Origin of the sequence: Nioella aestuarii (assembly GCF_050896395.1) — a bacterium.
Taxonomy (GTDB): Bacteria; Pseudomonadota; Alphaproteobacteria; order Rhodobacterales; family Rhodobacteraceae; genus Nioella; species Nioella aestuarii.
In genome coordinates, this window is sequence record NZ_JBPBBA010000009.1 from 1 (window position 1) to 96,478 (window position 96,478).

Annotated in this window: 95 protein-coding genes, 1 tRNA gene and 1 pseudogene; 28 read left to right on the forward strand and 69 right to left on the reverse strand. The window is 61.5% G+C overall.

Features of this window, described 5'->3' with window-relative positions:
- From ACROHD_RS07575 to tig, 7 genes are all read right to left on the reverse strand, one after another.
- On the reverse strand, positions 1 to 578 hold a 578-nt coding region (locus tag ACROHD_RS07575; protein WP_432676925.1), incomplete at its 3' end, for a hypothetical protein.
- A 136-nt stretch (positions 579 to 714) separates the two neighbouring features.
- On the reverse strand, positions 715 to 1,182 hold the full coding sequence (locus ACROHD_RS07580; RefSeq protein WP_432676926.1) for a hypothetical protein: 468 nt from the start codon (positions 1,180 to 1,182) through the stop codon (positions 715 to 717).
- Between the two features lie 784 nt (positions 1,183 to 1,966).
- Positions 1,967 to 2,434: a hypothetical protein gene (locus tag ACROHD_RS07585; protein WP_432676928.1), complete on the reverse strand. Its 468-nt coding sequence runs from the start codon at positions 2,432 to 2,434 to the stop codon at positions 1,967 to 1,969.
- A gap of 90 nt (positions 2,435 to 2,524) precedes the next feature.
- Positions 2,525 to 2,986 carry a peptidase associated/transthyretin-like domain-containing protein gene (locus ACROHD_RS07590; RefSeq protein WP_432676929.1) on the reverse strand — a complete coding sequence of 154 codons (462 nt, stop codon included), beginning with the start codon at positions 2,984 to 2,986 and terminating at the stop codon, positions 2,525 to 2,527.
- A 134-nt stretch (positions 2,987 to 3,120) separates the two neighbouring features.
- Entirely contained in the window at positions 3,121 to 4,566 is a 1,446-nt protein-coding gene (locus tag ACROHD_RS07595; RefSeq protein ID WP_432676931.1) for a hypothetical protein, read from the reverse strand.
- 170 nt (positions 4,567 to 4,736) lie between these two features.
- Positions 4,737 to 4,907, reverse strand: coding sequence for a hypothetical protein (locus ACROHD_RS07600; protein WP_432676933.1), 171 nt, complete (start codon positions 4,905 to 4,907; stop codon positions 4,737 to 4,739).
- A 361-nt stretch (positions 4,908 to 5,268) separates the two neighbouring features.
- Complete coding sequence (gene tig, locus ACROHD_RS07605) at positions 5,269 to 6,594, reverse strand: trigger factor (RefSeq protein ID WP_432676935.1); 1,326 nt, start codon at positions 6,592 to 6,594, stop codon at positions 5,269 to 5,271.
- A 295-nt stretch (positions 6,595 to 6,889) separates the two neighbouring features.
- On the opposite strand from tig, the gene hemP reads away from it, so the two are divergent.
- The gene (hemP, locus tag ACROHD_RS07610) at positions 6,890 to 7,051 is read left to right on the forward strand and encodes a hemin uptake protein HemP (RefSeq protein WP_432676937.1); all 162 of its coding nucleotides are present in this window, start codon (positions 6,890 to 6,892) and stop codon (positions 7,049 to 7,051) included.
- Here hemP and ACROHD_RS07615 read toward each other — a convergent pair whose 3' ends face one another.
- Positions 7,052 to 7,870, reverse strand: coding sequence for an IclR family transcriptional regulator (locus ACROHD_RS07615; RefSeq protein WP_432676939.1), 819 nt, complete (start codon positions 7,868 to 7,870; stop codon positions 7,052 to 7,054).
- A 215-nt stretch (positions 7,871 to 8,085) separates the two neighbouring features.
- On the opposite strand from ACROHD_RS07615, the gene bhcA reads away from it, so the two are divergent.
- Genes bhcA through bhcD form a run of 4 tightly spaced genes read left to right on the forward strand, consistent with a single transcriptional unit; the run spans position 8,086 to position 12,462 of the window.
- Positions 8,086 to 9,276: an L-aspartate--glyoxylate aminotransferase BhcA gene (bhcA, locus tag ACROHD_RS07620; protein WP_432676941.1), complete on the forward strand. Its 1,191-nt coding sequence runs from the start codon at positions 8,086 to 8,088 to the stop codon at positions 9,274 to 9,276.
- An 11-nt stretch (positions 9,277 to 9,287) separates the two neighbouring features.
- Positions 9,288 to 10,262 carry a beta-hydroxyaspartate dehydratase BhcB gene (gene bhcB, locus ACROHD_RS07625; RefSeq protein WP_432676944.1) on the forward strand — a complete coding sequence of 325 codons (975 nt, stop codon included), beginning with the start codon at positions 9,288 to 9,290 and terminating at the stop codon, positions 10,260 to 10,262.
- A gap of 39 nt (positions 10,263 to 10,301) precedes the next feature.
- On the forward strand, positions 10,302 to 11,465 hold the full coding sequence (gene bhcC, locus ACROHD_RS07630; RefSeq protein WP_432676947.1) for a 3-hydroxy-D-aspartate aldolase BhcC: 1,164 nt from the start codon (positions 10,302 to 10,304) through the stop codon (positions 11,463 to 11,465).
- A gap of 10 nt (positions 11,466 to 11,475) precedes the next feature.
- Positions 11,476 to 12,462, forward strand: a complete 987-nt coding sequence (gene bhcD, locus ACROHD_RS07635) for an iminosuccinate reductase BhcD (protein ID WP_432676949.1) — start codon at positions 11,476 to 11,478, stop codon at positions 12,460 to 12,462.
- 16 nt (positions 12,463 to 12,478) lie between these two features.
- On the opposite strand, the gene ACROHD_RS07640 is transcribed toward bhcD, so the two are convergent.
- From ACROHD_RS07640 to ACROHD_RS07705, 14 genes are all read right to left on the reverse strand, one after another.
- A complete protein-coding gene (locus ACROHD_RS07640; protein WP_432676952.1) occupies positions 12,479 to 13,327 on the reverse strand; it encodes a YiiX/YebB-like N1pC/P60 family cysteine hydrolase in 849 nt (282 codons plus the stop codon).
- Between the two features lie 256 nt (positions 13,328 to 13,583).
- On the reverse strand, positions 13,584 to 14,891 hold the full coding sequence (locus ACROHD_RS07645; RefSeq protein WP_432676954.1) for a TRAP transporter large permease: 1,308 nt from the start codon (positions 14,889 to 14,891) through the stop codon (positions 13,584 to 13,586).
- Entirely contained in the window at positions 14,888 to 15,400 is a 513-nt protein-coding gene (locus ACROHD_RS07650) for a TRAP transporter small permease (protein WP_432676957.1), read from the reverse strand. The genes ACROHD_RS07645 and ACROHD_RS07650 overlap by 4 nt, the downstream gene beginning before the upstream one ends.
- Before the next feature lie 153 nt (positions 15,401 to 15,553).
- Positions 15,554 to 16,543, reverse strand: a complete 990-nt coding sequence (locus ACROHD_RS07655) for a TRAP transporter substrate-binding protein (protein ID WP_432676959.1) — start codon at positions 16,541 to 16,543, stop codon at positions 15,554 to 15,556.
- A 48-nt stretch (positions 16,544 to 16,591) separates the two neighbouring features.
- The gene (locus tag ACROHD_RS07660; RefSeq protein ID WP_432676961.1) at positions 16,592 to 17,101 is read right to left on the reverse strand and encodes a MarR family winged helix-turn-helix transcriptional regulator; all 510 of its coding nucleotides are present in this window, start codon (positions 17,099 to 17,101) and stop codon (positions 16,592 to 16,594) included.
- A complete protein-coding gene (locus tag ACROHD_RS07665) occupies positions 17,101 to 18,297 on the reverse strand; it encodes an NAD(P)/FAD-dependent oxidoreductase (RefSeq protein ID WP_432676962.1) in 1,197 nt (398 codons plus the stop codon). Before ACROHD_RS07665 ends, ACROHD_RS07660 begins: the two co-directional genes overlap by 1 nt.
- Entirely contained in the window at positions 18,294 to 18,617 is a 324-nt protein-coding gene (locus ACROHD_RS07670; RefSeq protein ID WP_432676965.1) for a 2Fe-2S iron-sulfur cluster-binding protein, read from the reverse strand. Before ACROHD_RS07670 ends, ACROHD_RS07665 begins: the two co-directional genes overlap by 4 nt.
- A gap of 10 nt (positions 18,618 to 18,627) precedes the next feature.
- Complete coding sequence (locus ACROHD_RS07675) at positions 18,628 to 19,851, reverse strand: cytochrome P450 (protein WP_432676967.1); 1,224 nt, start codon at positions 19,849 to 19,851, stop codon at positions 18,628 to 18,630.
- Between the two features lie 567 nt (positions 19,852 to 20,418).
- Positions 20,419 to 22,050, reverse strand: coding sequence for an alpha-D-glucose phosphate-specific phosphoglucomutase (locus tag ACROHD_RS07680; protein WP_432676969.1), 1,632 nt, complete (start codon positions 22,048 to 22,050; stop codon positions 20,419 to 20,421).
- Positions 22,047 to 24,179: a glycogen debranching protein GlgX gene (gene glgX, locus ACROHD_RS07685; protein WP_432676970.1), complete on the reverse strand. Its 2,133-nt coding sequence runs from the start codon at positions 24,177 to 24,179 to the stop codon at positions 22,047 to 22,049. The genes ACROHD_RS07680 and glgX overlap by 4 nt, the downstream gene beginning before the upstream one ends.
- Complete coding sequence (glgA, locus tag ACROHD_RS07690) at positions 24,176 to 25,600, reverse strand: glycogen synthase GlgA (protein WP_432676972.1); 1,425 nt, start codon at positions 25,598 to 25,600, stop codon at positions 24,176 to 24,178. Before glgA ends, glgX begins: the two co-directional genes overlap by 4 nt.
- Positions 25,597 to 26,847 carry a glucose-1-phosphate adenylyltransferase gene (glgC, locus tag ACROHD_RS07695; RefSeq protein WP_432677063.1) on the reverse strand — a complete coding sequence of 417 codons (1,251 nt, stop codon included), beginning with the start codon at positions 26,845 to 26,847 and terminating at the stop codon, positions 25,597 to 25,599. Before glgC ends, glgA begins: the two co-directional genes overlap by 4 nt.
- 21 nt (positions 26,848 to 26,868) lie before the next feature.
- On the reverse strand, positions 26,869 to 29,025 hold the full coding sequence (gene glgB, locus ACROHD_RS07700; RefSeq protein ID WP_432676974.1) for a 1,4-alpha-glucan branching protein GlgB: 2,157 nt from the start codon (positions 29,023 to 29,025) through the stop codon (positions 26,869 to 26,871).
- Positions 29,026 to 29,072: 47 nt separating this feature from the next.
- Positions 29,073 to 30,665: an alpha-amylase family glycosyl hydrolase gene (locus tag ACROHD_RS07705; protein ID WP_432676975.1), complete on the reverse strand. Its 1,593-nt coding sequence runs from the start codon at positions 30,663 to 30,665 to the stop codon at positions 29,073 to 29,075.
- Between the two features lie 317 nt (positions 30,666 to 30,982).
- Between ACROHD_RS07705 and ACROHD_RS07710 the strand changes: the two are divergent.
- Positions 30,983 to 31,162, forward strand: a pseudogene (locus tag ACROHD_RS07710) (IS5/IS1182 family transposase); the annotation flags it as partial.
- A 118-nt stretch (positions 31,163 to 31,280) separates the two neighbouring features.
- Here ACROHD_RS07710 and ACROHD_RS07715 read toward each other — a convergent pair.
- Positions 31,281 to 31,365, reverse strand: a tRNA-Leu gene (locus tag ACROHD_RS07715).
- Positions 31,366 to 31,549: 184 nt separating this feature from the next.
- Here ACROHD_RS07715 and ACROHD_RS07720 point away from each other — a divergent pair.
- Positions 31,550 to 32,038: a Hint domain-containing protein gene (locus tag ACROHD_RS07720; RefSeq protein ID WP_432676976.1), complete on the forward strand. Its 489-nt coding sequence runs from the start codon at positions 31,550 to 31,552 to the stop codon at positions 32,036 to 32,038.
- A 150-nt stretch (positions 32,039 to 32,188) separates the two neighbouring features.
- Here the strand turns inward: ACROHD_RS07720 and ACROHD_RS07725 are convergent, their stop codons facing one another.
- Positions 32,189 to 33,769: an NAD(P)H-hydrate dehydratase gene (locus ACROHD_RS07725; protein WP_432676977.1), complete on the reverse strand. Its 1,581-nt coding sequence runs from the start codon at positions 33,767 to 33,769 to the stop codon at positions 32,189 to 32,191.
- A gap of 190 nt (positions 33,770 to 33,959) precedes the next feature.
- On the opposite strand from ACROHD_RS07725, the gene ACROHD_RS07730 reads away from it, so the two are divergent.
- Positions 33,960 to 34,298, forward strand: a complete 339-nt coding sequence (locus tag ACROHD_RS07730) for a P-II family nitrogen regulator (RefSeq protein ID WP_127560277.1) — start codon at positions 33,960 to 33,962, stop codon at positions 34,296 to 34,298.
- Positions 34,299 to 34,349: 51 nt separating this feature from the next.
- Entirely contained in the window at positions 34,350 to 35,756 is a 1,407-nt protein-coding gene (gene glnA, locus ACROHD_RS07735; RefSeq protein ID WP_432676978.1) for a type I glutamate--ammonia ligase, read from the forward strand.
- A gap of 51 nt (positions 35,757 to 35,807) precedes the next feature.
- On the opposite strand, the gene ACROHD_RS07740 is transcribed toward glnA, so the two are convergent.
- Complete coding sequence (locus tag ACROHD_RS07740; RefSeq protein ID WP_432676979.1) at positions 35,808 to 36,749, reverse strand: homocysteine S-methyltransferase family protein; 942 nt, start codon at positions 36,747 to 36,749, stop codon at positions 35,808 to 35,810.
- 197 nt (positions 36,750 to 36,946) lie between these two features.
- Between ACROHD_RS07740 and ACROHD_RS07745 the strand changes: the two genes are divergently transcribed.
- A complete protein-coding gene (locus ACROHD_RS07745; protein WP_432676980.1) occupies positions 36,947 to 37,396 on the forward strand; it encodes a YbjN domain-containing protein in 450 nt (149 codons plus the stop codon).
- A 26-nt stretch (positions 37,397 to 37,422) separates the two neighbouring features.
- On the forward strand, positions 37,423 to 37,845 hold the full coding sequence (locus ACROHD_RS07750; protein WP_432676981.1) for a hypothetical protein: 423 nt from the start codon (positions 37,423 to 37,425) through the stop codon (positions 37,843 to 37,845).
- Positions 37,846 to 37,884: 39 nt separating this feature from the next.
- Here ACROHD_RS07750 and ACROHD_RS07755 read toward each other — a convergent pair whose 3' ends face one another.
- From ACROHD_RS07755 to ACROHD_RS07810, 12 genes are all read right to left on the reverse strand, one after another.
- Positions 37,885 to 38,460: an SH3 domain-containing protein gene (locus ACROHD_RS07755; protein ID WP_432676982.1), complete on the reverse strand. Its 576-nt coding sequence runs from the start codon at positions 38,458 to 38,460 to the stop codon at positions 37,885 to 37,887.
- A gap of 18 nt (positions 38,461 to 38,478) precedes the next feature.
- Positions 38,479 to 39,075 (reverse strand): SH3 domain-containing protein, encoded by a 597-nt coding sequence (locus ACROHD_RS07760; RefSeq protein ID WP_432676983.1) that lies wholly within the window; start codon positions 39,073 to 39,075, stop codon positions 38,479 to 38,481.
- Between the two features lie 74 nt (positions 39,076 to 39,149).
- The gene (locus ACROHD_RS07765) at positions 39,150 to 39,890 is read right to left on the reverse strand and encodes a hypothetical protein (RefSeq protein ID WP_432676984.1); all 741 of its coding nucleotides are present in this window, start codon (positions 39,888 to 39,890) and stop codon (positions 39,150 to 39,152) included.
- 96 nt (positions 39,891 to 39,986) lie between these two features.
- Complete coding sequence (locus tag ACROHD_RS07770) at positions 39,987 to 40,184, reverse strand: hypothetical protein (protein ID WP_432676985.1); 198 nt, start codon at positions 40,182 to 40,184, stop codon at positions 39,987 to 39,989.
- A gap of 72 nt (positions 40,185 to 40,256) precedes the next feature.
- Positions 40,257 to 40,949 (reverse strand): SMC-Scp complex subunit ScpB, encoded by a 693-nt coding sequence (scpB, locus tag ACROHD_RS07775; protein WP_432676986.1) that lies wholly within the window; start codon positions 40,947 to 40,949, stop codon positions 40,257 to 40,259.
- On the reverse strand, positions 40,939 to 41,742 hold the full coding sequence (locus ACROHD_RS07780) for a segregation and condensation protein A (protein WP_432677065.1): 804 nt from the start codon (positions 41,740 to 41,742) through the stop codon (positions 40,939 to 40,941). The genes scpB and ACROHD_RS07780 overlap by 11 nt, the downstream gene beginning before the upstream one ends.
- Before the next feature lie 129 nt (positions 41,743 to 41,871).
- On the reverse strand, positions 41,872 to 42,873 hold the full coding sequence (locus ACROHD_RS07785) for a glycoside hydrolase family 3 N-terminal domain-containing protein (protein ID WP_432676987.1): 1,002 nt from the start codon (positions 42,871 to 42,873) through the stop codon (positions 41,872 to 41,874).
- Between the two features lie 6 nt (positions 42,874 to 42,879).
- Complete coding sequence (locus tag ACROHD_RS07790) at positions 42,880 to 43,848, reverse strand: SPOR domain-containing protein (protein WP_432676988.1); 969 nt, start codon at positions 43,846 to 43,848, stop codon at positions 42,880 to 42,882.
- A gap of 125 nt (positions 43,849 to 43,973) precedes the next feature.
- Positions 43,974 to 45,704, reverse strand: a complete 1,731-nt coding sequence (argS, locus tag ACROHD_RS07795; RefSeq protein WP_432676989.1) for an arginine--tRNA ligase — start codon at positions 45,702 to 45,704, stop codon at positions 43,974 to 43,976.
- 282 nt (positions 45,705 to 45,986) lie between these two features.
- Positions 45,987 to 46,382 carry a hypothetical protein gene (locus ACROHD_RS07800; RefSeq protein ID WP_432676990.1) on the reverse strand — a complete coding sequence of 132 codons (396 nt, stop codon included), beginning with the start codon at positions 46,380 to 46,382 and terminating at the stop codon, positions 45,987 to 45,989.
- A 59-nt stretch (positions 46,383 to 46,441) separates the two neighbouring features.
- Entirely contained in the window at positions 46,442 to 47,584 is a 1,143-nt protein-coding gene (locus ACROHD_RS07805; RefSeq protein ID WP_432676992.1) for a deoxyguanosinetriphosphate triphosphohydrolase, read from the reverse strand.
- 93 nt (positions 47,585 to 47,677) lie between these two features.
- Positions 47,678 to 49,117, reverse strand: coding sequence for a hypothetical protein (locus ACROHD_RS07810; protein WP_432676994.1), 1,440 nt, complete (start codon positions 49,115 to 49,117; stop codon positions 47,678 to 47,680).
- 179 nt (positions 49,118 to 49,296) lie between these two features.
- Here ACROHD_RS07810 and ACROHD_RS07815 point away from each other — a divergent pair, with 179 nt between their 5' ends.
- Complete coding sequence (locus tag ACROHD_RS07815; RefSeq protein ID WP_490166575.1) at positions 49,297 to 49,623, forward strand: HesB/IscA family protein; 327 nt, start codon at positions 49,297 to 49,299, stop codon at positions 49,621 to 49,623.
- A 100-nt stretch (positions 49,624 to 49,723) separates the two neighbouring features.
- Positions 49,724 to 50,113 carry a SpoIIAA family protein gene (locus ACROHD_RS07820; protein WP_432676996.1) on the forward strand — a complete coding sequence of 130 codons (390 nt, stop codon included), beginning with the start codon at positions 49,724 to 49,726 and terminating at the stop codon, positions 50,111 to 50,113.
- A gap of 7 nt (positions 50,114 to 50,120) precedes the next feature.
- Here ACROHD_RS07820 and ACROHD_RS07825 read toward each other — a convergent pair whose 3' ends face one another.
- Positions 50,121 to 51,389, reverse strand: coding sequence for a hypothetical protein (locus tag ACROHD_RS07825; protein ID WP_432676997.1), 1,269 nt, complete (start codon positions 51,387 to 51,389; stop codon positions 50,121 to 50,123).
- 17 nt (positions 51,390 to 51,406) lie between these two features.
- On the reverse strand, positions 51,407 to 51,532 hold the full coding sequence (locus tag ACROHD_RS07830; RefSeq protein ID WP_432676998.1) for a hypothetical protein: 126 nt from the start codon (positions 51,530 to 51,532) through the stop codon (positions 51,407 to 51,409).
- A 144-nt stretch (positions 51,533 to 51,676) separates the two neighbouring features.
- Here ACROHD_RS07830 and xth point away from each other — a divergent pair, with 144 nt between their 5' ends.
- Positions 51,677 to 52,459: an exodeoxyribonuclease III gene (xth, locus tag ACROHD_RS07835; protein ID WP_432677000.1), complete on the forward strand. Its 783-nt coding sequence runs from the start codon at positions 51,677 to 51,679 to the stop codon at positions 52,457 to 52,459.
- Between the two features lie 60 nt (positions 52,460 to 52,519).
- Here the strand turns inward: xth and ACROHD_RS07840 are convergent, their stop codons facing one another.
- From ACROHD_RS07840 to ugpB, 5 genes are all read right to left on the reverse strand, one after another.
- Positions 52,520 to 53,494 (reverse strand): glycerophosphodiester phosphodiesterase, encoded by a 975-nt coding sequence (locus ACROHD_RS07840; RefSeq protein ID WP_432677002.1) that lies wholly within the window; start codon positions 53,492 to 53,494, stop codon positions 52,520 to 52,522.
- Position 53,495: 1 nt separating this feature from the next.
- Positions 53,496 to 54,548: a sn-glycerol-3-phosphate import ATP-binding protein UgpC gene (locus ACROHD_RS07845; RefSeq protein ID WP_432677004.1), complete on the reverse strand. Its 1,053-nt coding sequence runs from the start codon at positions 54,546 to 54,548 to the stop codon at positions 53,496 to 53,498.
- 10 nt (positions 54,549 to 54,558) lie between these two features.
- Positions 54,559 to 55,410 (reverse strand): sn-glycerol-3-phosphate ABC transporter permease UgpE, encoded by an 852-nt coding sequence (gene ugpE / locus ACROHD_RS07850; protein ID WP_432677005.1) that lies wholly within the window; start codon positions 55,408 to 55,410, stop codon positions 54,559 to 54,561.
- Positions 55,410 to 56,291 carry a sn-glycerol-3-phosphate ABC transporter permease UgpA gene (gene ugpA, locus ACROHD_RS07855; RefSeq protein ID WP_432677007.1) on the reverse strand — a complete coding sequence of 294 codons (882 nt, stop codon included), beginning with the start codon at positions 56,289 to 56,291 and terminating at the stop codon, positions 55,410 to 55,412. The genes ugpE and ugpA overlap by 1 nt, the downstream gene beginning before the upstream one ends.
- 82 nt (positions 56,292 to 56,373) lie before the next feature.
- On the reverse strand, positions 56,374 to 57,678 hold the full coding sequence (gene ugpB, locus ACROHD_RS07860) for a sn-glycerol-3-phosphate ABC transporter substrate-binding protein UgpB (RefSeq protein WP_432677008.1): 1,305 nt from the start codon (positions 57,676 to 57,678) through the stop codon (positions 56,374 to 56,376).
- A 160-nt stretch (positions 57,679 to 57,838) separates the two neighbouring features.
- On the opposite strand from ugpB, the gene ACROHD_RS07865 reads away from it, so the two are divergent.
- Positions 57,839 to 58,759: a LysR substrate-binding domain-containing protein gene (locus tag ACROHD_RS07865; protein WP_432677009.1), complete on the forward strand. Its 921-nt coding sequence runs from the start codon at positions 57,839 to 57,841 to the stop codon at positions 58,757 to 58,759.
- A 102-nt stretch (positions 58,760 to 58,861) separates the two neighbouring features.
- Positions 58,862 to 59,860 carry an AraC family transcriptional regulator ligand-binding domain-containing protein gene (locus ACROHD_RS07870; RefSeq protein ID WP_432677010.1) on the forward strand — a complete coding sequence of 333 codons (999 nt, stop codon included), beginning with the start codon at positions 58,862 to 58,864 and terminating at the stop codon, positions 59,858 to 59,860.
- On the opposite strand, the gene ACROHD_RS07875 is transcribed toward ACROHD_RS07870, so the two are convergent.
- Positions 59,857 to 60,726 carry a ribokinase gene (locus ACROHD_RS07875; RefSeq protein WP_432677012.1) on the reverse strand — a complete coding sequence of 290 codons (870 nt, stop codon included), beginning with the start codon at positions 60,724 to 60,726 and terminating at the stop codon, positions 59,857 to 59,859. The two genes, ACROHD_RS07870 and ACROHD_RS07875, sit on opposite strands and share 4 nt — an antisense overlap.
- A gap of 99 nt (positions 60,727 to 60,825) precedes the next feature.
- Complete coding sequence (pcaQ, locus tag ACROHD_RS07880; RefSeq protein ID WP_432677013.1) at positions 60,826 to 61,761, reverse strand: pca operon transcription factor PcaQ; 936 nt, start codon at positions 61,759 to 61,761, stop codon at positions 60,826 to 60,828.
- Between the two features lie 97 nt (positions 61,762 to 61,858).
- Between pcaQ and pobA the strand changes: the two genes are divergently transcribed.
- From pobA to ACROHD_RS07915, 7 genes are all read left to right on the forward strand, one after another.
- Positions 61,859 to 63,028: a 4-hydroxybenzoate 3-monooxygenase gene (gene pobA / locus ACROHD_RS07885; protein ID WP_432677015.1), complete on the forward strand. Its 1,170-nt coding sequence runs from the start codon at positions 61,859 to 61,861 to the stop codon at positions 63,026 to 63,028.
- Positions 63,028 to 63,816, forward strand: a complete 789-nt coding sequence (pcaD, locus tag ACROHD_RS07890; protein ID WP_432677017.1) for a 3-oxoadipate enol-lactonase — start codon at positions 63,028 to 63,030, stop codon at positions 63,814 to 63,816. The genes pobA and pcaD overlap by 1 nt, the downstream gene beginning before the upstream one ends.
- Positions 63,809 to 64,186, forward strand: a complete 378-nt coding sequence (gene pcaC, locus ACROHD_RS07895) for a 4-carboxymuconolactone decarboxylase (RefSeq protein WP_432677018.1) — start codon at positions 63,809 to 63,811, stop codon at positions 64,184 to 64,186. Before pcaD ends, pcaC begins: the two co-directional genes overlap by 8 nt.
- Positions 64,187 to 64,233: 47 nt before the next feature.
- Positions 64,234 to 64,962 carry a protocatechuate 3,4-dioxygenase subunit beta gene (gene pcaH, locus ACROHD_RS07900; RefSeq protein ID WP_432677019.1) on the forward strand — a complete coding sequence of 243 codons (729 nt, stop codon included), beginning with the start codon at positions 64,234 to 64,236 and terminating at the stop codon, positions 64,960 to 64,962.
- Positions 64,962 to 65,582, forward strand: coding sequence for a protocatechuate 3,4-dioxygenase subunit alpha (gene pcaG / locus ACROHD_RS07905; protein WP_432677021.1), 621 nt, complete (start codon positions 64,962 to 64,964; stop codon positions 65,580 to 65,582). Before pcaH ends, pcaG begins: the two co-directional genes overlap by 1 nt.
- A gap of 55 nt (positions 65,583 to 65,637) precedes the next feature.
- Positions 65,638 to 66,477 (forward strand): 3-oxoadipate:acetyl-CoA acetyltransferase, encoded by an 840-nt coding sequence (locus ACROHD_RS07910; RefSeq protein ID WP_432677023.1) that lies wholly within the window; start codon positions 65,638 to 65,640, stop codon positions 66,475 to 66,477.
- A 130-nt stretch (positions 66,478 to 66,607) separates the two neighbouring features.
- Entirely contained in the window at positions 66,608 to 67,093 is a 486-nt protein-coding gene (locus ACROHD_RS07915; RefSeq protein ID WP_432677025.1) for a GNAT family N-acetyltransferase, read from the forward strand.
- A gap of 85 nt (positions 67,094 to 67,178) precedes the next feature.
- Here ACROHD_RS07915 and ACROHD_RS07920 read toward each other — a convergent pair whose 3' ends face one another.
- The 14 genes from ACROHD_RS07920 to ACROHD_RS07985 all read right to left on the reverse strand — a co-directional run bounded on the left by ACROHD_RS07920 (position 67,179) and on the right by ACROHD_RS07985 (position 81,144).
- Positions 67,179 to 68,747: an acyl-CoA dehydrogenase family protein gene (locus ACROHD_RS07920; RefSeq protein ID WP_432677026.1), complete on the reverse strand. Its 1,569-nt coding sequence runs from the start codon at positions 68,745 to 68,747 to the stop codon at positions 67,179 to 67,181.
- 4 nt (positions 68,748 to 68,751) lie between these two features.
- Positions 68,752 to 69,207: a DUF3237 domain-containing protein gene (locus tag ACROHD_RS07925; RefSeq protein ID WP_432677028.1), complete on the reverse strand. Its 456-nt coding sequence runs from the start codon at positions 69,205 to 69,207 to the stop codon at positions 68,752 to 68,754.
- On the reverse strand, positions 69,207 to 70,079 hold the full coding sequence (locus tag ACROHD_RS07930) for an amidohydrolase family protein (RefSeq protein WP_432677029.1): 873 nt from the start codon (positions 70,077 to 70,079) through the stop codon (positions 69,207 to 69,209). Before ACROHD_RS07930 ends, ACROHD_RS07925 begins: the two co-directional genes overlap by 1 nt.
- Before the next feature lie 12 nt (positions 70,080 to 70,091).
- Positions 70,092 to 71,909: a feruloyl-CoA synthase gene (locus ACROHD_RS07935; RefSeq protein WP_432677030.1), complete on the reverse strand. Its 1,818-nt coding sequence runs from the start codon at positions 71,907 to 71,909 to the stop codon at positions 70,092 to 70,094.
- A gap of 5 nt (positions 71,910 to 71,914) precedes the next feature.
- A complete protein-coding gene (locus ACROHD_RS07940; RefSeq protein ID WP_432677031.1) occupies positions 71,915 to 72,388 on the reverse strand; it encodes a MarR family winged helix-turn-helix transcriptional regulator in 474 nt (157 codons plus the stop codon).
- A gap of 5 nt (positions 72,389 to 72,393) precedes the next feature.
- Positions 72,394 to 73,158: a crotonase/enoyl-CoA hydratase family protein gene (locus ACROHD_RS07945; protein ID WP_432677033.1), complete on the reverse strand. Its 765-nt coding sequence runs from the start codon at positions 73,156 to 73,158 to the stop codon at positions 72,394 to 72,396.
- A gap of 9 nt (positions 73,159 to 73,167) precedes the next feature.
- Positions 73,168 to 73,932, reverse strand: coding sequence for an SDR family NAD(P)-dependent oxidoreductase (locus ACROHD_RS07950; protein WP_432677035.1), 765 nt, complete (start codon positions 73,930 to 73,932; stop codon positions 73,168 to 73,170).
- Positions 73,933 to 74,025: 93 nt separating this feature from the next.
- Positions 74,026 to 75,516, reverse strand: a complete 1,491-nt coding sequence (locus ACROHD_RS07955; RefSeq protein ID WP_432677066.1) for a TRAP transporter large permease — start codon at positions 75,514 to 75,516, stop codon at positions 74,026 to 74,028.
- 2 nt (positions 75,517 to 75,518) lie between these two features.
- Entirely contained in the window at positions 75,519 to 76,103 is a 585-nt protein-coding gene (locus ACROHD_RS07960; RefSeq protein ID WP_432677037.1) for a TRAP transporter small permease, read from the reverse strand.
- A 69-nt stretch (positions 76,104 to 76,172) separates the two neighbouring features.
- Positions 76,173 to 77,222, reverse strand: a complete 1,050-nt coding sequence (locus ACROHD_RS07965) for a TRAP transporter substrate-binding protein (protein WP_432677038.1) — start codon at positions 77,220 to 77,222, stop codon at positions 76,173 to 76,175.
- 213 nt (positions 77,223 to 77,435) lie between these two features.
- Positions 77,436 to 78,656, reverse strand: a complete 1,221-nt coding sequence (locus ACROHD_RS07970) for a 3-hydroxybenzoate 6-monooxygenase (RefSeq protein WP_432677039.1) — start codon at positions 78,654 to 78,656, stop codon at positions 77,436 to 77,438.
- Positions 78,657 to 78,764: 108 nt separating this feature from the next.
- The gene (gene maiA / locus ACROHD_RS07975; protein WP_432677040.1) at positions 78,765 to 79,415 is read right to left on the reverse strand and encodes a maleylacetoacetate isomerase; all 651 of its coding nucleotides are present in this window, start codon (positions 79,413 to 79,415) and stop codon (positions 78,765 to 78,767) included.
- The gene (locus ACROHD_RS07980; protein WP_432677041.1) at positions 79,412 to 80,110 is read right to left on the reverse strand and encodes a fumarylacetoacetate hydrolase family protein; all 699 of its coding nucleotides are present in this window, start codon (positions 80,108 to 80,110) and stop codon (positions 79,412 to 79,414) included. The genes maiA and ACROHD_RS07980 overlap by 4 nt, the downstream gene beginning before the upstream one ends.
- Positions 80,107 to 81,144, reverse strand: a complete 1,038-nt coding sequence (locus ACROHD_RS07985) for a cupin domain-containing protein (RefSeq protein WP_432677042.1) — start codon at positions 81,142 to 81,144, stop codon at positions 80,107 to 80,109. The genes ACROHD_RS07980 and ACROHD_RS07985 overlap by 4 nt, the downstream gene beginning before the upstream one ends.
- Before the next feature lie 104 nt (positions 81,145 to 81,248).
- On the opposite strand from ACROHD_RS07985, the gene ACROHD_RS07990 reads away from it, so the two are divergent.
- Both ACROHD_RS07990 and ACROHD_RS07995 read left to right on the forward strand, forming a co-directional pair.
- Positions 81,249 to 81,716 carry a MarR family winged helix-turn-helix transcriptional regulator gene (locus tag ACROHD_RS07990; protein WP_432677043.1) on the forward strand — a complete coding sequence of 156 codons (468 nt, stop codon included), beginning with the start codon at positions 81,249 to 81,251 and terminating at the stop codon, positions 81,714 to 81,716.
- 47 nt (positions 81,717 to 81,763) lie between these two features.
- Positions 81,764 to 82,726 carry a formylglycine-generating enzyme family protein gene (locus tag ACROHD_RS07995; RefSeq protein WP_432677045.1) on the forward strand — a complete coding sequence of 321 codons (963 nt, stop codon included), beginning with the start codon at positions 81,764 to 81,766 and terminating at the stop codon, positions 82,724 to 82,726.
- A 93-nt stretch (positions 82,727 to 82,819) separates the two neighbouring features.
- On the opposite strand, the gene nadC is transcribed toward ACROHD_RS07995, so the two are convergent.
- The 9 genes from nadC to ACROHD_RS08040 all read right to left on the reverse strand — a co-directional run bounded on the left by nadC (position 82,820) and on the right by ACROHD_RS08040 (position 93,428).
- Entirely contained in the window at positions 82,820 to 83,668 is an 849-nt protein-coding gene (nadC, locus tag ACROHD_RS08000; protein ID WP_432677046.1) for a carboxylating nicotinate-nucleotide diphosphorylase, read from the reverse strand.
- Entirely contained in the window at positions 83,668 to 85,224 is a 1,557-nt protein-coding gene (locus ACROHD_RS08005) for an L-aspartate oxidase (RefSeq protein ID WP_432677048.1), read from the reverse strand. Before ACROHD_RS08005 ends, nadC begins: the two co-directional genes overlap by 1 nt.
- A gap of 4 nt (positions 85,225 to 85,228) precedes the next feature.
- Positions 85,229 to 86,281, reverse strand: coding sequence for a quinolinate synthase NadA (gene nadA / locus ACROHD_RS08010; RefSeq protein WP_432677068.1), 1,053 nt, complete (start codon positions 86,279 to 86,281; stop codon positions 85,229 to 85,231).
- Positions 86,282 to 86,427: 146 nt separating this feature from the next.
- Positions 86,428 to 86,631, reverse strand: coding sequence for a formate dehydrogenase subunit delta (locus ACROHD_RS08015; protein WP_432677049.1), 204 nt, complete (start codon positions 86,629 to 86,631; stop codon positions 86,428 to 86,430).
- A complete protein-coding gene (gene fdhD, locus ACROHD_RS08020; RefSeq protein ID WP_432677051.1) occupies positions 86,621 to 87,439 on the reverse strand; it encodes a formate dehydrogenase accessory sulfurtransferase FdhD in 819 nt (272 codons plus the stop codon). Before fdhD ends, ACROHD_RS08015 begins: the two co-directional genes overlap by 11 nt.
- Positions 87,440 to 87,444: 5 nt before the next feature.
- Complete coding sequence (fdhF, locus tag ACROHD_RS08025) at positions 87,445 to 90,345, reverse strand: formate dehydrogenase subunit alpha (RefSeq protein WP_432677052.1); 2,901 nt, start codon at positions 90,343 to 90,345, stop codon at positions 87,445 to 87,447.
- A gap of 115 nt (positions 90,346 to 90,460) precedes the next feature.
- The gene (locus ACROHD_RS08030) at positions 90,461 to 91,978 is read right to left on the reverse strand and encodes a formate dehydrogenase beta subunit (protein ID WP_432677053.1); all 1,518 of its coding nucleotides are present in this window, start codon (positions 91,976 to 91,978) and stop codon (positions 90,461 to 90,463) included.
- On the reverse strand, positions 91,975 to 92,451 hold the full coding sequence (locus ACROHD_RS08035) for a formate dehydrogenase subunit gamma (RefSeq protein ID WP_432677055.1): 477 nt from the start codon (positions 92,449 to 92,451) through the stop codon (positions 91,975 to 91,977). Before ACROHD_RS08035 ends, ACROHD_RS08030 begins: the two co-directional genes overlap by 4 nt.
- Before the next feature lie 86 nt (positions 92,452 to 92,537).
- Positions 92,538 to 93,428: a LysR family transcriptional regulator gene (locus ACROHD_RS08040; protein ID WP_432677057.1), complete on the reverse strand. Its 891-nt coding sequence runs from the start codon at positions 93,426 to 93,428 to the stop codon at positions 92,538 to 92,540.
- Positions 93,429 to 93,686: 258 nt separating this feature from the next.
- Between ACROHD_RS08040 and ACROHD_RS08045 the strand changes: the two genes are divergently transcribed.
- The 3 genes from ACROHD_RS08045 to ACROHD_RS08055 all read left to right on the forward strand — a co-directional run bounded on the left by ACROHD_RS08045 (position 93,687) and on the right by ACROHD_RS08055 (position 96,424).
- Positions 93,687 to 94,988, forward strand: a complete 1,302-nt coding sequence (locus tag ACROHD_RS08045; RefSeq protein WP_432677059.1) for an amidohydrolase family protein — start codon at positions 93,687 to 93,689, stop codon at positions 94,986 to 94,988.
- A 40-nt stretch (positions 94,989 to 95,028) separates the two neighbouring features.
- Positions 95,029 to 96,012 (forward strand): BMP family protein, encoded by a 984-nt coding sequence (locus tag ACROHD_RS08050; RefSeq protein ID WP_432677061.1) that lies wholly within the window; start codon positions 95,029 to 95,031, stop codon positions 96,010 to 96,012.
- Positions 96,013 to 96,088: 76 nt separating this feature from the next.
- Positions 96,089 to 96,424: an amidase family protein gene (locus tag ACROHD_RS08055; protein WP_432677069.1), complete on the forward strand. Its 336-nt coding sequence runs from the start codon at positions 96,089 to 96,091 to the stop codon at positions 96,422 to 96,424.
- The last annotated feature ends 54 nt before the right edge of the window (positions 96,425 to 96,478 follow it).

Below are 96,478 nucleotides of genomic sequence, written 5' to 3' on the forward strand. Positions count from 1 at the left end.
GGTGCAGGCGCCGGTGCCGGAGCGGGTGCCGGAGCAGGCGCCGGAGCAGGTGCAGGTGCAGGTGCAGGCGCTGGTGTAGGTGCAAAACCAGTACCCGGTGCGGGCGCTGCACCACCAGCGGCGGGAACGGTCTGGATCGTCAGCTGAGCGTTGCAGCTATTACCACCATAGGTGCCAACCCACACATCCACGCGGCCATTAAGGTTCTCGGCCCCGGAAACGGTCAGGCGCGGATCAAGGTTGCCATTGGAATCGTCGTCAAACAGCCATGTGGTGTTGACGGTGTTGACCAGAAGGGTCGCGTCACATTCTGACACAACGCTCATTTCCAGCGCGTAGTTGTCCATGCCGCTTAGGATCAGAGAGTAGGCAGGCACGGCATTTGCGTAGCCCAAGCCGGGCAGTCCGCAGCTTTGAACCGAGAATTGGCCACCAGCGATAGTCGGGGCGGTCTGCGGTGTGGTCAGCATGTCGCCTGTGAATTCATAGGATGCGCCAGGCTGCATGTAGCTCGGGCAGGCCAGCGCGGCAGCGCTGCCAGCAAACAGAAGAGCGACAGAGGTTAAAAGGGTTTTCATTGCGGTATCTCCCTGAGAATGAGGCCAGTTTATCAAGAAAAAGTCGTTTGGGAACGCCCCTTGGCGTTCGCCGCGGCACAAAAAGGGAGTCAGGCCAGCCGACTCCCTTTTCGTTGCTCGTTCCGATCACATCGGATCAGTTGTACCAGGTTTCCATCTCCAGGGTCGCCGGGCACAGCGAGGTGCCGTAGGTGCCAACCCAGACATCCACGCGGCCAGAGATGTTGGACTGACCATAGAGGTTGATGGCAGGACGCAGATTGCCGTTGGAGTCATCGTCGTAGAACCACGAACCGTTGGCCGAGTTCACCAGAAGAACGGTGTCGCAAGCCTGCGAGGTCACTTCGATTTCGAGACGGTTATAGGGCGCCATACCCTGCGTGTAGAAGGTGAAATCGGGTGCGGAAATCACGTAACCGGGGTGGTTGAAGCCACAGTTGCGCAGGTTGTTATTGCCACCGGCCGTAACCGAGTAGGAGTTCGGCGAATACAGGTCCTGACCCGTAACGGCAAAGGTTGCACCCTGCATCGAGTAGGTCGGACAAGCAGCAGCTGCTGCGGCAAGACCCATGAAAACGGCGGCGGAAGCAAGAAGAGTACGCATGAATTAGATCTCCAAATTTTGTGGTGATAGGAATGTGATGTTGTGCTGTGTTTCGGTGTTCACGAGTATGTGTATAACTAACACTTAGTGTGATGTCCACACCTTTTTTGCTATCCGATAACATTTTTTGACTAATGGATTCTATCTATTTGATTTAAATTACTTTTTCTATTCCTCGCGTCGCTCGCGTGCTCCCGCCACTCGCCTCAGCTATCTGTCATAACTACCCGGTCCGCTGCGCACCCGCTTCCGTCAGCCGTGCCAATCCAGACATGAATCGGGCCGCTGGCTCGTTGCCTGCCGATCAGCTCCACCTGTGCGTTTAGATAGCCGGGTGAAGTGTCATCAAAGCGGACCTCGCCATTTGGCGCGCGTTCCAGGAGAATAGTGTCGCAAGCGGCCTGAACGCGGAAACAGACGTTATAGCCAATCTCTGCACCCTGCATCGTGAACTGGAAGTCCGGTTCGTGGACGACACCCCCCTACTCCCCACGCGCATCCCACATTCGATCAAACGGTGTTCCCCTCCGGCAATACGATAGAAAGTGATAGGTCGTCGTCGCAATTGTGCGGCGGGGTAGCTGTAGCTGACATAGGCCGGAGCGGTGTAGTCGGGGCAGGTCAGAGCCGGTGAAGAAGTCACCGCCAGAACGCCGCCTAAGTATGATGTCTCATAGTCTTCTCCCCACACGCAGGCCTGTGATCAGGTGCGATCCGGGCCCGCAAACAAGAAAGGGCCGCCCCTTTCGGGACGGCCCTTCCTGACTGCTGTCAATCGACAGGATCAGTTATACCAGGTTTCCATTTCCAGCGTGGCCGAGCAGGTCGAAGGACCGTAGGTGCCAACCCACACATCGATGCGGCCCTGGGTGTTGGAGGTGCCGTACAGGTTGATGCGGGGGTTCGGGTAGCCGCCGGAATCATCGTCGAAGAACCAGGACGCGTTGGCCGAGTTCACCAGAAGGACGGTGTCACAGGCAGCCTGGGTCACTTCGATTTCCAGACGGCCGTAAGGCGCCATGCCCGAGGTGTAGAACGAGAAGTCGGGCTGCGAAATCACGTAGCCGGTGTGGTTGAACCCGCAGTTGCGGAGGTACTGGCCGCCGCCGGCGATCACGCCGTAGGAGCGGGGCGAATACAGGTACTGACCGGTCACCGAGAAGGACTGGCGGCCCTGGGTGATGGTCGGGCACGCCGAGGCGGCTGCCGTCAGCGAGATCAATACAAGGAAAGCTGAAAGAATGGTGCGCATCTGGATAACTCCTTAATTTGTCATGCACAGTCTGTATAGATCAGCGTTAGTGTTGTGTCTACACTTTTTTGCGGATCCGGTGATTTTTTGTCAGCCGTCGGATTCAAGGATCAACCCTCCGAAGCAGGTCTGCCCTGCACAGCTGTCAACCCAGACATCCACGCGCCCGTTTGACGGGGCCGATCCACGTAGATTGAACTGGGGGTTTTGGCCGTAAGGACCGTCATCGTTATTGTGCCACGTCCCGCCAGCGGCAGTCGCCAGCAAGACAGTGTCGCAGTGGGCCTTGCCCCGGATCTCCAGCGGGTGGTGATCCATTCGAGCCAGGCGGAATGACATGATGGGCGCGGCTGATCCGTGTCCTGAAGTTTGAATGCCGCGGGCGATAAGCGCGTGTTCAGGGCCGACCTGGACGCCGTCGTCGCGTTCGTGGGTCAGGCTGACTTTGGAATTGAGTACCTCTTCATCCCCACCCAACGGGTAATTCATGCTGGCGTGGACCGCAGCGGCGGCATCCAACATCGGGTCGGCGGACAGAAAAAGAGGTTTCATCGTCAATCTCCGGGTATGGCAGGCTCAATTGCCCCGGGGTTCTGGTTTGTCCGATCTCGCGAATATTCCGCATCGGAGCCTGAGAGAGGAAGGGCCACCCCGTAGGATGGCCCCTGCCCGTTTCATTGCTGGTCTCAGTTGTACCAGGTTTCCAGCTCGACCACCGCCGGGCAGGAAGAACCGTTATAGGTACCGACCCACAGGTCCAGACGGCCATTCAGAGCACCCGAGGACGGGATATTCAGCAGGGGCTGAAGGTTGCCACGGCTGTCGTCGTCGAAATACCAGGTGGTGTTCGGCGTGTTCACCAGCAAAGTGGTGTCACAGGACGCGCTGGTCACTTCGATCTCCAGGCGGCCATATGCCTCCATTCCCGACAGCATGTAGGAGTAGTGCGGGTTGGCGTTTGCATAGCCGCGGCCACCGACGCCACAGGACGAGATGTTGGTGTTGCCACCAGCCTGAACGTTGTAGCTGGTCGGGCTATAGAGCTGCTGACCGGTGATGTAGATCATCTGTCCGGGCTGCGACCAGGTCGGGCATCCACCAGCGGGCTGCGGAGCAGGCGCAGGCGGTTGCGGCGCAGGAGTGGCCGCATTGTGCCAGGTTTCCAGTTCCACAGTCGCCGGGCAGGAGTTGCCGTTATAGGTGCCAACCCACAGGTCCAGACGACCGTTCAGCGACGCCGAAGACGGGATGTTCAGCAGGGGCTGAAGGTTGCCACGGCTGTCGTCGTCGAAATACCAGGTGGTATCCGGCGTGTTCACCAGCAAAGTGGTGTCACAGGACGCGCTGGTCACTTCGATCTCCAGGCGGCCATATCCTTCCATTCCAGACAGCATGTAGGAATAGTGCGGATTGGGGTAGGCATAGCCGCGGCCACCGACGCCACAGGACGAGATGTTGGTGTTGCCACCAGCCTGAACGTTATAGCTGGTCGGGCTATAGAGCTGCTGACCGGTGATGTAGACCATCTGGCCGGGCTGCGACCAGGTTGGGCATCCACCAGCGGGCTGCGGAGCAGGCGCAGGCGGTTGCGGCGCCGGCGCTGGCGGCTGCGGAACAGGTGCAGGCTGGAAACCACCGCCCGGAGGCGTCGGTGCGGGGGCCTGAGCGTACCAAGTCTCCATGTTCAGGGTCGCGTCGCAATAGGTACCATTATAGGTGCCCACCCAAACGTCCAGACGGCCGTTAAGGTTGCTCGCGCCGCGAATTTCCAGGCGAGGATCCAGGTTGCCGTTGGAATCGTCGTCGAACATCCAGGTGGTGTTCGCGGTGTTCACAAGCAGGACGGCGTCACACTGGCTGACCACGTCGGCCACCAGGTAATATTGATCCATTCCAGACAGGTAAAAGCTGAAGTCAGGGGCGCTGGTGACCCAACCGGTGCGGTTCACGCCCGGCACGCCGCAGTTGGCAATGTTGTTCTGGCCACCGGCCACAACACCAAAGCTTTGCGGAGCATAGAGCTGGTCGCCGGTATACGTATAGCTGGCGCCAGTCTGACTATAGGTCGGACAGGCGGCTGCAGCCGTTGTCATGGCGATAAGGCCCAAAGCGGCCGTTGCAAGGTATCTCACGGGTGTTCCTCCAAAGATACAAGAGTGATGATCATGAACAGAATTTGTCCCAATGCGCCGAACGGTCATGATCTTTTCCGAGCGGCTCGGCCCTGCCAAAGTCGACAGGACCGTCGAACAGAGGCGGCGAACGCCCCTGTTATTCGTGAAATCTGCTGAACGCCGTCGGATCATCCATACCTCCGGGGGTGGCAATCCTCGCGCATCACGCGAACCGGAACCGGTTCAGCCTGAGGGCGGATCAGCACGGCAGACAAAGCTTGGGTGAAGATGGACAGGCCCGCAACAACGGCAGGATATCTTCCAGTCAGGATCATGATCGTCGGGTTCACCGATCGCATGTCCATTCCCTCCCTGTGTTTCCCTACACCACGATCAGGGGCCAATTAGGCCGTTTCAGTTTGAAACCGGATCCGTCCCAATGGCAGTCGGGATCCGCTATCTGATATTCGATGAGACCAGCGCCCATCTGAGTGTAGGTGCCGCAAGCGGCGCTAAAGGTTCAAAAAAATCGCAACCAACTTGGCACAACATCCTGGATTTCCAAAGCATAACCCCGTTCCGCGCGACATGGCTAATGAAAACTCGGGTGAAGTGACAAAAACATTGTTTCCGGATCAGGGGCACAAAATCCGCTCATGAGAATAAAAAAGGGGCCGCGCAACGGCGCAGCCCCTTCTTCAGTTCCGATAGTCGTTAGACTTATTCGTCTTCCAGCGCCTCGACAGCCGCCTGAAGTTCGTCCTTGGAGACTTCCGTTTCGGTCACGGAGGACATTTCGAAGACGAAATCGACGACCTTGTCTTCGAAAAGCGGTGCGCGCAGCTGCTGCTGTGCGGCCTGGTTTTGCTGGATGAATTCGAAGAACTGACGTTCCTGGCCCGGGTACTGCCGCGCCTGGTTCATGATCGCCTGGGTCATTTCGGCGTCAGAGACCTGAACTTCGTTCTTCTGACCCAGCTCAGCCAGCAGTAGGCCAAGACGCACGCGGCGCTCGGCCAGACCGTTGTGCTCATCGGTCGGCTCGATCTCGGGGTGGTCGTGGCCCTGCACGTCGGGGTTTTCTTCGTGCCACAGCTGATGCGCGATCTGCTTGGCTTCAGCCTCGACCAGCGACGGCGGCAGGTCAAACTTCACGGCAGCGTCCAGCTGATCAAGCAGCTTGCGCTTCATGACCGCGCGGGCGGCACCGGCATATTCGGCCTTCAGGCGCTCTTCGATCTGGCCTTTCAGTGCGGCGAGGTCTTCGGCGCCGTATTTCTTGGCCAGTTCATCGTCGATCTCGGCGGCGACGGGCTTTTTCACTTCCTTGACGGTGCAGTCGAAGACAGCGGCTTTGCCGGCCAGATGCTCGGCGCCGTATTCCTCGGGGAAGGAGACCTCAACGGCCTTTTCTTCGCCAGCCTTCACGCCAACCAGCTGTTCCTCGAAACCGGGGATGAAGCTGTTGGACCCCAGAACCAGCGGGTAATCCTCGGCGGAGCCGCCTTCGAATGCCTCGCCATCAACCTTGCCCACGAAGTCGATCACGACCTGGTCGCCATCAGCGGCCTTGCCCTTCTTGGTGGCGAAGTTCTGGGCCGACTCGGCCAAGTTCTTCAACGCGTCCTGAACGTCTTCCTCTGCCGGGGCGACGACCAGTTTCTCAAGGGTCAGCGCCTTGTAGTCGACTTCCGGAATCTCGGGCAGCTTTTCGTAGGACATGGAGACGACAACATCGTCGCCCTCTTTCCAGTCCTCGTTGACCATCTTTACTTCGGGCTGCATGGCCGGGCGGTCGCCGGATTCTTCCAGATGGGCCTGCATGGCGCCATCAACGGATTCCTGCATGGCTTCGCCCATGATGCGGGGTCCAAACTGCTTTTTCAGCAGTGCCATCGGCACTTTGCCTTTGCGGAAGCCCTTCATCGCCACTTCGGGGCGGGCTTCTTCCAGCTTTTCGTTAACTTTGGCTTCCAGCTCGGCCCCGGTGATCGTGATCTCGTAACCGCGCTTCAGCCCTTCGTTCAGGGTCTCATTGACCTGCATGTTTTTCCTCGTTCGCCGGGCCCGTGGCATCCATTGGGACGCGACGGGATAAGAAAATCTGTGGCCTTCTAGGGTGGCGGGGACGGGCTTGCAAGCCCAAAGCCCGGACCACGGCCCGGTTTGGCCGGGAATCCCGCGCATTCTTGTTTGTAAGTGGCGTCAGGCCGGGCTTGACATTTCCGACTCTTTTTATCAGATTAAGCCTGTCACCAGCCAGCCTCCCGCAGCCACCGACGCCAAACAGGAACCGCGACAGACACGCGCAAATGCCGCCGCGCGAAACAGGAGAGCCCAGATGACCGCCCAAATCCCCCTGCCCCAGACCTTGACCCAATCCGCCCCGGTCCACAGCGCCGGCGACCTGCTCGGGGACAGCCGCGTCGCCTATATCGCGCTGGAGGATCAGGTCTACACCCTGCGCCTGACGCGGGCAGGCAAGCTCTTGCTGACCAAATGATCAGCCGGGCATCCGCCCGCCGCTGATCCGGGTGATCTCGCGCGCCGCGCGGGCAACGGCGGTGCCGAAGCCCGCGACGCTGCCCGCATCGAACCGCGCATCAGGGCCAGAGACGGAGACACCGGCGCAAGGAAGCCCGTTCTCGTCATAGATCGCCGAGCCAACGCAGGACATGCCCACGAACCGTTCCTCTCGGTCGAAGGAAAAGCCGCGCGCGCGGGTCAGCGCGAGATCTTCGAAGAGCGCCGCAGGGGTCGCCAGCGTGTTGTCGGTGAACCGCTGCAAACCCGCGCCCTGCAACAGTTTCTGCGCCTGATCTTCCCCCATGGCCGCCAGAATCGCCTTGCCGGTACCGGATGCGTGCATGGGCGTGCGCGCACCGGGCGGGAAGAAGGCGCGCACCGGGTTCTTGGTTTCCACCTGACCGACAAAGACCACCTCTGCCCCGTCCGGCACGGCAAGGTTCGCGGTCTCTGCCGTCTCGCGCATCAGCTGCGGCAGGATCACCTGCCCCGCCTCAACAATGCCATTGCGGCTGAGGTAAGAGACGCCCGTGCGATAAGCCTCCAACCCGATCATCCAGTCCTGCCGGTCCTCGTCGAAACTGACAAAGCCGCGCTTTTGCAGAGTGGTCAGGATACGGTGCGTGGTGGCCGTTGGCACGCCCGCCGACAGTGCCAGATCGGTCAGCGTCGCGCGTTCCGCCTGCGCCAGCGTGGTCAACAGCCCGAGCGCCCGGTCGAGCGAATTCAGCGTACTGGCGGAGCTTTCCTTGAACTGCGATTTGGGCCGTCCGCGGGCGCGTTTCTGATCTGCCATGAGGGGGCCTTTCGAAGGTGCGAATCCAAGGGTTGCGTGCGCAGGGTTACGCCCAACATCCACATTATGGAATTATTTTCCATTTTTTGCAGTAAATAAATTTCCATGAAATACAGACAGTTTGATGGATCATTGAAGTATTCAAAAACCTTTTCTGAGAAAATTGTAAAACCCTTCACCCTGTCCGATCCTGTGGGCATAGCGGAGGAACCCCCATGTCGACCCAGAACCCGATCTTCATTCCCGGCCCGACCAACATGCCCGACCGGCTGCGCCTTGCGATGCATGTGCAGACGCAGGACCACCGCGCGCCCGATTTCGTGGAGACCTTTGCCCCAGTGCTGGAGGACACGAAGCGCGTCTTTGGCAGCCGCGAAGGCCAGATCATCACCTTCCCCGCCAGCGGAACCGGTGGGTGGGAAGCATCTGTCACCAATACGCTGTCGCCCGGCGACCGGGTTCTTGTCGCGCGTTACGGCATGTTCAGCCATCGCTGGATCGACCTGTGCCAGCGCCACGGGCTGGAGGTTCAGGTGATCGAGTGCGATTGGGGCGCAGGGGCGCCTGCCGATGCGTTCGAGGCCGCTTTGACCGCCGACGATGCCCACAAGATCAAGGCCGTTCTGGTCACCCATAACGAAACCGCAACCGGCGTCGTCTCTGACATCGCTGCCGTGCGCCGAGCGATGGATGCGGGGGGGCACCCGGCGATGCTGTTTGTCGATTGCGTCAGTTCGCTGGCCTCCATGCCCTTCGAGTTCGACGCCTGGGGCGTGGATATCGCTGTTTCGGGATCGCAAAAGGGGTTTATGCTGGCCACCGGTATGGCGATCCTCTGCGTCAGCCCCAAGGCGCTGGCCGCCATGGACACCGCCACCCTGCCCCGCACCTTCTTCGATTTCCGCGACATGATGAAGGCCAATGCCTCGGGCGGGTTCCCCTACACCCCGCCCTTGCAGCTGATCTATGGGCTGCGCGAAAGCCTGAAGATGTTGTTCGAGGAAGGGTTGGACAACGTCTATGCCCGCCACCACCGGCTGGCAGAGGGCGTGCGCCAGGCGGTCGATGCCTGGAGGTTGAGGCTGGTCGCGCAATCGCCCGACCTCTATTCTGACACCGTCAGCGCGATTTATGTGCCGGACGGGTTCGACAGCAACGCGCTGACCGATCACGCGTTTTCGGCCTATGGCGTCAGCTTCGGCATCGGGCTGGGGCAGATGAACGGCAAGGCGTTCCGCATTGGCCATCTGGGCAGCCTGACCGATGTCATGGTGCTGTCGGGGCTGGCCACGATCGAGATGGCCATGGCCGATCTGGATTATCCGGTCACGCTTGGGTCCGGCGTTGCGGCGGCACAGGAGTATTTCCGCGCCAGCCGTTCCGATGCCCTGAAATCGGCAGCATGAGGAGACCCAAGATGCTGGACGCAACCACAGCTGTTGAGACCCTGACCATCGACGACATGCGCGCCGCGCATGAGCGGATCAGGCCCCATATCCGGCGGACACCGGTGCTTCAGTCAGAGTTCCTGAACGACCTGACCGGGGCCGAGCTGTTCTTCAAATGCGAGAACCTGCAGGAGGCCGGGGCCTTCAAGGTGCGCGGGGCTTGCAATGCGGTCTTTGGACTGTCCGAGGAGATGGCCGCGCGCGGCGTCTGCACCCACAGTTCCGGCAACCACGCGCTGTCGCTGTCTTACGCGGCGGGGCGGCGGGGCATTCCCTGCAACGTGGTGATGCCGCGCACCGCGCCTCAGGCCAAGAAAGACGCCGTGCGCCGCTATGGTGGGATCATCACCGAATGCGAGCCCTCGACCAGCAGCCGCGAGGCGGTTTTTGCCAAGGTGCAGGCGCGCACGGGGGGCGAGTTCGTCCATCCGTACAATGATCCGCGCGTAATCGCGGGTCAGGCCACCTGCTCTGCGGAACTGCTGGAACAGACCGGCGGGCTTGATGCGGTTGTGGCCCCCATCGGTGGCGGCGGCATGATCTCGGGCACCTGTTTGACGCTGTCGAACCTCGCGCCCAAAACCGCGATCTATGCGGCAGAACCCGAGCAGGCCGACGATGCCGCCCGCAGCTTCCGCGCGGGTCATATCATCGCCGATGACGCGCCCGAGACCATCGCTGACGGGCTGAAAGTGCCGTTGAAGGAAAACACCTGGCATTTCGTGTCCCGCTTCGTGACCGATGTGCAGACCTCGACCGAGCAGGAGATCATCGACGCGATGAAACTGACCTGGAAGGCGCTGCGCGTGGTGATGGAACCCTCCAGCGCCGTGCCGCTGGCCACGATTTTGAAGAACCGAGACCTCTATGCCGGCAAGCGCGTCGGTGTCATCATCACCGGCGGTAACGTCGATCTGGACCGGTTGCCGTGGATGGTGGGCTAACAGCCCACCCTACGCACGCGTCCAACGAAGGAGAACATCATGAAAGATCTGACCGATTTCGACGCTTACGACGTTGGCTTCGACATCCCCGCCAAGCCCGGCATGAACGAGGCCGACATCCAGACGCCCTGCCTGATCCTCGATCTGGACGCGCTGGAGCGTAATATCATCAAGATGGGCAACTACGCCAAAGCGCACGGAATGCGCCACCGGGTGCATGGGAAGATGCACAAATCCGTGGACGTTGCGCTGTTGCAGGAACGGCTTGGCGGCGCGGTTGGGGTCTGCTGTCAGAAGGTCAGCGAGGCCGAGGTGTTCGCGCGCGGCGGCATAAAGGATGTGCTGGTGTCCAACCAGGTGCGCGACCCGGTTAAGTTGGACCGTCTGGCGCGGATGCCCAAACTGGGCGCGCGGGTGCTGGTCTGCGTGGATGACCTCGCCAATGTGGCGGAGCTTTCCGACGCCGCGTCCCGCCATGGCACCGAGATCGAGTGCCTGATCGAGATCGACTGCGGTGCTGGACGGTGCGGGGTCACGTCTGCGGCGGCAGTGGTGGAGATCGCCAAGGCCATCGAAGCTGCGCCGGGGCTGAAATTCACCGGCATCCAGGCCTATCAGGGCGCCATGCAGCATCTGGACAGCTATGCAGACCGAAAGGCCAAGCTGGATATCGCCATCGCCCAGGTGGCCGAAGCGGTTGCGGCGCTGAAAGCTGCAGGGCTGGAGGCGGAACTGGTGTCTGGCGGCGGCACCGGCTCCTATTATTTCGAAAGTAATTCAGGGGTTTATAACGAACTTCAATGCGGATCCTATGCCTTCATGGACGCCGATTATGGCCGTATCCTCGATGAAAACGGCAAGCGGATCGACCAAGGGGAATGGGAAAACGCACTGTTCATCCTGACCAGCGTCATGAGCCACGCGAAGGCTGACAAGGCGATAGTTGATGCGGGGCTAAAGGCGCAGTCGGTCGATAGCGGACTGCCAGTGATCTTCGGGCGGGACGATGTGACCTACGCAAAATGCTCCGACGAACATGGCGTGGTCAGCGACCCGCAAGGCGCGCTGAAGGTCAACGACAAACTGCGGCTAGTGCCCGGCCACTGCGACCCAACCTGCAATGTCCACGATTGGTATGTGGGTGTGCGCAACGGCAAGGTGGAAGCGGTCTGGCCGGTGTCTGCCCGTGGCAAGGCCTATTGAGGTGGCGAGTATGACCCGTGAAACAGATGGCCTGCTGATCGTGGGCGAGGCGCTTTGCCAGGAGCTCATGGACCGGCCTGCCGCCTTTGATGCGGTGCAATCCGTCTTTGCCGCCATGGCCTCGGGCGAGGCGCGAAACTTTCCCGTGATCCGCGAGGCTTTGGGCCATGCAGATGCGCTTTACGGGTTCAAGTCGGGCTTTGACCGGGCGGGACTGACGCTCGGCCTGAAATCGGGGGGCTATTGGCCGGGGAACATGGCGAAGGGGCTGACCAATCACCAATCCACCGTGTTCCTGTTTGACCCAGACACCGGGCAACTGTCGGCTCTTGTGGGCGGAAACTACCTGACCGCCCTGCGCACGGCAGCATCGTCTGCGGTGTCCATCGCGCATCTGGCGCGCAAGGATGCCAAGGTTCTGGGCATGATCGGCGCGGGGCACCAATCCACCTTTCAACTGCGCGCCGCCGCCGAGCAGCGCAGGTTCGAAAAGGTGGTCGCCTTGAACCGGAACCCCGAGCGGCTGAACCGCCTTGCCACTGTCGCCGCGGAACTGGGGCTGGAATTCGAGGCGGTGACGCCAGAGGGTCTGGGGGCCGAGGCCGATGTGATCATCACCATCGTGTCCGCCTATGAACCACTTCTTATGCAAGAATGGATCAAGCCTGGCACCCACATCGCCTGCATGGGCACCGACACCAAAGGCAAGCAGGAGGTCGACCCCGCCCTGGTCGCGGCAGCCACGGTCTTTACCGATGAAATCGCGCAATCCGTCAGCATCGGCGAAGCGCAACATGCGGTGATCGCGGGTCTGATCGGCGCAGATCAGATCACTCCGCTTGGCGAGGTGATCAACGGCACCCACCCCGGCCGCCGGTCGGACGAGGAGATCACCCTTTTTGACGGCACAGGAGTGGGGTTGCAGGATCTTGCCGTGGCATCTGCCGCTGCGAAACTGGCAGAGGCTGCGGGCAAGGCCACGCGGGTCACGCTCTGACCGGGTCGGGCCGGGGTCAGTCGGGCCAGTTCCGGCGCAGATCCCAGGCCAGATCCTGAACCGAGGCCACGCGGGCCCCTCCGCCTGGCGTGGCCTCGATATACCCGACCAAAGCAAAGGGCAGATCGCCCGCCAACGCCCCGGCGACAATCCGGTCGATCAGGATCGTCTCGCGACCCGGTACAGCAGTACGGGGCAATTCCGCTTCGGCAAACATCAGCGCGATCAGCTCGGCACAGAACAAGGCCGACGCGTCGCCCGCATCAAACCGCATGTCGAAGGGCGTGCCCATCTGATCCATCCCCCGACGCAAGGCAGTGGCGCGCGTGGCGGGTGGCGGGCGCAGGGCGACGACGGCGTCGGTATCCAGCACCACCTCGGCGGGTGCCAAGCGCACACCACCATCTACCGCCTCCAGGTAGAGGTTTCCGTCGCGAATCTGCTGATGAAAGGGCACCAGTTCCGGCAGATGCCAAAGCCCCGCCTCGCGCAGTTGTGTCTCGGTTCCGATATAGGTCGCGCCATGGGTGAACTGACCGGGGATCAGCAGGCCCGACACGCGGTTGTCCGAATGGAAGAACACCAGATCCATGGGGCGCAGGCTGTCTTGCAACAGCGCCGTAGCCTCGGGCTGCGATGTCATGCGGCCAGGGCGAAACTGGATCAGCCCAAGCCGGCGCATGGTGCCGACATTGGCATCGGCCAGTTCGATCATCCAGTCAGGGTAAGACCCCGTCCCCTGACAGCAGCCTGCTGTGATATCGGCCGGGGCGGCCTGTGCGATATCTGCGGGAACCGGCTGATCGGAACAGCCTGCAAGACCCAGCAGAGCCATCCCTGCGACACCCGCTCGCCATCCTTTCATTGCGCACCCTTCCGCTCTGATGCGCATAGGATGGCAGATAAATCGCAGAAGGTCATTAGACGGCGCGCAAGCGGGTGCACAAACGCGAGGATGGCGGGCCCGGTGGGTCCAGCGCGGGACGGCATTTTCGACCTGTCAGGGGTGGAGATTGACCTCTCGCCAGGGGGCGGGGTCATCATTCCCCTCAACGGATCACTGCATGAGATAGTAGTGGGCGGGGCTCCTGACCGGGGCCCCGCCGCAATCACTGCGCCCCTCAGCCCCCGAACATGGAATTCGGGATCAGCAACGCAATGCCCGGGAACGCGATGATCAGCAGAAGGCCAATGATCATAGCGATCAGGAACGGCGTGACGCCCCTGAAGACCGTGGTTAGGGACACGTCCCCCGCCACGCCCCGGACGACGAAGACGTTGAGGCCGACGGGCGGTGTGATCATGCCCATCTCGATCACGATCACCGCTACGACACCGAACCAGATCGGATCAAACCCGTGCTGCAGGATCACCGGAAACACAATCGGGATCGAGATCACCAGCATCGACAGCCCATCCATGAACATGCCGAGCACGATATAGGCCAACAGAATGACGAAGAGCGTGCCATAGGCCCCTAGCCCGAGCGATTCCAACCCCGTGCCGAGCGTTGCGGGAATATGGGTTACTGCAAAAAACGGGTTCAGGACATTCGCCCCGATCACGATCGTATACAGCATCGCCGAGGTCTTGAGCGTATCGAGGATCGCACCACGAAATTTCTCAAAGCTCAACTTTCGCTGGACCAGCGCCAGGATCAGCACCAGCGAAGAACCGATGCCCGAGGCCTCGACCGGGGTGAAGACGCCCAGATAAATTCCGCCGATGGACACCACGATGACCGCCAACAACGGCATGGCACGGCCCAAGAGGACGAAACGCTCTGCCAATGGCACCGCCTCGCCTCGGGGACCAGCGGCCGGGTCGCGCGTTGCGATCAGCCAGATCGTGACAATGAAGAGGATGGTCAGCAGCAGGCCTGGCAGGATGCCCGCCATGAACAGCCGTCCGATCGATTCCTCGGTGAGGATTGCATAGAGAACGAACCCGGTTGACGGCGGAATGAGAAAGCCGAGTGTGCCGCCTGCGGCGATCGACCCGGTGGCGAGGCTGGGTGCATAGCCCAAACGCCGCATCTCGGGCAGCGCGACCTTGCCGAGCGTCACCGCCGTGGCCACGGACGACCCCGACACCGCGGCGAAGGCAGCGCATCCGAGGACCGACGCCGAGGCAAGCCCGCCTCTGGCCTGGCCAACCCAGGCGAAGGCCGCATCATAAAGCCCCCGGCTGAAGCCGGCAGCCGAGGAGATGTTGCCGAGCAGAATAAACATCGGCACCACGATCAGTGAATAGTTCGAGATCGCCGAGAAACTCTCTGTCAGGATCACCGCACCAGCACCGCGCGCGCCTTCTAGATACCAATAGCCGAAGAAGCCGACGAGCATCATAGCGAACGCCACAGGCGTGCGCAGGATCATCAGAACGAATAGGCAGAAGATGCCAACGAGGCCAGCGAGTTCGGGGCTCATGTTCCATGCTCCATCGCGTTTTCATGGCCGGCCAGACGCATGATGATCTGCTCGGCGAATATCAGAACGCACAGACCGCTCCCCGCTGCGAGTATGGCGTAGAAGGGCCAGAGCGGCAGGCTCAGCATGTTCGTCGTATCGTTGAATTCGTAGGTGTCGAGCACCTTGAGGATGGCACGGCGGCACAACAAGGCCAACACCAAACCAGACAGAAGACGCGAGCCAATATCCCCGATCAGCCGCCCCCATTTGCCGATGTGGTTATCCAGGACGTCAACCGCGATATGCGCGTTGTGAAAAGTGCAAAAGGGCAGCGCCGCCATCACCATGGCAACTGCGGTCAGCTGCACGATCTCGTTCACACCAAGGATCGGCTGGCCAACGACATAGCGCATAATGACAGATGCCGCGATGACACCCATCATGAACAGCAGGCAGATGCCCGCCAGTGTCGCCAGAACATAGGTCGCTCGCTCAAACAGCCGGGAAACTGAAGAAAGAGAGGTCATGGAAGTGCCTCCTAGTGGTTTGCGGTTTCGGCGTTTCGCTGTCGAAAAGATCAGGACAGACCGAACGCGAAGCGTAGTCTCTGAGGTCAGACGACCCACACAGGACGTGCGGGTCGTCGGATTTCGGCGGGCAAAAGATGCCCACCCAGCAGGTCAGTACCCCTGTAGGGCGGCAACATAGGCCGAGGCCTGCAGACCTTCAGCATCTGCGTCAGCGATGATCTGTTCCACCACCGGTCCGGATGCCGCGTTGAAGCGGTCGGCCTCTTCCGGGGACAGCTCGATCACCTGACGCCCCTCGGTCGCGGCAAACTGGGCCAGGGCGCTCTCGGCAACGGCAAGCCAGGCGGCGCTGCCATCGAGTGAGGCCTGGTGCCCTGCCTCGAGGATCGCGGCCTGATGCTCTTCAGACAGGTCGGCAAAGACGTCGCGGTTCATGATCAGATAGAAGAGCGAGATCGTCGTATCCATGCCATGCGTGATGTAGTTCGTGACCTCAGCCAGTCGGAACGCATTCAGTGTTGTGGCGTCAATCATGGCACCATCGATGACACCGGTCTGCATCGCGTTGTAGATGCCGGGTGCGGGCATAGAGACCGGGTTTGCCCCCCAGGCTTGAACAACAAGCCCCGCATTTCGAGACGGTACGCGGATATTCAACCCTTCGAGGTCATCAATGCTGTCAACCGGTGTATCGGCCATCAGCAGCAGGTTCGGCGCGTTATTCCACAGCCCGACCAGCTGTACGCGGCGGTACTCTTGCGCGAGCATGTCGAGATTGGCCTGAATGGCCGCGGTCCCGGTTTCGGCAGTGATGACGCCCGGCAGTTCAGCCAACAAGGTTGTCGGGAAATTGGAGGCGGTATAGCCCGGCAGGCTGAAGGCGAGATCGGCGACCCCGTCAACCACGCGGTTATACTGCTCTGCCGGTCCCGGTCCGAGTTCACCACCCATGTAGAGACGCACCGTCACCTCGTCGCCCGTTGCGGCCGCGATGGAGTCGGCGAAGGGCGTATAGACCTGCTCGACCACGAAATGGGTGGGCGGCGAGAAATCCGCCAACGAGAGTTCTTCAGCAGTTGCGGCTGTCGCAGCCAGTATCGATCCGGCGACAATCGAGGTGGTTAAGGTCTTGGTCAACATGCTGGTTTCCTCCCTATTGGCATGTGTGGTCCTAGCTCTGGCGGAAATTCATTTCTCCCGTTCCGCCGCTTCGAGATTCGACAGGAATCGTGTCATGACGCGCAGGAATGTTTCGAGGTCTTCGGAATCGACCCCTGCGACCATCTCGGCCTCACACTCAAGCGCGATTGCGAGGATCTGGCGATGCACCGACATCCCCTCTTCGGTTAGCCACCAGGTCCGTTTGCGCTCGTCCGAGGGCAGCGCTTCGAAATCCAGAAATCCCCTGGAATGAAGCGCCTTGAGCGAGCGGCTGACTGCGGCCTTGTCCAACCGAATGACCTCGCAGACCCGGTTCGCGGTGATCCGGGGTTCGATCATCAGCATCGACAGCACGCGCCAATCGACAATTCCGAGGTCGAATCTGGTGCGGTAGATGCCCGAGGTCTTGCGTTGCCAGGCCCCGTTGACTGCGTTCAGCAGAAAGGGCGCGTAGCGATGGATGTCGAGAATCTCGTTACCATTGCGGGTGACAACGGGGCTCGGCCGGTCTGGTAGTATGTCTTTGTGGTTTGTCATTATGCGGGGGTCCCTACTGTTAGAGCGGTCAGGTCATACCCGACCGCCTCTAGCATTGCACGGGTTGGCCCCGGGTGGGCAGACAGGCATTTACGTGCCTGCATATGTGTTTTGGCGTCATTGATGGTTTCGATCGCGGTCAGAATGTCATCGCGGAACCGAAAGACCCGCGTTGCGTCCCTGACGACGCTGCGATCCGAAGGGGCGGCGAGGCCCGCGATCTGAAGCTTCCAATCCGCCTGGTCGGACCAGAACCACGCCACAGCGTTATAGGTGAGCTTGGATCTGCCAACGATCTGTTTGGCGACCAAACGGGCGTGGTCGGTTGCGGCCTGCACGCTTTCGAGACGCACCAGACCGTCCGTGCCCGGATAGGGGAAGGCGGCGCAATCTCCGATTGCGAAAATCGCCGGATCCGAGGTTCGGAGCCCTGCATCGACGACAACGCCGTTTTCCGTTTCGAGCCCGGCCTCACTTGCAAGCATTGAATTCGGGCGAACACCTGCCGCAAGGAGCGTCAGATCAGCCTCAATAAACGTCCCATCGGCCAGTTTGATCCCGCGATCCTCAACCGCTGCCACCGCTGCGTTTAACAAGACCTTCGTGCCAAGCTCCGCGTGCTTGTCGAAGAACAGCTGTGACATCTCTGGCGACACCGCGCGCGCCATCAGACGGGGGGCAGCCTCTGCGACCGTCACGTCGTGGCCGAGCCCCAAGGCGACTGCCGAAAACTCCAATCCGATGAAGCCCCCGCCGATGACAGCGATCTTCAATTTGCGGTCCAGGGCGGACCTCAGACCTTCGGCATCCAAAAGGGTTCTGAGATTGAGCGCGCGTTCAATACCGGGGATCGGAGGCCGGAAATTGTGCGTTCCCGTCGCAAGGATCAGGTGGTCATAATCCCAATGCCGCGTTCCGGCGTAGACCCTGCGGGTCTGACGGTCGATACGGTCTACCGTCGTGCCGGGTACGAGCGCTATGTCCTTCTTTTCGAAGAACAGCTCGGGCCTTAGAGTCAGTGGGCCAGCATCTCCGGTCTTCAGATAGGCTTTGGACAGGGGCGGGCGTTGGTAGGGCAGACCCGGTTCGGCACCGATCAGGGTGATCGACCCGGCATGGCCCTCTTGCCGCAGGGACATGGCTGCCTGTAATCCGCCCTGCCCCGCCCCGATGATGATGACGCGGCCGTTGCTCATATCTGGTCTTCCGGCAAATGCACGATGAGCCCGTCAAGCTCATCCGTGATCTTGATCTGGCAGGACAGGCGCGAGGTTTCACGCAGCTCTGACGCGGCGCATTCCAGCATGTCGTCTTCACCGTCCATGCGTTCGCCGGTTTTCTCGGCCCAAGCGTCATCGACATAGCAGTGGCAGGTCGCACACATCATCGACCCGCCGCATTCCGCCACGACCGCATCAATGCCATTCGCAACGGCAACGCTCATCACGCTTTCACCCTCCTGGGCGTCGACCGTCGTTTTGGTTCCGTCGAATTCGACAAAGGTGATCTTGGGCATGAGCTGAACCTCAGTTCGGGATGAATGTGATGGGCAGCGTGTCGAGCGCATGGATCGAGTTATTAGGGCGCCAGACGGCCTCACCAGCCGGTTCGATCCGGTCGACCTTCTCGATCAACACCTTCAAAACCGCCTCAAGCTCGCCCCGCGCGATGTTCTGCCCGACGCAACCATGGATCCCTGCACCGAATCCCAGGTGCCCCCTTGGGCGGCGGTCGACACGGAAGCTTTGCGGGTCTTCCCACTTGTCAGGGTCCATATTCGCTGCGCCAAGCACGCAGAGGATCTTGGTTCCCTCTTCAACGGGGAACCCGGCGATTTCTGTGTCCCGACCAGCCGTGCGACCAAAGGTATGAACCGGCGAGGTGTAGCGAAGAACCTCATCAAACGCAGGCCGCAGAAGGCTCGGATCGGCTTTCAACCGCTCCCATTCTCCTGGGTTCTGGGACAGGCACCAAAGCGCGCTGCCGATCCCTGTAACCGTGGTATCAACCCCCGCAGAGAGGAAGGATCGCACCAGCATAGACGCTTCGTCATGGGTGATCTCGCCTGCGTCGGCATCCGCGTAGATACGCGCGCCAAGCCCGTCCTCGCTTAGCCGGTCACGGGCACAGGCCCCGTTGATCCATGCCACGATCTCGGTCTCTTTTTCCATCGAACGGCGGCGGATTTCATTGTCTGGCCCGACCGCGTTGAAAACCATCGCACCGTAATCGACCAGGTAACGCGCATTGCTGTCGTGCATTCCGACCGCCTTGGGAAACACGGTCGTCGGGAAGACTTCGGCGAACTCGGAAACCGCCTCGATCGTGCCCTTCTCAAGCACCGAGTCGACGATGCGTTCTGCCGTATCGCGAAAGAGCTCCGCAAACCCCTTCACGACCTTCTGCGAGAGTGCACGGGCCATGACCTTGCGGGTCCGGGTGTGTTCAGGCGGATCTACTTCCAAAATGATCGACGGCTTGCGCCAGGGTTTTTCCAGCTTGAAGTCGTTCAATCCGACACCGCGCGACGAGACGAAATTCTCGTGATCGCTGAACACCTTTTGGGTGGTCTCATAGCGACCAACGGCAAGGACGCTGTAGCGGGGAAGGTAGACCGGCTCACCCTTGGAACGCAGCTCGGAATAGTAAGAGAGCGGATTTTGCAGAATACCCGGATCGTAGGGATCGACATCCCACACCGGCATTCCATCGGGTGGCGTGATACGCCGGTGGCCTTCAACCATACCCATCGAATAACTCCTCCCTTGAACGTTATTTGAGTTGATTCCTCAACTGGTGACGGGTTTATGGGGCACGAGTTGATTTGTCAACTAAAATTCAGAACCGGGTGATTTGGGGTGCTCTAGCGTTGAACCGCGATACGATGCGTCCAGCCCAATGGTAAGGCCCCCAGTACGAAAGCTGCTAGGCGCCTCGCGCCTTTCCGTGCTGATGATCTCAACGCGAAGACTGCTCACACGACATTTCAGGCAATGTCTGAAGCGCTAGGGTCCAACAACCAGGTGGCTGCCTGGGCGGTCCAAACTCGATATATGTCGAGATTTTTTAACTATGACAGATGTTTATGATGACTTCATGGTGCGGGTGGGCTGCCGCAAACAAGCGTATCATGTCTTGCGTCAGCCCCATTACGACCGTTTCGGGCGAGATCATAAGGGTGGGTTTTGGGCTTATCGCACCCACCGGGCAGTGTTGCTCAATGTCTGTTCCAAACGCTCGATAAGGCATAGTGAGATCCCGTTCACGAACGGGGTGTCGATATCAGCCACAGGTCAGTCCGATATCGCTTGCTCGCCTCAGGTGATGACGTCTGGCGTGGTTCTGCCGATTCTGTTCGTTATCTCTGCGACGGCATCGGCTGCAGCGATGACAGACGCCAGTGCCGCTTGGGGGTCCTGCGCAAGCGCATCCGGTTCGGATTCTATCCGTTCAAGGTAGACACGCAGCGTTGCACCCTCTGTGCCGGTGCCGGACAGGCGGAACACGGCACGGCCACCACCTTCGAAATAGATGCGGATCCCCTGCCCTGTCGATGTCGAGCCATCCACGGGATCGTCATAAGCAAACTCATCTGCCCCCGAGATCGTCAGCCCGGCAGCCGACTGACCCGGCAGCTTATCCAGGCGGGCGCGCAGATTGTCGATCAGGGCGTTGGCCACGGTGCTGTCGACAGCCTCGTAGTCATGGCGTGAATAATAGTTCCGACCGTATCGCCCCCAATGTTCCGCCATCAGCTCCGCCACGGACTTTCCGGTAACGGCCAGGATGTTGAGCCACAAAAGAACCGCCCACAGCCCGTCCTTTTCCCGCACATGGTCGGATCCTGTGCCGGCGCTTTCCTCTCCGCAGATCGTGACCTTGCCCGCATCGAGCAGATTGCCAAAGAACTTCCAGCCGGTCGGCGTTTCGAAATGCGCGATGCCCTTTGCCTCAGCCACGCGATCCGCCGCGGCCGAGGTGGGCATGGACCGGGCGACACCAGCCAGCCCGCCGGAATACCCCGGCGCCAGATGCGCAAGGTCAGTCAGCAGCGCAAGGCTGTCGGAAGGGCTGACATAGCAATGCGCCCCGACGATCATGTTGCGGTCGCCATCCCCATCCGAGGCCGCGCCGAAATCGGGGGCATCCGGGCCATACATGACGTCCATCAGCGCCTTGGCCCAGACAGGGTTCGGGTCCGGGTGACCACCGCCGAAATCGGGGCTCGGGGTGCCATTGACGACAGTCCCGGACGGAGCCCCGAGCCGATTTTCCAGGATCTCACGCGCATAGGGGCCAGTCACGGCGTGCATGGCATCGAAACACATACGGAAGCCGCCACTGAACAATCCGGCAATCGCGCCGAAATCGAACAGCTCTTCCATCAGTTCCGCGTAATCCGACACAGGGTCAACGATCTCGACCGCCATGTCGCCAAGATGGCTCTCCCCAAGGGCGTCGATCTGAACGGCGTCGGCCTCGAGGATACGGTAGGACGAGATATCCATGGTTCGGGCATAGATCTGCGCGGTCACAGCTTCCGTCGCGGGGCCACCATTGGGGCCGTTGTATTTCAGGCCGAAATCCTCATCCACGCCGCCGGGGTTGTGGCTGGCCGACAGGATCAGCCCGCCATCAGCGCGGCGTTTGCGGATCAGGTTCGAGGCAGCCGGTGTCGACAATAGCCCCCGCTGCCCCACGATGCATCTTGCCACCCCGTTGGCTGCCGCCATGCGCAGTATGATCCCGATGGCACTATCGTTATAGTATCGCCCGTCCCCCCCGATCACGAGCGTCTTGCCGGTTACACCGCCGATCCCGTCGAAAATCGCCTGAACGTAATTCTCCAGGTATCCAGGTTGCATGAAGACGCGTGTCTTCTTGCGCAGGCCGCTGGTGCCCGGTTTCTGGTCATCAATCGGTGTCGTTGCAATCGTCTGAATGGTCATATCATGGCCTTTCTAACTTCCTTGGCCGCACCGGCGGTTGGCCTGCCTGAAACCGGACGCAGCTCAAACGCCACAACGCTGTTATCAGCGACGCTCACCCTCCCGTGGCGTGGCGCGGCCGCGCTTTGTCCGGACGTATCGATCACGCGCTGCCAGCGATGTCCCGGCAGGGTTTCAGGCAGAAAGGCCGTTGTCTTTCCGCCTGCATTGAACATCAGGAAGATCGCGCCGAAACGGGGTTCGTAAGCCGGAGTGCCGCGCGCCATACGCATCTCGACCCCAAGAAACTTAAGGTCTGGCTGGCGCCAGTCCTCTTCCGACATTGCCGCGCCGTCTGCACGGCGCCAGAAAACATCCGGTTTACCATCCACGGCGCGCTTACGAGAATGCAAAAAGCGTTTCTGGCGCAGAATGGGGCTCGCCTTGCGAAAAGCGATCATCAGGCGGCAGAAGGCGAGGAAATCCGGGTCGGCTTCGTCCCAGGTGACCCAGCCAACCTCATTGTCCTGGCAATAGGCGTTGTTGTTGCCCATCTGCGAATTGCCAAGCTCATCGCCCGCCAGGATCATTGGGGTTCCTTGGCTCAGCATCAGCGTGGCGAACATGTTGCGCCGCCTCTGAGCCCGCAGGGCAAGAATGGCTGGATCGTCTGTCGGCCCTTCCTGGCCGCAATTGTCGGAAAAATTGTGATCGTGCCCGTCCCCGCCGTCTTCGCCATTGGGCCCGTTATGCTTGTGATTGTAGCTGACCGTATCCATCAGCGTGAAACCGTCATGGGACGTAATGAAGTTGATGGAAGAGGTCGCAGGGCGTCCATCATGATCAAAGCGCAGGGCAGAACCGGTGATGTTTCCAGCCAGTTTACGGGTAATGCTGGCATCCCCGCGCCAGTACTTCCGGACATTGTCGCGATACTTGTCGTTCCATTCGGTAAAGGGCGACGGGAACGCACCCAATTGGTAGCCACCGGGGCCGACATCCCAGGGCTCGGCAATCATCTTGACCTTGTTCAATACCGGGTCCTGCCGGATGGCGCGGCAGAACGGCCCGTCCCGGTCGAAACCGCCAGAGGTGCGCGCAAGCGTCGATGCCAGGTCGAAGCGGAAGCCGTCGACATGCATCACCTCGACCCAGTACCGCAGGCTGTCCATGACCATGCGCAGCACGAAGGGATGATCGAGATCCAGCGCGTTACCGCATCCGGTGTCGTTGACGTAAAAGCGCTTGTTCTCGGCCAGCCGGTAGTAGCTTGCATTGTCCAGGCCCCGGAAACTCAACGTCGGGCCGCGTTGGTCGCCCTCGGCCGTGTGATTGTAGACCACATCTAAGATGACCTCGATGCCAGCCGAGTGGAATCGTGCGACCATCTGCTGGAATTCCGAGATGTCCTGGTTGCTTAGATAGCGCGGCTCTGGCGCGAAGAACCCGTAGGTCATGTATCCCCAGTAGTTCCGCAGCCCCTTATCCACGAGAAACCGGTCATCAACCGATGCCTGCACCGGCAATAGCTCGATTGCGGTCACACCGAGGTCGGTGAGATGATCCAGCATCTGTCCCGATGCCATGCCGAGGAACCGCCCGGCGTGCGCGATGTCCTTGCGCTGAGCGGTCAGGCCCTTGACATGCGCCTCGTAGAGGATCGTTTCGTTCCAAGGTGTATCGAGCCGAAGGCGTTCCCCACGCCCCCAGGTAAAGGACGGGTCCACGACGACCGAACGCGGCATGTAGGGGGCACTGTCCCGGGTGTCAAAGCTCATGTCCCCATGAACATGGCCGATCTCGTAACCATAAAGCGCGTCGTTCCAGGTGGGGTGGCCCGCAATACGCTTTGCGTAAGGATCAAGCAGGAACTTGTGCGGGTTGAAACGGTGCCCCTCTTCCGGTGCATAGGGGCCATGAACGCGGTAGCCATATTGCTGCCCGGGACGCAGGCCCGAGATGTAGCCATGCCAGATATGGCCTTCGCGCTCGGCCAGCTCTATCAGATAGGTTTCCCGCCCTTTTTCGTCACACAGGCACAGGGTTACACGGGTTGCGTGTTGCGAAAAGACAGCGAAGTTGACCCCTTCGCCATCGAAAGTTGCACCAAGCGGGTTTGGCCGCCCTGCACTCAACTGAAATTGGGTCATTCAGCGGCCTCTAGAAGCTCAGTGTAAAGCGTGGCGTAGGCGGATGCTGACGGGCCCCAGCCAACGGGGTGTGCCATCGCGTTCCGCTGAGCTTTCGACCACAGCTTGGGGGTGTCGAATAGATCGCAGAGCTGCTTCAGCGCATTCGAAAGCGCGTCAGCGTTCACCGGATGGAACTGCACGCCGGTCGCAACCTGGCGCGCCATCGTCGCCGGGGAGACGGGAATGACTGTATCTGCGAGCCCCCCGGTCAGCGCCACGACGGGAAGCGTGCCATAACGCAGCCCGTAAAGCTGGGTCAGCCCGCAAGGTTCAAACCGTGATGGGACCAGGATCGCGTCCCCGCCCGCGATCATGCGATGTGACAGCGCCTCGTCATACCCGATGCGCACAGCAACATTGGGGTTGTCGATCCGTTGAAACGCAGCTTCCAATGCCGGGTCGCCCGAACCCAGCAAAGCAAGTTGCCCACCACGGTCCAAAAGGACCGGCAGCGCCTCGAGCAGCAAATCCAAGCCCTTCTGCTCGGTCAGCCGTGAAACGACGACACAAAGCGGGCCCTTGGCCTGTGGCAACCCCAACTCCTCCTGCAGGGCCACGCGGTTTGCACGTTTGCCACGAGGGGTCTTGTAGGTGTGAACAAGGTCATCATGTTCAGGAGACCAGACATCGAGGTCGATGCCGTTCAGGATTCCGCTCAGGTCATCACGCCGGGCACGCAACACACCGTCCAGCCCCATGCCGAATTCCGGCGTCATCAGTTCTTTGGCATAGGTTGGCGAAACCGTGGTCAGCTTGTCGGCACAGACCAGCCCCAGTTTCAGGGCGGAAATCTGCGCCCAGTATTCCGCCCGTTCAGAGGTCAGATCCCCCGCCGCGATCCCCAGCTTTCCCGCCTGGGTCATTGGCGTGAGTCCCTGGAATGCAACGTTGTGGATTGTCAGAACACTTGGAACCGGCACCCCGTCGCGCTTGAGGTAATACGGCAAAAGCCCCGCCTGCCAGTCATGGCAGTGCACAAGATCAGGTTGCCAATCGCCTAGGCGACCGGCCGCGATATCGGCACCCACCATGCACAAGGCTGCGAAGCGTTCGGCGTTATCCGGCCAGTCACGTCCATCCGGCCCGAGATAGATGCTGCCCTCGCGATCATAGAGATGCGGCGCGTCCAGAACCAGAAGATCGAGACCTGCAGTGGTCCCTGACAACAGTCGAGCATCGCCGCCGAAGCAGTTGTCCAACTCTGCCACGATCTGCGTATTCTCAAGCGCAGCCATCACCGCCGGGTAACCGGGCAGCAAGCTGCGCATTTCGACCCCCTGCCCTGCAAGAGCGCCGGGCAGCGCGCCTGCCACATCGGCAAGGCCCCCTGTTTTGACAAGGGGCACACATTCCGAAGCGACAGAGAGAACCTTGATCATTGCGCGTCCAGCCACCTTTCAACCATCGGCTTCGTGATAAGCGTCGTGCCCTTTTCCGACACCCGAAAGAACTTGGCATCTTCCACCGGATCCTCGCCCACGACCAGCCCTTTCGGGATCTCAACGCCCCGGTCAATCACGCATTTCCGCAAGCGTGCGGACCGATTGATGACGACATCGGGCAGGACGACGGAATGGTCGAGTACTGCGTAGGAATTCGTGTGAACCTGTGTGAACAGAAGCGAATTGCGCACCTCGGTGCCGGAAATGATGCAGCCCCCGGATACCATCGAGGAGATCGCAACGCCGCGCCGGTCCTTTTCGTCGTGGATGAATTTGGCTGGCGGGACGCTTTCCGAATAGGTCCAGATCGGCCAGCTCTGATCCCACAGGTCCAGTTCGGGGGTGAAATCGGTCAGGTCGATATTCGCCTCCCAGAAGGCGTCGATCGTTCCGACGTCTCGCCAGTAGCTCGGCGCGCCATCCGCGCGGACACAACTGTCGTCAAATCGATGCGCGATGGCTTTGCCGTTTTTCACAATCTCCGGGATCAGGTCATTCCCGAAATCGTGGGAAGAATTCGTATCCGCCGCATCCTTCAGAAGCAGCTCGCGCAGGAAAGCCCAGTTGAAGACGTAGATGCCCATTGAGGCCAGCGCCTTGGTCGGGTCTTCCGGCGTGCCCGGTGGATCAGCCGGTTTTTCGAGGAACGAGGTAATACGGCTTTCGGTATCGACGGCCATCACACCGAAGGCGCTCGCCTCTTCGCGCGGGACCGTCAGGCACCCGACGGTCACGTCGGCCCCGGCCTCCACATGCTGACGCAGCATGATTTCGTAATCCATCTTGTAGATATGGTCGCCCGCGAGGATCACGATGTATTCGATGCCATAGCTGTCCACGATATCGATGTTCTGCGTTACCGCGTCGGCCGTTCCGCGATACCACATATCCTCGGACACGCGCTGTGACGCCGGCAGGATATCGATAAACTCGTTACGCTCGGCGCGGAAGAAGTTCCAGCCGCGCTGACAATGGCGGATCAGCGAATGCGCCTTGTACTGCGTTGCGACCGCCATGCGGCGAATGCCAGAATTCACGGCGTTGGACAGGGCGAAGTCGATGATCCGGGTCTTGCCCCCGAAATAGACGGCCGGTTTGACCCGTCGATCGGTAAGCTCTTTCAGGCGCGATCCGCGCCCTCCGGCCAGTACGAATGCCATCGATCTTTGCGACAGCCTTGTCATATCCGCCATGTCATATCCTCCCTAGGGCTGATGCCGAAAGATGACCGTGGCCAGTGGTGGCACGGTAATCTCGACGCTTTGCGGCAGCCCGTCCCAGTCGCCCTCCCGGCTCTGGACGGTGCCGCCATTTGTTCTGTCGCCGCCACCATAGGCCGAGGCATCCGTGTTCAGAACCTCCTGCCAGGATCCCGACGCAGGCACCCCGATACGCCACCGGCGTTCGACCGGGGTGAAGTTGCAGGCCACGACGCAAGCCGCATCGCCGTCCTCCCCGAACCGAGCGAAAGCGGTCAATGACAGGTCTGGGTCGTTCGCGATCCAGCGAAACCCGCTTGGGTCGCAATCGCGTCGGTGCAAAGCGGGGGTGTCGCGGTACAGGTGGTTGAGATCGCGCACCAGCGCCTGCACGCCCTGTTGCAGTGGCCCGTGCAGCGCGTCCCAGTCCAGCGACACGTCGTGGTTCCACTCTGACCACTGCGCAAACTCGCAGCCCATGAACAGCAGCTTCTTGCCGGGATGCCCCCACATGAAACCGTAATAGGCGCGTAGGTTGGCGAATTTCTCCCACTCGTTGCCCGGCATCTTCTCGATCATCGAGCCCTTGCCATGCACGACCTCATCATGGCTGATCGGCAGCACGAAGTTCTCCGAGAACGAATAATCGATCGGGAAGGTCATCAGGTGGTGATCGTACTTGCGGTGGATCGGGTCCTTTTCGATGTAACGCAGGGTGTCATTCATCCACCCCATGTTCCACTTGAACCCGAAGCCGAGCCCGCCCGCATCGACCGGAGTCGACACACCGGGAAAGGCGGTGGATTCCTCGGCCACCGTCATGATCCCGTCGACCTGCCCGTAGCAGGCAATGTTCATTTCCTTCAGAAAGTCGATGGCTTCGTAGTTTTCGCGCCCGCCATCCCGGTTCGGGATCCAGGCATCATGGGCACGCGAATAGTCGCGGTAGAGCATCGAGGCGACCGCATCCACGCGTAGCCCGTCCACATGATACTCCTCGAACCAGTAGAGCGCGTTCGCAGTCAGGTAATTCTTCACCTCGCTGCGTCCGTAATTGTAGATCAGCGTGTTCCAGTCCTGGTGAAACCCTTCGCGCGGGTCCGCATGTTCATAAAGATGCGTGCCATCGAATGTCGCAAGCCCATGGGCGTCGGAGGGAAAGTGCCCCGGCACCCAGTCAAGAATAACGCCAAGACCGGCCGCGTGCGCCGCCTCGACCAGCGCTCGGAAATCGTCCGGCGGGCCAAAGCGGATGGTGGGTGCGTACATGCCAAGCGGCTGATAGCCCCACGACCCGTCAAAGGGAAACTCGCTGATCGGCAGGAATTCGAGATGCGTGAACCCCATCCACTTGGCGTAACCGATCAGATCCTCGGCCAGTTCCTTGTAGCTGAGTCTGCGGTTGCCTTCGGCCCGCCGCCACGATCCCAGATGCACCTCGTAGACTGATATGGGCTTGTCACGCTGCTGCGCCCCAGCCCGGGTTGCCATCCAGTCAGCGTCATTCCAGCGGTAGCCGGAAATATCGCGCACCACAGAGGAGGTCTCGGGCGGGTGCTGTGCCCCGAACCCTACCGGGTCGGCTTTCAGGAAAGGGGCCCCATCGCGCGGCGCGATTTCGTATTTGTAAAGGTCCCCGTCACCCAGTCCGGGCAGGAAGATTTCCCACACCCCCGTGACACCAACCCGGCGCATCGGATGGCGGCGACCATCCCAGACGTTGAAATCGCCCACGACGGACACGCGCACCGCGTTTGGTGCCCAGACCGCGAAATGCGTGCCAGCCACGCCGTCCAGCTCGGTCACATGCGCGCCGAGCGCGCGCCAAAGCTGCCGGTGGGAGCCTTCACCGATCAGGTATTGATCCATCTCCTGCAGGATCGGCCCGAACCGGTAGGGATCTTCGAAGGTCCATATCGCGCCGTCGGCATAGGTGGCGGTCAGCTTGTGCGTGAACTTGGAATTCGGCACCTGCGCGGCAAAAAGCGGGCCCTCCAACCGTGTGAGAGGCACCTTCTTTCGCCCGACCGTTGCTGTCACATCCTCGGCGTCAGGCACCAATGCGACGCACCAGGCTTTTCGACCGGACATGTGCACCCCTAGCACGTCGAACGGGCGGTCGTGGCGGGCGTGAAGCAAGGCCTCCACATCCGCCTGGGTCATATGCGGCGGTAATGCAGGGGAGGCTGTTGGTTCCAAGACCGAACCCATCAGGACACCCGGCCTACGACAAATCCGCTGGCGCCCAGTTGCAGCGTGCGTCCTTTAATCCCGGCGGCCTCATGCAGCACGGGATCGACACCGATGGGAGGCTCCACCGTCACGGGCGCCGCAGAGAGATTGTAGATACAGACCATGCCTTCTCCTCGCCGGAAGCCTAGCACCGGTTCGGGGAAATCCAGAAATACTGTTTTGCCGTCACGCAGATCGGCTTCTGCCCTGCGCAGGGCCAGCATCTCCTTGTAAAACTCCAGAACGCTGTTTTTTCCCTGTGTGGAAACGGCGCGCGCCTGTTGTGGCGGCTTCACGGGCAACCATGTGCGATTTGCCTTGGAAAACCCACCGTTCGGCGCGTCCTTGTCCCAAACCATCGGGGTCCGGCAGCCATCGCGCCCGGTTTTCTCGGGCCAGAAGTTGATGCCTTCGGGGTCTGTCAGTTCTTCGAAGCTCAGCACTGTATCAATCTGCCCAAGCTCTTCGCCCTGGTAAAGGCAGATCGAACCCTCGAAGCTCAGCAGCAGAGCCGCCGCCTGTTTGGCCAGCGCGTCCTGGTCCTTGGCATGGTCCAGCCAGCGCCCGACATGGCGGGGAACATCGTGGTTAGAAAAGGCCCAGCACGGCCAGCCATCGGGCGCCCCCTTGAAAAAGGCTTCGATCCGGCTGCGGAAATGCTGGGGTGAGAAATCTGGCCCGAGCAGTTCAAAACTATAGGCCATGTGCAGGCGCTTCGAGCCAGAGGTGTATTCCCCCATCAAGTCAATCGAATGGTGGCTGTCACCGACCTCGCCCACCATCGTGCGGTCGTCATATTCATCCAGAAGCGCACGCAGACGCTCCAGGAATTGGATGTTTTCGGGCTGGTTCTTGGAAAACAGCGTGTACTGCATTTCAAACGGGCGTACTGCCTGCTGTGCCCAGGGCAGCGGGTTGGCGGCATTGTCGCGTAGCATCTTGTCATGCACGTAGAAATTTACGGTATCCAGCCGGAACCCATCTACGCCGCGATCCAGCCAGAAGCGGACGCAATCCAGCAAGTAATCCTGAACTTCGGGATTGTGAAAATTCCAGTCCGGCTGTTCCCGCAGGAAGTTATGGAAATAGTATTGCCGCCGCCGCGCATCCCATTCCCATGACGACCCGCCGAAGATCGCCAGCCAGTTGTTGGGCGGCGTCCCGTCAGGCTTGGGATCTGCCCAGACGAACCAGTCGGCCTTCGGGTTGTCGCGGCTCTGACGGCTCTCAAGGAAAAAGGGGTGCTGATCTGATGCGTGGCTCAGGACCTGGTCAATAATCACCTTAAGGCCGAGCGCATGGGCCTTGTCCAGCATCGCGTCGAAATCGTCCATCGTGCCAAAGGTCGGATCAATGTCGCAATAATCCGAGACATCATATCCCATATCCGCCATCGGAGAGGGAAAGACAGGGCTGAGCCAGATTGCATCGACGCCGAGCGCAGCAATATGATCAAGGCGTTGCGTGATGCCCTTGAGATCGCCGATCCCGTCCCCATCGGAGTCCATGAAGGATCTTGGATAAATCTGATAGGTCACCGACCCGCGCCACCAGTCCTGCTTGCTCGCCATTCACAAAGTCCCTCTAAACATAGAATGTTAGCCCTAACATTCGCGCCTGTTCTAGGTCTCACCCCACAGTACTTCAACCGATTCAACCCATCTGATGGAAAGGAGGGACAGTCTGTGCCCGGCATACATCATTTGGTGGCATTCCAGTGGATGAGAAACGTTGATGCAGTCAGACCAATTCCAACCGGCCTGCACAAGGACAATAAACCCGCCCCGATTTCCGCGCAGAGCCTCGTCAGAAATGGCCTGCCAACGTGGACTGGCGGCTTAGAGCCAGGCCAACGACGCTGACGGGTTCGAAAAAACGTTTAAGCTAAGGGGTACGCGCTTGCATCCCAGGTTGGAAACAGCTCAAGGCAACCGTCAAATACGACGAACGCCGCAACCGCATCGAGATCATGTTCGGCAGGTTGAGGGATTGGCGGCGTGCCACGAAAAGACACGATAGGTCACGAATGGCTTTCCTCTCAGCCATCGCTCTCGCCGCGCTCATCTTAGTTGCTGTTAACCTCAATGAGTCCAGAGCCTACGGCACAGAGCAAACTGTCGAAAAAACAGGAGAACAAATTGCGCATGACGCATAGAATTCCCACTTCTTTTCGTGGAACTTCAAAGTGGTGCGGGTGGAGGGACTTGAACCCCCACGCCTTGCGGCGCCAGAACCTAAATCTGGTGCGTCTACCAATTTCGCCACACCCGCACGAACCGCCCGGAAGCACCGGCGGTGGCGGGTCTTTAGCAAAGCCAAAGGCCGGTGGCGAGAGGCATTTTTAGAGAATTGCGTCTTTCGTGCGGAGAAAGGTCTTGGGTCGGATGGGGCCTTTGGGTTAACCTGATCGTAACACATGGCGAGGCAACATCGCCGGGCATGAGCAGGACTTGGCATGACAGATTGGACCGGGAAATCCCCGTCTGGGGATGACAGCCATTCACAACCTTCCCACGCAGCGCTGCCACCGGGAACGGAGGTGTTGTCGCTGGCCGGGGCGTTGCCTGTTGAGGCGCTCTACCCCGGTGACAAGGTGATCACCCGCGATGCGGGGGCTCAGAAGCTGATCCAGATTGCCCGCCATGAGGTGCCCAAAGACATGCTGTTCGTGGCAATCCGCAAGGATGCGCTTGGCGGCAAACCAGCACGTGACCTGATACTGCCAGCCGGTCAGCGGATTTTGTTGCGCGATTGGCGGGCACAGGCGCTGTTCGGCACGCCGGCTGCGCGCGTTCCCCTGTCGCGCCTTGTCGATGGTGAGTTCATCCGCTGGACGGACGCCCGACCCGAAGCGCTGCTGACGCTTCACTTCGCGCAGGAACATATCCTTTATGCTGACGGGCTGGAGGTGATCAGCGCGCCGCCCATCCCCGCACATGCATAGATAGAATGCGGTTGCGCCTGTGGCGTGTCCACCGGCTGCGGCGCGCAAGGCCGCGCTAACTGAGCATTCCAGGCGGATTGCGTCGCAGCAAGCGGCTTTGCCGCTGTCGCTTGGCGTTTCCCCCTAGATCAATGGACCGAGCCCAAAGGATCAGGCTTGATCCGACAGGAGTTGGAGGACGCTCGGCATCTGCTCGGCCAGATCTTCGGCGACAAGACCAGCGCCAAAACTTCGTGCGGCTTCTGTGTGAAACCAGGCGGCGGCTTCTGCTGCGGGCTTGGGCGGCACATGGCGGGCAAGAAGGCCGGTGATAACCCCCGCCAGCACGTCACCCGACCCCGCGGTCGACAACCAGGGCGCGGCACGGTCATAGGCGGCGGAGTGGATGCACGCTTGCCCGTCCGGCGCGGCAATGACAGTGTCAGGCCCCTTGAAAAGCACCGCACACCCTGCACGTACGGCCGCCTCTCGCGTGGCGTCGAGCTTGGAATAGGCGGGGCCGCGCGTACAGGGCGCTGCCAGTTTCGCCGCGAGATCCGGGAACAGCCGGGCAAACTCGCCCCGATGGGGGGTCAGGACACATCTGTCATGCAGCTGCGCGAATAGGAGCCCCGGAGCGTCCGTGAAGGAGGTCAGCGCATCAGCGTCAAGCACCGTGCCCCGGCGGGCGGCAAGCGCCATGGCAACCATATCGCAAGTGCCCTGCCCAACCCCAAGCCCCGGGCCCAGGCAAAGCGCGTTCAGGCGTTCATCTGCCAGCATTTCGGCCAGCCCCTGCGCCCCGTCGCATTTACGCAGCATGATCGCCGTGAGCTGACAGGCACATTCCATCATCGCAGAGCCGGGGGCGGCCACCGTAACCAGCCCTGCCCCGATGCGAAGCGCGCCCCGTGCCGCCAATCGCGCCGCGCCGGAGCGGCCCATGGGACCGGATAGGACAAGGGCATGACCATGTTCGTATTTATGCGCACCAGCCCGTTTGTCCAAAGCGCCGGGCGCATCGACGAGGGTGGCAAGTGGACCAAGCCCACCCCCCGGCGGCGCCAGGGCACCGGGTGCGTCTGCGCGTCGTGGCTCCAGCCCGATATCGACAAGGGCGATCCTGCCGCAAGCCTGCGGCCCATCTGCCAGATAATGCCCCAGCCGGGCGCGGTGAAAGGTAACGGTCAGATCCGCATTGGGCACGCCGGCATGGTCTTCCACCAGCAGCCGGCCACTATCCATGCACAGCCCGGTTGGGCTATCCACCGCAACGTTGCGACAGGCCCTGCCCCGTTTGCTCCGACCGATGACCATGGGCGAGACAACCTCTTGCGGGACAAGACGGGTCAGGCCGGCGCCGAACACCGCATCGATGGTCAGATCAGCCGTGGCGGATACAATCGCTTCTTCGTCCCAGGGCAGCACCGCACCCAGAGCCTGCCAGCGCGCGCAATTCAGGGCCGCATCGGGCGGAAGCCGGTCCTGCTCACCATAGAGATATAGCGAAACCTGCCATCCCGCGTCATGCAACAGGCGGGCAATGACGAAACCGTCACCGCCATTGTTACCCGGCCCACACAGCACAAGCGCGCGCAACGACCCCGCGCGCAGTTCCGGCCATTGATCCATGATCGCGGTCACGACGCCCTGCCCGGCGCGCTCCATCAGGTGCTGGCCGGAGACCGTCCCGCTTTCCATCGCAGCGGTTTCGATCATGCGCATTTGTGCGGCGGTCAGCAGCTCTGTCATGGGGGTGGCGGCCTCTTCGCAAGTGGCGAGTTTACATGCTGCACATTTTTTGTGCAGGTTGCGCAGATTTTTGGCGAGCCCTATGGAATCCCTGCCAACAAGCCCCCCTCTGTCACGCTACCCGATTGCGACCCCGGTGGGAAAGTGGTGTCACAGGCCTGCAATACTCGGGCCAGAGGAGTCGGCAGACATGAAAAAGATCGAAGCCATCATCAAGCCGTTCAAACTGGACGAAGTGAAAGAGGCCCTGCAAGAGATCGGCATTCAGGGGCTTAGCGTCACCGAGGTCAAGGGTTTTGGACGTCAGAAAGGCCATACCGAGCTGTATCGCGGCGCGGAATATGTGGTCGACTTCCTGCCCAAGGTGAAAATCGACGTTGTCCTGTCCGATGACATGGTTGACGGCGCGATCGAAGCGATCGTGGACGCGGCCAAGACCGACAAGATCGGCGACGGCAAGATTTTCGTCTCGTCCGTCGAACAGGCGATCCGTATCCGCACAGGCGAAAGCGGCGAAGACGCTCTCTGAGCTGCCCCTTTCCCCTTACCAACAGTTAACTACTCTCAAGGACACATGGACATGAGCAACGAAAACGTTCTGAACCTGATCCGTGAAGAAGATATCGAATATGTCGATATCCGCTTCACCGACCCACGCGGCAAGCTGCAACACGTCACCGTGATGGCCGATCAGGTCGACGAAGACTTCCTCGAAGAAGGCTTCATGTTCGACGGCTCCTCCATCGCTGGCTGGAAGTCCATCGAACAGTCGGACATGAAACTGATGCCCGACACCGACAGCGCCTATATCGACCCGTTCTATGCGGAAAAGACCCTGTGCATTCACTGCACCGTGGTCGAGCCCGACACCGGCGAACCCTATTCCCGCGACCCGCGCGGCACCGCGCAGAAGGCCGAAGCCTATCTGATCTCCTCGGGCATCGGCGACACGTCCTATTTCGGTCCCGAAGCGGAATTCTTCCTCTTTGACGATGTGCGCTTCTCTGTCCAGATGAACAAGGTCTCCTACGAGGTCGACGCTCAGGACGCTGCCTGGAACTCGGACACCGAGTACGAAATGGGCAACATGGGTCATCGCCCCGGTATCAAGGGCGGCTACTTCCCCGTGAACCCGACCGACGCCGCACAGGACCTGCGGTCCGAGATGCTGTCCACCATGAAGCGTATCGGCATGAAGGTCGACAAGCACCACCACGAAGTGGCGTCCTGTCAGCACGAGCTTGGCCTGATCTTCGGCTCGCTCACCAAGCAGGCCGATGAGCTTCAGAAGTACAAATACGTGATCCACAACGTGGCCCACGCCTACGGCAAATCCGCCACCTTCATGCCCAAGCCGATTTCCGGCGACAACGGCACCGGTATGCACGTGAACATGTCGATCTGGAAAGACGGCAAGCCGCTTTTCGCTGGCGACAAATATGCCGATCTGTCCGACGAAGCCCTGTACTTCATCGGCGGCATCCTGAAGCACGCGAAGACGCTGAACGCCTTCACCAACCCGTCGACCAACTCTTACAAGCGTCTGATCCCCGGCTTCGAAGCCCCGGTTCTGCGCGCCTACTCTGCTCGCAACCGGTCTGGCTGCGTCCGGATCCCGTGGGCGGAATCGCCGAAGGCCAAGCGCGTCGAGGCCCGTTTCCCCGATCCGGCGGCAAACCCCTACCTGTGCTTCGCGGCCCTGCTGATGGCTGGTCTCGACGGCATCGAGAACAAGATCCATCCGGGCGAAGCGTCCGACAAGGATCTGTACGACCTGCCGCCCGAAGAGCTGGCCGGCATCCCGACCGTTTGCGCATCCCTGCGTGAAGCGCTGGAATGCCTGGAAGCCGATCACGACTTCCTGCTGAAGGGCGACGTGTTCACCAAGGACCAGATCGAAGGCTACCTGGAGCTGAAGTGGGACGAGGTTTACGCCTTCGAACACACCCCGCACCCGGTCGAATTCAAAATGTACTACAGCTGCTGATTTCAGCTATCAGAACAACGGAAAAGGGCGCCCTGGTGGCGCCCTTTTTTGTTACGCGGCCAGCAATGCCTGCCCGATCTTCTGGACATGCACCACATCCGTCCCGCAGCACCCGCCAAAGACGTTCATCCACGGAAACCTATCGCGCAATTCTCGATACTGTGCGGCAAGCTCATCGGGATTTCCTTCCTCCAGATGGCCGAGCTGACAAAGCGTTCCATGGTCGAGAGTCGAGGCATTGGCCCTGATCCCGCGAACCCTTTGCATCCATGGGGCGGGTTCCAGTGCCGGGCCGAAATCCAGCGGGTGGGAACAGTTGATCATGTAATATGCCGGGGCCGAACCTGTTGCTGCATCGACCTTTGCAATCGCCTCCTGCAGCGTTTCGCCACTTTTCATCCGGCGATCCTTATCCAAAGTAAATGAGATCACAGATGCAATTCCTGCCGCTTTTGCGGCACGGGCGATGCCGATGGCCTCTTCGCTCATGTTGAGCGTCAAAGCCGTTACCAGGTCTGCCCCACCATCGACAAAGGTGGCGATTTGCTCGGCATGATATGTCTGTGCTTTTTCAGCGGTCAGACCTTCGTTGCGTTGATAAGCATCACCCTTGGGGCCGATGCACCCACTGAGGATCACATTCGCGTCTGGCAATCCGGCTTCCTGCGCCGCGCGCCGGTAGAGATCCAGGCATCGCAGGTTCATTTCGGCCAGTCCCTCGGGTGAGTAGCCAAGCAACGCCCCCCAATCCCGGCTTGCGCGGTAACTGAGGCTGTCGAATATGAATGCCGTTTCCAACTGGCAGGCAAGGGTTGCGAAGGCGCGGTAGTAGCTAAGCAGGGCGTCATAGGCTGCCGAATCGTTGAGCAGGTGAAAAGCACTGAATTCCGGCAGTTCGAACCCTTTCTTGTACATCAGCCAGGTTTCGGTTCCTCCGTCTGTCAGGAATAGTCGTTCGGTCTGATGCGGAAGTGTTTTATCTGTCGTGATCATGGGCTGGCCCCTCCTCGGCTCCTTTGGAAAGGCTAGACGCTTCGTTGCGGCGGCGACAAACGAGAATAGATGCGGCAACAGGTTAGATATTCTATTCCATGCCGATTTCCGCTTGGCTCGAAATGCGTTTTGACAGCCGCAGGGCGCAAGCCTACCCTTTGGATATTCAATTTGACGTCATAGCCAGAGGATTGCCCATGAGACTCGTTTTCGCCGCTACCGCCATTGCCTTGTCCCTCGCCGCCCCGGCTGCAGCCCAGATGATGGGCAACACGCCCCAGGATATCATGAGCGTTGCGCAAGGCTTCGGTCCGGCGCAGATGGAAACATCGAACAGTGGTCAGCCAATGATGACCGGCACGATCGAGGGCAATAACTACGGCATTCTCATGTATGGCTGCGAAGATGGCGCCTGCGATTCCCTACAGTTCTTCGCCAGTTTCACGACGGAACGAAACGGCCTGACCTTGCTGAATCAATGGAACGAGGATCAGCGGTTCGGCGCGGCTTATGTCAGCCGCAGCGGCAGCGTGATCCTGCATTGGAGCGTCAATATCGACTTTGGCGTCTCACGGCAGAACTTCGCGGACAGCTTCGACATCTGGCGGCTGACACTTGCCGAATTCAGCAGCCACCTGACGCCATGACACCCGGACACGAAGGGAGATCAAAGATGATGCGCATATGGATTGCAGGGCTGGCCCTGCTGGCGACACCGCTTTCGGCGCAGACCGCGCCGGGGGATCTGTTGGGACAAGCGATGCTGCTTGGCCCGGCGCGGATGGAGGATGCCGGCGGCAGCCTGACCATTTTCGGAGAGGCCGGAACGGCAAGCTATGTCGCTATGGCTTCCGGCCCCGATTGCAGCAGCAGCGGCAGCAATTGCAGCAATCTCAGCTTTCAGGCTGTGGCACCTCCACCGTCCGGGGGCTCCGCTGTAGCGGATTGGCAGGCCGCCGGGCTTGGCGGCACAGTCAGCGTCGGGGGCGATGGCTGGCTGGTGCTGACCCACACGGCCTCTGCCGCTGATCCCGCCGCCGCATTCCAGGCCTGGGGTGGCTTGATGCAGGAATTCAGCGCCCGCTACGGAAACTGATGGATCGCGGCCCGATCCGGGCCGCTTTCCCCTCTGACCCTACGGGCAGGACTGGAACACGCCGTCCACCGGCATGGTGGTCCAGCAGATGATCCCGCCCCAGTGGTAGCCGCCAGCGCCCGACATATCGCGCACCTCGAACCAGGGGTAGCCGTTCATCATCACGCCAGTATTGGCGATGATCAGCAGGTCCTCCCCTTCCGCGAAACTGCCGATCCGGTCATATTCCATCCCCGGCCCGACGCGCACATTGCCGCCCCAGGATCGCGCCTGCACCGGGAACGTGCCGCCGCCCGCACTGACCGTCTGGCAGACAAGCATCATGTCCTCGACCCGCAGCTCGGCAGAATTGCCTTGCCCACGCAGTTCCATATTCGGACCCACATAGCGAAAGCCCGATCCTGTGGGGGCCGCTGTCAGCAGCGTGGCCGGTCCGGTCGCACCGCCGCCCGCGTCCGTGCCCATTGTGAAGCGGGCCTCTGCCCGGTCCGCCATCGCCGGATCAACGGTGACGATATAGCTGCCATCGCCAAGCGGGCCGCAGTCGAACTGTGTTTGTGCAGCCGCTGGCAAGGCCAGCAGCGAAACGGCCGCAGCAAAGACGAGACCTCTCATTCAACTAATCCTTTTTGATCAGGGATCGCAGGACGGCAGCGCGCCCTCCAGCGGTTCATAACCGGGGCAGATATCACCGCCCCAAACATACTCTGTCGACCCGGTCGGGTCATAAAGCTCAAACCAGGAATATCCTCCGGTTTGTTCCCCTGACCGGGACTGGAGATAGAGCCGGGTTCCCGAGGCAATTTCACCCGTTTCGGGCTGATCCGGCCCGGGGCCCGAACGCAATTCCCCACCGACAGACAGCGCCATCGCCGGGTAGTCGCCGCGCGGGTGATCCTGTGGCAGTTCCAGCATCGTACAGGGGATGATCGTATCCCCTACCTGCAACGAAGTATCCTCGGCCGCGAGGTCCAGCGAAAGATCTCCCGAGTGATAGCGGATCTCGCCCGCGCCATTCGCACCAATCCAGAGCATCTCATGTTCCCGCCGTTCGCCATCATGGTCACGCGGATAGAGAAACCGCGCTTCGGTTTGATTGGGGGACATGGGGCCCACCCGGATGACGGGCGGCGACTGGTCGTCGGTCATGCAGAAGAAATAGACGCGCGGGAAGGCCGCGGCTGGGCTGGCTAGCGCTATGGCACCGGCAAACAGGGCGAAACGAAGCATCTCAAAAATCCTTTTCCGTCATGAAACACGGAAAACTGCGCCGAGACACCGCCCCGGCGCAAGAGATTTCTTGGTTATTGAGAGGCTTCACCCTCCCCGGACGCATCATCTTCGGGTTGCGGTTCCGGCTCGGCAGAGATGCCGTCCTCGGGTGCGCAGGGGCCTGCGCGCAGGTCGTTAATCGCGGCCAGCGCCGTGTCGGCGGCCTCCGGGTCCAGCGTGATCTGCATGGGGGCGACCAGCGGATAGATCAGCTCACCCCGGTCGCCACGCATTTGCAGCACATGGGTGCGGGCCATGACGGGTCCGAAATTGCCAAGCAGCGCATCGGCCGAGAACATGCGCTGCGCGCGGGTGCGCAGGGTGCGCGCGCCGTTGATCGCATCGGGGTTTTCCTGATCGCCCTGTTCAGCTGCGGCAGTCCGCATGTCCGAGAAGATACCACCGGCGGTCTGGATCGCTTCCCACGCGGATTGCGAGGGCATCAGCATTACGCGCGTGTGGCCGTTCACCGTATCTTCGGCGGGCAGGATACCGGTCAGCGGATCAAGGTCGCGCAGGTCCATACGCAGAACCTGAACACCCACGGGACCGCCCAAGGTATAGCCTTGGTTGGTCATCAGCGTTTGCACGATCCGGCAGCCCTGAAGCTCCAGTTCGATGGCGGTGTATTCCCCGGTCTCTTCGTTCACGATAACGCCGGGGGATGCGGCGCGGATTGCCAGCTCCTCGGGGGTGGGTTCCTGCTGAGCGAGGGCAGGAACGGAGGTCAGCGTCAAAAGGGCAATGGATAGAATAAATTTCGATCGGAGCATAGGGGATCTCTCCTGTTAGAAAGGCGCGGCGGCACAATGGCATGAGGCGCCCCAAGGCGCCAGCGCCAAAGCACCGAACTATACGTTTGAAATGGCTCAGAGACGGGTGACGCGGTTGGCCAGGCGGGTCATCTGGCGGGCGCGTTGCGTGTTGCGCTGAATGGCCTGACGCTGATCGGGCGTCATCTGGTCGTCATCACGGTTGCCGAAGGCCGCGTTCACACCTGCATCGACGCCACGATTGATCACGCGCCGGAGCACGCGATTGAGGATCATATTGATAATGCGGTCCATGGGTCTGCCTCGAATCTGTTTGTTTTGTCCAGTTTGGCACGATTCCATGGCAGAAATGGGGCAATCCGGCTTTTACGGGCCAAACATATCCTCCTGCCCCGGTGCCGGATCCAGCGCGTCGTCTTCTCCGTCATCATCGGGGCCGGGAAACATGCCGGGCGGCGGGCGGTTGTCCAGCAGTCCCGCTTCACGCAGCTCCTTCAGGCCGGGCAGATCGCGGGTGGTTTCCAGCCCGAAATGATCGAGAAACTGCGGCGTCACGACGTAAGTTACGGGGCGGCCCGGCGTCATCTTGCGGCGGCCAAAGCGGATCCATTCCATCTCGATCAACTGGTCGATGGTGCCACGGCTAACCGAGACGCCGCGGATCTCTTCGATCTCTGCGCGGGTGCAGGGTTGGTGATACGCGATGATCGCCAGTGTTTCGATGGCGGCGCGGCTGAGCTTGCGGGTCTCTACCGTCTCGCGGTTTATCAGGAACGACAGGTCTGGCGCGGTACGGATGGCCCAGGCATCGCCCACGCGGGCGACATTGACCCCTCTGCCCTGATAGCGGCGCCGCAAAAGCACAATGGCCTCTGCCGCATCGCAGCCATGGGGCATCCGGTCCTGCATCGCGCGGGTGGTGAGGGGCTCGGCGGAAGCAAAAAGCATCGCCTCGACCATGCGCTCCTGCTCGGCCAGCGGCAGGGCCTGAAAGAGGCTTTCCTCCTGCTCGCGCTCTGCGGCCTCGTCCTGCTCGAAATCCGGGTCCTCAGCGGTCATTTGGGCCTCTTGGTCTGACTTGGATCGGCGCGAATGTCTCGGTCTGGCGCAGGGTGGCCTTGCCCGCCTTCACCAGTTCCAGGGAAGCTGCAAAAGTTGAGGCGGTTGCCGAGCGACGCTTCATCGGATCGCGCCGCCAGCCATCGGGGATGAAGGTCGAGATATCAACCCAATCGCCCGAAAAGCCGATCATCGAGCGCATCCGTTCCAACGCCTCCTCCATGGTGAAGATCGAGTCGCGGTCAAGCACGAAGGGGCGGAATTCATCGCGGGTGCGCGTGCGCGCATAGGCCTGCATCAGGTCCAGAAGCGACGCCGTATAGGTGACCTTGCGGGCGGTTTCCATCTGCTCGGGAAGGCCACGGATAAAGCGATCCTTGCCCAGTTGATCCCGCGCCATGATCCGCGCTGCCCGATCCCGCATCGCCTGCAGGCGTTTCAGCTGGAAGGCAAGATGGGCGGCCAGTTCCTCGCCGGTTGGCCCCTCTTCCGACGGGTCCGGGGGCAGTAGCAGCCGGGATTTCAGGAAGGCCAGCCAAGCGGCCATGACAAGGTAATCGGCGGCCAGTTCAATACGCAGCGAGCGGGCCTTTTCAACGAAGGCCAGGTATTGCTCGGCCAGTTTCAGGACCGAGATCTTACGCAGGTCCACCTTCTGCGTGCGGCTGAGCGTCAGCAACACGTCGAGCGGTCCTTCAAACCCGTCCACATCGACGATCAAAGCCTCAGCCGCGCGCCGTTCGGCGACGGAGTCCCAAAGATCTTCTGGCTGGCGATCTGTGCTGTCTGACATCGGGTCGGGTCCAAGGTGAAGGGGACCAAAGTCCCGGTCCGGCAAGAGAATGTCAAGATCACGCATGGGACGCCGGGACGCGATTTCGAAATCGCGTTTTTGCTCACCGCGTTTGGCGATCCAGCTCTGTCACATCAGAAGGGCGTTAAGCTCAGCCAAGGCAGCGTCGTCCGTCATGTCAACCGGAGCACGACGGCGACCAAGGGCGCGCTCAAGCCGCTTCGAAGCGGCTTCGCCCAGCCTTCCCGCCGCCGCGGCCACCTCGGCCATCTCCTCGGGCTTGCCATTGCAATGCAAAACCACGTCGCAGCCCGCCGCAATCGCCCCTGCCGCACGCGCGGCGATCCCGCCGGGCAGCGCGTTCATCGACAGGTCATCGGTCATCAGCAGACCGTCAAAACCGATCTCTTCGCGGATCACCTGGATCATGGCGAGGCTCAGTGTGGCCGGGGCGTCTGCGTCGATCTCTTCGAAAACCAGATGCGCGCTCATTCCCCAGTTCAGATCATTCAGCGCCCGGAAGGCTGCGAAATCCGTCTTCTCCAGTTCACCGCGCGACGCCGTGACTTGCGGCAGATCGTGGTGACTGTCGCGTGTGGCAAGCCCATGACCCGGCAGATGTTTCACAACCGGAAAGACCCCGGCATCTGCCAGCCCCTCGGCCACCGCGCGCGAATTCTCCACGACCGTGGCAAGATCTTCCCCGTAGCAGCGGTTGCGCAGAAACGGGTGGGTATCAGCCCGCGCGATATCGGCACAGGGGGCACAGTTGCCATCGATGCCAAGCGCCAGATGTTCCCGGCCAATCAGCAAACTGCGCAGATACATCGACCGCGCGGCGCGGTCCGGCCCTGCCGCCATCACCTGATCCAGGGGCGGCATCCACTCGCGCCACTGGGGCGCGCGAAGGCGCTGCACGCGGCCACCTTCCTGATCGACAAAGATCGGGGCTTGCCACCCCACGGCATCGCGTAACGCGCCAGTCAGCCGTACCACCTGTTCGGGTGTGTCCACGTTGCGGGCAAAGAGGATGAACCCCACCGGATCCACCTCCGCAAAAAACGAAGCCTCGGCGCGCGACAAGTGCGGGCCGAGGCAACCGAAGATCGTGGCCGAACGGACGGGCTGCATCGCAGGTCAGCGCACGGTGACGGGGATGCAGGGCGCGCCCTGCGCATTCAGAGCGGTGCAGAACCGGCGCGCATCCGACAGGTCGTCAAAACCATGCGCCCGCAGGCGGAAAAAGGCCCGGCCACCAGACACGGCGCGCTGGATCACACGATCCTTGTCACTGAAAAAATCGGGGTAAAGCCGCGCCAGACGCGTCCATTCCTCTCGTGCCGTTTCGGCATCATCAAAGGCCCCGAGTTGGACCAGCCGGGTGCCGGTTGCCAGCCCTTCGGCCTCAATCTCGTTCACCGATCCCGTGACCGGTTGCGCGGCGGCCGGAACCGCCGGATCCAACGAGGCGACCAGGACCACGTTTTCAGGGCGGCTCAGCGGGCGCAAAGAGCGGCTCACACCGGGAATGGTAGAGGAGATCACTTCGATCACAGGGCGTGGCGTGCCGGTCAGGGCCTCGGCCACCGCCGCGTCCACCGGGTTCACGGCGGCGGCATTGCCGGGTTCCACAACCGGATCCAAAGGTTCCAGCGGGCTCGCATCCTCAAGCAGCCGATCGATCAGTGCCAGCGTTTCCTCTCCCGTACCGCTTGCGGCGGGTCCGGTCTCGGTCGGCAAACTGGCCGAGCTCAGGTCGATTTCTTCGATATCAAGCGGCGCAGGCGCCAGAACGATACGTTCCGCAGCGGGCGCGGCCTCTGCCCCTTCGGTGATGCGGTTCACGGCCAGACCCTGATGGTCGGCCACGCTGCCACCGGGATTTTCCGGCGCCACGCGCATCGGCCCTTCCAACGCCCGGATCACCGGCACGCCGGAGACATCCCGAACCGTCAGTTGCCAGGCCCAGATCGCCAACCCCACGATAAGACAGACCGACATCATCGCGCCGATCCAATTGACGATGATTGACATGCCTGACGTGGTTACGGCGCCCTCGGAGCCATACCGGGACGCGGGTTCGTCGTAATACTCAATATCTGCCATGCCTGCCCTCGCTCCCCGGTATGGGCAGTCCGCAAAAGGCGCGGCACACCGGGTTATTTCATAGCCTGCTCGTTGCCCGGTCTTCGCTGTTCAAATGGACCCCCCGTTATCTTTCGGGGCTGCCCTCAGCGCATTTCTTCGACCGGAGTCACGCCCAAGATACCAAGACCGTTGGAAATAACAACCTGAACGGCACGGATGAGCGCAAGTTTTGCTTTCGATGCAACAGGGTCGTCTTCCTGAAGGAAGCGCAGGCCCGGTTCAGCGTTGCCCTTGTTCCAAAGCCCGTGGAATTCGCTGGCAAGATCATAGAGATAGAAGGCCACCCGGTGCGGCTCGTGGCTGGTGGCCGCGATTTCCACAAGGCGTGGCCATTCCGCCAGCTTCGCGGCCAGCGCGAACTCCGCCGGATGGGTGATGGCGGAAAGGTCCGAGGCGTCCGCAGCAATCCCCGCTTCAGCCGCCTTGCGCATCACAGAACAGATCCGCGCATGGGCATATTGCACATACCAAACCGGGTTGTCCTTGGACTGTTCCCGCACTTTATCCAGGTCGAAATCGAGCGGCGCATCGTTCTTGCGCGTCAGCATGACGAAGCGGGTCACATCCGCGCCCACAAGGTCCACCACGTCGCGCAGGGTCACGAAGGTGCCCGCGCGCTTGGACATCTTGAAGGGCTGGCCGTTCTGGTAGAGCTTCACCAGCTGCGTCAGCTTGATGTCCAGCGGCACCCGGCCAGCGGACAAGGCAGATACAGCGGCCTTCATCCGCTTGACATAGCCGCCGTGGTCGGCCCCGAAAATGTCGATCAGCGCGTCAAAGCCCCGCTGAACCTTGTCATAGTGATAGGCGATATCGGGTGCGAAATAGGTCCAGGCGCCGTCCGATTTCATGATCGGGCGGTCCACGTCATCGCCATAGTCGGTCGACTTGAACAGGGTCTGCTCGCGCGGCTCCCAATCTTCGGGCGTCTTGCCCTTGGGCGGCTCCAGCGTGCCCTTGTAAATCAGGCCCTTGGCCTTCAGATCCTCGATCGCCGCCTCGATCCGGCCCGTGCCGTACAGGGACTTCTCGGAATAGAAGACATCCATCTTGACGCCAAGCTGCAACAGATCGGCGCGGATCAGCTCCATCATCGCCTCGGTGGCATAGTCGCGCACCGGAGCAAGCCAGTCAGCCTCGGGCTTGCCCACAAAGGCGTCACCCACCTTTGCTTTCAGCGCCTCGCCCACCTCGATCAGGTAGTCGCCGGGATAGGTGCCATCCTCGAACGCCACCTCCTGCCCGTGGGCTTCGAGGTAGCGCAGGTAGACTGACCGCGCCAGGACATCGACCTGTGCGCCGCCATCGTTGATATAGTATTCGCGCGTCACGTCATGGCCCGCAAAGGCCAGCAAGGACGCCAGCGCATCGCCGAAAACCGCGCCGCGTGTATGGCCCACATGCAGCGGCCCGGTGGGGTTCGCACTTACGTATTCGACGTTGACCTTTTGGCCCTGCCCCATGTCGGACCGGCCATAGTCGGCACCGGCCGCCAGAACCCCCGCGATGACGCTCCGCCAGGTGGCGTCCGACAGACGCAGGTTCAGAAAACCGGGACCTGCCACTTCAGCGGTCTCGATCCGTGCATCTGCCGCCAGCTTACCTGCCAGCGCCTCGGCAATATCGCGCGGCTTCATGCCTGCGGGTTTTGCCAGCACCATTGCAGCATTGGTGGCCATATCCCCGTGGGCTGCATCGCGCGGCGGTTCCACGGCAACGTTCTTCATGTCCAGCCCATCGGGCAGCACCCCGTCAGAGGTGAGCGCCTCAAGGCTCTCGATCACAAGCGCACGGATATCGGCGAAAAGGGTCATGTCATACAGGTCCTGTCTGATTGAGCGCGGGTTTATCACGGGCACCGCCAAGGTCAATCACCGAGCAACCTCAGCCTATCATCTTGGCCAAAATACCTTTGGGACGCCGTCTGCAACGAGACGGAGTCAGGGCCGCTTTGCTCCGCTCGATCTTGCAGAGCAACGGGATGCTCTTGTTCCGTGGCAACACGGCACGGGCGAGCGCCCCCGCGCATGCGGGGGTCGAGCCGGGTCGTTCACGGGTCGACGCCGGAAGGCGGCGACGATACTTTGGAATTTGCCTTACTTGGACGCCCCGCCCGGTGCCGGCGGCTCTGGTTGGTAGGACGTCACCGGTCCGCAATAGGCATAGAGCCCGGCCCAGTGTTCCTGCACGAAGACCACGTCATTGTCCCATCCCGGCATGATCAAGTACCGCGCGGTCCAGGTCTCGCCCTCACCGGAACATTGCGCATCGTAAAGATACGCGCCGTCCATGCCGCGCACCGCTTCTGGGTTCGAGACGGTGCAGGCGCTTTCGTAGAACAAAATCTCCCACCCGCTCAGCTCCATCACACCATCGCTATAGGGGTTGCCGCTGCACGCGTTCAGCTCATATCGGCCCTGCGGCAGGTTCTGGGCAAAGGCGGCGCTGGCAGACAGAGACAACAGGCCGGCAGAGGCAATCATACGGATCATGTCAAACTCCCTTTGGGTGAAATCATTCCCGAAAGCAGAGCATGACCCACCCCGTCCTGTCACGTCTTTCCTGTCAGCGCGCCATGCTGTTGCAGCGCGAACCGGTCGGTCATTCCGGCAATGTAGTCGGCGACCAGCCGGGCGCGGGCGGTTTCATCCCGTGCGGCCTCCACATCCTGCTGCCATTCCTCCGGCAGCATCTCGGGGCGTGCCATGTATAGGGGGAACAGCTCTTCCACCACCCGTGTGACCCGTCTGCGCATTTCAACGACCGATGGCGCGCGGTACATGCGCGAAAACAGGAATGCCCGGATCTCTTTCAGATCGGCAAACAAGGCGTCCGAGAACCGTACCATCGGGCGCCCTGCCCCGCGCAGCTCTGCCACGCTTTGCGGGTCGGCCTCTGCCAGTCTTGCGCGAGAGGTGTCGATCACATCCGACACCATCACCCCGAAGACCCTGCGCAGCGCCTCCGCCCGGCGGCGTTTCAACTCCAGCCCCGGCCAATCCCGATCAACCTCTGCATAGGCTGCGCCCACGATCGGTAATTCCGCCGCCTCGGCATCGGAAAAGAGCCCTGCCCGCAGCCCGTCGGCAAGATCATGGTTGTTGTAGGCCACATCGTCAGACACGGCGGCCACCTGCGCCTCGCCGCTGGCATGGGTATTCAGCTCCAGGTCATGGCGGGCGTCATAATCGGCCAGCGCGAAGGGCAGCGGCGCGGGCACGGGGCCATTGTGCTTGGCGATCCCTTCCAGCGTTTCCCAGGTCAGGTTCAACCCGTCAAACCCTGCATAGTTACGTTCCAATGACGTCACGATCTTGAGCGCCTGCGCGTTGTGATCGAACCCGCCATAGGGGGCCATCAGCGCATTCAACGCGTCCTCTCCGGTATGGCCAAAGGGCGTGTGGCCCAGATCATGGGCCAGCGCCACGGCTTCGGTCAGATCCTCGTTCAGCCCAAGCGCACGGGCAATGGTGCGCGCCACTTGCGCCACCTCGATGGAATGGGTCAGCCGGGTGCGGAAATAATCGCCCTCATGTTCCACGAAGACCTGGGTCTTGTGCTTGAGCCTGCGAAACGCGCCCGCATGGATGATCCGGTCGCGGTCGCGTTGGAAGGGCGAGCGAAAGGCGCTCTCCTCCTCAGTGAACAGCCTGCCCCGGCTTTGGTCTGGCTTGCAGGCATAGGGTGCTGCCATCGCCCCTGCCTCCCTTTATTCTGTGGTCCCCACGGCTCTGCCCGCCGCATTTATCCACAGGCTATAGCAGTGGCAGCAAGCGCTGACGAGGGGTCACTCGGTCGAGAACCAGCCGATCATGGTCGAGACCAGCGAGCCGATCACAGGCAGCTGCGCGACCGTGCTTTCCAGAAAGCCCTGTGCAGCTTCCGCCACGAAGGCCCGCCCCTGAAGCATCCTCTCCAACTCTCGCGAACAGTCGGCGCTGCCGGTGACGGACTGATCATTATTGGCGATCGCCGCGTTGAGCAGCTCGAGACAATCGGCCGCCTGCAAGATGCCCGCCGTGCTTTGCCCCGCCAGCCCAGAGGCGGCACCGAAAGCACCTGCAAAGATCGCGGTCGGCGGGCGTTGCCCGGCCAATGCGACGGCACTGCCGACCTCTGAGATGATAACGCGCAACTCGCGCACCTCGGGGGTCGAATCCTCGCTGACACCGAGCGTCAGCAGGCTGGCATGAAGCACGGACACGAAGCGCAGAGCCGGAGAGTTGGGCCGCGTCGGGTCGATCAGATCGTTGCGCATGCGGATCAGGCGTCGGGCCTGCGCCAGAAGCGCGGCGATCACCTCCTCCCGCTCCTCCTCTCCGGCTGCGGTGGCGGCCCCGGCGGCCAGCCGGGTCTCGTGCGACAGGTGATAGGTGAGCCGATCCTGCGCACGGGCCAGCAGATCCGCGCGGGCACGGCTGTCATCCGGCAGAGCCTCGGCCTCATCGAGGATCGCAGAAACCGGCTGGCGCAGCAGATCCGTGCGGGCCTCAAGCAGGTCGATCAATTCTTCCAAAGCATCGGCGGCGGTTGGATCGGTCAGGCGGATCAGGGCCGTGGCACTGGCCGCAAGACGGCGGTGATCTTCAGGCGAGGCATTTGCAACGGCCCGCGCCAGCGCCTCGGCCTCTGGGCGCGGATCGAGGGGACCATCCTCACGTGGGAAGATTTCCAGCCGTCCGATCTGGGCATAGTCCGGCCGGTCCAGCGCCGGCAAAACCGCGCGCGCGGCCTCCCACTGATGCTGGCCATTGAGATGCGCACTCACGGCGCGGGCCTCGGCCTCGGCCTCCAACCAATCGCCGATCTGGTCATGCAGCGTTTCGAACCGGTCAAGGGCGGGGCGCAGGACGGCCTCGGCCTCGGCAGTTGTATAGCGCCCTGACCGCACGGCACGCACCCATCCTGACAGGGTGCGGTCAGCGGTGCGATAGAGCGGGCGCAGATGCGACCAGGACTGGAACAGCCCGCCGGAAGAGGATGTGAGGTAATCATACCCCTCCTCCGTCACGCCCTGCCGATCGAAGACCACCCGCAAAGTTGCTTCCGATACGTCGAGATCATACTGCCGGTCATGGGTCTCATACAGCAGCGCAACGCGGTCACGGATCGCCTGGATCGGCAGGCTGTCGGTCTGAGCGATGACCGGGGCAGTCAGGGACAGAACCGCGACCAGACCGGACAGGGCGATATTGACGAGGGTGGATTTGATGCGCACTGCGTTCATGTCGGACCTTTCCTGGCTTGGCCAGACCACGGGAACATTTCCAGCCTGGCTGCCCGTATGTCGTCGTCTCTGTGACGCGGGTTCAAGATATGAACGTCACTCTCTTGTGAGTGGATGTTACACGCCCTATTTTTGTATCACGTGACCAGATTCAATCCGACCCCGGAACCCTGCCCATGCTGACCCTGCCCCCGAAAGTGACCGACCGCGCCTTTGCCCGGATCGCGGAAATCAACGAAGCATCGGGAGAGGCCAAAGCCCTGCGTGTGGCGGTTGAGGGCGGCGGATGTTCCGGGTTTCAATACGAAATCACGCTCGATGACCCGGCAACGGACGACATGGTTCTGGAAGGAAGTGGCCAGAAAGTGGTGATCGACACCGTGTCCCTGCCATTCCTCTCGGATGCCGTCATTGACTTTACCGAGGAACTGATCGGGGCCCGGTTCACCATCGAGAACCCGAACGCCACATCCTCCTGCGGCTGCGGAACGTCCTTTTCCATGTAGAGCCTCACGGTAAAGCGCGACCGTTCCGGGGATTGACCCCGATCAAGGTCAGCACCGGGAATATCGCGCAGGCTGAGGGCAGACGACAAGGAGCTGCCCCATGACCCAACCGACATTCACCGCCACGCTTGAAGCCCCGAACCTGCTGATCATCGAGGTCACGGGCGCGATGACTGCGGTCGCGATGGAGGTTGCACTGGATGTATTGGTGCCGGAAGTGCGCGATATGCATCACGGCGGGGTGCTTATGCGGGCGCAGGGGGTGGAATGGCCCACGCTTGGCGCAATAGGCGTGGAACTGCGTCACTGGGGGCAGTTGATGGCGATGATCCGCAAGGTGGACAAGGTGGCTGTGCTGACCGATCAGGGATGGCTCAGGAACCTTGCCATGGTGGAAAGCCTCTTGGTTCCAAACCTCGTCATCCGGTCCTTCGCCCCCGATCAGGAGGCCAGTGCGCGGTCATGGCTGTCCGGGGGCGTGCCGGAATAATCGTTGGCTACCTGGTTTCGGATGCCAGGGAATCCACCAATTCAAGACTGGTTCCAGTTCCCAACAGCTCATCGGCGCGTTCGGCCATATTGGCGATCTCGACGAACAGGCTGATATCCCCTGCCCCCGATCCGGCCAGCAACAGGGCTGTCAAAGCCTCATCCACCAGTTCCGCCGCTTCCCTGTCCGAGCTCGTTGCGACAGCCATTGGCGCAGCAGGGGCCGGAAGGGGTGTTGGGGCCTGAGCCTGACCAGACAGGTTGAAGCCGCTGGTTGTGGTGGCCATTTGGCGCATCGGCGTCGTTGTCGAAACAACCGAGCGGTTAAGCGCCTCACCCTCGCTATCAGCAGCAATTCGCAGGGCGGGGCGCAGGTGATCGGCGCGGCTGTCCAGACGGGCGGCAGCGTGACCAAGCAGCAGATCGCGGAGCGGCCCAGGTTCGGTCAACGCCGCCATGCGGATCAGAGGTGCGACGGGCTGCGCGGCAAAGCCTTCGCGGGCAGCCAGTGTCGCCAGGCTACGTTCCAGCGGCAGATCTGCGGGCAATCCGAACAGTTCTTCCAGAAGATTGGCCTCGATCAGCAGGGCCCGACGACGGGCGGGGCTTGCGGCACCGTCGGCCATCAACCCTTCCGCGCGCGAGGCAAGCCAGGCAAAGGCCAGTTCCGCAGTGGTTGCATCAGGGGTGTCGGCGGATGGAACAGCCGGAATGATCTGCAAGGCTGCAATCGCCGCCGGATCGGGGCTTAGCGCCACGCCCCAGACCGCATCGGCCTCTGACAGGGCATGATAATACAGCGGATCACAACAACCGATATCCTGCGCCAGATCGGTCCAAAGGGCGCGCTCAACCATGCGTGCAACGTCATCGTCCAGCCATGCCGGGATATGGCCTGCAACCACCTCGATCTGTGCCAAAGCCGGGGCCAGCGCGGTTTCGGCCTCATCGCGGGTTACACGGCCCTCTACCACAGCCTGATCCCAGTCAGACAATGTCAAAAGTTGGGTGGCGAAGAACGTGTCATGCTGCGCCCAACGATCCTGCAAAAGCTGGCTCCAGTTATCCAGGTAGCGACGCGAGAAGACGATATCGTTTTCGATGAAAGCCCGGCTGAGCTGTCCGCGCACAATGCCAAGCGCAGAGGAGGAAGATGCCACGTCCCGCAGCTCGGTGATTTCGGCGCGATAGTCAGCAATTAGCGAATCCTCCTGTGCCCGCGCAGCAAGAGGCAGCGCAAGCAGGATGGCGATAAGCAGGATGGTCTGTCTGATCATGGGTTTTGTCGCTCGATTTATTGTGCCGAGATCTCCGCGTTAATGGCAGCCGGCGCAACCGATGTCTGCGCGTCATCATCAGCCATCACCCGCATCGGCAGGAGCAAGAAGATCACAAACAGGACAGTCAGGAAATTACGCATGGGTCTGGTCCACTACTTGGGTCACGTCGTCTTAATTAATAGTGTCACATTAACACTTTTGTTGCAAGCCCCCTTGGCTTTGCGGATAGAAGCAGCAAAAATGATCATGATTTCTGTATCTTGAACACGAACTGGACCCGCGCCATGAAGATCGCCACCTTCAACATCAATGGAATCAAGGCGCGCTATCCGGCGCTGTGCGACTGGCTGGACGAATCACAGCCTGACGTCGCCCTGTTGCAGGAGATCAAATCGGTGGACGAAAACTTCCCCCGCGAGATGTTCGAAGATCGTGGCTACAATGTCGAAACCCACGGGCAGAAGGGCTTTAACGGTGTAGCGATCCTGTCAAAACTGCCGTTGGAGGACGTGACACGCGGATTGCCGGGCGATGACAGCGATGAACAGGCGCGCTGGATTGAGGCCACCGTAATGGGAGAGAACCATGCGGTTCGCCTGTGCGGGCTGTACCTGCCCAATGGCAATCCCTGCCCCGGCCCGAAGTATGATTACAAGCTGGCCTGGATGGACCGGATGGAAGCGCGGGCGCGGGTTCTGCTGGCCGAGGAAATCCCGGTCGTGATGGCGGGTGACTACAACATCATCCCACAGGACGAGGACGCCGCCCGCCCAGAGGCGTGGAAAGAAGATGCGCTGGCCCGCCCCGAAAGCCGCGCCGCCTATCGCCGCATCCTGAACCTTGGCTTTACAGAAGCGTTTCGCGCACGGGTTGCGGGACCCGATCATTATTCCTTCTGGGACTACCAGGCAGGGGCGTGGCAGCGAAATGACGGTATCCGTATCGACCATCTGCTGCTAAGCGCACAGGCGGCTGACCTGCTGGACGACTGCCAGATCGACAAGGAGATCAGGGCGCGCGAGAAGCCATCCGATCACGTCCCGGTCTGGATCGAGCTGGCCGCCTGACATCCACTGGTCATCATGGCTGATGCCCGCCCATCCGGCGTTAAGTTGGCTTGGCCCCGGTCAACCCGTTGCGCGGACGGGTCGGATATCTTCGCGCCAGCTTAGACCACGAGCGAGTAACAGGCGCTGCGCACGGCCCGGATAGTCAGTGATGATGCCGTCCACACCCGCATCGATGGCGCGCAGGATGTCCTCGGGGCTGTTCACGGTCCATGTGTTGACGATAAGCCCCAGATCGCGGGCCAGGGCCACCTCTTCCGGGTCAAGATCCTCGTGATAGGGGCACCAGAACATGCCGCCCTGATGCGACACAATCCGGGGAAGCGACCCGCCGAACCGTGCCCACGGGGCCGACCCGATCCAGGGCGACGCTTCGAAGACATTGACCTCCATCGTCGGGTTCGGGCGAGGGAGATAACTGAGATAGGATCGCGGAATATCCGGCGCCTTGCGGGCTATCTCTTCCAGAACACGCCAGTCAAAGCTTTGCAGGATCGCCCGATCTTCCAGCCCGTGGCGACGCAAAATCGACAGGACAGCGGCCACGTAATCGGGGATCGGCGGCGTATTTTCTGGATGCTCCGGATGGCTCTTGATTTCGATGTTCAGCCAGATGTCGCGATACGCAGGCTCTGCCAGCATCCGCGCGAGATCTTCGAACTTCGGGATCTGCTGGCCATTCAGAAAGGCCTGATCGGGATAGCGCGCAGCATAGGTCGTGCCCGCCCTTAGCCCGCCCACATCGTAGCGGCTCAGCTCCTCATAGGTCAGATCGTGGATGCGCGGCCCCTCGCCCGACAGCCAATTCCCCTCTGCATCGCGGGTCGAGGCGGATAACAGGCGTGGGTTGTGGGTGATGACCGGAATACCGTCGCTTGTTGACAGGATATCCAGTTCCACCACCTGTACGCCGATATCGAAGGTGTTTCGAAAGGCCAGCAGCGTGTTTTCCGGCAGCACCCCTCGTGCAGCCCGGTGCCCGTGGAGCCGCACGATGCCGGGCGTCCGGCGCAGCGGAGCGAGCCGGTCCACCATCTCAGCCGATCCGTTTGTCAGTCTTGGCGTCGAAGAGATGCACCAGATCGGTTGGGATCGAAAAGCGCAGGCTGTCGCCCATCTTCACGTCGGAAATACCCTCCAGGCTGACTACCATCTGCTGATCGGTGCCGTGCAGTGGCCCATGTAGCAGCGTGACACCGCCCAGATGTTCCAGCATCTCGACCTCCATGCCGATTGGGCCTTCCGGATCGAGGACCAGATGCTCGGGCCGGACACCGCAAGTCACCCCACCGCGCGCCGATTGTCCCGTGGGCACCACAGCACCATTTGGCAGAGTCACGGACAGGCCATCGGCCTCGGCTGCGAAGAAGTTCATTGCAGGGCTGCCGATGAAACCCGCCACAAAGACCGAGGCCGGTCGCTCATACAGTTCGATCGGTGTGCCGAACTGTTCCACATAACCACCATTGAGCACCATCAGCCGGTCGCCAAGGGTCATCGCCTCGACCTGATCATGGGTCACGAAAATGGAGGTCACCCCAAGGCGCTTTTGCAGCTTGCGGATCTCCAACCGCATCTGGACACGCAGCTTGGCGTCGAGGTTCGACAGCGGCTCATCGAACAGGAATACCTGCGGGTCACGAACGATGGCGCGTCCCATGGCGACGCGCTGACGCTGACCGCCTGACAGCTGCCGCGGCTTTCGGTCAAGGTATTGAGAGATCTCCAGAATCTCTGCTGCTTCCTGCACCTTTCGGTCAATCTCGGCCTTGGGCATTTTGCGGATCTTGAGACCATAGGCCATGTTCTGGCGCACTGTCATATGCGGGTAGAGCGCATAGTTCTGGAACACCATGGCAATATCACGATCCGCCGGTTCCAGCGTATTGACCACTTTGCCGCCAATGGAGACCTCGCCCGAAGAGATGCTCTCCAATCCGGCAACCATCCGCAAAAGCGTGGACTTTCCGCAGCCGGATGGACCCACGATGACGACAAACTCGCCATCTTCGATCTCTGCCCCGATATGGTGCAGAACCTCGGTCTGACCGTAGGATTTGGTGAGTGAATCAAGTGTAATTCCAGCCATTTGGCGCGTCCTATTTGTCGGTCTCGGTCAGCCCTTGCACGAAGAGCTTCTGCATTGCGATCACCACGAAGATCGGCGGCACCATTGCAAGCAGCGCCGTCATCATGATGATGTTCCATTGCGGGGTCTGTTCCGCCGCCTCAAGCATCTGCTTGATCGACACGACGATGGTCATCATGTCGGTTTCGGTCGTGATCAGCAGCGGCCAGAGATACTGGTTCCAGCCATAGATGAAGAGGATCACGAAGAGTGCCGCAATATTGGTGCGGCTCAGCGGAATGACGATGTCCCAGAAAAAGCGCATCGGCCCTGCCCCGTCGATGCGCGCGCTTTCCAGCATCTCGTCGGGGATGGTCAAGAAGACCTGCCGGAACATGAAGGTCGCCGTGGCCGACGCTATCAGCGGCACGGTCAGGCCCCAGTAACTGTTCAGCATACCCAGCTCGGCGATCACTTCGAATGTCGGCAGGATGCGGACCTCGACAGGCAGCATCAGGGTGATGAAGATCATCCAGAAGAAGCCCATGCGGAAGGGGAACTTGAAATAGACGATCGCGAAAGCCGACAGAAGCGAAATGGCGATTTTGCCGATCGCGATCATCAGCGCCATGATCATCGAGTTCATCAGCATCATCCAGACCGGCGCGGTATTGGTGCCTTCCAGGCCGGATCCGAACAGTGTCTGGCGCAGGTTCACGAAGAACTGGTCGCCGGGCAGCATCGGGATTGGCGTCTGAAGCATCCGCTCGGCTTCGTGGCTTGCTCCGACAAAGGTGATCCACACTGGAAGCGCCACGATTGCGACACCCAAAAGCAGCACGATATGGGCCAGAATCGACAGAAGGGGACGATTTTCAACCATCAGTACTGAACCTTCTTTTCGATGAAGCGGAACTGGATCACCGTCATGACGATGACAAGGAACATCAGGATGACCGACTGCGCCGCCGATCCGCCAAGGTCGAGGCCGATGAAGCCGTCATTATAGACCTTGTAGACAAGAGTTGTGGTGGAGTTGGCGGGGCCACCTTGAGTGACAGCATGGATGATGCCGAACGTATCGAAGAAGGCATAGACCGCGTTGATCACCAACAGGAAGAAGGTGGTGGGCGAGATCAGAGGAAAGATGATCGTCGCAAAGCGGCGGATCGGGCCGGCACCGTCAATGGCTGCAGCCTCGATAACGGATCGCGGGATGGATTGCATCGCAGCCAGGTAGAACAGGAAGTTGTAGGCCACCTGTTTCCATGCCGCGGCAATAATCACCAGGAACATCGCCTGACTGCCGTTCAGATAGTGGTTCCAGTCATAGCCGACCATTTCAAGCAGATAGGGAAAGATCCCGATGGTCGGATTGAACATGAACAGGAACAATGCACCGGCAAGAACCGGGGCCACAGCGTAGGGCCAGATCAAGAGCGTCCGATAGCCCGTCGATCCGCGCACCACTCGATCGGCAAAGCCCGCAAGGATCAGCGCAAAGCACATCGACAGAAAAGCAACGGCAGCGGAGAAGAAGATCGTCCGGCCAAATGTGTTGCGGTAGTGGTCGTCCTGAAGCAGGTATTCGAAATTCTCGAACCAAACAAACTCAGTCGAAAACCCGAAAGCGTCCTCGATCAGGAAGGACTGGTAGATCGCCTGACTGGCGGGCCAGATGAAGAAGATCAGCGTGATGATGACCTGCGGCGCAACCAGAAGGTAGGGCAACAGGGACGCCGGGAAATGTACGCGCTTTAGCATCGGGATAAGGCCGGGTGCGGAAGGGAAAGTCCCGGCGGCCGTGACAAGCCGCCGGGCAGATTATCGCGTCAAGTCTGCACGATCAGTTAACCGACCGCTCGAAGCGGCGCAGCAGTTCGTTGCCGCGCTCTACGGCATTGTCCAGCGCTTCCTGTGCAGTCTGGTTGCCGGCCCACAGACCTTCCATCTCTTCGTTGATCACATCACGTACCTGCACGAAGTTGCCGAAGCGGATGCCGCGGGAATTCGGGGTGGGTGCGTTCAGGCTGAGCTGCTGACCAGCGGTGTCGGTGCCGGGGTTTTCATCATAGAAGCCCTGGCTTGCGCTGAGTTCCGCAGCTGCCGTGGTGATCGGCACATAGCCGGTTTCCTGGTGCCACCATGCCTGCACTTCAGGCGAGGACAGGTAGGTCATGAACTGGGCCAGACCTTCGTATTCCGCGGCATCATGGCCACGCAGCGCCCACAGGGTCGCGCCGCCGATGATCGAGTTCTGCGGGGCGTCCGCCACATCCGTATCGAGCGGCAGCATGGTCTGACCGAACTCGAATTCAGCCTGTGCCACGATGGACCCGTAATAGGCCGAGGAGTTCATCCACATGCCGCATTCACCGTTTGTGAACATGGGCAGCGAGTCACCACGACGACCGCCATAGACGAAGAGGTTGCCCTCCTGCATGTCTGCAATCCGCTGCAGGCGGTTGGCGATGGCTTCGTTGTTGAAGGTGAATTCGGTGTCGAACCCGGCAAAGCCGTTTTCCTGGGTGCCCATTTGCAGGTTGTGCCATGCCGAGTAGTTCTCGATCATCACCCAGCTTTGCCAACCAAAGGAGAAGCCGCACGCCATGCCGTTGTCGACCAGCGCCTGAGCGGCGGTTTCCATTTCGTCCCAGGTGGTGGGCACATCGACGCCGGCAGCTGCCAACGCGTCAGCGTTGTACCACAGAACCGGGGTGGAGCTGTTGAAAGGCATCGACAGAAGCTCGCCTTCCGGGGTCTGGTAATAGGACACAACGGCGGGCAGATAGGCGTCGCCATCGAAGGGCTCGCCGGCATCTGCCATCATTTCCTCAACCGGGTAGATCGCGCCTTCGGCGGCCATCATGGTGGCGGTGCCAACCTCGAAAACCTGCACCAGATGCGGCTGTTCACCGGCCCGGAATGCGGCGATGGCGGCAGTCATGGTCTCGGTGTAGTTGCCCTTGTAGGTGGGTACGATCACATAGTCGGATTGCATGGCATTGAACTCTGCCGCCATGCGGTCAACCCGCTCGCCATTCGCGCCGCCCATGGCGTGCCACCAGTGGATCTCGGTCTGTGCGGCGGCGACCCCGGCCATGAGGCCAAAAAGGGCAGAACTTGCCAGTAGCGTTTTGGTGAAGGTCATTTCTTCTCTCCCTGTCAGAAATGCAGCTGTGATGCGCGGCAGCTTTCGCGAGGCAGTGAAATAATTCAAGTGAATTTTTTACTCCCATATTCATAACATCGTGTTATATTCTGCACCAGAAAACGTTTGCTTTCGCAACAGCAGAAAAACGGGTAAGCCATTGAAATTCCAACTCAGACAACTGGAAGCCTTCCGCGCCGTGGCGGAAACCGGCAGTGTCACAAAGGCCGCACAGGCGCTTGGGGTGTCACAACCGGCAGTCAGCCGATTGCTGTCGGATTTTTCAAAATCCATCGGCTTTGAGCTGTTCGAGCGGCGTCAGGGCCTGCTGCACCCGACAAGTGAGTCGCGGTATCTGCTGGCCGAGGTGCGCCGTGTTCTGGATGGTCTCGATCACTTGGAGGACCTGCGCCGTGACCTGACTGAGCGCACCGCCGGGCACATCCGCATTGCCTGCCTGCCCGGTTTTGCCACCAGCCACCTGCCGGGCGTCTTGATGCGCTTTCTGGCAGATCGGCCAGGCGTTACAGTCACACTGGAGCCTGACCGGCCTGAGCGCATCCTGGAGTGGATCATCGGTGAACAGTATGATTGCGGGATCACCGATGCCTTTCCCGGCCACCCCGCCACCGAAAGCAGCGACCTACTGATCCGATCGGTCTGCATCCTGCCAACTGGCCACCGACTGGCAGAGAAAAGCCAAATCACCCCACTTGATCTGGCCGATGAAAAGATGATCCATACCCGCCGCGACAGCCGGTTCTTTCACCGTCTCAGCCGGGCGTTTTCCAACTATGGAGTCGAGATCAATTCCTGGATCGAAGTGCGCCAGTTCACCGCCGCCTGCACCATTGTGGCCGAGGGAATGGGGGCCTCTGTCGTCAGCGCGCTGGACGCGGCCCAATATGAGGGGCAAGGCGTGATCGTCCGCCCTTTCAACCCGCCGATCCATCACAGGCTGACAATCCTGCGCCCGGCCACCGGCAGCCGAACACCCATTGTGCTGGACTTCATCGACGCCTTCACGCGCAGCCTGGATCCCTATCTGGCCAGCGCTGGCAGCGGGGGCGATCCGGGTTGAGCTGGCAGGTCTGGCAGCAAATGACGCGGCATTGGCAGGATCTGCAAGTGCCCCTGCCCGTTTCTGCGCCTATGATGGGCCACGTCCTGATCAAGAGAGCCCATGCCACCCCCTGACCGTTATCCCATTGCCAAGCACATGGAACGCGTTTGCCTCGGCCTGAAACTGTCCGCAGACCGGGTGCTGGCTCGTGCCGGACAGCCGGTTGATCTTTTTCTTAGCGAAGGGCGCGGGGCGACTGCTGCGCAGTTCTTCAGCCTCTGGCACGCGGCAGAAGCTGAATTTGGCAGCGCCGAGATGGCCTTCGAATTGGCGATGATGACCTCCAAGGGCCATTTCATTCCGGCACTTTTTGCGTTCTCCAGCAGCCCCACCGTCGAGATCGGCTTTCAGCGCCTGTCGCTGTTCAAACCTCTGGCAGGACCGTTCAGGCTGGATATTCGGACCGGTATGGACGGCTTGAGCCTGCGCTTCGCCTCGCTGTCACCGACCGATCCGCTACCCGATAGCCTCGCTGCCTTCGAGATCATTTTTCTTGTCAACATGATGCGCAACCTGACGGGAGAGCATGTGACTCCCAAACTGGTAGAGCTGCCCGCCTACACCGGCGACCAGACGCGCCTAGAGGCTTTCCTGGGCTGCCCTCTTCGCTTTGGAAATGACAACGGCCTTCACCTCGCCGAGGACACGGCTGGCCTTCCGCTTATCAGCCACGATGATGAGCTTTGGGAGATGTTCGAACCGCGTCTGCGCCGCGATCTTGACGCGCTTGGACAGCGCCAGGCCTGCGCTGACCGGGTCCGGGCGGCCCTGATCGAGATGCTGCCTGCGGGACGCGCCACTGCAGAGGCCGTTGGCATCTATCTCGGGCTCAGCACCCGCAGCCTGCACCGGCGGCTTAGCGAGGAAGGGACCAGTTTCCAGACGATCCTGAACGCCACGCGGACCGAACTTTCCCTCCATTACCTGCGCCGAGACGACGTCAGTATCGAAGAGATTTCCTATCTGCTGGCCTTCCGTGACCCAAATTCCTTTTACCGTGCCTTTCGCGGCTGGACCGGAATGACCCCACGCGAGGCGCGGATGCAAGATGCGCTTTAGCGGCGCTCTGCGAGGAATGCGTCCACCTCGTCGCCCGTCGGGATCGCCTCTGCAGCGCCAGGCCGGGTGACTTGTATGGCGGCTGCGGCTGCGGCCCGGATCAAGGCCGCCTCGACCTCTTGGCGCGCATCCAGCGCCGCCAGCGCAAAGCCCAGAAACGTGTCGCCAGCGCCGGTGGTGTCAACAGGGGTGACCGCAAAGGCCTCGACCCGCGTCACGTCTTCGCCGGCAAGATAGGCCGCGCCGCGACTGCCATAGGTGACCAACCGGGCGATCCCGTCCATCGCTCCTGTCGGCAAATCGGCGACAAGCTGCGCCTCCTCAAGCTCATTCACGGACAGAAGGTCGGTGAACGGCAGGATTTCTCGCACGGCGGCGCTGTCGAAGGGCGCAGCACAGTAGCAGACCCGCACCCCCTTGCCGCGCGCCAGCTGAGCGGCCTCGACCCCGGCGCTGGTTTCATTCTGTAGCAAAAGCCAATCACCGGGCCGCGCTTCTGACAAGGCCTCAGAGACCTGTTTGGCCGTCACCTGCCGATTGGCACCGGGAAAGAGGATGATCGCATTCTCAGCCGCGTCATCCACCGCGATGATCGCATGTCCCGTCGGCGTGCCTACCCGTGCCACGCGCGACACATCCACCCCATCGGCGGCAAGCCGGTCTACGGTCCACTCGCCCTCGGGCCCGATGGCCCCAATATGATTCACAACCCCACCTGCGCGAGCGATGGCGATGGACTGGTTCGCGCCCTTGCCGCCAAGCCCGGTCAGCAGCGAATGGGCCGCGATGGTTTCGCCGGGGGCGGGAAGATGGGCCATGCGATAGGAATGGTCGATATTGATCGAGCCGAGATTGAAGATCGCCATGGTGCCTGTCCGATTGTCAGCTTTGGATGCCGACAGTAGCGCCGCGAATGTGCCCCTGTCAGCCCTGTTTCGCCACCTCGACCTGTGGCACCGGCAAGATCACTCCGCCAGTTTCATCTGCCCGATCGCGCGTGTCAGGGCGGTCACGAACAACCCTTCCTCCGCGGCTTGTTCCGCATCTTCACGGCGCAACAGCCCCACTGGGCCACGCGTCAGGCCGGTGTCGAACGGCAGCCGCATCAGCCGCCCCTCGGCCAGTTCGTTCCAGACCACCCCACGCGAGATAATCCAGACTGCATCGCTTTCGCGCGTGTAAACACGGCCAAACGCGCCCGACACGGTCTCCAGCGCTTTCGGGGGCACACCAATGCCGTGGCCGATCAGAAACCGTTCCACCAGCGGCCGGATCGCGGCGGCGGCGGGCGGGTAGATCACCGGCCAGTTCACGATATCCTCCAGTCGCGGCGCCTCCAGCAGGGGATGGCCGGGGCGCACGACGAAGTCCACTTCTTCCTGATACAGCTGTGTGAAGCTGAGGTTTTGCATGATCGACGGATCGCCAAGCCGCCCGATGACCATGCTGACCGCTCCGTTCCTGAGCTGGTCCACCAGATAGGCGATTGGCCCGTCGAGGATGCGCAGCGATGACGTGGGCGACAGGCGCTCAAACTCTGCCACCGCGCGCGGCAGCAACGCCGCCGCGACAGAGGGCAGCGCGCCTACGCTGATCTCTGCGCGTTTGCCCGCCCTGTCCAATTGCGCGATCCCATCCAGCCCGTGATCCAATGCAGACAGGCTCATATCCGCGAAATGGGCAAAGACCTGCCCGGCATCGGTCAGGCTAACCCCGGCACGGTTGCGGATCAGCAGCACCTTTCCAAGGATCTGCTCCAGTTCTTTCAGGGTTTTGGACATCGCCGGTTGGGTCAGGTTCAGCTGATCGGCCGCGCGTTTCAGGCTGCCCCGCCGCACGGCCTCGCTAAAACACTGAATGTGGCGCAGTTTGATCCGGCTGCGGATCACTTTGTTATCCATTTGGGAAAGCATATTGGCCGATATGTCAATTTTCACATACAAACAGTTATGCTAAATCCATCACAACAGGTCTAGTCTGAATCCAAGGGAGGATATCATGCGCAGCCAGGTAGTAATTATTGGCGGCGGGCCGTCCGGCCTGTTGCTGGGGCAGCTTCTGCATCGCAAGGGCATCGACGCCGTCGTTCTGGAACGCAAGACCCGCGACTATGTGCTGGGGCGCATCCGGGCGGGCGTCTTGGAAACCGGCCTCGTCAACCTGATGCACGAGGCAGGCGTTGCCAAGCGCATGGATGCCGAATGCATCATCCATGACGGTACGGTCATTGCCTATGACGAGGAAGAATTCCGTGTGGATTTCGTCGAGGCGACAGGCAAAAGCGTCGTGGTCTATGGCCAGACCGAGCTGACCCGTGATCTTTATGACGCACGCGAGGAATGCGGGGCCGAAACGCTCTTCAACGTCGAAAACGTGGTCATCAACGGGGCCGATAGCGACGCGCCTTACGTCACTTTCACCCATGAGGGCACCGAAAAGCGGATCGACTGCGATTTCATCGCTGGCTGCGACGGGTTCCACGGCGTCAGCCGCCAGACCATTCCGCTGACCGTGCGTACCGAATACGAGAAGGTCTATCCCTTCGGCTGGCTCGGGCTGCTGTCCGACACGCCGCCGGTGCATGAGGAACTGATCTATTCCAACTCCGAGCGCGGTTTTGCCCTGTGTTCGCAACGCAGCTGGACGCGCAGCCGCTATTACATTCAATGCTCCCTGTCAGATCATGCAGAGGACTGGTCCGACCAGATGTTCTGGGACGAACTTCGCCGCCGCCTGCCAGCCGAAACCGCTGAGACACTCGTCACCGGACCCTCGATCGAGAAAAGCATCGCCCCCCTGCGCAGCTTTGTGACAGAGCCGATGCGGTGGGGCCGGCTGTTCCTGTGCGGCGACGCCGCCCATATCGTGCCGCCCACGGGGGCCAAGGGGCTGAACACGGCGGCCTCCGACATCCATTACCTTTATCACGGGCTGATGCAGTTCTACGAGGAGAAGGACAGCGAGGGGATCGACCGCTATTCCGAAAAGGCGCTGGCGCGGATCTGGAAGGCGGAACGTTTCAGCTGGAACACCACGATGATGCTGCACCGCTTCCCCGACATGAACGGGTTCGACCTGAAGATGCAGCGTGCCGATCTGGAATTCCTGCGCGACAATGCGGATGCGCAACGTGTCTTTGCTACCAACTATGTCGGGCTGCCCTTCTGATGCAGGTGATGACGGCAAATGGGGTGCGGTTGAACTGGCGCGAGGACGGGGATCCGACCGGTCTTCCGGTGGTCTTCGCCAACTCGCTCGGCACCGACCTGCGGCTGTGGGACCAGATTCTGCCGCTTCTGCCCTCTGGCCTGCGGATCATCCGCTTTGACAAGCGCGGGCATGGGCTGTCGGACTGTCCGCCTGCCCCCTATGCGATGGACGATCTGATCAGCGACACCGAGGCGTTGCTGGATGGATTGGGCATCTCCGAATGTGTCTTCGTGGGGCTCTCCATAGGCGGCATGATCGGTCAGGGGCTTGCCGCGCGCAGGCCCGATCTGATCCGCGCATTGGTGCTGTCCAACACCGCCGCCAAGATGGGTGACGCTGCTATGTGGCAGACCCGCATCGACGCAATCCGCGCAGGCGGGATCGAAGCGCTGGCGGATGCGGTGATGGAGCGCTGGTTTTCCCCCGCCTTCCTGTCCCGACCGGAGCTAACCGCCTGGCGCAACATGCTGACCCGCACGCCGGTGGAGGGGTATATCGGCTGCTGCCAGGCCATCGCGGGGGCCGACCTGTCCAACACAACGCGCGGTCTGACCCTTCCTACTCTGGCCATAGCCGGAAGCGCAGACGGGGCCAGCCCACCCGATCTGGTGCAGGGCACCGCCGCGATGATTGAAGGCAGCCAATTCGAGGTGATCGACGGCGCGGGCCACCTGCCCTGCGTCGAAGAGCCCGCCGCCTATGCCGACCTGTTGATGGCTTTCGTGAAGGAGTACGCCGATGTCTGAACGCTTTGAAAACGGCATGAAGGTGCGCCGCAAGATCCTTGGGGATGCGCATGTGGACCGGGCCGAAGCCGCAAAGACCGCGTTTGATGAGCCCTTTCAGACCCTGATCACCGAAGGGGCGTGGGGCACTGTGTGGGCATCGGACGGGATCAGCGACCGCGAACGCTCCATGCTGACGCTGGCCCTGCTGGCCGCACTTGGCAATTTCGAGGAAATCCCCATGCATATCCGCGCCACCGCGCGGACCGGGGCAAGCAAATCCGACGTTCTGGAAGCGTTCCAGCATGTCGCGATCTACGCCGGTGTGCCGCGTGCCAATCACGCGCTGAAACTGGCTCGGCAGACCTATGCCGAAATGGAACAGGAATAATCCGGGAAACGCGCAACATTTCCCAGCCTTGAAGGAGGAGCGCCGCAATGACAAAGCCAGGCGAATACTATCAGCGGGACCGGATGTGGCATCCCCCCGCCTATGACAAGGACTACAAGACCAGCGTTTCGCGCAGCCCGCAATATTCGTTGATTTCGTTGCAGAATTCCGTGAGCGAGATCACCGGCCCAAGGTTCGGGCATGGCGATATCGACCCGCTGGATAACGATCTGATCAAGAATTATGCGCAGCCCGGCGAAAGTGCGATCGGAGAGCGGATCGTGGTCCATGGCCGGGTGCTCGACGAAAACGGGCGGCCGGTGCCAAACACGCTGGTCGAGGTCTGGCAGGCCAATGCAGGCGGGCGCTATCGCCACAAGAAAGATACCTATCTGGCACCGATCGACCCAAATTTCGGTGGCTGCGGGCGGACCGTTACGGACGAAAATGGCTATTACTTCTTCCGCACGGTCAAACCCGGTGCCTACCCATGGCGCAACTGGGTCAATGACTGGCGGCCCGCACATATCCACGTCTCGGTCTTCGGCCATGCCTGGACGCAGCGGCTGATCACCCAGATGTATTTCGAGGGCGACCCGCTGATTGCCACCTGCCCGATCGTCAACACGCTGCGCGATGCGGCAGCAAGGGGCCAATTGGTGGCCGCGCTCGACCGCAATGCGTCGATCCCTCTGGATAGCATCGCCTACAAGTTCGACATCGTTTTGCGCGGACGGCGCTCGACAATGTTTGAAAACCGGCTGGAGGGGAACTGATGACTCAAGCACTTGATTATCTGAAAGAAACCGCCTCTCAGACTGCGGGCCCTTACGTCCATATCGGGCTGGCCCCAGGTGCTGCCGGCTTTGATATCTACCGGCAGGAACTGGGCTGGGACATCGCCGGCCCCAATGCCAAGGGCGAACGCATCCGCGTCGAGGGCATCGTGATCGATGGCACCGGCAGCCCGGTGAAAGACGTGCTGCTGGAGGCGTGGCAGGCCAATGCCGATGGCATCTATGCGCATCCCGAGGGCGGCGGCGATGTCGAAGAGGGATTTCGCGGTTGGGGCCGCGTGATCACCGATTTCGCCACCGGCGAGTGGGGGTTCGACACGATCAAGCCGGGATCAACCCCCGGCCGCAACGTCGGCCCACAGGCCCCGCATATCAACCTGTGGATCGTCGCGCGCGGAATCAATGTCGGGCTGAACACACGGCTCTATTTCGATGATGAGGCCGAGGCCAATGCCACCGATCCGGTGCTGAATATCATCGAATGGGAACGCCGCCGCGAGACCCTGATCGCCAAGCGGACCGAACGTGACGGGCAGATTGTCTATCGCTTCGACATCCGGTTGCAGGGGGAGGGCGAAACCGTCTTCTTCGACATTTGACGACGTGCTGGCCCGGCGGCAAAATCGCCGGGTCTCTGACCTTGGGAAACACGACATGACCAACCCCTGCATCATCTGCGTGGCGATCACCGGCTCGCTCCCCACGAAGGCCAACAACCCCGCTGTGCCAATCACAGTGACCGAACAGATCGAAAGCACGCAAGAGGCGTTCGAAGCGGGCGCGAGCATCGCCCATTGTCATGTCAGGAACGACGATGAGAGCCCGTCAAGCGATCCCGAGAAATTCGGGCGATTGATGGAGGGGCTGAAAAAGCATTGCCCCGGCATGATCGTACAATTGTCGACCGGGGGCCGGTCCGGTGCCGGACAGGCGCGGGGCGGGATGCTGCCTTTGTCGCCCGACATGGCGTCGCTGTCGGTGGGGTCCAATAACTTCCCCACTCGGGTCTATGAAAACCCGCCCGATCTGGTGGAATGGCTGGCATCGGAGATGCGCAAGTATAACGTGAAGCCGGAAGTTGAAGCCTTTGATCTATCACATATTTTTCAGGCCAAACTGATGCAGGACCGGGGCGAACTTTTGGGCACGCCCTATGTGCAGTTCGTCATGGGTGTGAAGAACGCCATGCCCGTGGATCGTGAGGTATTCGACTTCTACATCCGCACCGTGAAGCGGCTGTTTGGAGAGGATGCGCCGTGGTGTGCGGCGGGGATCGGACCGAACCAGATCGTCGTCAACGAGTGGGCGGTCTCCTCGGGCGGCCACGCGCGTACGGGGCTGGAGGACAATGTACGCATCGACCGCGAAACGCTGGCCCCCTCCAATGCTGCGCTGGTCAGCCGTGTCGTTGATATCTGCGAGCGTTACGAACGCCCGGTCGCCAGCTGGCAGCAAGCGCGCGATATTCTTGGCTTGTCACCAGGACCGGTCTGACAGGTGGCAGCGCACGCCTCCGAGTGCGGTGAGTACACAAGCGACGGAACAGCTTTGGCACGCTCTGGTCTCAGGGCGTGCCCCATTCAGTCCTGCTGGCATTCCCGCGAAGATCGGTTAGCGTGGTCCCATGAAGGTATTTCGCAACGCCCGCCCGGATGACGCTGATCGCTGCTTTGACATCGAGACATCCGCTTATGACGGCGACGAAGCAGCCTCCCATCAAAAGATTTCGACACGGATCGGGATGTATCCCCAAGGGTTCCTGATCCTTGAAGTGGATGGGCAGATCGCTGGATTCATCAATTGCGGATGCGCGGACAAGGTCGAAATGTCCGACGAAGCGTTCAAGGAGCTTGTCGGCCACAACCCGGATGCACCGAATGTGGTCATCATGTCAGTCGTCGTCGACCCTTTGTTTCAGGGGCAAGGCCTTTCAAGGGCCCTGATGGTCGAGTTCGTCGAGAGAATGAAGCAGATGGGAAAGCGCACCATCCACCTCATGTGTAAGGAACATCACGTGCCGCTTTATGAGCGGTTCGGATACCAATACTTGCGGCCTTCTGCCTCGGACCACGGCGGTATGACATGGCACGAGATGTCGATGACGCTGTAGACACCCGACCGGCACAAGGGTCCGCTGTCCCCGCTCTGCTTCACAGGTTTGCTTGCTCACATTTGATGAACAGTGCGGAGCGCAGTCATAGCCCCAATCTGACCGCAAAAGCCGGGCCAAAAGCGCGCGCAGTTACAATGCCATGCGCGGCCAGAGCCTGTAGACGTGCGGGCTGCGGGTGTTTATCGGCGCTTGCGGCTATGCGCGCGTAGAGAGCGGCAAGCAAGGTCTGAACAGTGAGGGCCATGAAATCATGCGCCAAAGGCGTTGCGTCCCCGGCCGACAGAAGATGCGCGCGTGCGCGCTGCCACAGAGGCAACAAGCCTGAGGTATCCTCACCGGAAAGGAACGCCTCAAACGCATCACCCGGCGCGCCGGACAGCAACCGGGTGGCAAGCATCCGTTCATGGATGCCATTCGCGCCTTCGTAAATCGCGGCAATGCGCGCGTCGCGATAGGTCTGTTCCAGCCGATATTCCGACAGGTAGCCATAGCCGCCCAGAACTTGCACCCCCAATTCCGCCGCGCGCGTTCCGGCCTCGGTGCAGGCGACTTTGGCCACGGGGGTCAAAAACTCTACCAGATCCGGTGCGTCGCCCCGGTCCATCGCCACGCAGGCGAGGTGGCAAATGGCCCGGCCACCCATTGCGGCCGCGTCGATCTCGGTCAGCATCCGCTGCACATCGGCGTGATCGGTCAGCATCGCCGGGCTGCCGTCGGCCTTGCGGCCTTGTTGGCGCTCCGCGGCGTAATGGCTGGCGACGTCATAGGCGCGGGCGGCGTGGGCGACGCCTTGCAGCGCTACATCGGCTCGGGCGTGGTTCATCATGGTGAACATCGCCTTCAGCCCCTGCCCTTCTTCCCCAATCAGCTCTGCCTCGGCCCCGTCAAAGGCCAATTGGCAAGTAGGCGAGGCATGAAGGCCCATCTTCTCCTCTATCCGTGTCACGGTGACGGCGTTGCGGCTGCCGTCAGGGCGGGTGCAGGGGCACAGGAACAGCGACAGGCCCTTGACCCCCTCATCAGAGGTCCGGGCCAGCACAAGATGGAGGATCTTCGGGCTCAGATCCTGATCGCCACCGGAGATAAAGATCTTCTCGCCGCTGATCTGCCAATTCCCCTCAGCCTGTACCGCGCGACATCTGATGCGGCTTAGGTCTGATCCTGCGCCCGGTTCTGTCAGGCACATCGTGGCCAGCGTCTCGCCCGAGGCAAGGCCAGGAATGTGGCGTGCCTGTTGGTCATCCGTGCCAAAACGGGTCAGCACCCGGGTCGCGCCGGGAACAAGACCGGTGACCATCTGCAAGCTGTGATTGGCGCCTGAAAATATCTCGGATGTGATGGCCAGCATCAGTGCGCCCATGCCTTGCCCGCCGTGATCTTCCGGGGCCGTCAGGCCCGGCCACCCCTGATCTGCATAGGCACTGTAGGCTTCTGCGAACCCGTCGGGCATCCGCACCCGCCCGTTTTCCAGCCGACATCCCTGACGATCTCCGGGTTCGTCGAGCGGCGCGAGCTCGCCTTCAGCAAAGGCCGCGAAATGCGCGCCGATCTCGCGGGCCATCTCTGCGTCCCATTCGGGGGCGGCGTCTGCGTCAGCCACATGGGTCAGGGTAAACAGAATGTCATCCAAAGGGGCTACGAAAGGTTTCATGGGATCATTCCACTGCGAAGAGATGCATTTCGACGCCCGAGGCCCCGCGTGAGCCAGAGCCGACAAGGATCAGGTGATTGACCCAGGCATAGCGCGGATCGCCGCTTTCCAGCCGGGCCGTGGTGCGAAAGTAGTAAGAGCTGGTGTCAACCGCCTCGCCCCGCGCCAGCCGGGCCATGACATCGGGCGGGCCGTGCCGCACGCCCTTGTTGACGATCTCGATCAGAGCACCTTCTGCCGTTTCCATCGCATAGCGTGTGTCGATATCGGCGGCGCCATCGGCAAAGATCGTCTGCCAGTCGGCCCCGAGGTTCAGGATCTGCCCTTCGATCCGGCCCGTCACTTTACCGCCCAATATGGGGATGATGCGCCGCTGCCCGGCACGGCCCGGCCCCATTTCCCGCAAGGGGCCAAGCTCGACATGCAGCGTGCAGAAAGGCGTCAGGCGCGGCGCCTCCATCACGCCAACCCCAAAAGCCGTGCCGCGTTGCCCTTGATGATGTCTTCGCGCAGGTGATCCTTGATGGCGATCTTCTCGAAGTCGGACAGCCAGCGTTCGGGAGTGATCATCGGCCAGTCCGACCCGAACAGAACCTTCTTCTTCAGGATCGAATTGCAGTAACGCACGAGGATTTCGGGGAAATATTTCGGCGACCAGCCCGACAGGTCGATATAGACATTGGGCTTGTGTTGCGCGACGGCCAGCGCCTCTTCCTGCCAGGGGAAAGACGGGTGTGCGAGGATGATCTTGAGGTCGGGGAAATCGACTGCCACGTCATCCATATACATCGGGTTGGAATATTTCAGCCGCATCCCGTTGCCGCCCTTCATGCCGCTGCCGACGCCGGTCTGGCCGGTGTGAAACAGCGCGATGCCCCCTTCGTCCTCGATGGCACGGTAGAGGTCGTAGGCCATGCGGTCATTGGCATAGAAGCCTTGCATCGTGGGATGGAACTTGAACCCCTTGATGCCGAAATCGCGCATCAGGCGCTTGGCTTCGCGCACACCCATCTTGCCCTTCCATGGGTCAATGGATGCGAAGGGGATCAGCACGTCTGAATTTTCCGCCGCCAGTTCGGCCACTTCCTCGTTCTTGTAGCGCCGGTAGCCGGTTTCGCGTTCCGCATCGACGGGGAAGATCACCGCGGCGATGTTCTGTTCGCGGTAGTGCTGCGCGGTCTGGGGGACCGTGGGCGGGTGCTGCCACGGCGCGCCGAAATAGCTGGCCATGGTGGCTTGCAGATCATCATAGCCGTCATCGGCATGACAGCCGCAAGGTTCCTCGGCATGGGTGTGGATGTCGATCGCGCGGATTTTTGTCAGGTCTACCATAGGTTTGGCCCTTCAGATCGTTGTGACGCAAGCGTCGTTATCCGCATAGAGCCGGGCCAGAAGCCCCGCCCTAAGGGTCAGCACCTTGCGGAAGTTGAGATTGCCCTTGGCGGTCATTTCACCGTCGGGCATGGAGGGCGGATCGGCCAGCACGATGGCGCGCGCCACGCGGGTGGAGCTGCCGCTGATCTCGCGGGCACGTTCTGCAAGACGGCGGTGGATATCCCCCAACAGCAGCGGATCAGACAACGCGCCGTCGGTGGAGTCGGTTGCAAAGCCCTCGGCTTTCAGTTCCGCCATATTGGGGAAGATCATCACCCCGATCTCATCGCGGTCGGCCCCGGTGATCACCAGATCCGACGCCAGCGGCGAAAGACAGGCCAGCATGTCGATCCGCAACTGGGCGGCGCGGACCCAGGTGCCGGTCAGCAGTTTGAAATCCTCGGAAATCCGGCCATCGAACTTCATGCCCTTGTTGGCATCGTCAGGATCCACGAACACCATCGCGTCACCAGTGATGAAATAGCCCTCATCATCGAACGCCTCGGCCGTTTTGGCGGCATCCTCGAAATATCCGGGCATGATGTTGGGGCCTTTGACCCGCACCTCGCAGCGCATGTCGGCATCGGGCAACAGCTTGACGGTGCACCCCGGCAACGGCACACCGACCACGCCAGACCTGTCGATCGGCTCATGTTGCAGCATCACCGCAGGCGCGGTTTCGGTCAGGCCCCAGCTGGTGGTGATCAGCGGCACCTCGCCCTTGATCTCCATCGCGATCGCCTCGAACCCCTGCCAGATATCCTGCGGCAGCGACGCGCCCGCGTAGAAGATCAGGTCGAGATCGGCAAAGAACCGGCGGCGCAGGTCATCATCGGCCTTCAGCGCCTTCAGCAGCATTCCGTAGCCCACAGGCACATTGAAGCTGAGCGTTCCGGTCATCAGCGCAAGGTTTTCCAACGTGCGGTCAAACAGGCCCTGAACCGGCTTGCCATCGTCAACATAAAGCGAACCGCCATTGGCCAGCATCATGTTGAAATTATGCGACCCGCCAAAGACGTGGTTCCACGGCAGCCAGTCCACAATGCGCGGCGGGCGTTCGCGCAGCAACGGCATTGCGTCGGCCAGTTGGGTCTGGTTCACGCACATCATGCCTTGCGTCGTCAAAACCCCCTTGGGCGAAGAGGTGGAGCCCGAAGTCATCAGGATTTTAACCACCGTGTCCGGGGTAACAGCCTCGAACGCGTCATCGAGGCTGACGCTGCCATCGCCCTGAAGCAAAGCCTCGAACGGCGTAACACCGGGGCGACCATGGGCGTGGCTGGCGACGATCTCGATCCCGTCGAAACAGTCCAGCGCCAGCGCCTCGGCGTATTGCGCGGCATCAATTGTGTAGGCCATCGCCGGGCGCACCAGTTCCACCGCATGGCGCAACCGGCCATGGGCCCCGTGGATCAGGGAATATTGCTCGGCCACCGGGACCGTAGGAATGCCGGCATATTGCCCGGCAAGCGCCAACAGTCCGTGATCCACCCCGTTGCCCGACAGGATCATGATCGGGGTGTCGGCATCCAGGCCCCGCGCCAGCAGGCTTGCCGCCAGCACGCGCACCTGTTCCAGCGTCTCGCGATAGGTCACAGTCCGCCAGCCCGCGCCGCTGCGTTCAGCCAGGAACACCCGGTCAGGTGCCTCAATGGCCCATCTGTGCAGCCAGTCGCCCGTTCGTTTCATCACCGGACCAAGGTGGATGTCCGAATGCAGCAGGATGGACCCATCGGCACGGGTGTCAGCGGTGACGGAATGGGGCAGGAAATTGGGTGTACGCTTCATGGCGGTCATTCCTTCAGGCCCTTGGCCTCGATCTGGCGCAGAACATCCAGAGCCTGCGCGTATTCTGTCATCCCCACTCCTTGAAGAAGCCGGGCTTCATGGGATTTCACCGCCTCGATCGCGCGGGCACATAGCTGCCGCCCGGCCAGGGTCGGCACCAGCGCATAGGCGCGCCGGTCGGTTGGGACTTTTTCCCGCAAAATCAGGTCGCGGCCCTCCAGCTCGTCTATGATGACGACCAGATTGGGCCGCTCGATATCCATTGCGGCGGCCAGTTGCGATTGGCGTAGACCGGGATTGTCGACAATCAGGACAAGCGCCGAATAGGTGACCATCCGCAGGTCAAACGGCTTCAAAGTGGCGGCCAGATCGGCCTGCACCACGTTGAAGGCGCGTTTCATGTGGTAGCCGACGAACCCACGCAAGGTCTCGTCTGACACGCGGGTCACAACGGGCGGCACTGGGTTGGGTTTGCTCATGCGGGTCATCCGAATTTCGGGTCGCGTTTTTGCAGGAAGGCCTGCAACCCCTCGATCGCGTGGGGGCTGGTCTGGGTCAGGGCCGCGCAGAGGCTTTCGGTGAACAGGCCATCAGCCTTGGACATATCCTCGATGCGGGAAATCGCCTGGATCATGATGTAGTTCGACAAGGGTGCATTCGACGCGATCTGAGCCGCCAGTTTGCGTGCCAGCGGCAGCGCCTCACCTTCACCGACGCTGTAATGGGTCAGACCAAGCGACAGCCCTTCGGCAGCGCCATATTTGCGGCCGGTCAGCATCATCTCGACCATCCGGTCAGCTCCCAGAATGCGCCCCACCCGGACCGACGCGCCGCCGCCCACATAGATGCCGCGCTTGCCCTCGGGCAGTTGGAAGATCGTCGAAGGCTCGGCGATGCGCACATGGGTGGACGTGGCCAGTTCCAACCCGCCACCGATGACCGCGCCGAACATGGCGGATACAACCGGCAGCCCGCCATACTGGATCTTGTCCATGATCGCGTGCCAGCCGCGAGAATGGCGCATGGTGCCCTCTGCGTCGCGCTGCTGATGTTCGGCCAGATCGAGGCCAGAGCAATAATGCCCTGCCGTGCCTGTCAGGATGACGACCTTTACCTCCTCGGGCGGGTTGGAAAAGAACGCGTCAATCTCGTGCAGAAGCGCGTCGCACATGGCGTTGCGCTTGCCGGGGCGGTTCACGGTGAGGGTGGCAATGCCGTCCTCGATCTCGATTTTCAGGATATCTGACATGTGGAGCCTTCAGCGCGGAGGCAGCCGGACCGCGCCATCGAGGCGGATCGTGGTGCCGTTAAGGTAAGAGTTTTCGATGATCTGGGCGGCCATGAGCGCGTATTCTTCCGGCTGGCCAAGCCGCGCCGGAAAGGGGATGTTCGCGGTGATCTGGGCAGTGACCTCTTCAGGCAGACCCTCCATCATCGGGGTGTGAAAAAGCCCTGGCGCAATGGCCATAACGCGAATGCCGGACCGGGCGAATTCCCGCGCGGCCGGCAGGCACATGGCGGCAATGGCGCCTTTCGAGGCCGCATAGGCCGCCTGCCCCAACTGCCCGTCCTGATACGCGACGGATGCGGTGTTGATGATCACGCCGCGTTCGCCGGTCTCGGTCGGATCAAGCTCGGACATCAGCCGGGCCGCGTGGCTCATCACATTATAGGTGCCGAAAAGGTTCACACGCAGGGTGCGTTCGAAGACGTCGAAGGACATTTTGCCCTCGCGCCCCACGATCCGGGCCGCCATGCCGACGCCTGCACAGTTCACCGCGATGCGCGCCGCCTGACCAAAGCGGTCTGCCACCTGGTCCACGGCTGCCCCCACGGCGGATTCATCGCTGACATCGACCTGCCATGCGGCACCGCCAATCTCGGCCGCCACGGTCTCTGCCCGCGCGCCATCATAGTCGAGGATCGCAACAGTCGCGCCCTGCCCTGCCAGATGCCGCGCGGTTGCAGCCCCAAGGCCCGACCCGCCACCGGTGACGATGGCCACCTGATCTTGAATACGCATGGGCGACTCCCTTCCTTTTCTTTTCATAATAGTTATGTCACATAACTATATTGAACGCAAGAACCCCCGGCCGTGACCGGGGGCTCGTTTCCGCTAAAGCGGTAGCAGGAACAGCGTGATCGCCGGGAACAGCACCAGGATCACAACGCGCACGAGGTCTGAGGTGACGAAGTACATCACCGCCTTGTAGGTCTCGACCATCGGCGTTTCCCGGTCCATCGCGTTGATGATGAACAGGTTCATGCCAACGGGCGGCGTAATCAGGCCAACCTCGACGACGATCAGCACCAGGATACCGAACCAGATCGCGGTTCTGGTCGAAACCACATCTTCGAGCTGGTACTCGGTAACGGGGCGCATACCCAGGTCGCGGAACTGGTCGCGGGTCAGTTCGGTGCCCGCTGCCAGCAGATCCTGCGCTTGCCTTATCAGCTCTGGCGCCGCATCCAACCCTTGGGCAATCGCCGCCTCCAGACGCACGGACTGAAGGCTGATCATGTCAACAAGTCCGAAATCCAGAACCGAGATAACCGGGAAGAAGATCGGGATCGTCAGCAGGATCATCGACAGCGAGTCCATCAGGCACCCGAAGACGAGGTAGAAGATCAGGATCAGCGTGAGGATCATCCAAGGCGAGAAGCCTTGCGCCAGGACGAACTCTGACAAGGTTTGCGGCACCTGGCTAAGGGCAAGGAACCCGTTATAGAGATGCGCCCCAAGCACGATGAAAAAGATCATCGCGGTGCCAATGGCGGTGGCGATGATGCTTTCCTTGAACACTTTCCAAGTCAGCGTTCCGTTGAAGAAGGCAATCAACCCGGTGCCGAATGCGCCGACGGATGCGCCCTCGGTCGGCGTGAACCAGCCCAGATAGATGCCCCCGACGACAAGTCCGAAGACAAGGATCACCGGCCAGACATCGACCATGGCGCGCAACCGCTCGGCCATGGGAACCGGAGGCCGGGTGCCCGCCGCACCGGGATTGATGCGCACATAGATCGAGATTGTGATGATATAGCCGATCGCCGCCAGAATGCCCGGCACAAGCGCCGCAAGGAACAGCGAGGCAATGTTCTGTTCCGTCAGGATCGCGTAGATCACCAGGATCACCGATGGCGGAATGAGAATGCCGAGCGTACCGCCCGCGGCCAGCGTGGCGGTCGAAAAGCCGCCGGAATAGCCATAACGCTTGAGCTCTGGCAATGCGACGCGGCCCATTGTGGCGGCGGTGGCCAGCGACGAACCACAGATCGCGCCAAAGCCCGCGCAGGCCCCGACCGAGGCCATGGCGACCCCGCCCTTGCGGTGCCCAAGCCAGCTTTCCGCCGCCTTGAACAGAGCCGTGGACATGCCCGACAGGGTCGCAAACTGGCCCATCAGCAGGAACATCGGCACGATGGACAGCGAATAGCTGGAGAAGGTGGTGAAGGTTTCTGTCTTCAGGCGCGCCATGAACATCGAGGTGTCGCCAGTGGCCATCCACAGGCCACCCACACCGGCAAGGAACATCGCCAGACCAATGGGCATACGCAGAAAGATCAGCAGAAGGAGGACCGGGAAGGACCAGGCCCCAAGCTCGAACATCGTCAATGGACTGCCCCCCCGGAGCCAGGAAGAATGGCGCGGCCGCTGATCCCTTCGATCACGCGGGCGGCGGCGCAGTAGACGCCGACCAGCGAGGTGGCGATGGCCGCGACAAGGCTGGCGGCATAGGCCCACCAGACCGGATATTGCAGCAGGAACGAAGTCTGCCCGTTATGATATTTGTCCATCATGCCTTCGAAAAGCTGAACGGTTATCAGGATCAGGACGCCTGCCAGAACGATCTCCCACAGGGCCTGAAGGAATTTGTTGACGCCCGATGGCATCAGGGATGTGAAGACATCCACTGCCGCGTGGCCACCATACAGCTGGCAAATCGGCAGAAAGCAAAAGATGACAAAGGCGATGCCGGACTCGACGACCTCGAAATCGCCCTCGATCGGGGCAACGCCAGTGCCGATGAGCCAGTTGGCAAAGCCCCCGGCGATGCCGTTCAGCCAATCGGAATTGCCAAACGTGTTCAGGCCGCGCCCAAGCACGCTGACAAACACGAGAATCACGAGGAGTGTCAGGATCAAGCCGCCAAGCACGGCCATACCGCGGGCCAGCCGGTCCACCAGATTGGGCATCATATTCCCCATCAGTTGCAGATAAAATACGGCCCCCCCATACACTTAGGCACAGGAGGGCCGGCTTGATCAGGCGCTGTATTCAGCGATCAGGGCGCGGGCCTCGGCCAGCAGGCCGGTGCCGTCCATACCGGCTTCGTCCATCTCGGCAACCCAGTTGTCGATGGTGGGCTGAGCGGCTTCGCGCCACATGTTCACCTCGTCCTCGGACAGCTCGATGATGTTGTTGCCACGGTCTTCAGCGGCAATACGGGAAGGCTCGTCGAATTCCTGCATGGTGCGACCGGCCCATTCGGACGTGTCAGCGCCCGAGTTGGCGTCGATCACCGCTTGCAGATCGGCGGGCAGCGCATCGTAGGATGCCTGGTTCATGCCGAAGATGAAGCTGGTGGTGTAGAGCGAGGCATTCGGGAAGATGGTGTGGTTTTCCACCAGTTCCTGAACGCGCAGGATGCCCACGACCTCCCACGGGATAACGGTCGCATCGACCACGCCGCGCGACAGCGCTTCGGGGATCGCCGGAACCGGCATACCAACGGTGGTCGCGCCGAGGTTCGAGAACATGGCGTTGGTCACTCGGGTCGGTGCGCGCAGCTTGACGCCGTTCAGGTCGGCAGGCGTGCGGATCGGCGTGGAGGAGTGGATCAGGCCGGGGCCATGGACCCAGACAGCGATCGGTTTGAACGCGGCGAAATCGGCGTCCATCATATGACGCTCGGCCATGGTCCAGTAGGCGCGGCTGGTCGGGCCGGCGCTGGTCATCATGAAGGGCAGTTCGAACACTTCGGTGCGCGGGAAACGGCCGGGGGTATAGCCCGCCACGGTCCAGACAACATCAGCAATGCCGTCGATGGCCTGGTCGATCAGATCGGGGGGCGTGCCGCCAAGCTGCATGGAGGGGTAGCGTTCCACGGTGATACGGCCACCGGACTGTTCCTCAATGGCATCTGCCCACGGGTCCAGAACCTGTGCGGGGATGTTTGCCTGCGCGGGCAGGAACTGGTGCAGGCGCAGGGTAAATTCATTGGCGCGCGCTGCCTTGGGCAGAACGGTCGCGCCGATAACTGCCATACCGGCGGCGCCGGTGGTCTTCATCAGGTTACGACGGGTGATGGTCATTGTCGGTTTCCTCCCTTTTGACCGAAGCGTAGCCGCAATCCCTGGCGGATACACATGATTCTCTCTCGTTTAGTCTTTCCCTTTCCGATATAGATATACGACATAACTATTCTTGTCGATACCATTATTATCGGGTGCATGTCTGCTCAAATTCGTTTCATATGAAACGACCAACCGTTCGGTAACCTAATATTCTGTCGCGCGCAACGCATTTTATGCATTCCTGTTGCGCATGGTTTCCGAAGACACTGCCCCATCCAGTCCGGTAGAGCCATAGAGCCAGGAAATCATATTGTACCACTCCTCGGGGCTTCTGGCGCTCATCACTGCGTTGCGCAATTCCGCATGTGCGCCTGACGCGTGGTAGATGTGGTCGCCGATCTCACGCGATTGCAGCTGAATGCGCGCAGTGCGCAAACGGCGCATGTCCTGATAGGCCGGAAAAGCGCGGGTGGCATCGCCGGAACAGGCCTCCATCTGGTGGGCAAGCGCCACTGCGTCCTCCATCGCCATGCAAGCACCTTGGGCGAAATACTGCAACTGCGGATGCGCCGCGTCGCCAAGCAGCACAACGCGCCCGTCCTGCCAGTTCATGACCGGATCACGGTCGCACAGAACCCAGAGTTTCCAGTCCTTGCCCTTTTCGATGATCTGGCGGGCGACCGGGTTCACATGCTCAAAACCCCGGCGTACTTCGTCATGAGAGACAGGCTTGCCCGCCACCGGTTCCGCCGCATCGTTGTGATAGGTCACCACGAGGTTAAAGAGCTTCCAGCCCGACAGCGGATAGTGAACGATATGGCATTTTGGCCCGGCCCACAGGGTGGCCGCGTTCCAACGCAGATCCTCGGGCATATCCTCGACCGGGATCACGCTGCGATAGGTGGTGTGGCCCGAGACGCGCGGCTTGCCATCGCCCACCACCCGCTTGCGGATATTGGACCAGAGCCCGTCAGCGCCAATCAGCGCGCGGCCCGTCACCCGTTCGCCGCTTTCAAGGATGGCGGTCGCGCTGGTGTCATCCTGATCGTAGTCCGCAACCCCCGCATTGGTGCGCAGCTCTACCAGCTCATGGTCTCGGCAGGCCCGCAGGAACACCCCATAAAGATCGCCGCGATGGACCACAGCATAAGGGTTTCCGAAGCGTGTGCGAAAGGCGTCGTCCAGCGGGATGCGAGTGATTTCCTGGCCGCTTATGGCATCCATCAGGCGCAGGTTGTCGATATAGACCGCCATGTTTCGGGCCGCATCGCCAACACCCAGATAATCAAAGGCATGGAACGCATTGGGGCCAAGCTGAATGCCCGCACCGATTTCGCCAAGTTCGGGGGCTTTTTCCAGCACCAGCGAACGTATGCCCTTTTGCGCCAGACCGATGGCTGTCGCCAGCCCGCCGATACCGCCGCCTGCGATAATGATCCTGTCTTGTGCCATTTGGTGCACTCCTTCTCGAAGCATGACTTTCCTGATCACCCACGAAAATTGACATTCTGGGTGCGATGGTTCCCGAAAACGGAAACTGGCTACGATGTGTGACGGACCCTAGGGCTCTGCGTCGGGTTGCAGGCCGGGGGCCGCATCGGCAAAGGCGGGACGCGCCTGACAGGCGTCATAGACCGCGTTCACTCGTTCAAGGTGACTGATATCGAGCTTGAAGCGCGCCGCCGAGAAGACCTGCGGAACAAGGCAGATATCGGCCAGACCCGGCGTGTCGCCAAAACAGAAGGACCCGCCATGTGTCTGTTTGGCTAGCAGCGCCTCGCACGCCTCCAGGCCATCCCCGATCCAACGCTGGCACCAGGCGTCTTTTACCGCCTGATCTGCGCCGAACTGCTGCTCCAGATAATCCAGCACCCGCAGGTTTTGCAGCGGATGCACGTCGCAGGCTATGACCTGAGCAAACGCCCTGACCTGCGCGCGCAGATCCTTGTCCGACGGCAGCAGCGCGGGATCTGGATAGGTCTCATCCAACCATTCCACGATGGCCAGAGATTGCGTCAGCACCAGCCCATCCGCCTCCAACGCCGGAACCAGCGCCTGCGGGTTCAGCGCCCGGAAAGCGGGGCCCTTCTGTTCCCCGCCACCCCGGCGCAGATGCACCGAGGTAAAGTCATGCGCCAAGCCCTTGAGGTTCAGCGCAATGCGCAACCGATAGGCAGAGGAGCTGCGGAAATATCCGTGAACGTGGATCATTCCGGCGCGCCGATGGTCAGGGAAATCGGCTCCAACCCGTCGACACCACCGGTGATGACGTCACCCGCCACAACCGGGCCAACCCCCGCCGGTGTGCCGGTCATGATCACGTCGCCGGGGGCGAGGTGGTAGAACTTGGACAGGTCTGCCACGATCTCGGCCACGCCATGGATGAGATCCGACAGCAACGCGTCTTGCTTGACCTCTCCGTTCACTTCCAGGTGGATGCGTTGCGGGCCAATCGCGCCCATCTCATCGGCCTTGGTCAGACCGGTCAGCACGGCAGAGCCTTCCACATCCTTGCCCAGATCCCACGGCCGCTGCTTGGCACGGGCCGCCAGTTGCAGATCGCGGCGGGTCATGTCCAGACCGCAGCCATAGGCATAGATCGCCCCTGACGCGTCCTCGACCGAGGCGCGGAAGACGGGTTTGCCGATGACCAGCACAAGTTCCATTTCATAGTGGAAGTTTTCCGTTCCCGGCGGATAGGGCAGCGTCGATCCGCTGGCCAGAACCGCCTGCGGCGACTTGGTGAAGTAGAACGGCGCCTCTCGGTCGACTTCTACCCCCATCTCGGCGGCGTGCGCGGCATAGTTGCGACCCACACAGAAGATGCGGTGCACCGGATACTCGGCGGCTTCCCCTTTCACGGGGATGGACTGCACCTTTGGGGTGTCGAAGAGATAGTCGGTCATCGCGCGCGTTCCTCGTAATAGCCTAGCTTGTCCTGAAGCGGGCGGTCATGGACGCGCACCAGATAGGCGTCTTCGTCCGCTTCATGGGTGATTTCGGCAAAGACCGGGGCGGTAAACGTGTCTTTCGGGCCCCATTCGATCAATTCGCCATTGATGGTGGTTTTACCCCGCCCCTTTACGACGTGGAAGGCGGCAGAAGAGGACCGCAGCGGTGGCGCATGGCGCTGACCAGCCCCGATCCGCATCGCGGTAAAGCCCATTGTGGGCAGCACATCCGCCCCGGTTTCGGGGTTCACGTAGTCCAGTTCCGCGCAGTCGCCATCGGTATAGGCCGCCATCTCGTTCAGCGCGGCCTCGGTCCGTCCCCAGGGGTAACGCATCATCGGATATCGGCGCGAGCCCGCGCCCAGTTTGCGGCTAGGGGCCAGACCCGAGGACAGGTATTCCACCTGGCTGGCATCGGGGCGATTGCGCTGCGCCTGGAGCGGGCCTTCGGTGGCGTAGGATCCTTCGAGATAGACGAAAAGCGGCAGGTCGAGCGCGTCGAGCCAAACCACGGGTTCCGTCCCCTCATGGCCATGATCATGCCATTCGCCACCGGGGGTGAGCACCAGATCGCCCTCCTCCATCGGCAGCTTTTCCCCGTCCACCACGGTATAGCCGCCGGTGCCTTCCACCACGATCCGCACGGCAGAGGGCGTATGCACATGGGCTGGCGCGGTTTCACCGGGCAAAAGCAGCTGCATCCCAAGATAGATTGAGGAGGTCGCCTGCATGGCCCCTGCCCCACGACCGGGATCAGAGAGGACCAGAACCCGCCGTTCCGCCTTTTCCACCGGCGTCAGGTCGCCTGCGCGCATCAGGAGCGGCCGCACAGCGGCATAGCGCCAATGGCCGGGCTTGGTGACAGGGTTGGGGGCCCCATGCGGCAACACGTTGCGCATCATTGGCCAAAGCGGAGCGACCCCCGCTGCCGTCATGTCATCGCGATAGTCCTGTGGCAGCTCTTCCAACGTGCCCAATTGCTCGCCCATGGCGTCCTCCCTCGGATTCGATATAGTAAGTATGCTGATCATTAGTATGCTTGTCAACTCCCGCCGGACTCGCCTATCCTGATCGCGTCAGGAGGGAGGCCAGAATGGTCGAGATTTACAATATGGCAGGGCATCTGGTGCGCCGGTTGAACCAGATCTCGGTGGCGATTTTCGCGGACCGGATGGCAGCGGCTGGTGTGGAACTGACGCCGGTGCAATTCGCGGCGCTATCGGCCATCGACGCACGCCCCGGCATTGCGCAGGCGGCCCTGGCGGGTGCGATTGCCTATGACCAGACAACGCTAGGGGGGGTGATCGACCGGCTGGAACAAAAGGGCTTCGTCGCGCGAGAGGTCAGCCCGACGGACCGTCGCGCGCGGGTGCTGACCGTGACCGATGCCGGACAGAAGCTGCTGGCGCAGGTGCGGCCCGTGGTGCGCGACTTGCAAAGCGATATCCTGTCTGGGCTGGACGAGGCCGAAACAGCGCAATTGCTGGCGCTGCTCAAGAAGACCACGGATGCGGGCAATGACAAAAGTCGCGCCCCCCTGGCCCCGCGCGAAAGGCGCTAGAGGCCGACGGGCTGGACGCTGCCGACATTTCCCGGCATGACTTTGTAATGACACGCGAAAGCCCCCCGATGACCGATCAAGACGGCCCGAAATCCTGCTGCGCTCCGGCCCGCGTGGGGGATGCCAGCCCTGCCCCTGAAGTTCAAAGGGGCACCGGCGATTGCGGAAAGGCCGAGGCGATCCGAATACCTGGCGGCACCGCTCTTGTGGGCACTGCCCGCCCCGGCCTGCCGATGGATGGCGAAAGCCCGGTGAAACACCGGCGGGTCAAACCCTTCGCCATCGACGCAACCACCGTCACCAACGCCCGTTTTGCCCGTTTCGCGGCAGAAACCGGATATGTCACGGAAGCCGAACGGTTTGGAAATTCCTTCGTGTTCTTTAGCTTTCTGCCGCCGGACAGCGCCCCGACCCAAGGCGTGGTCGGGTCTGAATGGTGGCGCATGGTTGACGGGGCAAATTGGCGGCTTCCCCATGGGCCGGACGTGCCCGAGGCCTATCATGACGATCACCCTGTGGTTCAAGTCAGCTGGAAGGATGCGCAGGCCTTCGCCACCTGGGCCCGAGGGCGGCTGCCGACGGAGGCTGAATGGGAACATGCCGCGCGGGGAGGACTGGGCGATGTGCGGTTTCCCTGGGGAGATGAGGAACCGAACGATACGTCTTTCCTTCCCTGCAATATCTGGCAGGGCAGCTTTCCGCATCACAACACCGGGGCCGACGGGTTCATCGCCACAGCGCCGGCCCGGTCCTTCGAGCCCAATGGATACGGGCTTTACAACATGGTGGGCAATGTCTGGGAATGGACAGCAGAGCCATTCAGGGTGAAATCGCTGAAAAAGGCGTCGCAAGCGGCGCATCGGGGGAAAGAGGGCTACAAGCTGCAAAAAGGCGGCTCATTCCTCTGCCATATCTCCTACTGCTTCCGATATCGGATCGCGGCACGTCACGGGAATGCACCGGACACCGCGACGCCCCATCAGGGTTTTCGGCTGGTTTACGACCTCTGACCAGAGCGTGAAAAATCTTCCCGAAGATTTTTCCGCCCCGCGCGTCCGCAGTCGAAAAGTTTTCGGGAAAACTTTTCTCTGCGTCCCGGTTGGTCAGAAATCCAGCCCCAGATCCAGTGTCTTGGCAGAGTGGGTCAGGGCGCCAGAGGAAATGTAATCCACCCCGGTTGCAGCAACATCCGCAATACGCGGCAGGGTCATGTTGCCCGATGCCTCGGTGACAACACGGCCTTTGACCAACGCAACAGCGTCACGCAAAGTTGCGGTGTCCATATTGTCGAGCAGCACCACATCGGCTCCGCCCTCCTCCAGCACCTCGGCCAGCTGGTCAAGAGTATCGACTTCGATCTCGACCCGCATCATGTGGGAGGCACTGGCTTTCGCCGCCTTCAGCACCGCGCGCACGCCCCCTGCGGCGGCGATGTGGTTGTCCTTGATCAGGATGGCATCGGACAGGCTGAAGCGGTGGTTGAAGCCCCCGCCATGCAACACCGCCTGCTTTTCAACCAGACGCAGACCCGGGGTTGTCTTGCGGGTGCAGGTGATGCGGGTCGCTGTGCCTTCGGTTTCCTTGACGAATTGCGACGTCAGCGTCGCGATCCCGGACAAGCGGCCTGCGAAGTTCAGCGCCACGCGTTCGCCTGACAGGATCGAGGCGGCGCTGCCCTTTATGGTCATCAGCGTGTCGCCGGGCGCACAAGGCGCGCCATCTGGGCGCAGGGTTTCGACCACAAGCGATGGGTCCACCAGCTGAAAGGCCAGCCGCGCGATCTGCATCCCCGATACGACACCTGCCTGCCGGGCATTGAGCCGTGCATCATAGGTCACATCCGCCGGGATTACGGCGCGGGTTGTTACGTCGCCATAGGTTCCAAGATCTTCCATCAATGCAGCGCGCACCAGCGGCTCAAGGATCAGATCGGGCAGGTTGACATGCTGCATTACGGGGCGTCCTTTGCGGCGGCATCGCGGATCGCCATGGCGTCCGTCAGAGTGATCAGGGTGCGATGCGCGAGATCGGGGTTCTGTGAGGGAAAGTCATCGCGCCAATGCCCGCCCCGGCTTTCCTCGCGGGACAAGGCGGCCGCCGCGATAAGCGTCGCGGTGGCGGTCATGTTAAGGAAGGAAGGATCGTTCGCGTGGTCGGCCTCCAACCGGGCAATGGTCCGCAGTGCTGTGCTCAGACCTGACCCGGTGCGGCGCACGCCTACATGGGCCGTCATCATCTGGCGCAACTCTGCCACGGCAAGCGGGTCCGGGGCGCTGCCGCCTTCGGGGAAGCGGATGACGACCGGAGCGGCCTCGGCCAGCGTCGTGTTGGCTGCGATATCCGCGGCGGCGTTGCGCGCATAGACAAGCGCCTCCAGCAACCCGTTAGAGGCCAAGCGGTTGGCGCCATGAAGCCCCGTCGAAGACGCCTCTCCGCAGACCCACAGGCCCTCGAGGCTGGTCCGGCCCGCAGGGTCTGCCGCGATGCCGCCCATGTGGTAATGGGCTGCTACTGCCACCGGGATCGGGTCTGCGACCGGATCTATTCCAGCCCGGGCGCAGGTTTCAGCGACCGAGGGGAACATCGTCAGAACCTTCGCCCCAAGCGCCGCGCGCGTGTCCAGCATCGGGCGGTTTCCGGCCTGCGTTTCGGCAAAGATCGCGCGGGCGACGATATCGCGGGGGGCCAGTTCGGCGTCGGGATGGACGCTGAGCATGAAGCGCTCCCCTTGGCGGTTGATCAGTATCGCCCCCTCGCCGCGCAGGGCCTCGGTGGCCAATGGCGCGGGGTCTTCGCCGATGTCGAAACCCGTGGGGTGGAACTGCACGAACTCCGGGTCAGCCATCAAGGCACCTGCCCGTGCCGCCATGCCGATCACCTGTCCGCGAATACGTGGCGGGTTGGTGGTGTGGGCGTAAAGCCCACCCGATCCACCGCCTGCCAGAAGAACGGCAGGGGCCTTGATCAGCACGTCGCCGGACGGTTCCCTTGCCGAGGTGATCCAGACGCCGGCCACCCGGCCACCTTCGGTTTCCAACCGGGTTGCAAGCGCGCCTTCGATCACCTGCGCCGATGGCGTCGCGCGCAAAGCAGCAATCAGCGTTTCCATGATCTGCTTGCCCGCCTGATCACCCTGCACCCGCACCACTCGGGCGGCGGAATGGGCGGCTTCGCGGCTCATGACATAGCCGCCATCTGCGGCGCGGTCGAAAGGGGTGCCAAGATTCGTGAGATCAAGGATATGATCGCGCGCCACGCGGGTGACCATGGCGGCAACCTCGGCATCGACGGTCCCTGCCCCGGCCTTGACGGTATCGGCGGCATGGGCCTCGGGGCTGTCACTGGCGGCCATGGCAGCGGCCACGCCGCCTTGTGCCCATGCGCTGGAGGCACCATCGCCAAGCACTTCGGGCGAGATCATCAGCACCGGGCGCGGGGCCAGTTCCAAAGCCGCATAAAGCGCGCCAAGGCCCGCGCCCACAATGACAATACGGTCCGTGCGGATCACCGCCTCAGATCCCCAATTCGCGGCTGAGGTCGATCATCCGCTGAACGGCCAGCCGCGCCTTCACGGCAATCTCTTCATCCACGTGCACCTCTGGCGACATGGTGTGCAGCGACCAGAGCACTTTTTCCAGCGTGATCTTCTTCATGTAGGGGCACATGTTGCAGGGGCCGACAAATTCCACCTCTGGCAACGCGTCTGCGATGTTGGAGGCCATCGAACATTCGGTCAGCAACATCGCGTTCTTGGGCTTCTCGCGCGACACGTAGTCGATGATGCCTTTGGTCGAGCCCGAGAAATCGGACGCATCAACCACGGAGGGAGGGCATTCGGGATGCGCGATGATGCGGGTGCCGGGGTTCCATTCGCGGAAATCCTTGATGTCTTCCGCCGTGAACTGTTCGTGCACGATGCACGAGCCTTCCCACCAGACCACGTTCTTCTGTGGCACGTCACGGGCGACGTTCTGGGCCAGGTACTGGTCGGGCGTCATGATCACTGTGTCGCTGTCCATCGCGGCCACGATCTGGGCGGCGTTGGAAGACGTGCAGCAGATGTCGGAGGCGGCTTTCACCTCGGCGGTGGTGTTCACATAGGATACGATCGGCGCGCCGGGATATTTCGCGCGCATTTCCGCGATGCCAGCGGCGGTGATCGATTCCGCCAGCGAGCATCCTGCCTCCATATCGGGCATCAGCACGCGCTTACCAGGGCTGAGGATCTTGGACGTTTCCGCCATGAAATGCACGCCGCACTGTACGATCACCTCGGCGTCGGTGCGGGTCGCCTCGATTGCCAGTTGCAGGCTGTCACCTACGAAATCAGAGATCCCATGATAGATGTCTGGAGTCATGTAGTTATGCGCCAGGATGACTGCGTTGCGCTCGCGCTTGAGGCGATTGATCGCGGCCACATAGGGTGCGTGACGGACCCAGTCCACCGGCGTCACCACCCTGTCCATTTTGGCGTAGATCGGGGCCAGCTCTTCGGCCAGTTCGGCATTTGGCGCGAGGTCATAAGCCTCTGACAGGCTTTCGCGCATAGCAGTGATATCGAGCATCTCAGCCCTCCAGGTGACGACCCCCTGCACGGATCGGGTGGCGCCTTCTGTCATGACGTGTGGGCAGCTTCAAGCCGTTGCAAGGCCGCATGGGGTTAACCTGCTGCCTGAAAAGAACAATTTGATGCCAATAAGCGTCTGAAATGTCAGATCTTACGCGCAGCATCCAGAACAAGCGCATCAAGACCCTTGCCGCCCTCGGAGACATATGACAGCAGCTGCGCGCGCATCCGAGGGTCCCAGAAGTCGCTCAGATGAGCGGCAACCCGGTCCGCCTGATCGGTGCCCGGCTGGGTCTTGAAGAAGGTGGCGATCTGGTTGGCCATAGTGACCATTTTATCAGGGGACATCGGGCGTCTCCGTCGTGATGCGATGCGGGTGGGAATATAGGTCGAAACCACCGCCACGCGCAAAGGCGGCGATGGTGATCCCTGCCTGGTCGGCAAGGCGTAAGGCATGGGCGGTAGGGGCGGAGACGGCGATCAGCACCGGGCAGCCCGCCATGGCTGATTTTTGGATCAGTTCCACGGAAACGCGGCTGGTCAGGACGAAGGCGCCGGTTGCCGGGTCGATGCCCTGCAGGGCCAGCGCACCGATAAGCTTGTCGAGCGCATTGTGGCGACCCACATCTTCTCGGGCCAGAACGATCCCCTGCCCCGGCACCAGAAATCCAGCCGCATGAACCGCGCGGGTCTGGTCGTGGAGCGGCTGCTGCGCGCGCAGGTCATCTGTGGCATGGGCCACTTCGTGGGATGAAAGGCGCGGCTCTGCGGTGACCTTGGGCAACGCACGGGTGGCCTCTTCAAGACTGTCGATCCCGCACAGGCCGCAGCCTACCGGGCCCATCATCTTGCGGCGCCGGGTCTCCAACGCCTGTGACCGATCGCCCGTCAGCCAGAAACGCGCCTCGATTCCGGCCTCGTGTTCGACCACTTCGAAATCCTCGACCTGATCGAGCCGGGTGATGAACCCCTCGGACAAGGCAAAACCATGGGCGAAATCGGCGATATCGCCGGGGCTGGCCATCATCACGGCCTGGGTGGTGCCATCGAACACAACCGCGACCGGCACCTCTTCGGGCAGGTTGCGGCGGACGGACAATTGCCCGTCCGACTGCACCGAAAGACCCGGCAGGGACCGTGACAGGGGCCGCGCCACCGGTTTTACTCCGCCGCCGGCAGGATACGGCGCGACCGTTCGGCCTGCGCGTTATAGTCCTCTTGCCACTCCGACGGCCCGTTCGAGGGCGCAACCTGCACTGCCGTCACCTTGTATTCCGGGCAGTTGGTGGCCCAGTCCGAGAAATCGGTGGTGATGACGTTGGCTTGCGTGTCGGGGTGGTGGAAGGTGGTGTAGACCACGCCGGGGCTGACCCGGTCGGTGATCTTGGCGCGCAGCGTGGTTTCGCCCGAACGCGAGGCCAGCCGCACCCAGTCCCCATCATTGAGACCGCGGTTTTCCGCGTCATGGGGGTGGATTTCCAGCACGTCCTCATCATGCCAGACCACGTTGTCCGTGCGCCGCGTCTGCGCGCCCACGTTGTACTGGGACAGGATCCGCCCGGTGGTCAGAAGCAGTGGGAAACGCGGGCCGGTCTTTTCATCGGTCGCCACATATTCGGTAACGATGAACCGCCCCTTGCCGCGCACGAACCCGTCCACATGCATGAGAGGCGTACCGTCCGGCGCGCTGTCATTGCACGGCCACTGGACCGAGCCGCGCTCTTCCAGCATCTCGTAGCTGACATTGGCGAAACCGGGGGTCGTGGACGCGATTTCTTCCATGATCTGGCTGGGATGCGTGTAGTGCCAACCCGCCCCCATGGCATTGGCCAGCATCTGAGTGATTTCCCAGTCGGCATAGCCATTACGGGGCGCCATCACCTTGCGCACGCGGTTGATCCGGCGCTCGGCATTGGTAAAGGTCCCGTCTTTTTCGAGGAAGGTCGATCCGGGCAGGAAGACATGTGCGTAGTTCGCGGTCTCGTTGAGGAAGAGATCGTGAACGATCACGCATTCCATCGCTGCAAGGCCCGCCGCCACATGCTTGGTGTCGGGGTCGGATTGCAGGATGTCTTCGCCCTGGCAGTAAAGCCCCTTGAAGGTGCCATCGACGGCGGCGTCCAGCATGTTCGGGATGCGCAGACCGGGCTCGGGGTCGATCTCCACGCCCCATGCTTTTTCGAAGATCTCGCGCACTTCGGGCATTTTCACGTGACGATAGCCGGGCAGTTCATGCGGGAAGCTGCCCATGTCGCAGGCCCCTTGCACGTTGTTCTGCCCGCGAAGCGGGTTCACGCCCACGCCCTTGCGACCGAGATTGCCGGTCAACATAGCGAGGTTGGCGATGCCCATGACGGTGGTCGAGCCCTGGCTGTGCTCTGTCACGCCCAGACCGTAGTAGATCGCGCCGTTGCCGCCGGTTGCAAAAAGACGCGCTGCCTTGCGCAGTTCTTCTGCCGGGACGCCGGTCAGCATTTCGTTGACTTCGGGGCTGTGGCGCGGATCCGACACGAATTCCGCGTATTCCTGGAACTCGTCCCAATCGCAGCGTTCGCGGATGAACGCCTCATCCATCAGGCCCTCGGTCACGATCACATGCGCCAGCGAGGTCACGACGGAAACGTTGGTGCCCGGACGCAGCGGCAGGTGATGGGCGGCCTTGATATGGGCCGATTTCACCAGGTCGATGCGGCGCGGGTCAATCACGATCAGCTTCGCACCTGCGCGCAGGCGCTTTTTCAGGCGGCTGGCGAAAACCGGGTGGCCATCGGTGGGGTTTGCGCCGATCACGATCACCACATCGGTATGCTCGACGGAGTCGAAATCCTGCGTGCCTGCCGAGGTGCCGAAGGTCTGTCCGAGGCCGTAGCCAGTGGGCGAGTGGCAAACGCGGGCACAGGTGTCGGTGTTGTTGTTCATGAACACACCGCGGGCCAGCTTTTGAACGAGATAGGTTTCCTCGTTGGTGCAGCGGCTGGAGGTGATGACGCCAATCGACCGGCGGCCATAGGTTTCCTGAAGCCCACGCATCTTGGTTGCGGCAAAGCTCAGCGCCTCGTCCCAGCTCACCTCTTTCCACGGCTCGTCGATCGAGTCGCGGATCATCGGGTTCAGGATGCGATCATTGTGGGTCGCGTACCCATAAGCGAAGCGGCCCTTCACGCAGGAATGACCCCGGTTCGCTTTGCCGTGCTTGTAGGGCACCATGCGCACCAGGTCGTCGCCGTTCAGCTCGGCCTTGAAGGAACAGCCCACACCGCAATAGGCGCAGGTGGTCACGACAGAGCGTTCGGGCGTGCCCAGTTCGATCACGGATTTTTCCTGAAGCGTTCCTGTCGGGCAGGCCTGCACGCAGGCACCGCAGCTGACGCAATCGGAGGACAGGAAATTGTCGGTTGCGGCCCCGGCGGACACGCGGCTGTCAAAGCCCCGGCCTTCGATTGTCAGCGCGAAGGTGCCCTGCACCTCTTCACAGGCGCGGACGCAGCGGCTGCAGACGATGCATTTCGCGGGGTCGTAGGTGAAATAGGGGTTCGAGTCGTCCTTGGGCAGCCATTCGAGGTTGGCTTCGCCGCTGGTGTTGCGCGCCTCGAAATGGTTGGCGAGGCTACCCGCCTGCGGGGCCTCGTAGCGCACATCGCGCAGGCCCACCATGCCGGCCATGTCCTGCAATTCGCAATCGCCATTGGCGGCACAGGTCAAACAGTCAAGCGGGTGGTCGGAGATATAGAGCTCCATCACCCCCTTGCGGATCTTCTTGACCTTCTGGGACTGGGTGTGAACCACCATACCGTCCATCACCGGCGTGGTGCAGGAGGCGGGCGTGCCGCGGCGGCCCTCGATTTCCACTACGCACAGGCGGCAGGATCCGAAGGCTTCAAGGCTGTCGGTGGCACAAAGCTTGGGGATCTGCATCCCGGCTTCCGATGCCGCGCGCATGACCGAGGTGCCCTCGGGCACGGTCACTTCGAACCCGTCGATGGTCAGGGTGACGGGCTTGCCTTCCTTGGCGGGGGTGCCGAAATCACGATCAGCGTCCCAAGGGATGATCAGGTCTTTCATTGCGTGACCTCCAGTGCACAATAGGGGGGAAGGCGCTTCGAAGCGCCTTTGTTACGCGGTTTCGAAACCGCGTTGGCGCGCGACGTCAAGGGGGCGCCCGATGTCCATTCGTTGTTCATTCCGCGGCCTCCTTCTGACGCGCGAAATCATCGGGGAAATGCGTGAGCGCAGACATCACCGGGAAGGGTGTGAACCCGCCAAGCGCGCAGAGCGAGCCGTCTTTCATGGTCTCGCAAAGGTCGGTCAGCAGCGGGATGGCAGACGCATCGCCCTCTGCGATCCGGTCAATGGTCTCGACCCCCCGCACGGCGCCGATCCGGCACGGCGTGCACTTGCCGCAGCTTTCGACCGCGCAGAACTCCATCGCGAAGCGGGCCATTTTCAGCATATCAGCCGAGTCGTCGAAGATCACCACGCCCGCATGGCCAATCAGCCCGCCTGCCTGGTCAAACTCCTCGTAGCCGAAGGGCGTGTCGAACTGATCGGGATGCAAGTAGGCGCCTAGCGGACCACCGACCTGAACTGCCTTGACGGGACGGCCCGAGGCGGTACCGCCAGCCACGTCATTGACCAGCGTGCCAAGCGGCATCCCGAAGGCGGTCTCAAACAGCCCGCCGAATTTCACATTGCCCGCGATCTGGATGGGCATCGTCCCCTTCGACCGGCCAAGGCCGAAGCCCGCGTAATGCGCCGCGCCCTTTTCGAAGATCACCGGCACCGTGGCCAGCGACAGCACGTTGTTCACCACCGTGGGCTTGCCGAGGAAGCCTTCCAAAGCGGGAAGCGGCGGCTTGGCGCGGACGATGCCGCGCTTGCCTTCGAGGGAGTTCAGCAGCGATGTTTCCTCGCCGCAGACATAAGCCCCCGCGCCAACGCGGATTTCCATGTCGAAGGCCTTGCCGGACCCCAGAACATCTTTGCCCAGAACCCCCGCCGAACGCGCCCGGCGCACGGCCTCTTCCATCACCGCAATCGCATCGGGGTACTCAGACCGCAGGTAGACATAGCCCTTGGTCGCGCCCACACCGAGGCCCGCAATCGCCATGCCTTCGATCAGGCAGAAGGGATCGCCTTCCATGACCATGCGGTCCGCGAAGGTGCCGCTATCGCCTTCGTCGGCATTGCAGACGATGTATTTCTGGTCGGCCTCAGCGCCCAGAACCGTGTTCCACTTGATGCCCGTGGGGAAGCCCGCACCACCGCGACCGCGCAGGCCGGACTCGGTGACTTCCTTGACAATCTCAGCGCCCGACATCGCAATCGCGCGGCGCAGACCAGCCAGGCCGCCATGCGCTTCGTAGTCAGTCAGGTCGAGCGGGTCGATCACGCCCACTCGGGCGAAGGTCAGGCGGGTTTGCTTGGCGAGGAACGGGATCTCTTCCACCGGGCCGAGCGAGGGCAGCTTGCCGTCGAGCAGCGCCGGAACATCGTCAACCGAGACCGGACCATAGCCAACACGGGTGCCGTCCTGATCCAGTTCCACCAGCGGTTCCAGCCAGATCATGCCGCGGGTACCGTTGCGGATCACCTGAACGTCGATCCCACGGGCGGCGGCTTCGGACATGATGGCGTCTGCCACCTCATCCGCGCCAAGCGCTTTGGCGGCGCTGTCGAGGGGAACGTAGATCTTCATGCGCCCGCCTCCGCCAGCAGTTTCGCCATTTTTGCGTCATCGACGCGGCCCACAACCTTGTTGTCCACCATCGCGGCGGGTCCGCAGGCGCAGAGGCCCAGGCAATAAACCGGCTCGATCGTCACCGCGCCATTCGCGGTGGTCCCGTGCCATTCTGTTCCCAGCTTCTCCAGCGTCCGTGCGGCCAGCGCATCGGCGCCCACGGCCTGACAGGCTTCTGCCCGGCAGATCTTGACCACATGGCGGCCCGCCGGAACCTCGCGGAAATCGTGATAGAAACTCATCACCCCGTGCACCTCGGCGCGGGTGATGTTCAGCGCCTCTGCGATCACTGGCAACGCAGCCTGTGGCACGCAGCCAAACTGTTCCTGCAAGGCGTGAAAAATGGGAAGAAGCGGACCTTCGAGATTCAGATGGGACGCGACGATTTCGCGGATCTCTTCTGCATTCGGGGCGGGCTGGGAAAGGGACATGGCTGGCTCCGGTCGTTTCAGCCCCGTATTCACCCGCGCAACCTTCGCGATTCAATATCGCTTTTCCGTTAGACGATAGAAATGTTCTATCGAGAAACCTCGGACATGCGCCGGGATTCTGTCAGCAGCGCCTCCAGCACCGGGGTGTGAGGTTCGCGCCATGGGGCGATCAGGCCCACGGAATGCCCCCTGCCCGCCCCTGAAAGCGGAATGATTTCAAGGGGTTTGCCCCCTGTCAGGAAGCGCGCCATATCGGCCGGCAGCACCGTCAGAAACCCACCCTCCAGCACATTTGCCACCAAAACCACGGTCGAATTTGACTCCACCATCGCCTCTGGCACGACGCCCGCAATCTCAAAGTTTTTATTGATGATCCGCCGGTTCTGCATGTCTGGCGTCAGAAGGCACAATTTTTGACCATCAAGATCACGCCAGCGCACCTCTGACCGGCCCGCAAAGGGGGAATCGCCGCGGCAGACGAGCATATAGCGTTCCTCGTAAAGCGCCTCGGTGCTAACCCGCCCCGTGGGTTCATTATCGAGATAGGAAATGCCTGCATCCACATCGAGATTTTCGATCATGTTCAGGATCTCTATCGAGGTGCGCGACAGGATCGTGAAGCGCACGTTGGGGTGCTTTTCGGTGAACCGCGTCGTCAGCTTGCCCGCCCATGTCAGGGCCGTCGGAATGACCGCGATGCGCAGCTGCCCTGCCAGCCCGTGGCGGGAAAACCGCATCTCTTCGCGCAGCTGTCTTGCGTCGCCCACGATCTTGCGCGCCCAGACCAGCGCGCTCTGCCCTTCGGGCGTCAGCCCGCCATAACGCGAGCCCCGAAAGATCAGTTGCACGCCAAGCTGTTCTTCCAGCTGCTTGATACCCGCCGACAGGGTCGGTTGCGTGATCCCAAGCGTTTGGGCCGCGCGTCCGAAATGGCTTTCCTTGGCCACCGCGATGAACATTTCCAGCTTGTCGAGCATAATAGAAATTTCCTATCATTTTCCGTAATATTGATACGATATCACCGCGAGCGGGGAAAGAGGGTCCAGCCCGCTGATTCGGCCTTTTTCCACGATTTCGCGTGGTTGGTCCTTCACTTGCGGCACCTGAATTCGGGCAATTGGCACCAATAAGTGCCGGAAAAAGCGTCAGAAGCGGATTTTCGGGGCGAAGGCCACGAAAGTCTTGGGGATTTTGGGGAATTTATTTACCATATAGTCAAAAATCGGGAGACGGGGATGCTGGACATCATCATAAGGCAGGCGAACCTGCCTGACGGTCAGGGGCCGGTGGATATCGCCATTCAGGGCGACAAGATCGCTGAGATAGCACCCGTGATCGACGCCGAGGCGCGCGAGGAGATTGACGCCACGGGCCGCCTTGTCTGCCCACCCTTCACCGATCCGCATTTCCATATGGACGCGACGCTAAGCCTTGGGCTGCCCCGGATGAATGTCTCGGGCACGCTGCTGGAAGGTATCGCGCTGTGGGGGGAGCTGAAACCGCTGCTGACGCCCGAAGCGGTTATCGAACGCGCCTTGCGCTATTGCGATCTGGCGGTGTCGCAGGGGCTACTGGCGATCCGGTCTCATGTGGACGTCTCCACCGCGCCGCTGGTTGGCGTAGAGGCCCTTCTTGAGGTCCGCAAACAGGTTGCCCCCTATATCGACCTGCAACTGGTCGCCTTCCCGCAGGACGGGCTCTATCGCGCTGAAAAGGCAGAAGAAAACCTGATCCGCTCGCTCGATATGGGCGTCGATGTGGTGGGCGGCATCCCGCATTTCGAACGCACCATGGCCGATGGCGCGCGCTCGGTCACGCGGCTGGCGGAAATCGCGGCTGACCGGGGCCTGATGCTGGACCTGCATTGCGATGAAAGCGACGATCCGATGTCGCGCCATGTGGAAACGCTGGCCTATGAGACAACGCGGCTCGGGCTCGGTGGGCGGGTCACGGCCAGCCATGTCACCGCGATGCATTCCTATGACAATTACTATGCCTCCAAGCTTATCCCGCTCATTGCGGAAAGCGGCATGAACGTGGTGCCCAACCCGCTGATCAACATCACCCTTCAAGGCCGGTCCGACACCTATCCGCGCCGTCGCGGTTTGACCCGCGTACCGGAATTGCGCGCGGCAGGCGTGAATGTGGCCTTCGGGCAGGATTGCACCATGGACCCTTGGTATTCGCTCGGGTCTGCCGATATGCTGGAAGTGGCTCATATGGGTGTTCACGCAGTGCCCATGACCTCGCGCGAGGCGATGGACTGGGCCTTTACCTCGGTCACTCAGAACGGTGCAAAGGCCTTGGGGCTGCCCGACCCCACGATCCGCAAGGGCGGCCCGGCCAGCATGGTCGTGCTACAAGCCAAAGACCCGATCGAAGCGGTTCGGATGAAGGCAACGCGGCTTGCGGTTCTAAAGCATGGAAAGGTGCTGTCGCGCACTGCACCCCGCCTGGCTGCGTTGTCCCTGCCCGGCCGCCCCGATACGCTCGATCCGGCCAGCTACGCGCCGGTATCGGCGGACAAACCCGAATAACAACAAGACCAAAACAGAACTCAACAGAGAGGATCCACCAATGAAACTCACCACCACCCGCCGTCAGCTGATGATCGGTGCCGCCGCGACGCTCGCCACACCCGCCTTCGTGCGCCGCGTGAACGCGCAATCGGCCGTGCGCATTGCGGGCGTTCACATGTCGCCCGTCGAAAATGCCTGGAACAGCCGCATCCACGTGGCCATGCAAGAGGCCGCCGCCTCTGGCCTGATCGAGTATGAATTCTCCGAAGGCGTAGCCCCCACCGACTACCCCCGCGCCATGCGCGAATACGCCGAGGGCGGCGCGCAGATCATCTGGGGCGAATCCTACGCCGTGGAACGCGAGGCGCGTGAAGTGGCGGGCGATTATCCCGACACTGCCTTCCTGATGGGGTCCTCCGGTGGCCCCGAAGGTGACAATTTCGGCGTGTTCGGCACCCGGAACCATGAAGCGGCCTATCTGGCCGGGATGCTTGCCGGGCACATGTCCGAAAGCAATGTCTTCGGCTCGGTCGGCGGCTATCCGATCCCCGAGGTGAACCTGCTCATCAACGCCTTCCGCATGGGCGTGAGCGAGGTGAACCCAGATGCCACCTTCCTCAACGGCTTTATCGGTGCGTGGTTTGACCCGGCCCGCGCGCAGGAAGCGGCGATTGCCCAGATCGATGCAGGGGCGGACATCCTCTTCGGTGAACGGATCGGCACGGCGGACGCGGCGCAAGCCCGCGGCGTCAAGGCCATCGGCTCGCTCATCGACTACACCCCGCGCTATCCCGGCACCGTCTTCGCCAACGCGATCTGGAACTATGGCCCGACGATCGAGGCCATCGTGGCGGACGTCCAGGCGGGCAACGCCACGGGGCGCAACTACACGGAATACTCCTTCATGGCCCATGGCGGCAACGAACTGATCTACGTGGCAGACGAAGTGCCCGCCGAGGCGATTGCCCCGATGGAAGCCAAGCAGGCCGCGATTGCTGCGGGCGAGTGGGACGTTCCGATCGACGAAAGTGAACCGGCCTGATCGGAACACTGACGTGACTGACGCCACGGCCCTTGCCGCCGCCATCGCCGAAGGGCGGGTCTCTGCCGCTGAGGTGATGGAGGCAAGCCTTGCCGCCTGCCACACGCAGGAGGCTTTGGGGGCCGTGGTGCATCTGGATGAAGGTATGGCCCGCGCAGGGGCTGCGGCGGCAGATGACCTGCCAAAGGACCAGCGCGGGCCGTTTCATGGGGTGCCCTTCCTCGTAAAAGACCTTGGCGGGGTTGCGAAGGGTTTGCCCCCCGCCGCCGGGTCCGCCGCGATCCGGGCGCAAGGGCGACGGCCAGAGGCCGACAGTCACCTTCTGCACGACCTGCGCCGTACGGGTCTGATCCCTTTCGGCATCACCGCTACCCCCCCGTTCGGCCTGTCTGGCGGCGGGCCATGCCTATAAGTGCTTTGCCACCCAGGACGAAATTCAAGCCTTTCGCGAGGCCGCCAAGGCCGA

What these genes read in the sequence shown, in the direction of transcription:
- ACROHD_RS07580 (WP_432676926.1), bottom strand. Translation starts at nt 1,182, where the DNA reads ATGCGTACTCTTCTTGCTTCCGCCGCCGTTTTCATGGGTCTTGCCGCA.
- ACROHD_RS07585 (WP_432676928.1), bottom strand. Translation starts at nt 2,434, where the DNA reads ATGCGCACCATTCTTTCAGCTTTCCTTGTATTGATCTCGCTGACGGCA.
- ACROHD_RS07590 (WP_432676929.1), bottom strand. Translation starts at nt 2,986, where the DNA reads ATGAAACCTCTTTTTCTGTCCGCCGACCCGATGTTGGATGCCGCCGCT.
- ACROHD_RS07600 (WP_432676933.1), bottom strand. Translation starts at nt 4,907, where the DNA reads ATGCGATCGGTGAACCCGACGATCATGATCCTGACTGGAAGATATCCT.
- tig (WP_432676935.1), bottom strand. Translation starts at nt 6,594, where the DNA reads ATGCAGGTCAATGAGACCCTGAACGAAGGGCTGAAGCGCGGTTACGAG.
- hemP (WP_432676937.1), top strand. Translation starts at nt 6,890, where the DNA reads ATGACCGCCCAAATCCCCCTGCCCCAGACCTTGACCCAATCCGCCCCG.
- ACROHD_RS07615 (WP_432676939.1), bottom strand. Translation starts at nt 7,870, where the DNA reads ATGGCAGATCAGAAACGCGCCCGCGGACGGCCCAAATCGCAGTTCAAG.
- bhcA (WP_432676941.1), top strand. Translation starts at nt 8,086, where the DNA reads ATGTCGACCCAGAACCCGATCTTCATTCCCGGCCCGACCAACATGCCC.
- bhcB (WP_432676944.1), top strand. Translation starts at nt 9,288, where the DNA reads ATGCTGGACGCAACCACAGCTGTTGAGACCCTGACCATCGACGACATG.
- bhcC (WP_432676947.1), top strand. Translation starts at nt 10,302, where the DNA reads ATGAAAGATCTGACCGATTTCGACGCTTACGACGTTGGCTTCGACATC.
- bhcD (WP_432676949.1), top strand. Translation starts at nt 11,476, where the DNA reads ATGACCCGTGAAACAGATGGCCTGCTGATCGTGGGCGAGGCGCTTTGC.
- ACROHD_RS07640 (WP_432676952.1), bottom strand. Translation starts at nt 13,327, where the DNA reads ATGAAAGGATGGCGAGCGGGTGTCGCAGGGATGGCTCTGCTGGGTCTT.
- ACROHD_RS07645 (WP_432676954.1), bottom strand. Translation starts at nt 14,891, where the DNA reads ATGAGCCCCGAACTCGCTGGCCTCGTTGGCATCTTCTGCCTATTCGTT.
- ACROHD_RS07650 (WP_432676957.1), bottom strand. Translation starts at nt 15,400, where the DNA reads ATGACCTCTCTTTCTTCAGTTTCCCGGCTGTTTGAGCGAGCGACCTAT.
- ACROHD_RS07655 (WP_432676959.1), bottom strand. Translation starts at nt 16,543, where the DNA reads ATGTTGACCAAGACCTTAACCACCTCGATTGTCGCCGGATCGATACTG.
- ACROHD_RS07660 (WP_432676961.1), bottom strand. Translation starts at nt 17,101, where the DNA reads ATGACAAACCACAAAGACATACTACCAGACCGGCCGAGCCCCGTTGTC.
- ACROHD_RS07665 (WP_432676962.1), bottom strand. Translation starts at nt 18,297, where the DNA reads ATGAGCAACGGCCGCGTCATCATCATCGGGGCGGGGCAGGGCGGATTA.
- ACROHD_RS07670 (WP_432676965.1), bottom strand. Translation starts at nt 18,617, where the DNA reads ATGCCCAAGATCACCTTTGTCGAATTCGACGGAACCAAAACGACGGTC.
- ACROHD_RS07675 (WP_432676967.1), bottom strand. Translation starts at nt 19,851, where the DNA reads ATGGGTATGGTTGAAGGCCACCGGCGTATCACGCCACCCGATGGAATG.
- ACROHD_RS07680 (WP_432676969.1), bottom strand. Translation starts at nt 22,050, where the DNA reads ATGACCATTCAGACGATTGCAACGACACCGATTGATGACCAGAAACCG.
- glgX (WP_432676970.1), bottom strand. Translation starts at nt 24,179, where the DNA reads ATGACCCAATTTCAGTTGAGTGCAGGGCGGCCAAACCCGCTTGGTGCA.
- glgA (WP_432676972.1), bottom strand. Translation starts at nt 25,600, where the DNA reads ATGATCAAGGTTCTCTCTGTCGCTTCGGAATGTGTGCCCCTTGTCAAA.
- glgC (WP_432677063.1), bottom strand. Translation starts at nt 26,847, where the DNA reads ATGACAAGGCTGTCGCAAAGATCGATGGCATTCGTACTGGCCGGAGGG.
- glgB (WP_432676974.1), bottom strand. Translation starts at nt 29,025, where the DNA reads ATGACCCAGGCGGATGTGGAGGCCTTGCTTCACGCCCGCCACGACCGC.
- ACROHD_RS07705 (WP_432676975.1), bottom strand. Translation starts at nt 30,665, where the DNA reads ATGGCGAGCAAGCAGGACTGGTGGCGCGGGTCGGTGACCTATCAGATT.
- ACROHD_RS07720 (WP_432676976.1), top strand. Translation starts at nt 31,550, where the DNA reads ATGACAGATTGGACCGGGAAATCCCCGTCTGGGGATGACAGCCATTCA.
- ACROHD_RS07725 (WP_432676977.1), bottom strand. Translation starts at nt 33,769, where the DNA reads ATGACAGAGCTGCTGACCGCCGCACAAATGCGCATGATCGAAACCGCT.
- ACROHD_RS07730 (WP_127560277.1), top strand. Translation starts at nt 33,960, where the DNA reads ATGAAAAAGATCGAAGCCATCATCAAGCCGTTCAAACTGGACGAAGTG.
- glnA (WP_432676978.1), top strand. Translation starts at nt 34,350, where the DNA reads ATGAGCAACGAAAACGTTCTGAACCTGATCCGTGAAGAAGATATCGAA.
- ACROHD_RS07740 (WP_432676979.1), bottom strand. Translation starts at nt 36,749, where the DNA reads ATGATCACGACAGATAAAACACTTCCGCATCAGACCGAACGACTATTC.
- ACROHD_RS07745 (WP_432676980.1), top strand. Translation starts at nt 36,947, where the DNA reads ATGAGACTCGTTTTCGCCGCTACCGCCATTGCCTTGTCCCTCGCCGCC.
- ACROHD_RS07750 (WP_432676981.1), top strand. Translation starts at nt 37,423, where the DNA reads ATGATGCGCATATGGATTGCAGGGCTGGCCCTGCTGGCGACACCGCTT.
- ACROHD_RS07755 (WP_432676982.1), bottom strand. Translation starts at nt 38,460, where the DNA reads ATGAGAGGTCTCGTCTTTGCTGCGGCCGTTTCGCTGCTGGCCTTGCCA.
- ACROHD_RS07760 (WP_432676983.1), bottom strand. Translation starts at nt 39,075, where the DNA reads ATGCTTCGTTTCGCCCTGTTTGCCGGTGCCATAGCGCTAGCCAGCCCA.
- ACROHD_RS07765 (WP_432676984.1), bottom strand. Translation starts at nt 39,890, where the DNA reads ATGCTCCGATCGAAATTTATTCTATCCATTGCCCTTTTGACGCTGACC.
- ACROHD_RS07770 (WP_432676985.1), bottom strand. Translation starts at nt 40,184, where the DNA reads ATGGACCGCATTATCAATATGATCCTCAATCGCGTGCTCCGGCGCGTG.
- scpB (WP_432676986.1), bottom strand. Translation starts at nt 40,949, where the DNA reads ATGACCGCTGAGGACCCGGATTTCGAGCAGGACGAGGCCGCAGAGCGC.
- ACROHD_RS07780 (WP_432677065.1), bottom strand. Translation starts at nt 41,742, where the DNA reads ATGTCAGACAGCACAGATCGCCAGCCAGAAGATCTTTGGGACTCCGTC.
- ACROHD_RS07785 (WP_432676987.1), bottom strand. Translation starts at nt 42,873, where the DNA reads ATGCAGCCCGTCCGTTCGGCCACGATCTTCGGTTGCCTCGGCCCGCAC.
- ACROHD_RS07790 (WP_432676988.1), bottom strand. Translation starts at nt 43,848, where the DNA reads ATGGCAGATATTGAGTATTACGACGAACCCGCGTCCCGGTATGGCTCC.
- argS (WP_432676989.1), bottom strand. Translation starts at nt 45,704, where the DNA reads ATGACCCTTTTCGCCGATATCCGTGCGCTTGTGATCGAGAGCCTTGAG.
- ACROHD_RS07800 (WP_432676990.1), bottom strand. Translation starts at nt 46,382, where the DNA reads ATGATCCGTATGATTGCCTCTGCCGGCCTGTTGTCTCTGTCTGCCAGC.
- ACROHD_RS07805 (WP_432676992.1), bottom strand. Translation starts at nt 47,584, where the DNA reads ATGGCAGCACCCTATGCCTGCAAGCCAGACCAAAGCCGGGGCAGGCTG.
- ACROHD_RS07810 (WP_432676994.1), bottom strand. Translation starts at nt 49,117, where the DNA reads ATGAACGCAGTGCGCATCAAATCCACCCTCGTCAATATCGCCCTGTCC.
- ACROHD_RS07820 (WP_432676996.1), top strand. Translation starts at nt 49,724, where the DNA reads ATGACCCAACCGACATTCACCGCCACGCTTGAAGCCCCGAACCTGCTG.
- ACROHD_RS07825 (WP_432676997.1), bottom strand. Translation starts at nt 51,389, where the DNA reads ATGATCAGACAGACCATCCTGCTTATCGCCATCCTGCTTGCGCTGCCT.
- ACROHD_RS07830 (WP_432676998.1), bottom strand. Translation starts at nt 51,532, where the DNA reads ATGCGTAATTTCCTGACTGTCCTGTTTGTGATCTTCTTGCTCCTGCCG.
- xth (WP_432677000.1), top strand. Translation starts at nt 51,677, where the DNA reads ATGAAGATCGCCACCTTCAACATCAATGGAATCAAGGCGCGCTATCCG.
- ACROHD_RS07840 (WP_432677002.1), bottom strand. Translation starts at nt 53,494, where the DNA reads ATGGTGGACCGGCTCGCTCCGCTGCGCCGGACGCCCGGCATCGTGCGG.
- ACROHD_RS07845 (WP_432677004.1), bottom strand. Translation starts at nt 54,548, where the DNA reads ATGGCTGGAATTACACTTGATTCACTCACCAAATCCTACGGTCAGACC.
- ugpE (WP_432677005.1), bottom strand. Translation starts at nt 55,410, where the DNA reads ATGGTTGAAAATCGTCCCCTTCTGTCGATTCTGGCCCATATCGTGCTG.
- ugpA (WP_432677007.1), bottom strand. Translation starts at nt 56,291, where the DNA reads ATGCTAAAGCGCGTACATTTCCCGGCGTCCCTGTTGCCCTACCTTCTG.
- ugpB (WP_432677008.1), bottom strand. Translation starts at nt 57,678, where the DNA reads ATGACCTTCACCAAAACGCTACTGGCAAGTTCTGCCCTTTTTGGCCTC.
- ACROHD_RS07870 (WP_432677010.1), top strand. Translation starts at nt 58,862, where the DNA reads ATGCCACCCCCTGACCGTTATCCCATTGCCAAGCACATGGAACGCGTT.
- ACROHD_RS07875 (WP_432677012.1), bottom strand. Translation starts at nt 60,726, where the DNA reads ATGGCGATCTTCAATCTCGGCTCGATCAATATCGACCATTCCTATCGC.
- pcaQ (WP_432677013.1), bottom strand. Translation starts at nt 61,761, where the DNA reads ATGGATAACAAAGTGATCCGCAGCCGGATCAAACTGCGCCACATTCAG.
- pobA (WP_432677015.1), top strand. Translation starts at nt 61,859, where the DNA reads ATGCGCAGCCAGGTAGTAATTATTGGCGGCGGGCCGTCCGGCCTGTTG.
- pcaD (WP_432677017.1), top strand. Translation starts at nt 63,028, where the DNA reads ATGCAGGTGATGACGGCAAATGGGGTGCGGTTGAACTGGCGCGAGGAC.
- pcaC (WP_432677018.1), top strand. Translation starts at nt 63,809, where the DNA reads ATGTCTGAACGCTTTGAAAACGGCATGAAGGTGCGCCGCAAGATCCTT.
- pcaH (WP_432677019.1), top strand. Translation starts at nt 64,234, where the DNA reads ATGACAAAGCCAGGCGAATACTATCAGCGGGACCGGATGTGGCATCCC.
- pcaG (WP_432677021.1), top strand. Translation starts at nt 64,962, where the DNA reads ATGACTCAAGCACTTGATTATCTGAAAGAAACCGCCTCTCAGACTGCG.
- ACROHD_RS07910 (WP_432677023.1), top strand. Translation starts at nt 65,638, where the DNA reads ATGACCAACCCCTGCATCATCTGCGTGGCGATCACCGGCTCGCTCCCC.
- ACROHD_RS07915 (WP_432677025.1), top strand. Translation starts at nt 66,608, where the DNA reads ATGAAGGTATTTCGCAACGCCCGCCCGGATGACGCTGATCGCTGCTTT.
- ACROHD_RS07920 (WP_432677026.1), bottom strand. Translation starts at nt 68,747, where the DNA reads ATGAAACCTTTCGTAGCCCCTTTGGATGACATTCTGTTTACCCTGACC.
- ACROHD_RS07925 (WP_432677028.1), bottom strand. Translation starts at nt 69,207, where the DNA reads ATGGAGGCGCCGCGCCTGACGCCTTTCTGCACGCTGCATGTCGAGCTT.
- ACROHD_RS07930 (WP_432677029.1), bottom strand. Translation starts at nt 70,079, where the DNA reads ATGGTAGACCTGACAAAAATCCGCGCGATCGACATCCACACCCATGCC.
- ACROHD_RS07935 (WP_432677030.1), bottom strand. Translation starts at nt 71,909, where the DNA reads ATGAAGCGTACACCCAATTTCCTGCCCCATTCCGTCACCGCTGACACC.
- ACROHD_RS07940 (WP_432677031.1), bottom strand. Translation starts at nt 72,388, where the DNA reads ATGAGCAAACCCAACCCAGTGCCGCCCGTTGTGACCCGCGTGTCAGAC.
- ACROHD_RS07945 (WP_432677033.1), bottom strand. Translation starts at nt 73,158, where the DNA reads ATGTCAGATATCCTGAAAATCGAGATCGAGGACGGCATTGCCACCCTC.
- ACROHD_RS07950 (WP_432677035.1), bottom strand. Translation starts at nt 73,932, where the DNA reads ATGCGTATTCAAGATCAGGTGGCCATCGTCACCGGTGGCGGGTCGGGC.
- ACROHD_RS07955 (WP_432677066.1), bottom strand. Translation starts at nt 75,516, where the DNA reads ATGTTCGAGCTTGGGGCCTGGTCCTTCCCGGTCCTCCTTCTGCTGATC.
- ACROHD_RS07960 (WP_432677037.1), bottom strand. Translation starts at nt 76,103, where the DNA reads ATGCCCAATCTGGTGGACCGGCTGGCCCGCGGTATGGCCGTGCTTGGC.
- ACROHD_RS07965 (WP_432677038.1), bottom strand. Translation starts at nt 77,222, where the DNA reads ATGACCATCACCCGTCGTAACCTGATGAAGACCACCGGCGCCGCCGGT.
- ACROHD_RS07970 (WP_432677039.1), bottom strand. Translation starts at nt 78,656, where the DNA reads ATGGCACAAGACAGGATCATTATCGCAGGCGGCGGTATCGGCGGGCTG.
- maiA (WP_432677040.1), bottom strand. Translation starts at nt 79,415, where the DNA reads ATGATCCACGTTCACGGATATTTCCGCAGCTCCTCTGCCTATCGGTTG.
- ACROHD_RS07980 (WP_432677041.1), bottom strand. Translation starts at nt 80,110, where the DNA reads ATGACCGACTATCTCTTCGACACCCCAAAGGTGCAGTCCATCCCCGTG.
- ACROHD_RS07985 (WP_432677042.1), bottom strand. Translation starts at nt 81,144, where the DNA reads ATGGGCGAGCAATTGGGCACGTTGGAAGAGCTGCCACAGGACTATCGC.
- ACROHD_RS07990 (WP_432677043.1), top strand. Translation starts at nt 81,249, where the DNA reads ATGGTCGAGATTTACAATATGGCAGGGCATCTGGTGCGCCGGTTGAAC.
- ACROHD_RS07995 (WP_432677045.1), top strand. Translation starts at nt 81,764, where the DNA reads ATGACACGCGAAAGCCCCCCGATGACCGATCAAGACGGCCCGAAATCC.
- nadC (WP_432677046.1), bottom strand. Translation starts at nt 83,668, where the DNA reads ATGCAGCATGTCAACCTGCCCGATCTGATCCTTGAGCCGCTGGTGCGC.
- nadA (WP_432677068.1), bottom strand. Translation starts at nt 86,281, where the DNA reads ATGCTCGATATCACTGCTATGCGCGAAAGCCTGTCAGAGGCTTATGAC.
- ACROHD_RS08015 (WP_432677049.1), bottom strand. Translation starts at nt 86,631, where the DNA reads ATGTCCCCTGATAAAATGGTCACTATGGCCAACCAGATCGCCACCTTC.
- fdhF (WP_432677052.1), bottom strand. Translation starts at nt 90,345, where the DNA reads ATGAAAGACCTGATCATCCCTTGGGACGCTGATCGTGATTTCGGCACC.
- ACROHD_RS08030 (WP_432677053.1), bottom strand. Translation starts at nt 91,978, where the DNA reads ATGAAGATCTACGTTCCCCTCGACAGCGCCGCCAAAGCGCTTGGCGCG.
- ACROHD_RS08035 (WP_432677055.1), bottom strand. Translation starts at nt 92,451, where the DNA reads ATGTCCCTTTCCCAGCCCGCCCCGAATGCAGAAGAGATCCGCGAAATC.
- ACROHD_RS08040 (WP_432677057.1), bottom strand. Translation starts at nt 93,428, where the DNA reads ATGCTCGACAAGCTGGAAATGTTCATCGCGGTGGCCAAGGAAAGCCAT.
- ACROHD_RS08045 (WP_432677059.1), top strand. Translation starts at nt 93,687, where the DNA reads ATGCTGGACATCATCATAAGGCAGGCGAACCTGCCTGACGGTCAGGGG.
- ACROHD_RS08050 (WP_432677061.1), top strand. Translation starts at nt 95,029, where the DNA reads ATGAAACTCACCACCACCCGCCGTCAGCTGATGATCGGTGCCGCCGCG.
- ACROHD_RS08055 (WP_432677069.1), top strand. Translation starts at nt 96,089, where the DNA reads ATGGAGGCAAGCCTTGCCGCCTGCCACACGCAGGAGGCTTTGGGGGCC.